Annotated in this window: 109 protein-coding genes, 4 tRNA genes, 1 rRNA gene and 1 other RNA gene (2 of these 115 running past the window's edge); 50 read left to right on the top strand and 65 right to left on the bottom strand. The window is 55.5% G+C overall.

Annotated elements, in window-relative coordinates; translation table 11 throughout:
- The 10 genes from ACR8BN_RS03050 to ACR8BN_RS03005 form a co-directional block, all read left to right on the top strand.
- Window positions 1-994, top strand: partial view of an MFS transporter gene (locus ACR8BN_RS03050; protein WP_010699779.1) — the 3' portion only. 311 nt of this gene lie to the left of the window's left edge; 994 of the gene's 1305 nt are visible here — the last part of the coding sequence; its start codon lies beyond the left edge, outside the window; its stop codon occupies window positions 992-994.
- 86 nt (window positions 995-1080) lie between these two features.
- A complete protein-coding gene (gene exuR, locus ACR8BN_RS03045) occupies window positions 1081-1857 on the top strand; it encodes a transcriptional regulator ExuR (protein WP_022623920.1) in 777 nt (258 codons plus the stop codon).
- 324 nt (window positions 1858-2181) lie between these two features.
- Entirely contained in the window at window positions 2182-2856 is a 675-nt protein-coding gene (locus ACR8BN_RS03040; protein ID WP_010699781.1) for a DedA family protein, read from the top strand.
- Entirely contained in the window at window positions 2856-3203 is a 348-nt protein-coding gene (gene mzrA / locus ACR8BN_RS03035; RefSeq protein ID WP_031590949.1) for an EnvZ/OmpR regulon moderator MzrA, read from the top strand. Before ACR8BN_RS03040 ends, mzrA begins: the two co-directional genes overlap by 1 nt.
- 194 nt (window positions 3204-3397) lie before the next feature.
- On the top strand, window positions 3398-3772 hold the full coding sequence (locus tag ACR8BN_RS03030; protein WP_235764595.1) for a DUF1090 domain-containing protein: 375 nt from the start codon (window positions 3398-3400) through the stop codon (window positions 3770-3772).
- A 35-nt stretch (window positions 3773-3807) separates the two neighbouring features.
- Complete coding sequence (locus tag ACR8BN_RS03025; RefSeq protein ID WP_010256532.1) at window positions 3808-4113, top strand: DUF883 family protein; 306 nt, start codon at window positions 3808-3810, stop codon at window positions 4111-4113.
- A 2-nt stretch (window positions 4114-4115) separates the two neighbouring features.
- Window positions 4116-4511: a phage holin family protein gene (locus ACR8BN_RS03020; RefSeq protein ID WP_031590952.1), complete on the top strand. Its 396-nt coding sequence runs from the start codon at window positions 4116-4118 to the stop codon at window positions 4509-4511.
- Complete coding sequence (locus tag ACR8BN_RS03015) at window positions 4511-4795, top strand: YqjK-like family protein (protein ID WP_010256526.1); 285 nt, start codon at window positions 4511-4513, stop codon at window positions 4793-4795. Before ACR8BN_RS03020 ends, ACR8BN_RS03015 begins: the two co-directional genes overlap by 1 nt.
- A 202-nt stretch (window positions 4796-4997) precedes the next feature.
- Window positions 4998-5411, top strand: coding sequence for a DoxX family protein (locus ACR8BN_RS03010; protein WP_039390592.1), 414 nt, complete (start codon window positions 4998-5000; stop codon window positions 5409-5411).
- A gap of 76 nt (window positions 5412-5487) precedes the next feature.
- Window positions 5488-6462, top strand: a complete 975-nt coding sequence (locus tag ACR8BN_RS03005; protein WP_191918268.1) for a glutathione S-transferase family protein — start codon at window positions 5488-5490, stop codon at window positions 6460-6462.
- Window positions 6463-6627: 165 nt separating this feature from the next.
- On the opposite strand, the gene ACR8BN_RS03000 is transcribed toward ACR8BN_RS03005, so the two are convergent.
- From ACR8BN_RS03000 to rsmI, 4 genes are all read right to left on the bottom strand, one after another.
- Window positions 6628-7041, bottom strand: coding sequence for a hypothetical protein (locus tag ACR8BN_RS03000; protein WP_244635504.1), 414 nt, complete (start codon window positions 7039-7041; stop codon window positions 6628-6630).
- Between the two features lie 13 nt (window positions 7042-7054).
- Window positions 7055-7747 (bottom strand): hypothetical protein, encoded by a 693-nt coding sequence (locus tag ACR8BN_RS02995; RefSeq protein WP_069025417.1) that lies wholly within the window; start codon window positions 7745-7747, stop codon window positions 7055-7057.
- A gap of 1207 nt (window positions 7748-8954) precedes the next feature.
- Window positions 8955-9333: RNase P RNA component class A (gene rnpB / locus ACR8BN_RS02990), an RNA gene on the bottom strand.
- A gap of 33 nt (window positions 9334-9366) precedes the next feature.
- Complete coding sequence (gene rsmI / locus ACR8BN_RS02985; RefSeq protein ID WP_031594361.1) at window positions 9367-10233, bottom strand: 16S rRNA (cytidine(1402)-2'-O)-methyltransferase; 867 nt, start codon at window positions 10231-10233, stop codon at window positions 9367-9369.
- 62 nt (window positions 10234-10295) lie between these two features.
- Between rsmI and ACR8BN_RS02980 the strand changes: the two genes are divergently transcribed.
- Genes ACR8BN_RS02980 through dolP form a run of 4 tightly spaced genes read left to right on the top strand, consistent with a single transcriptional unit; the run spans window position 10296 to window position 13862 of the window.
- Window positions 10296-12320 (top strand): penicillin-binding protein activator, encoded by a 2025-nt coding sequence (locus ACR8BN_RS02980; RefSeq protein ID WP_109651955.1) that lies wholly within the window; start codon window positions 10296-10298, stop codon window positions 12318-12320.
- Window positions 12278-12673: a YraN family protein gene (locus tag ACR8BN_RS02975; RefSeq protein WP_031594359.1), complete on the top strand. Its 396-nt coding sequence runs from the start codon at window positions 12278-12280 to the stop codon at window positions 12671-12673. The genes ACR8BN_RS02980 and ACR8BN_RS02975 overlap by 43 nt, the downstream gene beginning before the upstream one ends.
- A gap of 14 nt (window positions 12674-12687) precedes the next feature.
- Window positions 12688-13275, top strand: coding sequence for a DnaA initiator-associating protein DiaA (gene diaA / locus ACR8BN_RS02970; RefSeq protein ID WP_010256507.1), 588 nt, complete (start codon window positions 12688-12690; stop codon window positions 13273-13275).
- 14 nt (window positions 13276-13289) lie between these two features.
- Window positions 13290-13862 (top strand): division/outer membrane stress-associated lipid-binding lipoprotein, encoded by a 573-nt coding sequence (gene dolP, locus ACR8BN_RS02965; protein ID WP_010256504.1) that lies wholly within the window; start codon window positions 13290-13292, stop codon window positions 13860-13862.
- A gap of 52 nt (window positions 13863-13914) precedes the next feature.
- Here the strand turns inward: dolP and ACR8BN_RS02960 are convergent, their stop codons facing one another.
- Window positions 13915-14619: a pirin family protein gene (locus ACR8BN_RS02960; RefSeq protein WP_010256500.1), complete on the bottom strand. Its 705-nt coding sequence runs from the start codon at window positions 14617-14619 to the stop codon at window positions 13915-13917.
- Between the two features lie 129 nt (window positions 14620-14748).
- On the opposite strand from ACR8BN_RS02960, the gene ACR8BN_RS02955 reads away from it, so the two are divergent.
- Complete coding sequence (locus ACR8BN_RS02955; protein ID WP_013359142.1) at window positions 14749-15648, top strand: LysR family transcriptional regulator; 900 nt, start codon at window positions 14749-14751, stop codon at window positions 15646-15648.
- 9 nt (window positions 15649-15657) lie between these two features.
- Here the strand turns inward: ACR8BN_RS02955 and ACR8BN_RS02950 are convergent, their stop codons facing one another.
- The 11 genes from ACR8BN_RS02950 to pmbA all read right to left on the bottom strand — a co-directional run bounded on the left by ACR8BN_RS02950 (window position 15658) and on the right by pmbA (window position 25354).
- Window positions 15658-17580, bottom strand: a complete 1923-nt coding sequence (locus ACR8BN_RS02950; protein WP_434747309.1) for a BglG family transcription antiterminator — start codon at window positions 17578-17580, stop codon at window positions 15658-15660.
- A gap of 107 nt (window positions 17581-17687) precedes the next feature.
- Window positions 17688-18428, bottom strand: a complete 741-nt coding sequence (gene dagF / locus ACR8BN_RS02945) for a 2-dehydro-3-deoxy-phosphogluconate aldolase (RefSeq protein ID WP_143991037.1) — start codon at window positions 18426-18428, stop codon at window positions 17688-17690.
- Window positions 18425-19546, bottom strand: coding sequence for a DgaE family pyridoxal phosphate-dependent ammonia lyase (locus ACR8BN_RS02940; RefSeq protein WP_424997697.1), 1122 nt, complete (start codon window positions 19544-19546; stop codon window positions 18425-18427). The genes dagF and ACR8BN_RS02940 overlap by 4 nt, the downstream gene beginning before the upstream one ends.
- Entirely contained in the window at window positions 19530-20660 is a 1131-nt protein-coding gene (locus ACR8BN_RS02935) for an amidohydrolase/deacetylase family metallohydrolase (RefSeq protein ID WP_434747308.1), read from the bottom strand. Before ACR8BN_RS02935 ends, ACR8BN_RS02940 begins: the two co-directional genes overlap by 17 nt.
- A 43-nt stretch (window positions 20661-20703) precedes the next feature.
- Complete coding sequence (locus ACR8BN_RS02930) at window positions 20704-21345, bottom strand: DUF4310 family protein (protein WP_010256482.1); 642 nt, start codon at window positions 21343-21345, stop codon at window positions 20704-20706.
- 11 nt (window positions 21346-21356) lie between these two features.
- The gene (locus tag ACR8BN_RS02925) at window positions 21357-22133 is read right to left on the bottom strand and encodes a DUF4311 domain-containing protein (RefSeq protein WP_008925780.1); all 777 of its coding nucleotides are present in this window, start codon (window positions 22131-22133) and stop codon (window positions 21357-21359) included.
- Window positions 22134-22261: 128 nt separating this feature from the next.
- Window positions 22262-22561 (bottom strand): DUF4312 family protein, encoded by a 300-nt coding sequence (locus tag ACR8BN_RS02920; RefSeq protein ID WP_010256479.1) that lies wholly within the window; start codon window positions 22559-22561, stop codon window positions 22262-22264.
- Window positions 22562-22563: 2 nt separating this feature from the next.
- Entirely contained in the window at window positions 22564-22920 is a 357-nt protein-coding gene (locus tag ACR8BN_RS02915; RefSeq protein WP_010256477.1) for an SFCGS family glycine-rich protein, read from the bottom strand.
- Window positions 22921-22933: 13 nt separating this feature from the next.
- A complete protein-coding gene (locus ACR8BN_RS02910; protein ID WP_031594489.1) occupies window positions 22934-23269 on the bottom strand; it encodes a glycine dehydrogenase in 336 nt (111 codons plus the stop codon).
- 295 nt (window positions 23270-23564) lie between these two features.
- Complete coding sequence (cybC, locus tag ACR8BN_RS02905; RefSeq protein ID WP_031594490.1) at window positions 23565-23951, bottom strand: cytochrome b562; 387 nt, start codon at window positions 23949-23951, stop codon at window positions 23565-23567.
- A gap of 62 nt (window positions 23952-24013) precedes the next feature.
- Window positions 24014-25354, bottom strand: a complete 1341-nt coding sequence (gene pmbA, locus ACR8BN_RS02900; RefSeq protein WP_010256470.1) for a metalloprotease PmbA — start codon at window positions 25352-25354, stop codon at window positions 24014-24016.
- A 114-nt stretch (window positions 25355-25468) separates the two neighbouring features.
- On the opposite strand from pmbA, the gene yjgA reads away from it, so the two are divergent.
- Window positions 25469-26014, top strand: a complete 546-nt coding sequence (gene yjgA, locus ACR8BN_RS02895; protein ID WP_010256467.1) for a ribosome biogenesis factor YjgA — start codon at window positions 25469-25471, stop codon at window positions 26012-26014.
- Window positions 26015-26054: 40 nt separating this feature from the next.
- Here the strand turns inward: yjgA and ACR8BN_RS02890 are convergent, their stop codons facing one another.
- Together ACR8BN_RS02890 and mpl are read right to left on the bottom strand one after the other, a co-directional pair.
- Entirely contained in the window at window positions 26055-26795 is a 741-nt protein-coding gene (locus ACR8BN_RS02890) for an oligogalacturonate-specific porin KdgM family protein (protein WP_434747307.1), read from the bottom strand.
- 353 nt (window positions 26796-27148) lie between these two features.
- Entirely contained in the window at window positions 27149-28501 is a 1353-nt protein-coding gene (gene mpl, locus ACR8BN_RS02885) for a UDP-N-acetylmuramate:L-alanyl-gamma-D-glutamyl-meso-diaminopimelate ligase (RefSeq protein WP_010256463.1), read from the bottom strand.
- Between the two features lie 168 nt (window positions 28502-28669).
- Here mpl and fbp point away from each other — a divergent pair, with 168 nt between their 5' ends.
- On the top strand, window positions 28670-29677 hold the full coding sequence (fbp, locus tag ACR8BN_RS02880) for a class 1 fructose-bisphosphatase (protein WP_010256459.1): 1008 nt from the start codon (window positions 28670-28672) through the stop codon (window positions 29675-29677).
- 62 nt (window positions 29678-29739) lie between these two features.
- Here the strand turns inward: fbp and ACR8BN_RS02875 are convergent, their stop codons facing one another.
- Window positions 29740-31299, bottom strand: coding sequence for a methyl-accepting chemotaxis protein (locus ACR8BN_RS02875; RefSeq protein WP_031594492.1), 1560 nt, complete (start codon window positions 31297-31299; stop codon window positions 29740-29742).
- Between the two features lie 169 nt (window positions 31300-31468).
- On the opposite strand from ACR8BN_RS02875, the gene ACR8BN_RS02870 reads away from it, so the two are divergent.
- From ACR8BN_RS02870 to ppa, 3 genes are all read left to right on the top strand, one after another.
- On the top strand, window positions 31469-31879 hold the full coding sequence (locus tag ACR8BN_RS02870; protein WP_031594493.1) for a lysozyme inhibitor LprI family protein: 411 nt from the start codon (window positions 31469-31471) through the stop codon (window positions 31877-31879).
- Window positions 31880-31940: 61 nt separating this feature from the next.
- Window positions 31941-32390, top strand: coding sequence for a DUF441 domain-containing protein (locus tag ACR8BN_RS02865; RefSeq protein WP_434747306.1), 450 nt, complete (start codon window positions 31941-31943; stop codon window positions 32388-32390).
- Between the two features lie 100 nt (window positions 32391-32490).
- Window positions 32491-33021, top strand: coding sequence for an inorganic diphosphatase (gene ppa, locus ACR8BN_RS02860; protein ID WP_003855519.1), 531 nt, complete (start codon window positions 32491-32493; stop codon window positions 33019-33021).
- A gap of 58 nt (window positions 33022-33079) precedes the next feature.
- On the opposite strand, the gene ACR8BN_RS02855 is transcribed toward ppa, so the two are convergent.
- Genes ACR8BN_RS02855 through tamA form a run of 3 tightly spaced genes read right to left on the bottom strand, consistent with a single transcriptional unit; the run spans window position 33080 to window position 38915 of the window.
- Window positions 33080-33433 (bottom strand): gamma-glutamylcyclotransferase family protein, encoded by a 354-nt coding sequence (locus tag ACR8BN_RS02855; protein WP_010256451.1) that lies wholly within the window; start codon window positions 33431-33433, stop codon window positions 33080-33082.
- Between the two features lie 2 nt (window positions 33434-33435).
- Entirely contained in the window at window positions 33436-37203 is a 3768-nt protein-coding gene (gene tamB, locus ACR8BN_RS02850; RefSeq protein ID WP_434747305.1) for an autotransporter assembly complex protein TamB, read from the bottom strand.
- Complete coding sequence (gene tamA, locus ACR8BN_RS02845; protein WP_174819611.1) at window positions 37200-38915, bottom strand: autotransporter assembly complex protein TamA; 1716 nt, start codon at window positions 38913-38915, stop codon at window positions 37200-37202. Before tamA ends, tamB begins: the two co-directional genes overlap by 4 nt.
- Before the next feature lie 518 nt (window positions 38916-39433).
- Here tamA and ACR8BN_RS02840 point away from each other — a divergent pair.
- Window positions 39434-40756, top strand: coding sequence for a hemolysin family protein (locus tag ACR8BN_RS02840; RefSeq protein ID WP_010256442.1), 1323 nt, complete (start codon window positions 39434-39436; stop codon window positions 40754-40756).
- A 178-nt stretch (window positions 40757-40934) separates the two neighbouring features.
- Here ACR8BN_RS02840 and ACR8BN_RS02835 read toward each other — a convergent pair whose 3' ends face one another.
- Complete coding sequence (locus tag ACR8BN_RS02835) at window positions 40935-41141, bottom strand: DUF1107 domain-containing protein (RefSeq protein WP_003855513.1); 207 nt, start codon at window positions 41139-41141, stop codon at window positions 40935-40937.
- A 314-nt stretch (window positions 41142-41455) separates the two neighbouring features.
- Between ACR8BN_RS02835 and ACR8BN_RS02830 the strand changes: the two genes are divergently transcribed.
- The gene (locus ACR8BN_RS02830; RefSeq protein ID WP_031592751.1) at window positions 41456-42013 is read left to right on the top strand and encodes a YtfJ family protein; all 558 of its coding nucleotides are present in this window, start codon (window positions 41456-41458) and stop codon (window positions 42011-42013) included.
- A 74-nt stretch (window positions 42014-42087) separates the two neighbouring features.
- On the opposite strand, the gene cysQ is transcribed toward ACR8BN_RS02830, so the two are convergent.
- A complete protein-coding gene (gene cysQ / locus ACR8BN_RS02825; RefSeq protein ID WP_031592749.1) occupies window positions 42088-42831 on the bottom strand; it encodes a 3'(2'),5'-bisphosphate nucleotidase CysQ in 744 nt (247 codons plus the stop codon).
- A 293-nt stretch (window positions 42832-43124) separates the two neighbouring features.
- Between cysQ and ACR8BN_RS02820 the strand changes: the two genes are divergently transcribed.
- Window positions 43125-45068 carry a bifunctional 2',3'-cyclic-nucleotide 2'-phosphodiesterase/3'-nucleotidase gene (locus ACR8BN_RS02820; RefSeq protein WP_434747304.1) on the top strand — a complete coding sequence of 648 codons (1944 nt, stop codon included), beginning with the start codon at window positions 43125-43127 and terminating at the stop codon, window positions 45066-45068.
- Window positions 45069-45112: 44 nt separating this feature from the next.
- Here ACR8BN_RS02820 and fklB read toward each other — a convergent pair whose 3' ends face one another.
- On the bottom strand, window positions 45113-45733 hold the full coding sequence (gene fklB, locus ACR8BN_RS02815) for an FKBP-type peptidyl-prolyl cis-trans isomerase (RefSeq protein WP_010256433.1): 621 nt from the start codon (window positions 45731-45733) through the stop codon (window positions 45113-45115).
- A gap of 220 nt (window positions 45734-45953) precedes the next feature.
- On the opposite strand from fklB, the gene ACR8BN_RS02810 reads away from it, so the two are divergent.
- Window positions 45954-46631: a LysM-like peptidoglycan-binding domain-containing protein gene (locus ACR8BN_RS02810; protein WP_162828745.1), complete on the top strand. Its 678-nt coding sequence runs from the start codon at window positions 45954-45956 to the stop codon at window positions 46629-46631.
- Window positions 46632-46710: 79 nt separating this feature from the next.
- Here ACR8BN_RS02810 and rplI read toward each other — a convergent pair whose 3' ends face one another.
- From rplI to rpsF, 4 genes are read right to left on the bottom strand one after another with little or no spacing between them, the layout of a single operon-like run.
- Entirely contained in the window at window positions 46711-47160 is a 450-nt protein-coding gene (gene rplI / locus ACR8BN_RS02805) for a 50S ribosomal protein L9 (RefSeq protein ID WP_031592745.1), read from the bottom strand.
- 39 nt (window positions 47161-47199) lie between these two features.
- The gene (rpsR, locus tag ACR8BN_RS02800; RefSeq protein WP_002210155.1) at window positions 47200-47427 is read right to left on the bottom strand and encodes a 30S ribosomal protein S18; all 228 of its coding nucleotides are present in this window, start codon (window positions 47425-47427) and stop codon (window positions 47200-47202) included.
- A 4-nt stretch (window positions 47428-47431) separates the two neighbouring features.
- Complete coding sequence (priB, locus tag ACR8BN_RS02795; RefSeq protein WP_031592744.1) at window positions 47432-47749, bottom strand: primosomal replication protein N; 318 nt, start codon at window positions 47747-47749, stop codon at window positions 47432-47434.
- Between the two features lie 6 nt (window positions 47750-47755).
- Window positions 47756-48151, bottom strand: coding sequence for a 30S ribosomal protein S6 (gene rpsF / locus ACR8BN_RS02790; protein ID WP_003855334.1), 396 nt, complete (start codon window positions 48149-48151; stop codon window positions 47756-47758).
- Window positions 48152-48556: 405 nt separating this feature from the next.
- Here rpsF and ACR8BN_RS02785 point away from each other — a divergent pair, with 405 nt between their 5' ends.
- Window positions 48557-48763, top strand: coding sequence for a hypothetical protein (locus tag ACR8BN_RS02785; RefSeq protein ID WP_010256150.1), 207 nt, complete (start codon window positions 48557-48559; stop codon window positions 48761-48763).
- Between the two features lie 49 nt (window positions 48764-48812).
- Here ACR8BN_RS02785 and yjfP read toward each other — a convergent pair whose 3' ends face one another.
- A complete protein-coding gene (gene yjfP, locus ACR8BN_RS02780; protein WP_311976278.1) occupies window positions 48813-49562 on the bottom strand; it encodes an esterase in 750 nt (249 codons plus the stop codon).
- 158 nt (window positions 49563-49720) lie between these two features.
- On the opposite strand from yjfP, the gene ACR8BN_RS02775 reads away from it, so the two are divergent.
- Together ACR8BN_RS02775 and bsmA are read left to right on the top strand one after the other, a co-directional pair.
- Window positions 49721-51652 carry a methyl-accepting chemotaxis protein gene (locus tag ACR8BN_RS02775; RefSeq protein ID WP_434747303.1) on the top strand — a complete coding sequence of 644 codons (1932 nt, stop codon included), beginning with the start codon at window positions 49721-49723 and terminating at the stop codon, window positions 51650-51652.
- A 56-nt stretch (window positions 51653-51708) separates the two neighbouring features.
- A complete protein-coding gene (gene bsmA / locus ACR8BN_RS02770) occupies window positions 51709-52035 on the top strand; it encodes a biofilm peroxide resistance protein BsmA (RefSeq protein WP_031592741.1) in 327 nt (108 codons plus the stop codon).
- Here the strand turns inward: bsmA and ACR8BN_RS02765 are convergent.
- From ACR8BN_RS02765 to nnr, 15 genes are all read right to left on the bottom strand, one after another.
- On the bottom strand, window positions 52009-53637 hold the full coding sequence (locus ACR8BN_RS02765; RefSeq protein ID WP_434747302.1) for an isovaleryl-CoA dehydrogenase: 1629 nt from the start codon (window positions 53635-53637) through the stop codon (window positions 52009-52011). The two genes, bsmA and ACR8BN_RS02765, sit on opposite strands and share 27 nt — an antisense overlap.
- A 220-nt stretch (window positions 53638-53857) precedes the next feature.
- A complete protein-coding gene (rlmB, locus tag ACR8BN_RS02760) occupies window positions 53858-54592 on the bottom strand; it encodes a 23S rRNA (guanosine(2251)-2'-O)-methyltransferase RlmB (RefSeq protein WP_010699804.1) in 735 nt (244 codons plus the stop codon).
- 67 nt (window positions 54593-54659) lie between these two features.
- Complete coding sequence (gene rnr / locus ACR8BN_RS02755; protein WP_010256132.1) at window positions 54660-57152, bottom strand: ribonuclease R; 2493 nt, start codon at window positions 57150-57152, stop codon at window positions 54660-54662.
- Window positions 57153-57168: 16 nt separating this feature from the next.
- On the bottom strand, window positions 57169-57612 hold the full coding sequence (nsrR, locus tag ACR8BN_RS02750; RefSeq protein WP_031592739.1) for a nitric oxide-sensing transcriptional repressor NsrR: 444 nt from the start codon (window positions 57610-57612) through the stop codon (window positions 57169-57171).
- Between the two features lie 218 nt (window positions 57613-57830).
- Complete coding sequence (locus ACR8BN_RS02745; protein ID WP_031592738.1) at window positions 57831-59129, bottom strand: adenylosuccinate synthase; 1299 nt, start codon at window positions 59127-59129, stop codon at window positions 57831-57833.
- Between the two features lie 166 nt (window positions 59130-59295).
- Window positions 59296-59496 (bottom strand): DUF2065 domain-containing protein, encoded by a 201-nt coding sequence (locus ACR8BN_RS02740; protein WP_010256126.1) that lies wholly within the window; start codon window positions 59494-59496, stop codon window positions 59296-59298.
- A gap of 56 nt (window positions 59497-59552) precedes the next feature.
- A complete protein-coding gene (hflC, locus tag ACR8BN_RS02735; protein ID WP_010256123.1) occupies window positions 59553-60557 on the bottom strand; it encodes a protease modulator HflC in 1005 nt (334 codons plus the stop codon).
- Between the two features lie 3 nt (window positions 60558-60560).
- A complete protein-coding gene (gene hflK, locus ACR8BN_RS02730) occupies window positions 60561-61799 on the bottom strand; it encodes an FtsH protease activity modulator HflK (RefSeq protein ID WP_022623936.1) in 1239 nt (412 codons plus the stop codon).
- A gap of 227 nt (window positions 61800-62026) precedes the next feature.
- Window positions 62027-63307: a ribosome rescue GTPase HflX gene (hflX, locus tag ACR8BN_RS02725; RefSeq protein WP_010256119.1), complete on the bottom strand. Its 1281-nt coding sequence runs from the start codon at window positions 63305-63307 to the stop codon at window positions 62027-62029.
- A gap of 72 nt (window positions 63308-63379) precedes the next feature.
- The gene (gene hfq, locus ACR8BN_RS02720; protein ID WP_010256116.1) at window positions 63380-63691 is read right to left on the bottom strand and encodes an RNA chaperone Hfq; all 312 of its coding nucleotides are present in this window, start codon (window positions 63689-63691) and stop codon (window positions 63380-63382) included.
- Between the two features lie 104 nt (window positions 63692-63795).
- Window positions 63796-64746 (bottom strand): tRNA (adenosine(37)-N6)-dimethylallyltransferase MiaA, encoded by a 951-nt coding sequence (gene miaA / locus ACR8BN_RS02715; RefSeq protein WP_031592737.1) that lies wholly within the window; start codon window positions 64744-64746, stop codon window positions 63796-63798.
- Window positions 64739-66604, bottom strand: a complete 1866-nt coding sequence (gene mutL / locus ACR8BN_RS02710; protein ID WP_039390552.1) for a DNA mismatch repair endonuclease MutL — start codon at window positions 66602-66604, stop codon at window positions 64739-64741. Before mutL ends, miaA begins: the two co-directional genes overlap by 8 nt.
- A gap of 46 nt (window positions 66605-66650) precedes the next feature.
- A complete protein-coding gene (amiB, locus tag ACR8BN_RS02705) occupies window positions 66651-68321 on the bottom strand; it encodes an N-acetylmuramoyl-L-alanine amidase AmiB (RefSeq protein ID WP_031592735.1) in 1671 nt (556 codons plus the stop codon).
- The gene (gene tsaE / locus ACR8BN_RS02700) at window positions 68318-68794 is read right to left on the bottom strand and encodes a tRNA (adenosine(37)-N6)-threonylcarbamoyltransferase complex ATPase subunit type 1 TsaE (protein WP_031592733.1); all 477 of its coding nucleotides are present in this window, start codon (window positions 68792-68794) and stop codon (window positions 68318-68320) included. The genes amiB and tsaE overlap by 4 nt, the downstream gene beginning before the upstream one ends.
- Entirely contained in the window at window positions 68791-70311 is a 1521-nt protein-coding gene (gene nnr / locus ACR8BN_RS02695) for a bifunctional ADP-dependent NAD(P)H-hydrate dehydratase/NAD(P)H-hydrate epimerase (RefSeq protein WP_307745968.1), read from the bottom strand. Before nnr ends, tsaE begins: the two co-directional genes overlap by 4 nt.
- Here nnr and queG point away from each other — a divergent pair.
- A complete protein-coding gene (gene queG / locus ACR8BN_RS02690) occupies window positions 70310-71449 on the top strand; it encodes a tRNA epoxyqueuosine(34) reductase QueG (protein ID WP_031592730.1) in 1140 nt (379 codons plus the stop codon). The genes nnr and queG overlap by 2 nt on opposite strands.
- Before the next feature lie 350 nt (window positions 71450-71799).
- On the opposite strand, the gene ACR8BN_RS02685 is transcribed toward queG, so the two are convergent.
- From ACR8BN_RS02685 to orn, 4 genes are all read right to left on the bottom strand, one after another.
- Window positions 71800-71875, bottom strand: a tRNA-Gly gene (locus ACR8BN_RS02685).
- A gap of 25 nt (window positions 71876-71900) precedes the next feature.
- Window positions 71901-71976, bottom strand: a tRNA-Gly gene (locus tag ACR8BN_RS02680).
- A 28-nt stretch (window positions 71977-72004) separates the two neighbouring features.
- Window positions 72005-72080 (bottom strand) — tRNA-Gly (locus ACR8BN_RS02675).
- A 154-nt stretch (window positions 72081-72234) separates the two neighbouring features.
- A complete protein-coding gene (gene orn, locus ACR8BN_RS02670; RefSeq protein ID WP_031592728.1) occupies window positions 72235-72783 on the bottom strand; it encodes an oligoribonuclease in 549 nt (182 codons plus the stop codon).
- 101 nt (window positions 72784-72884) lie between these two features.
- Here orn and rsgA point away from each other — a divergent pair, with 101 nt between their 5' ends.
- From rsgA to mscM, 3 genes are all read left to right on the top strand, one after another.
- On the top strand, window positions 72885-73934 hold the full coding sequence (gene rsgA / locus ACR8BN_RS02665) for a small ribosomal subunit biogenesis GTPase RsgA (protein WP_031592727.1): 1050 nt from the start codon (window positions 72885-72887) through the stop codon (window positions 73932-73934).
- Between the two features lie 171 nt (window positions 73935-74105).
- Window positions 74106-75005, top strand: a complete 900-nt coding sequence (asd, locus tag ACR8BN_RS02660; RefSeq protein WP_031592726.1) for an archaetidylserine decarboxylase — start codon at window positions 74106-74108, stop codon at window positions 75003-75005.
- A 14-nt stretch (window positions 75006-75019) separates the two neighbouring features.
- Complete coding sequence (mscM, locus tag ACR8BN_RS02655; protein WP_434747301.1) at window positions 75020-78349, top strand: miniconductance mechanosensitive channel MscM; 3330 nt, start codon at window positions 75020-75022, stop codon at window positions 78347-78349.
- Window positions 78350-79290: 941 nt separating this feature from the next.
- Here the strand turns inward: mscM and mdh are convergent.
- The gene (gene mdh / locus ACR8BN_RS02650) at window positions 79291-80229 is read right to left on the bottom strand and encodes a malate dehydrogenase (protein WP_159227026.1); all 939 of its coding nucleotides are present in this window, start codon (window positions 80227-80229) and stop codon (window positions 79291-79293) included.
- Between the two features lie 428 nt (window positions 80230-80657).
- Here mdh and argR point away from each other — a divergent pair, with 428 nt between their 5' ends.
- From argR to yhcN (ACR8BN_RS02630), 4 genes are all read left to right on the top strand, one after another.
- Window positions 80658-81128 carry a transcriptional regulator ArgR gene (argR, locus tag ACR8BN_RS02645; RefSeq protein WP_010256080.1) on the top strand — a complete coding sequence of 157 codons (471 nt, stop codon included), beginning with the start codon at window positions 80658-80660 and terminating at the stop codon, window positions 81126-81128.
- A gap of 473 nt (window positions 81129-81601) precedes the next feature.
- On the top strand, window positions 81602-81865 hold the full coding sequence (yhcN, locus tag ACR8BN_RS02640) for a peroxide/acid stress response protein YhcN (protein WP_022623941.1): 264 nt from the start codon (window positions 81602-81604) through the stop codon (window positions 81863-81865).
- Window positions 81866-81953: 88 nt separating this feature from the next.
- Complete coding sequence (locus ACR8BN_RS02635; protein ID WP_031592724.1) at window positions 81954-82220, top strand: YdgH/BhsA/McbA-like domain containing protein; 267 nt, start codon at window positions 81954-81956, stop codon at window positions 82218-82220.
- A gap of 93 nt (window positions 82221-82313) precedes the next feature.
- Window positions 82314-82577, top strand: a complete 264-nt coding sequence (gene yhcN / locus ACR8BN_RS02630; protein WP_010256072.1) for a peroxide/acid stress response protein YhcN — start codon at window positions 82314-82316, stop codon at window positions 82575-82577.
- A gap of 65 nt (window positions 82578-82642) precedes the next feature.
- Here yhcN (ACR8BN_RS02630) and ACR8BN_RS02625 read toward each other — a convergent pair whose 3' ends face one another.
- From ACR8BN_RS02625 to aaeX, 5 genes are all read right to left on the bottom strand, one after another.
- Window positions 82643-82912, bottom strand: a complete 270-nt coding sequence (locus ACR8BN_RS02625; protein WP_010256069.1) for a barstar family protein — start codon at window positions 82910-82912, stop codon at window positions 82643-82645.
- Between the two features lie 56 nt (window positions 82913-82968).
- A complete protein-coding gene (locus tag ACR8BN_RS02620; RefSeq protein ID WP_064704065.1) occupies window positions 82969-84420 on the bottom strand; it encodes an NAD-dependent succinate-semialdehyde dehydrogenase in 1452 nt (483 codons plus the stop codon).
- Between the two features lie 113 nt (window positions 84421-84533).
- Window positions 84534-86486 carry a p-hydroxybenzoic acid efflux pump subunit AaeB gene (gene aaeB, locus ACR8BN_RS02615; protein ID WP_434747300.1) on the bottom strand — a complete coding sequence of 651 codons (1953 nt, stop codon included), beginning with the start codon at window positions 86484-86486 and terminating at the stop codon, window positions 84534-84536.
- Window positions 86487-86495: 9 nt separating this feature from the next.
- Window positions 86496-87428, bottom strand: coding sequence for a p-hydroxybenzoic acid efflux pump subunit AaeA (aaeA, locus tag ACR8BN_RS02610; protein ID WP_031592721.1), 933 nt, complete (start codon window positions 87426-87428; stop codon window positions 86496-86498).
- A gap of 7 nt (window positions 87429-87435) precedes the next feature.
- Complete coding sequence (aaeX, locus tag ACR8BN_RS02605) at window positions 87436-87639, bottom strand: p-hydroxybenzoic acid efflux pump operon protein AaeX (RefSeq protein ID WP_010256058.1); 204 nt, start codon at window positions 87637-87639, stop codon at window positions 87436-87438.
- Between the two features lie 230 nt (window positions 87640-87869).
- Between aaeX and aaeR the strand changes: the two genes are divergently transcribed.
- Window positions 87870-88787, top strand: coding sequence for an HTH-type transcriptional activator AaeR (aaeR, locus tag ACR8BN_RS02600; RefSeq protein ID WP_031592720.1), 918 nt, complete (start codon window positions 87870-87872; stop codon window positions 88785-88787).
- Between the two features lie 252 nt (window positions 88788-89039).
- Here the strand turns inward: aaeR and tldD are convergent, their stop codons facing one another.
- The 8 genes from tldD to csrD form a co-directional block, all read right to left on the bottom strand.
- Entirely contained in the window at window positions 89040-90485 is a 1446-nt protein-coding gene (gene tldD / locus ACR8BN_RS02595; RefSeq protein WP_039390546.1) for a metalloprotease TldD, read from the bottom strand.
- 64 nt (window positions 90486-90549) lie between these two features.
- Complete coding sequence (yhdP, locus tag ACR8BN_RS02590; RefSeq protein WP_434747299.1) at window positions 90550-94380, bottom strand: AsmA2 domain-containing protein YhdP; 3831 nt, start codon at window positions 94378-94380, stop codon at window positions 90550-90552.
- A 148-nt stretch (window positions 94381-94528) separates the two neighbouring features.
- On the bottom strand, window positions 94529-95998 hold the full coding sequence (rng, locus tag ACR8BN_RS02585; protein ID WP_003855268.1) for a ribonuclease G: 1470 nt from the start codon (window positions 95996-95998) through the stop codon (window positions 94529-94531).
- Window positions 95988-96581: a Maf family protein gene (locus ACR8BN_RS02580; RefSeq protein ID WP_425036422.1), complete on the bottom strand. Its 594-nt coding sequence runs from the start codon at window positions 96579-96581 to the stop codon at window positions 95988-95990. The genes rng and ACR8BN_RS02580 overlap by 11 nt, the downstream gene beginning before the upstream one ends.
- Before the next feature lie 8 nt (window positions 96582-96589).
- Window positions 96590-97078, bottom strand: a complete 489-nt coding sequence (gene mreD, locus ACR8BN_RS02575; RefSeq protein WP_010256045.1) for a rod shape-determining protein MreD — start codon at window positions 97076-97078, stop codon at window positions 96590-96592.
- Entirely contained in the window at window positions 97075-98097 is a 1023-nt protein-coding gene (mreC, locus tag ACR8BN_RS02570; protein ID WP_031592717.1) for a rod shape-determining protein MreC, read from the bottom strand. The genes mreD and mreC overlap by 4 nt, the downstream gene beginning before the upstream one ends.
- Window positions 98098-98245: 148 nt before the next feature.
- Window positions 98246-99289 carry a rod shape-determining protein MreB gene (gene mreB / locus ACR8BN_RS02565; protein ID WP_004385136.1) on the bottom strand — a complete coding sequence of 348 codons (1044 nt, stop codon included), beginning with the start codon at window positions 99287-99289 and terminating at the stop codon, window positions 98246-98248.
- A 311-nt stretch (window positions 99290-99600) separates the two neighbouring features.
- A complete protein-coding gene (csrD, locus tag ACR8BN_RS02560) occupies window positions 99601-101550 on the bottom strand; it encodes an RNase E specificity factor CsrD (protein WP_010699819.1) in 1950 nt (649 codons plus the stop codon).
- 285 nt (window positions 101551-101835) lie between these two features.
- Here csrD and msrP point away from each other — a divergent pair, with 285 nt between their 5' ends.
- The 14 genes from msrP (at window position 101836) to ACR8BN_RS02490 (ending at window position 114982) form a co-directional block, all read left to right on the top strand.
- A complete protein-coding gene (msrP, locus tag ACR8BN_RS02555; RefSeq protein ID WP_031592715.1) occupies window positions 101836-102840 on the top strand; it encodes a protein-methionine-sulfoxide reductase catalytic subunit MsrP in 1005 nt (334 codons plus the stop codon).
- Window positions 102841-103446, top strand: a complete 606-nt coding sequence (gene msrQ, locus ACR8BN_RS02550; RefSeq protein ID WP_434747298.1) for a protein-methionine-sulfoxide reductase heme-binding subunit MsrQ — start codon at window positions 102841-102843, stop codon at window positions 103444-103446.
- A gap of 232 nt (window positions 103447-103678) precedes the next feature.
- Entirely contained in the window at window positions 103679-104131 is a 453-nt protein-coding gene (gene aroQ, locus ACR8BN_RS02545) for a type II 3-dehydroquinate dehydratase (protein ID WP_010256011.1), read from the top strand.
- A 25-nt stretch (window positions 104132-104156) separates the two neighbouring features.
- Window positions 104157-104618: an acetyl-CoA carboxylase biotin carboxyl carrier protein gene (gene accB, locus ACR8BN_RS02540; RefSeq protein ID WP_031592713.1), complete on the top strand. Its 462-nt coding sequence runs from the start codon at window positions 104157-104159 to the stop codon at window positions 104616-104618.
- 11 nt (window positions 104619-104629) lie between these two features.
- Complete coding sequence (gene accC, locus ACR8BN_RS02535) at window positions 104630-105979, top strand: acetyl-CoA carboxylase biotin carboxylase subunit (RefSeq protein WP_031592712.1); 1350 nt, start codon at window positions 104630-104632, stop codon at window positions 105977-105979.
- A gap of 72 nt (window positions 105980-106051) precedes the next feature.
- Window positions 106052-106294: a YhdT family protein gene (locus tag ACR8BN_RS02530; protein WP_031592711.1), complete on the top strand. Its 243-nt coding sequence runs from the start codon at window positions 106052-106054 to the stop codon at window positions 106292-106294.
- On the top strand, window positions 106284-107729 hold the full coding sequence (panF, locus tag ACR8BN_RS02525; protein WP_031592710.1) for a sodium/pantothenate symporter: 1446 nt from the start codon (window positions 106284-106286) through the stop codon (window positions 107727-107729). The genes ACR8BN_RS02530 and panF overlap by 11 nt, the downstream gene beginning before the upstream one ends.
- 16 nt (window positions 107730-107745) lie before the next feature.
- A complete protein-coding gene (gene prmA / locus ACR8BN_RS02520; protein ID WP_064704068.1) occupies window positions 107746-108627 on the top strand; it encodes a 50S ribosomal protein L11 methyltransferase in 882 nt (293 codons plus the stop codon).
- 367 nt (window positions 108628-108994) lie between these two features.
- Complete coding sequence (gene dusB, locus ACR8BN_RS02515; protein ID WP_031592707.1) at window positions 108995-109960, top strand: tRNA dihydrouridine synthase DusB; 966 nt, start codon at window positions 108995-108997, stop codon at window positions 109958-109960.
- Between the two features lie 23 nt (window positions 109961-109983).
- Window positions 109984-110280, top strand: coding sequence for a DNA-binding transcriptional regulator Fis (gene fis, locus ACR8BN_RS02510; protein ID WP_003855228.1), 297 nt, complete (start codon window positions 109984-109986; stop codon window positions 110278-110280).
- Between the two features lie 543 nt (window positions 110281-110823).
- Window positions 110824-111849, top strand: a complete 1026-nt coding sequence (locus ACR8BN_RS02505) for an amino acid ABC transporter substrate-binding protein (RefSeq protein ID WP_010255984.1) — start codon at window positions 110824-110826, stop codon at window positions 111847-111849.
- Window positions 111850-111917: 68 nt separating this feature from the next.
- Window positions 111918-113096: an amino acid ABC transporter permease gene (locus ACR8BN_RS02500; protein WP_031592703.1), complete on the top strand. Its 1179-nt coding sequence runs from the start codon at window positions 111918-111920 to the stop codon at window positions 113094-113096.
- A gap of 15 nt (window positions 113097-113111) precedes the next feature.
- Window positions 113112-114212: an amino acid ABC transporter permease gene (locus ACR8BN_RS02495; protein WP_039390536.1), complete on the top strand. Its 1101-nt coding sequence runs from the start codon at window positions 113112-113114 to the stop codon at window positions 114210-114212.
- Between the two features lie 8 nt (window positions 114213-114220).
- Window positions 114221-114982 carry an amino acid ABC transporter ATP-binding protein gene (locus tag ACR8BN_RS02490; protein ID WP_010699823.1) on the top strand — a complete coding sequence of 254 codons (762 nt, stop codon included), beginning with the start codon at window positions 114221-114223 and terminating at the stop codon, window positions 114980-114982.
- A 193-nt stretch (window positions 114983-115175) separates the two neighbouring features.
- Here ACR8BN_RS02490 and rrf read toward each other — a convergent pair.
- Window positions 115176-115291, bottom strand: a 5S ribosomal RNA gene (gene rrf / locus ACR8BN_RS02485).
- 34 nt (window positions 115292-115325) lie between these two features.
- A tRNA-Thr gene (locus tag ACR8BN_RS02480) sits at window positions 115326-115343 on the bottom strand (it continues 58 nt past the right edge of the window).

Here is a 115343-nt window from a genome sequence, read left to right as displayed (position 1 = left end):
ACGAGGCGCAGTCGGTGCGGCTGAAGCGGCGATGATCCCGGCCGGACTGAAAGCGAGCAGCGAATGGTTCCCGGCTAAAGAGCGTTCGGTCGCCGTGGGCTACTTTAACGTGGGTTCGTCTATCGGTGCGATGCTGGCTCCGCCGCTGGTGGTCTGGGCGATTGTGGCGCACAGCTGGCAGATGGCATTTATCATGACCGGTGTGCTGAGCATGGCCTGGGCACTCAGCTGGCTGGTGTTTTACAAACACCCGAAACAGCAGAAGAAGCTGAGCGATGAAGAGCGCGACTATATTATCTCCGGTCAGGAAGCGCAGCATCAGACCGGCAACACCCGCAAAATGTCAGCACTGGAGATTATTCGTAACCGCCAGTTCTGGGGTATTGCCCTGCCGCGTTTTCTGGCAGAACCGGCGTGGGGAACGTTCAACGCCTGGATTCCGCTGTTTATGTTTAAGGTTTACGGCTTCAATCTGAAAGAGATTGCGATGTTCGCCTGGATGCCGATGCTGTTCGCGGACTTCGGCTGCATCCTGGGTGGCTATCTGCCGCCGCTGTTTCAGCGCTGGTTCGGCGTTAACCTGATCGTCTCCCGCAAGATGGTCGTGACGATGGGTGCGGTGTTAATGATTGCGCCGGGCACCATCGGCCTGTTCACCAGCCCCTACGTCGCCATTGGTCTGCTGTGCATCGGCGGGTTTGCGCATCAGGCCCTCTCTGGCGCGCTGATCACCCTCTCCTCAGACGTTTTCGGCCGCAATGAAGTCGCTACGGCTAACGGCTTGACCGGCATGGCAGCCTGGACCGCCAGTACCATGTTTGCGCTGGTGGTAGGCGCACTGGCCGATACGCTGGGCTTCAGCCCGCTGTTTGCCGCGCTGGCGGTGTTTGATCTGCTGGGTGCCGTCGTTATCTGGACGGTTCTGAAAAATAAACCCATTTCAGAGCTGAATGCCGAAGCCGTTATTCCGCAGGCCAGCGCCGTTCGCAGTTGATCTGCCGGGCTGGCGCAGGCCAGCCCATTTCCTCGCACCTCCTGAAGTGGTATAACAACTTATCTGTCTGCTACCAGGATTGTGCTATGGACTTCACTGAATCCCGTCGACTTTATCAACAGCTGGCCAGCGAGCTGAAAAGCCGCATTGAAACCGGGATCTACCCGGTGGGTGACAAACTGCCTGCTGAGCGCCTGATTGCCGAAGAGATGGAAGTGAGCCGCACCGTCGTACGCGAAGCGATCATCATGCTGGAAGTTGAAGGCTATGTTGAGGTCCGCAAAGGCTCGGGCATCCACGTCATTGCCAGCCAGCAGCAGAACCGCATCGCCTCCACCAGCAGTCAGCTGGAGTTCGCCACTTTTGGCCCCTTCGAACTGCTCCAGGCTCGTCAGCTGATTGAGAGTAATGTGGCCGAGTTCGCTGCAACTCAGGTAACGCGCCAGGACATTATCGACCTGATGGCGATTCAGGAAAAAGCCCGACAGGAGGATCACTTCCGCGACTCCGAGTGGGATATGCAGTTTCATGTACGTATCGCGCAATCCACCCAGAACAGTGCCTTAGCCGCCATCGTTGAAAAAATGTGGCTGCATCGCCTGCACAATCCTTACTGGCTCAAACTTCACGAACACATCGACCAGCGCAGCATTCTCAGCTGGTGTGACGACCACGATCAGATTCTTAAAGCTCTGATGCGCAAAGATCCCGCCGCCAGCAAACTGGCGATGTGGCAACATCTGGAAAATACTAAACAGATGCTGTTTAACGCGACGGCGGATGATTTTGAATTTAACGTGGATCGATACATGTTTGGTGAGAATCCGGTCATCCTGCCTGATGGGTCCAATAACGCCCGCTAAAAGTGCCTGAAAATGCCCTGAGACGGTCAGTTAATCTGCAATAGTGTCAGGTCATGTAAAGCTCCTTTTTACACGCCGTTTCACAAGGTAAAACTCCTGTTCGCCAGAGAGTTTTCCTGTCTCAGACAGGCGATTTTTGTTACAGTTATCGCCCTTTTATTACCCTTTGCGACTGGGGGTTATAAAGTCGCTGATTTAACAATCAATTCTGGAAGGATCCGGAAAATCCCGCCCAGGCTGCGCTCCTAAAATTTATAACGAAATGCCGGTCTGCGTTTAAGTCCCTGTGGGACATGTTTAACAATGATGTTCAGGAATGAATTGATGGATATTTTGCAATCGTTGCTGCATGCCCTCTGGCAGCAGGACTACGAAACCCTCTCCGATCCCACGCTGGTATGGGCCATTTACGGCGTGCTGTTTATGATTTTGTTTTTGGAAAATGGCCTTCTTCCCGCTGCATTTCTGCCGGGTGACAGTCTGCTGATTCTGGTCGGCGTACTGATTGCCAAAGGCACCATGAGCTTCCCCCTGACGATTCTGGTTTTAACGACCGGTGCCAGTCTTGGCTGCTGGGTGAGCTACTTACAGGGCCGCTGGCTGGGTAACACGCCTACGGTGCAGAAATGGCTCTCCCATCTTCCCGCCCAGTATCATCTGCGCGCGCACAGCATGTTCCATCGTCACGGCTTATCTGCCCTGCTGATTGGTCGTTTTATCGCGTTTGTGCGTACTCTGCTGCCTACCATCGCTGGATTGTCAGGCCTCAGTAATGCCCGCTTTCAGTTCTTCAACTGGGTAAGTGCGTTCCTGTGGGTGGTGATTCTGACCGTTATCGGCTTCGCGCTGGGTAAAACCCCGATTTTCCGTCGTTATGAAGATGAGATGATGTTCTTCCTGATGATGCTGCCGCTGGCGCTGCTGGTATTTGGTCTGGTGGGATCGCTGGTAGTGATATGGCGTAAGCGTCAGGCGAATCAGAACGGGAAAGCCGAGTAATGAAACTGCTGCAGGCTATTCCTAAACGGTGGTTACCGTGGTTGATCGCTGGCGCCTTTGCGCTGGTCGCGCTTTGTGTGGTCCCCGGCCTGATGAAGCACGAGACGGTGGTGCAGATTCGGGTTTCCCATGCTGGCGCAACTCTGCCCGATGGTTTTTATCTCTACCAGCAATTAAGTGCGCAGGGTATTCGTATCAAAAGCATTACGCCTGCGGGTGATGCACTGATCATCCATTTTGATAGCGAAGAGCAGAGCCTGGCGGCCCAGAAGGTGTTACGCCGTCTGCTGCCACAGGGCTTTATTGTGGCGCAGCACGATCACTCTCAGCACCTCTCACTGGCGTAATCTCCCGACTCCCCTCTCCTTTTCAGACCGTCGCGCCATCGCTCGGCGGTCTGAAAGGCGCTCTATCTCCCGGTCTTCTTTGAACTTTTTACTATGGGTGTCTATGCTTAAGCGAGAGTCGATTCATAGCACCCGCAGTCATATGATTACGCGGGTGATGACGGATCAGGTCGCAATGGAAGGGTCCAGGACCAATGAAATATCAAGTACTACTGGGAGTCGCGCTGTTTTCGCTGTCGGGTTCGCTGCTGGCGTCAGAATCGCTGTGTGAGCAGAAAGAGCAGGATATTCAGCGTGAAATCGGGATGGCGCAGAAGCATAACAACCAGCGCCGGGTTAACGGACTGGAGCGCGCGCTGACCGAAGTCCGGGCCGATTGCAGCGACAAAAAGCTCGAGGCCGCCCATCTGGAAAGAATTAACGTTCAGAAGCAGAAAGTTGCTGAGCGTGAGCACGCACTCAGGGAAGAGCGTGAAGAGGGCCATGACAAGGAGAAGATTGCTAAGCGACAACAAAAACTGGATGAAGCGCGCCGGGAGCTGAAAAAGTTACAGGCGGAGCCCTATTAATCGGAACTAACCAACTGATGTTAAAGGAGTATTTTATGTCTAAAGACACATCATCGGAACATTTGCGTGCTGAACTGAAAAACCTTGCCGATACCCTGGAAGAGGTGCTGAGCAGCAGCACTGAAAAATCCAAAGGCGAGCTGGATAAACTTCGCAATAAAGCGCGTGTGGCGCTGGATAGCTCACGTGAACGTCTGGGCGAATCAAGCGAGCGCATTGCTGCGACCACCCGCGAAGCGGCGCAAAAAGCCGAAGGCTACGTGCGTGAAAATCCATGGCATGGTGTGGGTATCGGTGCAGCGATTGGCGTCGCACTGGGCATGCTCATTTCGCGTCGATAATTATGGCTGACTCACAGCATAACCACGGCCCGGCTAAAGGGGTCATTAACATCGGCCAGCGCATTGTTACCACGCTGGTTGGCATGGTCGAGACGCGCGTTCGTCTGGCAGTGGTGGAACTGGAGCACGAGAAAGCTAACCTGATTCAGCTGCTGTTGATGGTTGGCCTGACAATGCTGTTCACTGCATTTGGTCTGATGAGCCTGATGGTTCTGATTATCTGGGCAGTGGATGCGCAGTACCGTCTGATGGCCATTGGCATCACGACCGGCACGCTGCTACTGCTGGCGGTTATTCTGGGGCTCTGGACGCTTCGAAAATCACGTCAGTCCACGCTGTTGCGCCACACGCGCAAGGAGCTGGAAACAGACCGGGATTTACTTGAGGACCAGCGCTGATGAGCCGCCGCGAGCGTGAAGAACGCATCCATGAACTGCTTAAGCATGTGCAGCAGCAGCGGCTGGATTTAAGCGCTGCGCGGCGTGACTGGCTGGAAGGCACCGCCCATTACGATCGCGGCTGGTTCACTTTCCTCAGCTTACGCCGCTATCTGGCCATTGGGAGCAGCGCGCTGGCCATCTACTCCGTTCGCAGTCCCAACATGCTGTTACGCTGGGTAAAACGGGGATTCGGCGCCTGGAGTACCTGGCGCATGATCAAGTCCGCTCTGCCACCGCGTTAATTTTGCTAAAAGCCGGTCCTGAAAAGGCCGGCTTTTCTTCATCAGAATTTCTGAAAAACACTGACAGTATATCTCGCTTACAACCTTTCCACTCCGCGACTATCATCTCCAGCTATCAACCCAATGAACGCAATACTGCTTTCAGCGGGCATAAACCTTGCGGGCAGCGTGCCCTGCATCCCTGATAGCGCTGGAGTAAATGATGAAAAAATTCGAAGACGTTGGTTTGTTACTGGCTCGCATCCTGATGCCAATCCTGTTCATTACGGCTGGCTGGGGCAAAATCACCGGTTATGCAGGCACTCAGCAATATATGGAAGCAATGGGCGTCCCGGGCTTTATGCTGCCGCTGGTTATCCTGCTGGAGTTTGGTGGCGGTCTGGCCATCCTGTTTGGTTTCCTGACCCGTTTCACTGCCCTGTTTACTGCAGGCTTCACCATCCTGACCGCGTTTCTGTTCCACAGTAACTTTGCCGAAGGCGTGAACCAGCTGATGTTCATGAAGAACCTCTCTATCGCCGGTGGTTTCCTGGTGTTAGGTCTGGTGGGTCCTGGTGCATACAGCATTGATCGCCTGATCAGCAAAAGAAAACCACAGCCAGCGATTGCGCGCTAATCTCACATAAAGCGTAATGCCACATATACTTAGCAGGGCGGGGACATTTCCCCGCCCTGTTTGCATTGGAGCCATTATGGGACAGTTAATTGACGGTGTCTGGCATGACACCTGGTACGACACTAAATCTACCGGCGGACGTTTCAAGCGTTCAGAGTCGGCTTTCCGCAACTGGGTTACCGCGGATGGCAGCGCCGGTCCGGTGGGTAAAGCGGGATTTGTCGCCGAACGCGACCGCTATCATCTTTATGTCTCACTGGCCTGCCCCTGGGCACACCGCACACTGCTGATGCGTCAGCTGAAGGGCCTGGATAGCATGATCGATGTTTCCGTGGTGCATCCGCTGATGCTGGAGAATGGCTGGACCTTCGATGATAGTTTTCAGGATGCGACCGGCGATAAGCTCTACCAGAATGAGTTCCTCTATCAGCTCTATCTGCACGCCGATCCGCAATACAGTGGCCGCGTAACCGTGCCGGTATTGTGGGACAAGCAGCAGAACACCATCGTCAGCAATGAGTCTGCCGATATCATCCGCATGTTCAACAGTGCGTTTGATGCTGTCGGTGCCCGTGCCGGGGATTATTATCCTGTTGCACTGCACGAAAAGATTGATGAACTGAATAGCTGGATCTACGACACCGTGAACAACGGCGTTTACAAAGCAGGCTTTGCCACTTCTCAGTCCGCTTACGACGAGGCAGTCACTGCGCTGTTCCATTCGCTGTCGCGGCTGGAGCAGATTTTAGGCCAGCATCGCTATCTTACTGGCGATCAATTGACCGAAGCGGATCTGCGGTTATGGACCACGCTGGTGCGATTTGATCCGGTCTATGTGACCCACTTTAAATGCGATCGCCATCGCATCAATGACTACAGAAACCTGAGTGGTTTCCTGCGTGATATCTATCAGATGCCTGGTATCGCAGAGACGGTTAATCTGCCGCATATTCGTCATCACTACTATTGCAGCCATAAGACCATCAACCCGAATGGTGTTATTTCGCTGGGCCCGGCGTTTGACTGGGATGAGCCGCACGGCCGCGGTTAAGCTGCCTGCACATACCCTACAAAGCAAAAACCCCGCCGAAGCGGGGTTTTTGGTTAAAAGCCGATGCTGACCGTTAAGGCAGATTGCTTTAACCACACGTCGCGTATCTGTTTTTGGGGGGAAGAGTCGCTTGATTAATGCTGGAGATTGGGTCCCTAAAGATTGTCAGCGAAAATCTACCTTACTTAGCGTTAGCGAATGTGATTTGCTGTCATGAGATATATAGAAGTAAGGCGCAACATTGCCTTCCTTTTCCCATTTTTCAGACAATCCATTATGCTCCACCGCCCTGTAACCTAAGGACGCCAGATAATTTTTAACCTCAACTAAAGGAGCATCCGTGCTGTAAACAATACTACTTTCCTGCGGTTGACTACCATCCTGCGCGGTAAACGTAAAATGATATGATTCAGAAGCACGTGGGGCCCTCCTGATATCCCTGTCAGTGTATAGATAATATGCCCATAGATTTGACTGAGTGTAACCTTCATCCCGTTCAGCCACCTTCTGCATACTACAATCAATCAGCAGGAAAATAATGATAATGACAGCGCCGATTGCAGCGATCCTTTTTAACATTTTCACTCTCTGTTTACTGAAATGCGTTAATGATTCCGGCTTTATCATTAGACCGTCGCACTATGTCATCATTCGGAGTAAATTTATATGGCATAACCTGTTTCATAAATCGCGGAAGCTGACCTTTATAAGGGCGTGGGCAGGTGAATTTTTCTATAGGATCAGGAAATAACAAGGGTAAAAAACCCGTGTTCTTATAACGACTAATTGGTCCATAATGGTCCCATCGGCGTAGGGCTGATTCTTTGCTGGCAATCTTAAGTTCTCCCCAATATACGCGGGGATAATTAACTTTATAGAAACCAAATAAGTCCGACACAAGATCCTCGCCACTGAAACCGCTATCAGTATACCAACTGAACCAGGGCATTGACTGCCAATTTTCAAAAGCGACAGCAGTACTCATCATCATCGCCAATGCAATACTCTGCCTTTCTGTGAGAGTTCTCCCTTTTTTTATCTCCCAGACATTAAAGCGACCAGTAGCAAACCGGCTGATCCCCATAGTTTGTTCATAACGCACCCGGTAATAAGAATCGCTGCCAGCTTCACCATTGGAGAACTGTGCCATAAGTTTACGAACATCATCTCCGCGAGCGTGACCCATATCAAGCCAGCCAAGCACTCCTGAATAAAGAAGCCCATGCCTAATCCCGTTTTCTGAACCAAATCGGGATGAATCCAGGATTTCTCCACGATTGCTCAAATTGGGTACCTCACAAATCCACGAGTCATAATTCCCTCTATTTAATTTCCATTTACCCTGTAAGGAATATTACAAAATTTAACCACAATAACAATAAGCACAAACCACAGGAAAAGTTCTATTTAGTGAATACCAGGTGTACGGTAACCTGCGAAAAATGATGCACCGGTATTAGCTGTACCTGTACTCAGTATCGAATATTTTGCTATATAGGCAATGCTTCGACTTTGTGATGTATATGAAGCTGTAATTGCTGTTGATGTAAATGCAAAAAGTTTTTCATTCTCTGTAGTCGTCTGCCCAGGGACGCTGAGCATGATGCACCAAACTTCGACATTGATCGCTGCATGCTTATACCCCACAAAGCAAAACCCCGCCGAAGCGGTAATGCCAGTCAGTTAACGACAGGTGATAACGCAGTCTGGTGTCGCTCAGGGGCTGGCGGTCCTCGCGCCGCTGCGCGGTTCCTTCACTTCATTCCTCTGCCTGACGGACCGCCGGGGATGGCACATCCTGTGCCGCCCCGCCTTTCGCCCGCGTCCTGCGGGCTCTCCTGGCAGACTCATTCTGTTCAGCGCTGCGGATTGCCTGCTCCTGATCACCACCAGTCTGCTCTTAAGCTTCTGGTGCGTGCTGTTAAAAAGGGCACGAGAGTGGAGGCCTGAGCGCCTCTGTTGCTGAAAGGGCTATCCGCAGCGCTGAGGCGTGATGGCGGGCCAGAAGTCCACACCGGGAAGCGTGGACAGTTCGGGGCCGGCCAGGGAGGGCCGATCCCCGAACGGTTCGTCGGCACGACGTCAAAGCCGAAGGCACCGCGTGAGCGGCGCGAGGACGGCCCGGCAGCAGCAGCGGTGCGCTGGCCCGCACTGCGGCTCGCTCGCCCACAAAAAAAGCTGCCACGTTTGACCGTGACAGCCTCTACAAATCTAATCTTAACTGATCAGCATTACGCCGGAGCGGGGTTTTGGTAAAAAGCCGACGCTGACCGTTAAGCCGCGTTCTTTTCATAGAAAGCGTCGTGGGCAGTCATTCATCCTGTCACCGCGCAACACAAAGCAAAAACCCCGCCGAAGCGGGGTTTTTGATAAAAAGCCGACGCTGACCGTTAAGCCGCATTCTTTTCATAGAAAGCGTCGTGGGCAGTCATTCATCCTGTCACCGCGCGTCACAAAGCAAAAACCCCGCCGAAGCGGGGTTTTTGATAAAAAGTCGAAGCTGACCGTTAAGCCGGGTTCTGTCGTGGACAGTCATTCATCTAGGCCAGCAATCGCTCACTGGCTCAAGCAGCCTACCCGGGTTCAGTACGGGCCGTACCTTGTGAACCCCTATTTGGCCTTGCTCCGGGTGGAGTTTACCGTGCCACGAACTGTTGCCAGTCGCGCGGTGCGCTCTTACCGCACCCTTTCACCCTTACCTGATCCCATTTCTGGGCCATCGGCGGTTTGCTCTCTGTTGCACTGGTCGTAGGCTTGCGCCTCCCAGGCGTTACCTGGCACCCTGCCCTATGGAGCCCGGACTTTCCTCCCCTCTGCCCGTCTCCCCACAAGTGAGGACGACGACAAAGCGGCGACTGTCTGGTCAGCTTCGGCGCGGGATAATAGGACATTCGCCGGCGTTTGTCACGCCTCTTGCTGCTCCAGCGCATACTTATAAAGCGCATTTTTCTTCACGCTGTGGATCTCAGCGGTCAGCGCAGCCGCGCGTTTCAACGGCAGCTCTTTTTGCAGCAGCGCCAGCGTACGCAGCGCATCGGCCGGTAACGCATCGTCATCATCAACTTTGTACCCTTCGACAATCAGCACCATCTCGCCTTTGCGACGATTCTCATCTTCTTTTACCCACGCCAGCAACTCGCCGACCGGTGCACCGTAGATCGACTCCCAGGTTTTAGTCAGCTCGCGCGCCAGCACCACGTAGCGTTCGGCACCCAGCTCACTCACCATATCCTGCAGGCTGTCGATCAGACGGTGGGTCGACTCATAGAAAATCAGCGTGCGCGGCTCCTGCACCAGCGCCCGCAGGGCGTCGCAACGGCCTTTGGTTTTGGCGGGCAGAAACCCTTCGTAACAGAAACGATCGGATGGCAGTCCTGCAGCACTTAATGCAGCAATGGCAGCACAGGCGCCCGGCAGCGGCACCACACGGATGCCCGCTTCACGGCAGCGACGCACCAGATGGTAGCCCGGATCGTTGATCAGCGGCGTGCCAGCATCAGAAACTAAGGCTATGCTTTGACCCTCCTGCAGCTTCGTCAGCAGCAGTTCAGCCTTGTGCTGCTCGTTGTGGTCATGAAGTGAGAAGAGTCGCGCATTGATGGCGAAATGTTGTAGCAACAGTCCGGTATGACGTGTATCTTCCGCAGCGACCAGATCGACGCTCGAAAGCACCGTCAGCGCCCGCTGGGTGATATCACCCAAATTACCAATCGGGGTTGGAACGATGTAGAGCGTGCTGGCAGAAATCTCTGCCCGATCGAGTTGTTTCATTGTTTCATCCGAATTGCCGATTTAATATTGAGCATCTTGAAAAAAACATCACTGGATACAGTATGCTTCCTTCAAAAGTCGTTCGTCATAAAGCAGGACGCTTTCTGCCTGTCATTCTTGCTGGGCTGATTTTAGCCGCATGTAGCGGTCAGGGGCCGCAAACCTCAACCGTCAATATTCAGGGGCCCGTCACAGCCAGCTCCGCTTACTATCTGCAGCAAGCGCAGCAAAGCAGCGATGATAGCAAGACCGACTGGCAATTACTTGCAATCCGCGCCCTGTTGAAGGAAGGAAAGTATCCTGAGGCGACTCAGCAACTGAGCCAGTTGCCGCAGCAGCTCTCTGAGACGCAGCAACAGGAATCCCTGCTGCTGAAAGCGCAATTGCTGATTGCACAGCAGAAGATCAAAGACGCCGAACCGCTGTTAGCGGCAGTGAAAACCGGCGCACTGTCGCAGGATCAGCTGGCGCGTTATTACAGCCTGCAGATTGCCAGCGCACAGGGTCGCCCTTCACTCTCGCTGCTGCGCAACTATATTGCCCAGGAGCCGCTGCTGAAAGGCACCGATCATCAGGGCAATATCGACGCCACCTGGCAGACACTGACCCAGATGTCGCCGCAGGAAGTCAGCAACCTGGTCATCAATGCCGATGAAAATGTGCTGCAGGGCTGGCTGGATCTGCTCGCGGTCTGGCGCGCCAACACGCAGGATGCTGAGATGCTCAAGTCAGGCATCAAAGACTGGCAGACCCGCTATCCGCAGAACCCGGCGGCCAAAACGCTGCCGACGCAGCTGAGCCAGATGCAGAACTACACCAAAGCTTCAACCAGCATCATCGCGCTGCTGCTGCCGCTGAATGGCCAGGCGCAGGTGTTCGCCAACGCGATTCAGAAAGGCTTTAATGATGCGAAGAATGGCATCTCCGCGCCGGTCGCTCAGCCTGCGGCAGCTCAGCCCGCCGCTTCTGATGCAACCGCCAGCACCCAACCCGCTGCCGCTGCTGGTTCTTCCACCGATCCAATCAGCGCGCCGCAGCAGCAACAGCCTGCCGACACGACGCCACAGCCTCAATCTCAGCCTGCTGCCGCAGAACCGGCCAGCAACGCACAGATCAAGGTCTATGACACCAGCAGCCAGCCGATTGAGCAGGTGATGCAACAGGCACAGCAGGATGGTGCCACCATCGTGGTCGGCCCGCTGCTGAAGAGCAACGTTGAGAAGGTCGCCAACAGCCAGACGCCACTGAATGTGCTGGCGCTCAACGAGCCGGAAAAGATCCAGAACCATCCGAATATTTGCTACTTTGCGCTTTCTCCTGAAGACGAAGCGCGTGATGCGGCGCACCATATCTGGGATCAGGGCAAACGCCAGCCGCTGTTGCTGGTTCCGCGCAGCGGACTGGGCGATCGCGTCACCAACGCCTTTGCTCAGGAGTGGCAGACGCTGGGTGGCAGCACGGTGATGCAGCAGCGCTTTGGTTCGACCTCAGAGCTGAAACAGGGTATTAACAGCGGCGCGGGTATCAGCTTATCCGGTACGCCAGTGAACGCTGCACCTGCCGAGCCGCAGGGTGTTACGATTGCGGGCCTGACTATCCCGGCACCGCAGCAGAACACGCCAGATGTGGTCAGCACCAGCAGCGGTGGTGGCGTCGATGCGGTCTACATCGTCTCAACGCAGGACGAACTGCAGCTGATCAAACCGATGATCACCATGCGCACCGGCAGTCGCAGCAATATCTCGCTCTACGCCAGTTCGCGCAGTGCGCAGGCAGGTGCCGGCCCGGACTTCCGTCTGGAAATGGATGGCCTGCAGTTCAGCGATATTCCGCTGCTCTCCGGCAGCAATCCTGGCCTGATGCAGCAGACGTCGAAGTCATTCAATAATGACTATTCGCTGGTGCGTCTCTATGCAATGGGAATGGATGCCTGGACGCTGGCGAATCACTTTAACCAGATGCGTCAGTCACCTGGCTTTACGCTGGACGGCAATACCGGCAAGCTCAGCGCCAACACGGATTGTGTGATCAACAGGAAGTTGACATGGAACCAGTATCGTCGGGGCGAAATCGCACCGGCCAACTAAATCGGCGTCAGACTGGCGCCAGGCATGAAGAAGATGCCCGGCGCTATCTGGAGCAGGCTGGCCTGAAATGGGTCGCCAGTAATGTTCACTTTCGCAATGGTGAACTTGACCTGATAATGCGTGACGGGCACTGTTGGGTGTTTGTTGAAGTTCGCTACCGACGCGATGCGCGTTATGGTGGCGCGCTCGCCAGCGTAACCCGGAATAAACAACAAAAGCTGCTGCGCGCTGCCGCTCTCTGGCTGGCGCAACGCGGCGGCAGTTTTGAAACAGTGAATTGCCGTTTCGACATCATCGCCATTACCGGCACGGCGCTCGAGTGGCTGCCGAATGCCTTTAATGCAGACGTTTAGAACCAGGTGGTCGTGTGCAGGACAGAATTAAAGCGTGTTTTACCGAAAGTATTCAAACTCAGATTGCCGCAGCCGAAGCGTTGCCCGATGCCATCTCCCGCGCCGCTATGACGCTGGTGCAGTCGTTACTGAATGGCAATAAAATCCTGAGCTGTGGCAACGGTGCCTCATCCGCCAATGCACAGCACTTCGCCGCCAGCATGATCAACCGTTTCGAGACCGAACGCCCAAGCTTACCGGCGCTGGCGTTGAGTGCCGACAACGTGATGCTGACCGCGATTGGTAATGACCGCCTGCACGATGAAATCTATGCCAAGCAGGTGCGCGCCCTGGGACACGCAGGCGATGTGTTACTGGCTATCTCAACCCGTGGCAACACCCGTGACATCGTTAAGGCCGTAGAAGCGGCGGTAACACGCGATATGACTATCGTTGCGCTTACCGGGTATGATGGCGGAGAGCTCGCCGGACTGCTGGGTCCGCAGGATGTGGAGATCCGCATTCCGTCGCACCGCAGCGCCCGTATTCAGGAGATGCATATGCTCACCGTTAATTGCTTATGCGATCTGATCGATAACACTCTCTTTCCCCATCAGGAATGACCGAAGGAGCACGAATGAAAGCATTGAATGCTATAGCTATTCTGTTAACCGCCATGCTGCTGCAGGGCTGCGTTGCGGTTGTGGCGGGTGGCGCAGCGGTTGCCACTAAAACGGCCACCGATCCACGCTCGGTGGGTACGCAGGTTGATGACAGCACGCTGGAGCTACGCGTGACTAACGCGCTGGCTAAAGATCAGCAGATTAAAACCGATGCCCGCATCATTGCCACGGCCTATCAGGGCAAAGTGCTGCTGACCGGTCAGGCGCCTTCGCAGGAGATCGCCGGTCGTGCCAAACAGATCACCATGGGCGTTGATGGCGCAACCGAGGTCTATAACGAGATCCGTATCGGCCAGAAAGTGACGCTGGGCACCACGTCGTCAGACACCTGGATTACCACCAAAATCCGCTCGCAGCTGCTGGGCAGCGATCAGGTGAAATCCTCCAACGTGAAGGTGACGACGGAGAATGGCGAAGTGTTCCTGCTGGGTCTGGTGACACCGCAGGAAGCGCAGGCAGCGGCTGATGTCGCCAGCCGCGTCAGTGGCGTGAAGCACGTCACCACGGCCTTCACCATGCTGAAGTAGTACGCAAAACGCAAAAAAGGCGGCCATGGCCGCCTTTTTTATTGCCCGATGTTCAGACGGGAATGTCGATGACCAGTGCGCGGGTCGCGGTTTTCGCCGTCAGTTGCAACAGCTTCTCTTCCTGCAAAAAGGCACCATCGCCACAGCCCAGCTTCTCCTGATGATCCGTGCCGGACATCGCTTCCAGCGAACCGTGAATCGACTGCAGATAGGCTCGCGGCCCCTGTAACCGCAGCGAATGTTTTTCGCCTGGTGCCAGCTCGACCTGATGAATCCACACCTGCTGACGCAGTTGCAGACTGTCGTCCATGCCATCCGGCGAGGCGATCAGCTGGGACAGCCGGCCATCCGTCAGGGCAATTTTCTGCATCCGCGGATTTTCACGCTCCGGACAGGCGGCCAGCCAGAGCTGCATGCGTGTCAGCGGTCGATCTTTGCTCAGGTTCATTTCGGTGTAACTCACACCCGGCTGGGCAGAGAGCAGCAGCGCCTCCCCTTCCCGCACGCTGATCGTGTTGCCTTCGCTGTCGCGGTATTCAGCTTCACCCTGCAGCACGATGTTCAGGACATCAACCTGTGGATAGGTGCGCGGCTGAAAAGCGGCACCCGGCGCCAGCACTTCCTGGTTCAGTACGCGCAGCGACGCGTACCCCATCAGTTTGGGATCAAAATAGTGACCAAAAGAGAAACTGTAGCGCGCCTGTAACCAGCCGAAATCGGCCTGACCACATGCGGACGCACTGCGTGTCGTTATCATTGTTTACCTCCAGCATCCGGTGACGAGGATCGGCCACGGACTATATGCTCCCATGGTAAAAGTCTGGACGCCGGATTGTTAGCCAGTTAATCTGCCGGGCATGTTCAAATTTCCTGACAGAGAACCGGGATGGCTAAAGAGCGTGCGTTAACCCTTGAATCTTTACGCGTTATGGATGCGATTGATCGGCGTGGCAGTTTTGCCGCGGCGGCGGATGAACTGGGGCGCGTCCCTTCCGCCCTCAGCTACACCATGCAAAAGCTGGAAGAAGAGCTGGATGTGGTGCTGTTTGACCGTTCCGGTCACCGTACCAAATTTACTAACGTGGGACGCATGCTGCTGGAGCGTGGCCGGGTGCTGCTGGAAGCGGCGGATAAGCTCACCACCGATGCTGAAGCGCTGGCGCGTGGCTGGGAAACCCATCTGACCATCGTCACCGAAGCGCTGGTGCCCATTGATGCACTGTTTCCGCTGGTGACGCGGCTGGCCGACAAGGCCAATACGCAATTTTCGCTGGTGACGGAAGTGCTGGCGGGCGCGTGGGAACGGCTGGAACAGGGCCGGGCCGATATCGTGATCGCCCCCGATATGCACTTCCGCGCCTCCACCGAGATCAACACCCGCAAGCTCTACACCATGATGAGCGTCTACGTCGCCAGTGCTGACCACCCGATTCATAACGAGCCTGAGCCCCAGTCTGAAGTGACGCGGGTGAAATACCGTGGCATTGCGGTCGCAGATACCGCGCGTGAGCGTCCGGTGCTGACCGTGCAGTTACTGGATAAGCAGCAGCGCCTGACCGTGAGCAGCATGGACGATAAGCGCCGTGCGCTGCTGGCTGGCCTGGGCGTGGCGACCATGCCCTATTCGCTGGTGGAGCAGGATATTGCGGAAGGCCGTCTGCGGGTGGTGAGTCCGGAATATACCCGCGAGGTCGATATTATTATGGCGTGGCGGCGTGACAGCATGGGCGAAGCCAAATCCTGGTGCCTGCGTGAGATCCCGCGCCTGCTGGCGAAGAAAAACTAAAGCGCCGATTCAGGGCGAGGGCCAGGAGCGGCTCAGGCAATCCATCGCCACTGCCCTGAAGCGGGTGAAATCGGTGCTGTCCCGCAGGCGGGTCATCGCCCTTTCACGCAGGAACGTCACAAACAGTTCGTATATCGCCATCGCCTCTTCATATTCACTTTTGCTGATCGCCAGCAGGAAAATGACATAGGCAGTATCGTCTCCCCAGGCGATGCCGTGCGGCGCCAGCACGGTGTAAACCACGGTTTTCTTTGCCAGCAGTCCCAGCGAGTGCGGCAGCGCAATGCCTTCGCCGAGCATGGTGCTGACAATCGCTTCGCGCTCTTCAACCGACGGATAGAACGCCGCATCCACAAATCCCTCCGCCTCCAGTTGATCGCACAGCTGGCGAAACAGTTCAGACTGGGTCATCGGCCTGTCGACGATATGAAAGTGCTGGGCATCAAAAAATTTCGCCAGCATATAGGGCCGGGTACGGTCCACCAGCACCAGCTTGCCAATCTGTTCCAGCTGAAAACCGGTGGGAAACGGCGACATCACCACTACCGGTTTCTCTTTTTCGCTGAGCCGGATGGTAGAGATAACAAAATCTTCGTCGATGCGGCTGCGCGCCTCATACTCGCGCTGGGACAGGCGGGCCGTGACCTGCAACTGCGGATATTTACGCAGCAGCATCGCCTCAATCATTCGCAGCGTAGAGTTACCGCTGTCGCAGACCAGCAGCACCTGCGGATGACGCTGATAACCGACGTCATAGTGGCGCTCCAGCCCGACACCGATATGCAGCACCAGAAAGCCAATCTCATTCTCGGTGATCACGTAAGGGGTATATTTTCCCCAGCTGGTCACCGCCGCTAAGGTGACATCATAGGCCATGGGATAGTGCTGTTTGATGTTACTGAGCAGCGGGTTGGGAATATGAATCTGATAGCGCACCCGCGTAATCATGGTTTTGATGTGGGTGAGCAGGTCAGCACGCAGCTGCTGATCGTTTTGCAGATTGAAGTTGTAATGGGTGTTGATAAAGCTGAGCAGATAATCCACCAGCGCGTCGGCGTCATCAGCATTGATGGCGCTGGGAGCAATCGCCTGAATGCGTCGCGCGGCGATATTGACCCGCAGCCAGTTCTCTTCCGCCGGTGAAATCGGTTTGCTGACCAGCGGGCGCATCAGATTAATCAGGTGATGGGCCGCTTCACGCACCTCATCACCAATCTCCTCTGCACCCGGATCGTTAAGCGGATAGCCTTCACTGATGCGCCGCACCGCCACGGCGCAGTAAAGCCGCAGATAGCGTTCACCCTCATCGCTGAGCCGAATGTTATGCTGAGCAAAACAGCTTTGCAGCAGCGGGCGCAGCGTCTCCAGCATGCCGCTGTTCAGCGCTTCGATAGTGAGCAGCGGGCTCTCGGGCTGCGCCTGATCGATTTGCCATAACAGGTCGGTCAGGCAGGTACGAATTGCCACTTCGCTGCCAAACAGCTTCATGCCGTAGTGTGGCTTGCTCTCAATGGTGAGGTGATAGCGCCCCAGCCATTCGCGCACCTCCGCCATATCATTCTGCAGGGTGGCGCGGCTGACAAACCACTCTTCTGCCAGCTCTTCAAGTTTCAGGGAATAGGCGGCGGTAAGAAAGCGGGTCAGCAGGTAGCGAACCCGATCCGGCGAGGTGCGCGGCACCCGCAGCGGCGACGCGGTATGCTGTTGCAGATGCTGAAAGCGCTGAGCATCCTCAATCTTCAGCTGATAGCCCGCGCCACGATTGAGGACAAACTGCGCGCCATGTTCTGCCAGCAGCGCATTCAGCGCCGTGATATCGGTACGCACGGTGCGTGTCGAGACGGCGAAACGCCGCGCCAGCTCATCCTGAGGCAGCGTTTCGTTTTGCATGGCATCGAACAGTTGCGCAAGGCGCTGATTGGGAAATCTCACAAGCGTTACCTGTTTGCAGACAGAAATAGGGAACATCAGCCTACGGAGATCGTCTCGCAACGTCCATGTTGCGCGATCTGCCTGTAACAGGCAGATCGTGTTGATCTCTAAGCCAGCAGCGTTTTACAAATGGCCAGCAACTGCTTCACATCTTCAACGCGGGTCTCTCCGCTGGCTTTGTCGATGATCGAACTGTAGACGTGCGGGATCACTTTGCTGACGCCCGACTCCAGCGCTATGCGCACGATCTCACCGAAATTTTCCAGATCGATGCCGCCGGTTGGCTCCAGCCAGAAATCCAGTTTTGCACAGGCTTCCGCCACAGCGCGATACTCATCCACCGCCTGCAGACCGCCCATCGGGAAATATTTTACCGAGCTGCCGCCCATATCCTGCAGCATCGCAATCGCCGTTTCGACGGGCACAATCCCGTCACGCTGTTTTGAGCTGCGCGGTCCGGTGGAGATTTTCACCTGCCCTGGCGTGCCGGTGGGCGAGATCAGACCGTTCACTATCGTCTGCGACTGCCCCAGCAGCGCACGGCTGGTGGCGACGCCGGTAAAGACCTGATTCACATGCTGCGGTTGCAGCACTGCCGCGATCTCACTCACCATCTGTGACTGGTTAGGATCGCCCGCACCCAGACCAATCGAGAGCGCATTATCGATCAGCGCGGCATACTCGCGCATATCGGCGATAGCGGCTTCATTGCTGGCGTAGTTTTTCGACAGCACGCCGACCAGCACATGCCCTTCTGCCGCCTGCCAGATAGCGCTCGCATTCTCTTTCGATCCCGCCAGTACGTTAAGGCAGAGACGATCCTGATAGAAATTTGGGGTCAGCGTCATGCGTTTTTCTCTCCGTTTAACAGTGCCTGAATGCGGGTGAAAATAGTGTGCAGTTGATCGGCGCTGACGCTGCGTACGTCCGCCTCAATGATCCCTTCGTTTGCTTTGTATCCACGGAAGTAGATCGCCACATCGCCGTTTTTCAGCGCCTGCACCAGATCGCCGGTGCGCTGCTGGATCGCGGCTTCGTCGAACTTGATCTCAGCACGGGCGATGTCGCGTCCGGCTGCGTCCCACACTACCCGGGCCGTCACGCCATTCAGACCGTTGAGCTGTTCAATGAACGGCGTCATTTTTTCCATCATCTGCGCGCCGCTGATTTTTGGCTGCGTCAGATAGTTTTCAATCGCCTGGGTCAGCCCCAGGATCCCCTCTTTGCCCACTTTCATCGCGCGGCCAATGCCGTTGGTCTGGCGTTTGACCCACTCAACGTAGTGGTGTCGGCCAATCACCAGCCCGCTGGTCGGCCCTTCAATCGCTTTTGCTCCGCTGTAGATCACCAGATCGGCACCCGCCTGGTAGTAGCATTGCAGATCCTCTTCCGCCGCCGCATCGACGATCAGCGGGACGCCATGCTGGCGCGCAACGGCTGCGGCCTGCGCCACATCAAGATGGCTCTTCTGCACACAGTGGTGCGATTTTACATAGAGGATCGCCGCGGTCTGTGGGGTGATCGCCGCCGCCAGCTGGGCGGGTGAGCACTCGTTGCTGTAACCCGCTTCCACCAGTTGTCCGCCACCCAGTGCCACCATGCTGCCGACCGGTGCGCCATAGTTCACGTTGTGCCCTTTCGGCACCACAATCTGATGCGGGACGGTCAGCGGCGCGGCATGCAGGTTATCCACCAGCCAGTCGTTGTCTTTCACAATCACCGCCGCCACGCTCTGGGCGATACCGGCCGAGGCGCAGGAGACCACCAGCGCGTTCTCCACCTTCAGCAGACCGGCGATATAAGCACCGGTCTTATCCACCAGATCTTTCATTTCGAAGTAGTGATCGAGGCCATATTTTACCGTATCGATCACCTCACTCGATGGCGTAGAGACGCCGAGGATCGTCATACGGCCAGAGGCGTTAATCACCGGCTTCAGGCCATACTTTTCATATACCGAGGTCATGCGCTATTCCTTCTTCAGTCGCGATCCACGTACCAGCAACGACGGCCGCCAGCGGGACCAGATGCTTCTCACCTGCGACCTGTTCACCTTCTGAATCGATGAATGGCCGGGTTTCCTCTTTGACGCTAAACACAGTCAGATCGGCGTCGTAGCCGACTTTCAGCTGGCCTTTGCGCTGCAGGCGCAGTCCTGCCGCCGCATTGACCGTTACGCAGTCAATCACCTGCGGCAGCGTCATACCGACACTGAAAAATTTCGACATCACATGCGCCAGGTTGTGAACCGGTCCGGCCAGACGATTGCGGCAGTAGATGTCAGAGCTGATGGTGTCGGGCAGAATGCCCTGCGCAATCGCCGCGCGGGCGACTTCAAAGCTGAAGCTGGCACTGCCGTGGCCGACATCGAGTTTGACGCCACGCGCGATAGCCTGTTTTACCGCTGCTTTGAGTTCGCCCTGCGGCGTCAGGATACGGTTGGGTTTGCCGTTAAAGCAGTGCGTGATGATGTCGCCCGTGGTGAGCAGATCCGCAATCTGGTCGAGATTGGGCGGATTATTGCCAATGTGAACCATCAGCGGCAGCCCGCCGGTTTCCTGCTGGATCGCCTTCGCTTTGATCAGCGGTTGCACACCATTCTCGCCCACCACGCTGCTGCTGATGCGCGCCTTAAGGCCGACAATAAAATCGGGCAGCCGCGCCACCGCCTGCTGCACCGCCTCGCCATCTATCTGTTTCATGTCAGCCAGCTCATTCTGGGTGACGATGCCAGTGCGGGCGATATTGATCAGCGCATAAACCTGGGTCTGTGCCGCGCGTGTCAGCCGGTAAAAGTCATCAATGTGCTCTGCGCCGGTGCTGCCCGCATCGACAACCGTGGTGACGCCATGCGCAACACCAATCGCATCCGCTTCATCATGATAAATCGGTGATTTGGGATAGCAGTGAACGTGGGAGTCGATCCAGCCTGCGCTGAGGTAGTAACGGCCAGCCAGATCGCGCTCGTGCTGTGCGTTGCCCTGCACCTTGCCTATGGCGGCGATGCGGCCATCCTGCAGCGCAATGTCGACCACCTGCTCATCGCTGAAACGCGCACCGCGAATAATCAAGTCGTACATGGTTTCTCCTTAACGGCAGCCCGCTGCCGGGCTGCCGGTGAGATCAGAGAGCAATCGGAAACAGTGCCCCGAGGATCATCGCGCCGAGGATGGCGCCGCCGGTAATGGGCTTGTTCCAGAGATAGAAGAGCAGCGCGCCCAGCAGCGAACCCAGGCCAATCGGAATGGATGCCGCCATGGCTGACAGGATGATCAGCGGCCCCAGAAAGCGCCCCGAGGCATTACCCGCCCCCATCATCACGTCTGCGCCGTAGGTTGAGTCGCTCTGATTGATGGTGAATTTACGCGCCAGAATAATCAGGTAGCCAATCGCCACACCAATTACCAGGCCCGTCGCCAGCGAGGCAGCGAAGTTCGCCACCGGGAAGACAATGCCCGCACCCAGCAGCAGTGCCGGAACGCCCAGCCCGACGCCGGTCTGAATCGCCCCGCCGATATCCAGAATGCCCACCAGCGAGCCTTCGATGATACGGGCGAACAGGAAGCTGGCACCAAAGGCAGCGACCGCGCCGTAGACGCCGGTCTCCATGCCTGCGCGCAGCATCGACACAAACGCCACTTCGTTGAACGCGCCGATGCCATAGAGGTAATACATGTGTGTCCCGGCAAAGACGCCAGAAGAGAGCAGGCCAACAAAGATCGGGAAAGACCAGTCGGCGTACCAGAAGCCTTTATTTTCGTTCATCGCATCGCCTCTTATTTGCCGCTGACTGAGTTGTGGATCATGTCGAGCCAGCCGGGAATGCCGAGCTGGAAGGACTGCAGCAGCTTCATGTCGAAACCACGGAAGAAGCCGCTCAGCACAAACAGCAGCACGATGGCGGTCATCATGACTTTGGTGACCCGGTTCCAGCCGCTCTCTTCAACGCCTTTACCGATCAGGATACCCAGCACCAGTCCCGGCACGGCATTGCCCATGATCAGCTGCGCCAGACCGCCAAAAATGGTGGCCCAGAAGCCTGACTTTTTGCCCGCGTCGATTGCCGCCAGCCAGAAGATCACCGGCATGACGGTGTTCACCAGCAGGTTAGCGGCGGGCACCAGCACTTTGACCGCCGTGACCTGCAGTGCAGCCGGAACAGCCGAGGCGGTGGAGTTGAGGAAGGCGACCACGATCATGCCGATGATGCCGCAGGCGATGGCCATTTTTTTCGGATCGTGCAGCGTCTCCGCCACATTACGATTCTTCACCATCAAGGCGGCCGCACCCCAGTTTGGAATGATGCGATGATCCACATCCTGAGTGAATGAACCGGCTGCGACAGATGATGCCCAGGCATTGAAAAAGAAGCCAAGACCAAAGGAGAAGTGGGATGCCGGATCGCCCTCGCAAGAGTTCAGCTCGCCCAGCGTACGGAAAGCGCCCATGCCCTGAGTGGTTGGCGCGTGGAACATGCGCGCCGCACCCGCGCCGACGCCGACCCCTACCAGCCCGCCAATGATCAACGACTTAAACAAAATGATTAAAAACATGTTGTTGTACCTTGTTGTCGTTTTTACCTGCCCTATCGCACGCCACCGCATCGCCCACGCCTGATCATCGCGATGTCGCGACAGCAGAGCATCGGGCAAACGGCTGGCTGGCGTTAACAGGCTCTGTTTTACGATGCCGCCGTGAACGCCACCTGTTCGGTGTCGAAAACGGTGACGCTGACGGTGATCTCCAGCGTGACGCTGAAGCTCCGCCGTTGGCGCGCCAGAAAGAAGAAGAGAAACTTCTCGGTTTTGACGCTCTCCTGCGCGCGCAGCACCCGGACATCCTGAGGTTCAATGCGCAGCAGAATTTTTTGCGTCGCGCGCAGAACCTGGTTCTGCACACGACTCAGGGCATCGGCAAAGGCTTTCGCTTTGGTGTCGCCTTTGCCCTCGACCGTCACCTGGGTAACGTATTGTTCTTTCATAATCAGCTGCCGTGCTTCTTGTTCCAGGCCTGCACCAGCCGCTCGCCTAACTCTTCTTTATCCATAAAGCCGAAGCCCAGCACCGTGGCACCTTCATTGATGGCGGTGACGCCTTCGTCGACAGAACGCATGCCATGCTTTGCTTTGTAGCCATATTTGTTCTGAGCGGTGATAGCACCAGCGCCGCCGCTGCCGCAGAACGAGATGCCGAAATCGGCGTTTTCCGCCTTCATCACGTCACCCAGTTTCATGTCAGCGGCGACACCTGGCACCACGACGGCACGGCCACCCGCTTTTTCGATGCCCGCAGCCACTTTCTGCCCTTTACCTAAACGATCGCCAATCACTACTGTTACCATGTTGTGTTCCTCTCTAGTTGTTTGATCGCGCGACTTCAATATGCACTGACAGCAGCCAGGCCTCTTCGCGGGGCAGATTGCCAAACAGATCGACGACCTGCTGCGCCAGCGCTAACGTTTCCGGCGGAATATCTTCAAACAGCTCCGCTTCCACTTCCGGCAGCGGCTCACCGCTCAGCGAGCGTGACGCCATGGCACCGACATGCGATTGCAGCATCTGCTGCTGAACCGCATTGGGCTGAATACCCTGCTGCTGATAGATCGCAGCAATCTGCGTCATCACGCTGTCAGCCAGCTGTTGCACTTTCTCAGGTGCCGCTTCATACACCGGGACGCCGTTATTACTCACCTTGCTACTCCTGTTAAACCGGATAATTCGCGTTAAAAACAAATTAACGGTCATCGCCCCGGCTGTGGAGAGGCAACATTTCCAGCAGCAAGTGGAAATTGAAGTGAAGGTTGTGCGTCAGATCGCAGGCTGCATGCTTAGTGCGATATGCGTCGCAAAATGCGCAATTTGATGGATTTAATCGTGAAAGGCGGCGATGTTGTGCGGCGACAAGCCGGACGCGCGGGGGTTCAGGGTGCGGTGATAAGCAGAAGTGATGGTAAAAAACCGCCGGTCGGGCTGACCGGCGATCTGATTAACGGAATTTCTTATGGTTAGTATTGCGGATGTCGTCGAACTTCGCTGCTTCGCGCTTTGCACCATCCACGTTGTTGGCTTTCGCCAGCGTGCTGACCACATCGATCTGCGCGATCAGCGAGTCGATACCGGCATGGAAATCTTTCACCTGTGGACTGTCAGCCGGCTGGCCTTCCAGCTTATCCGGCGTGCCCTTTCGCGCATCCTGTGCCGCGGCACGCATTTTGGTTAACGCCTGCTGCATCTCCTGGGCATTGTCACTTTTTTTGACGATTTTCAGGTTCGCATTCAGTGTATCCATATCCTGCTCCAGATCCGCCGCATAGAGACTGACGCTGGAGAACAACAGAGAAGCCGACAACATTGCAATCACATGCTTACGCATCATTACTTCCTTTTTATTGTGATGAAAAAAAGCAGCCAACCGGCTGCTTCAGGAATCCATCTTTATTGTCCCGCTATCTTCATCTCAGGCAGTAACACTGAACCGCACTGGATATTGCTGCGGGTTTCAATATCGTCACCGATGGTCACCATGTTGCGCCACATCTCTTTGAGATTTCCGGCGATAGTCACTTCGCTGACCGGGTACTGAATAACGCCATTCTCGACCCAGAACCCGGCCGCACCGCGTGAGTAATCACCGGTAATCGCGCTGACGCCCTGACCCATCAGTTCGGTCACCACTAACCCGGTGCCCATCTGCTTCAGCAGGTCGTCAAAGCTGTGGCCCTGGCCGGCAATGCGCCAGTTATGAATGCCGCCAGCGTGACCGGTGCTGGTCAGGCCCAGTTTGCGGGCTGAGTAGCTGGTTAACAGCCAGGTCTGCAGCACGCCATCTTTAATGATGTCGCGCGCCTGGGTACGCACCCCTTCGCTGTCGAATGGCGTGGAGGCGAGCCCTTTCAGCAGATGCGGCTGTTCATTGATGGTGAGCCACTCCGGCAGGATCTGCTGACCCATAGAATCCAGCAGGAAGGTCGATTTACGGTAAACGTTGCCGCCGCTGATCGCGCCAACCAGATGACCAAATAAGCCGGTTGCCACTTCTGAGGCGAAAATCACCGGGGCTTTCATGGTCGGAAGTTTACGCGGTGCCAGACGGGAGAGCGTGCGGCGCGCGCACTCTGCACCGACCCACTCCGGGCTCTTCAAATCTTCAAACGCGCGGCCAATGGTGTAGGCGTAGTCGCGCTCCATGTTGCCATCCTGCTCGGCAATCACGCTGCTGGAGAGCGAGTGACGGCTTGAGCAGTAGCTCTGCAACATACCGTGGCTGTTGCCAAAGACTTTGATGCCGACATGGCTGTTGAAGCTGCCACCTTCGGTATTGGTAATACGCTTGTCGGCGCGCAGTGATGCCTGTTCCGCCTGCGCAGCCAGTTCAATGGCGCGGTCAGCATCAATCTCCCACGGATGGTAGAGATCCAGGTCTGGCGCATCATAGGCCAGCAGCTCTGCGTCGGCCGGACCGGCAAAGGGATCGGGCGAGGTATAGCGTGCAATATCAATCGCCGCCTGCACGGTGCGTTTGATCGCGTCCGGGCTGAGGTCGGTCGATGAGGCGCTGCCTTTACGATTCTGATGATAGACGGTGATGCCCAGCGCACCGTCGCTGTTGAATTCGACGTTTTCCACTTCGCCATAGCGGGTGCTGACCCCGATGCCGGTGGTTTTACTGACTGCCACTTCCGCGCTGTCAGTGCTTGCTTTAGCCAGTTCAAGTGCCTGCGCAATGGCCTGCTCCAGTACTTTTCGCTGTTCTGCAACCTGAGTAGATACGTTCATCGACCTGCCGTCTAATCTTATGTGTGAATGATTTGAGTCTATCAGAGTCAGAGAACAATTTCGCAGTCACCCGATAAACTGGTAGGATTAGCCTCTTTTTTTGGGAGCCCGGAAATGACCAAACAGCCCGATGAGTGGCTCGACGATGTGCCAGATAATGACGAAGAAGAAGATGAAGAGATTATCTGGGTCAGTAAGAGTGAAATTAAACGCGATGCAGAAGAGTTAAAGCGCCTGGGTGCCGAACTGGTTGATCTGGGTAAAAACTCGCTGGATAAAATCCCGCTGGATGAGCGCCTGCGTACCGAAGTTGAACTGGCACAGCGCATCAAGAAAGAGGGTCGCCGCCGTCAGCTGCAGCTGATCGGTAAACTGCTGCGCAGTATTGATGTGGAGCCGATCCGCGTTGCGCTGGACAAGCTCAATAATCGCCATAACCAGCAGGTTGCGCTGTTCCATAAACTGGAAATGCTGCGCGATCGTCTGATTGAACAGGGTGATGAAGCGATGGGCGACGTGATTGCGCTTTATCCCGATGCCGATCGTCAGCAGTTACGCAGCATGATCCGTAACGCGCAGAAAGAGAAAGCGGGCAGCAAGCCGCCGAAGTCTGCCCGTCAGATTTTCCAGTATCTGCGCGAACTGGCCGAAGCGAAGTAACGCCATGGCGGGCAGCCTCGCCCGCCTCCCGGCAGCGCATTCATCGATAGATGTAGAGAATACCGGTACGCAGCCGCAGCTGGCGTTCGCTCGATGTCGCAGAACGTCCGATATCGCCAAAGGTGACGTAAGGCATCCAGACGCGATCGTTGCCAAGCGCATAATCGAACTGTAACTCCTGTTCGTAATCATCATGTTTATTGGCAAAGAGTTTCGCATCCGCGTGCTTATACACCAGCTTATACGTAGTGGTTAGCCGATCGCTTTTATTTCGCAGATAGAGATCAAAACGGTTGGCAGTGCGATGCCGGTCAGTATCGCAATAATCAATACCTCCGGTACGGCATTGATCGTCATGTGCATAATCGGTCAGCTCAAGACGATAAAGGCCACCGAGAGACCAGCGATCATTAAATTTATACCAGGGTGCCACACCAAATTTCCATTCAGTGCGCGAGGAGTTAAACTCTGGCTGAATAAAAGGCGACACTGTCCAGTTCCCCCAGTAATACGATTTCAGAAATGTCACCTCCACCACATTTAACACGGTGTCGTTATAATATTTGTCTTTTGGATCGGCGCCGCCGGTTTTGAATTTGGTTTCGACGCCGAGAAACATATTGTCCGGCAGCGTGGTGCTCAGACCCAGCTTGTCGTAGTGCGTGCGGTCGCGAAGGCGGTACTCATGCCGGTAATCAACGGTGGCAGTGGCCAGCGCCGCAGCAGAACTGCATAACAGCGCGGCGCCCAGCAAAAACGGCAATGAAATATTATTTCCCATATGAACATCCTTATTAGTGGTAATCAGAGCAATGAATTATCCGAACTCATTCATTTAACTCAAAGTTAACTTATATTTAAAATCATCATCAATATAAGACCGCGCATAAAGATAACCCGTTATTTATTCCTTTAACCTTAAGGCTTTAATTATTATTCCTCAGCAACAACAGGGATGATGCTAGAAATAACCGGCGAGAGCGGCCTTTCTGTTTCAGACACTAATAAGAAAAATATGGCAACGGCAGGAAGAGTGAGCAGATCGAATTCAAAAATATGCGGGATTTATTGAGGGAATAATATTTCCGGGAATAGCGCTTTTAAAAAAAGCGCCCGAAACGGGCGCCTGTGACATTATGCCAGCCTGTCCAGCAGCTTCTGATGGATGCCACCAAACCCGCCGTTGCTCATGACCAGAATCGTGTCGCCTGGCTGAGCGGCTTTGGCCACCATTTCCACCAGGGTATCGATATCCGCGCTCCAGTGCGCAGGCGGAATGCACGCTTCTGCGACATCTGATACCTGCCACGGAATATGGTGCGGCTGGAACAGAAAGACCTCATCAGCACGCGCCAGCGACGGTGCCAGATCGTTCTTGCTGACGCCCATCTTCATGGTATTAGAGCGTGGCTCCAGCACAGCCAGGATACGCGCTCTGCCGCCAACTTTGCTACGCAGGGCAGCCAGCGTCGCCAGAATCGCGGTCGGATGGTGGGCGAAGTCATCATAGACTTTGATACTGTTCACTTCGCCGCGCAACTCCAGCCGTCGACGCGCATTGATAAAGCTGTTCAGCGCCTGGCCTGCATCTTCCGGCTTCACACCCACATGGCGCGCGGCAGCAATCGCCATCAGCCCGTTGTGCATATTGTGTTCACCCACCAGCGCCCAGTTCACTTCCCCGACTTTTTCGCCGTCGAGCCAGATTTCCCAGTGAGAGGCATCGTTAGTGAGCTTCTTCGCCTGCCAGCGCCCGTGCTCGCCGACGTTCTCCTGCTCGCTCCAGCAGCCCATTGCCATCACCTGTTTGAGGTTAGGATCATGTTCCGGCAGCAGGATCTTGCCCTGGCCCGGCACGATCCGCACCAGATGGTGGAACTGCTTCTGGATCGCCCGCAGATCGTCAAAGATATCGGCGTGATCAAACTCAAGATTATTGAGGATCAGCGTACGTGGGCAGTAATGGACAAACTTGGAACGCTTATCGAAAAACGCGCAGTCGTACTCATCCGCCTCAATCACGAAGAATGGACTTTTTCCTAATTTTGCCGAGACATCGAAGTTTCCGGGTACACCACCAATAATAAAGCCTGGCTCAAGGCCGCAGGCCTCAAGAATCCACGCTGCCATGCCGGCTGTGGTGGTTTTGCCGTGGGTTCCCGCGACCGCCAGCACCCAGCGATCGCGCAGCACGAAATCGTGCAGCCACTGCGGGCCAGAGAGGTAAGGAATGTTGCGTTCCAACACTGCTTCCACGCAAGGATTACCCCGCGTCATCGCGTTGCCGATTATCACCAGGTCAGGCACCGGGTCAAGCTGGCTGGCGTCGTAACCTTCTGTTAATTCAATGCCTTGCTGTTCAAGCAAAGTACTCATAGGTGGGTAAACGTTGGCGTCTGACCCGGTCACCTGATGACCAAGTGAACGGGCCAGCATCGCCAGACCGCCCATAAAAGTGCCACAAATCCCGAGGATGTGAATGCGCATTACGTGATCCATTACTCAAAAGTTCGGCGCACAGTGTAACGCCGCTCGCAGATGGAAGAAACGGATTAGGACTATGGTTTTTGAAGTTCAATCGGCTAAACTGCGTACGCATCCGTTGGCAGACTGTTACGCGTGCTGCCACTCCATCGAAGATTCAGGGAATGTGTTATGAAAACGTTGGGCGAATTTATCGTCGAGAAGCAGCATGACTTTCCGCACGCTACAGGTGAACTGACAGCGCTGATTTCCGCTATTAAGCTGGGTGCCAAAATCATCCACCGCGATATCAACAAAGCCGGTTTAGTGGATATTCTGGGTGCCAGCGGCGTCGAGAATATTCAGGGTGAGCAGCAGATGAAACTTGATCTGTTTGCCAACGAGAAACTGAAGGCAGCACTGAAGGCACGCGGCATCGTCGCCGGTATCGCTTCTGAGGAAGAAGACGAGTTTGTGATCTTTGAAGGTGAAGAAAACGGTAAGTACGTGGTGTTAATGGATCCACTGGATGGTTCTTCAAACATCGACGTTAACGTTTCCGTCGGCACCATTTTCTCTATCTACCGCCGCGTCAGCGAGCCGGGTACGCCGGTTGTTGAAGCGGACTTCATGCAGCCAGGCAACAAGCAGGTCGCTGCCGGTTACGTGGTTTACGGCTCCTCCACCATGATGGTTTATACCACCGGTGCAGGCGTGCATGCGTTTACTTACGATCCGTCTCTGGGTGTGTTCTGCCTTAGCCACGAACGTATGACCTATCCACCAACGGGTTACACCTACTCTATTAACGAAGGTAACTACATTCGTTTCCCGCAGGGTGTGAAGAAATATCTGAAGTTCTGTCAGGAAGAGGATCTGCCAACGCACCGTCCTTATACCTCACGTTACATCGGATCGCTGGTCGCGGATTTCCATCGTAATCTGCTGAAAGGCGGCATCTACCTCTACCCAAGCACCGCCAGCCATCCTCAGGGTAAGCTGCGTCTGCTGTATGAGTGCAACCCGATGGCGTTCCTGGCAGAGCAGGCGGGCGGTAAAGCCAGCGACGGTCAGAAGCGTATTCTGGATATTCCACCGGTCACGCTGCATCAGCGCTGCCCGTTCTACTGCGGTAACGAGGCGATGGTGAACGACGTTGAGCGTTTCCTGGCCGAGTTCCCGGATTGCCGTCAGGGTTAATCCGGCAGTGATATAAAAGTCATATAAAAAGCAAGGGCGCGATTTTCGCGCCCTTGCTGTTTTTACGCCGTCTGCAACCTGAACTGCGCCATGGTTGCCTGAAGCTGATCGGACTGCGCTTCCAGCGACTGGGTCGCGGCGGTTGCCTGCTCCACCAGTGCCGCGTTCTGCTGCGCCGCCGCATCCATCTGTGTGACCGCCAGATTGACCTGCTCAATGCCACGGCTCTGTTCGTCGGAGGCCATCGAGATCTCTTTCATCAGCGCCGTTACGCGCATGACCTCACCAGAAATCTCATCCATGGTTTCCCCGGCCCGCGTCGCCATCTCGCTGCCCTCTTTCACCCGCGACTGTGAATCACTAATCAGCGTACGGATCTCTTTGGCGGCGTTAGCGCTGCGCTGTGCCAGCGTGCGCACTTCGTTTGCCACTACCGCAAAGCCACGGCCCTGTTCGCCTGCGCGCGCCGCTTCAACGGCGGCGTTGAGCGCCAGGATATTGGTCTGGAAGGCGATACCATCAATCACGCCAAGAATGTCGCCGATACGATTGGCACTGTCGGTAATCTCATGCATTTTTTCCATCACGTAGCAGACCACCTCTGCGCCGCGATCGGCGGTATCAGAGACCGCGTTAGCCAGCTGGTGCGCCTGCTGGGCGTTGCTGGCGTTAAGCCGCACGGTTGCCGTGAGCTGCTCCATGCTGGCCGCAGTCTGCTCCAGCGAGGCGGCGGACTCTTCGGTACGCTGCGACAGATTGACGTTGCCCGCGGCCAGTTCACGGCTGCCGATGTCGATCTGCATACTCGCTTCGCGCACCTGACTCACCGAGGTACGCAACGACTGCTGCATCCCGGCGAGCGCATGATTAAGCCGCCCCAGCTCATTGTTGCCCGACGGTGGCAGCACCTGCGAGAGGTCGCCCGCCGCGACCTGCTCAAGATGGAGAATGGCCAGGTTCAGCGGCTGCAGCAGCATCCGACGCAGCAGTTGCCAGGCGAGCACCAGCAGCAGCAGTGTTAATACCACCGCCACTGCGATCAGGATTTTCATTTTGGTTTCGTTGTAGGCCGCCTGCGCCAGCTGGGCCTGCGTGATCTGATCGGCCAGCTGGCTGAAGTCCGTGACGGCCTTGTTGTAGCTGGCCGCCAGCGTCGCAAGGTTGCCTTCCAGCAGCTGGTAATACTCGTCGGTATATTGCTTATCCAGGGCGTTCATCATCGGTTTGATGCCCTGGTCGAGATAGGCTTTGTAACTGGCCGAAACCGCATCGGCCAGCTTTTTGCCGTGCGCCGTCACCGTTCCGGCGTCCACAAAGCGCTTCAGGCTTTGCTGTGATGAGACCACATCCGCCTGCGACAGTTTTGTTACTGCCGCCCCCTCTTCCAGTAAACCAATTTCAATTTTACGCACCGCCAGCGCGGCGTTAGCGCGGGCCCGCATCAGATCGGCATTGCTCTGGTAAAGACTGTTCAGCTCGATCCCCTGAATGCGGTTGATCACATCCAGCGAGCGATTCCCTTTGTTAATTGCCACGATACCCATAAAACTCACCGCCAACAGCAGCAGTGTCATAAATGCCAGCAAGGCCAGCAACCCCGTGCGAAGTGATAACTGTTTCATCCAGATAGTTTCCGTGTATGTGAAAAGGCAAATTTTCCAGCGGCCCTAAAACGGATGAAGTATCGGCAGTAACGGCGCGAAACTTTAACCCTGATTAGTGTTACCAACTTGATCATCACGGGAACATCCATCAAGCTAATCGCCGCTTATCCGTTCTCCGGAGAAAAGAATGAAACCAGGATTACTTCTGATGCTGCTGTGCCTCAGCACGGCGGCGCTGGCAGAGGATATGCCCCAGGACGCCTCGCCCGACCGCTGCCTCAATGACGCCTCTACTACCCTTGCCATGAACCAGTGCTACGCTGCGGCCAATCGGGCCTGGGATCAGGAGATGAATAAGCAGTACAACAAACTGATGAAAACCCTCTCCGGCGAACCTAAAAACAAACTGCGTGTCGCACAGCGCGCCTGGCTGAGCTACCGCGACAGCTGGCTTGAGGCGAGCCGCAGCCAGCTCAGTACACAAGGCTCGCTGGGCAGCGTGGCGCTGAGCGCTCAGAGCCTGAGCCTGGTGCGCAATCAGGCACTGATGTTGCAGTCACTTGGTAAAGGCAGCTGTGCTAACCCCGATGACTGCTGATCGATAACCGGCTTTTGCGCTGACTGAAGTCAGCGCACTCATTAACCTTCAGGGAGAAACCATGGCTGCTTACGCCTCGACCATCATTCTGATTTGCCTCGCCGTACTGAGTTATTTCGTTCACAACAACGCGGTCACGATTTCGATTCTGGTGCTGCTGGCGATTAAAATCACCCCGCTGGCTCAGTTCTTCCCCTACGTAGAAAAACAGGGCATTACCTTAGGCATCATTATTCTTACCGTGGCGGTGATGGCCCCGCTGGCAAGCGGCTCACTGCCCGCCTCTGCGCTGATCAAGTCGTTTGCTAACTGGAGGTCGATTGTGGCGATTCTGGTAGGTATCTTTGTCGCCTGGCTGGGCGGTCGTGGCGTGAACTTTATGAGCGTCCAGCCTTCGGTGATTGGTGGTCTGCTGATTGGTACGGTGATTGGCGTGGCGTTCTTCCGTGGGGTGCCGGTAGGACCACTGATTGCCGCAGGCATTGTTTCGCTGTTTGTGGCGGCTAAGTAGCGTTTGGGCGCATTCCGAAACGCCAAAAAGGGGGCATACTTTCAGAGTCAGTTGGCTATAATAGCCGACACTCAACATACGACTACTGAAGGAATGCCAGATGAGTTTGAACCAGGTGCCAGCAGGTAAAGACCTGCCAGAAGATATCTACGTTGTCATTGAGATCCCAGCGAATGCTGATCCGATCAAATATGAAGTTGATAAAGAGTCTGGTGCCCTGTTTGTAGACCGTTTCATGTCTACCGCCATGTTCTATCCGTGCAACTACGGCTACATCAACCATACCCTTTCTCTGGATGGTGATCCGGTTGACGTACTGGTTCCGACCCCGTATCCACTGGTTCCAGGCTCAGTGATCCGCTGCCGTCCGGTTGGCGTGCTGAAAATGACCGACGAGTCTGGCGAAGATGCCAAGCTGGTTGCCGTTCCGCACACCAAACTCTCTAAAGAGTACGATCACATCAAAGATGTGAACGACCTGCCAGAACTGCTGCGTGCACAGATCACCCACTTCTTTGAGCACTACAAAGATCTGGAAAAAGGCAAATGGGTGAAAGTGGATGGCTGGGATAATGCCGAAGCCGCTAAAGCTGAAATCATCTCCTCTTACGAGCGCGCACAGAAGAAGTAATTCTGCTGCCGGTTTGTGAGTCGAAAAAAAACACCGTCCGGATGGACGGTGTTTTTGTTCAGGCCTCTGGCTCCTCATCGCGCTTCAGCCAGTCACCACTCATGATGCGCTGGCGTCCTGCCACTGAGCGTTGATAGACATAAAGCCATGCACTGCCAAACGGCGTCTGAGTCAGATAACGTTTGTACTCTCCCCCTTTGGTGCGAAGCGCATCCAGCTCCGCAAGGGTTGAGGCATCAATGCGGTACACCTCACAATGTACCGCTCCATTGCCCTCAATCACGCCGGGATAATGGCCCAGACTGTAAAGCTCAAAGCCTTCAATCTGGTGATCACCCAGCCACTGCGCATTCGTCATCCAGTGACTGTTTCCCTGTTTGCGCCGTAAACTGCCGTAGACAATTATTCGCATTGCTAAAACTCAAACTGATAGAGCAAATCGAGAGCCTGATCCACACCGGACACGGCTTCCAGATAGAGTTTAGGCATCAGGCGGTAACGCAAGGTTAACGTCGCCAGTGAATCAAATATGCCAACACCGTATTTTACCTGCAGACCCGGTAGCACATAGCCGCTGACCTGCACCTGCTGGCTGTCGCCAACACCGGCAGTATCAACAGCGAGATTGCTGACACCGAATGTCTCCCCGATTTTACCCACAACCTGCCCACTTTGTGCAACCCCTAAGCCAACAAGTGCTGAAGTGAGGGCGTTACTGTCGCCGTCGCTGCCCAATCCCTGACCGCGCAGCAGATAGGAAAGCGCTTCCTGTTGCGACATCGCCGGATCGGAGAAGACTTCCGCTTTTGGCTCATCCGCCAGGCCAGTGACGCGCAGACCCGCGGTGACGCCATCCTCGGTAGCATCCGGATTACGGATGGCTTCCAGGTTGACGTAAGGCTGATCCGGCGGACCGGCAAACTGCAGCTCGCCTTTACGCACGATCAGATCCTGACCATAAGCGTGGAAGCGGCCGGACGGAATGTTGATCTGACCGTTCAGACCGAGTCCTGACTTATCCTGCACCATTTTCAGATCGCCATTCAGCTTCGCTTTCAGGCCAAACGCAGAGAGCCGCACATCGTTGCCGACGTGGATCACCAGATTGCTGTTAATCGGAATAGCCGCGGTTTGCGGTGCAATCGGCTTCAGCTGTTTATCCAGCATCACCTCATCCGACGAGACGCCGGTGGCGCTTTCCGGTACTTCCTGCACCGTGATGCGCGCCCATGGAATATCGACCCGGCCATCAAGGTTAAAGGCCGCTGGCGTCGCTTCAAACACCAGATCCGGCGAGACATCCATGCGCACCATCGGCGGCACGGTTACGCGAACCCGGCTGCCCTGCGCCGCAATGCGCGCACGCCAGTTGTCGAGCTGGCTCCAGTCTGCGTTACCGCTGAGGTTGATATTGCCCTGCCCGGTCTGCACCAGCCCGTTCAGGGTGGAGCTCATGCCGTTAAATACCAGATTCAGGTTGGCACTGGTCAGATCAACCGGCATAAAGTTGCCATCCACATCCACACCCGTCAGGCCAAGCTGACCAAATACCTGCGGCTGCTGCACGCTGCCACCCAGGCGCAGGCTGCTGTTCAGGCTGCCTTTGATCTTCTCGCCCTGCATCAGCGCCGGATTGAGCATCGCCAGCGAGACATTGCGGATGTTGACGTTACCGCCCAGCGTGCGGCGGTTTTGCGGATCGTCGATCTGCACATTGCCATCCAGCTGACCGTTATTGGCGATGCGGATCAGCCAGTCGAGCTGGGCGCGTCCGTTTCGCAGCGCGGCATTGAGGTTCAGCGTGTCAAAGGCGATCGGCAGATTGTTGCCCTGCACATCCTGCACCACTTTCACGCCGTTGCCCTTCAGTGCCACGGTACCGGTCGGCAGGTTGCCATCGGCAGTCCAGTTGACGCGCACGTCGCCGCTGAACAGGCCGCTAAGCTGAGTCGCATCCGGCATAAACGGCTTCACCATCGCCAGGTCAAAGCGGTTCAGCACCACATGCGCCTTGCCTGCCGGGCCCGCTTCAACCGGCTCCGGCACACAAATTTGCGCATTGGGGTTCTGCCAGCAGTGCGGCCCGATGGTTGCCGTCTGGCGGCTGTTCAGATAGTCGATGGCCATGGCGCGGGTCAGACGCCACTCACCGACTGGCGTATCAAAGTGGGTGTCGTTCAGCGACCCTTTCCAGCGCTCGGTCTGGCGATCAAAGCTGCCGTTCAGCGCCAGCTGGCCAGAGACCGGTTTGCCCTGCACATTGAGCTTCAGCTGATGCTGATGCTCATTGCCGTCCGCATTCAGCGTCAGCAGGCTGATGTTCAGCGCATCCTGCTTCAGCTGCTCGACGCGCAGTTGCAGTTTACCCGCCACCTGCTCGCCGGAACGGACGTCGCCATTCAGGGTGACGCGATTGATCTGCATCTGCTGCCAGCGCAGACCACGGGCATTGAGATCGGCCAGCAGCTGCGGTGCCTTCAGGGTGCCACGCGCTTTTATTGTGCCGTTGATGACGCCGCCCAGACCCGGCAGCGCATTGTCGAGCTGGGGCGCGTCGATGCTGGCATCGAGATCCAGACTGTCGCCCAGCGCCCCTTTAACATCCAGATGGTTGCGTCCCAGCGCCAGCTTAATGCCCGGCACCGTCCACTGGTTGTAGCTGTTACCGGTCAGGGAGCCATCAGCGGTCACGGCGTTCTGTTTCACATTGCCTTTCAGCTGTAGCTGCGGCACGCTCAGTTGCCAGCTGCCGCCATACAGACTGCCGCGGGTGGTGATTTTGCCATCCAGCCGTGCTGGCCAGTCGGGATACTGTTTAGCGGTATTGATTCCCGCCAGCGTCAGTTCACTGCGCCAGCTTATCGCCTTGCTCCAGTCCACCAGCGCGGTGAGATCGATATTGCCCTGCAGCGCAGCCACGCGCAGGCGGTCGAGGCTGAACTGCTCAACGTTGCCTTTACCCGTCAGCGAGATCGTCGCCGGTGGTACAGATTCACCCTTCACGGCGGTCTGCAGCGACATCACATAGTCGGTGGCTTTGCCTTTGAACTGATAGTCCAGGTTATCCGCCTGATACGCTACCGGACCGGTCAGCGGCCAGCGTAACTGCGGACTGGTCAGCTTCAGTGACAGCGGCAATCCCGCCACCGCCAGCTGGGTCGTGGCGTCCAGCTGGGCATTCACCGGACCGGAGAGGTTCAGCCCCATCTTCAGCTCGTCGCGCATCGCGCCATTAAGTTTCAGCGCGAGCTTTTCGCCTTTAATCGGATCGGTATTCACTGTGCCGTTAAGGGAGAAATCGACCGGCCAGTTATCCGCCAGCGTCGCCTGACCGCTACCCTTGAGGTTGCCGAGGTTCGAGTCCACCTCCAGCGTGCTGAGCTGCATCTGGCGGTCAGCGCTTCTGGCTTTCAGCAGCAACCGGCTGACGGAAATATCGGTGTCGCCGGTAATGCGCAGCTGTTCACCCAGAATCTGCTGCACCTCAATATCCAGCGGCAGACGGAAATCAGGCATCTCAGGCAGCAGGGGTTGCGCAAACATCGCCTGCAGCGTTTCACCCAGCGGTTTTTCAGCAGGATGTGGCTGCTGGACTTTCGGCTCCACCACCTCGTCATTGACCACTTTCGCCGCTTTCGGCAGCGCAATCAGCAGGCTTTGAATATGGGTCGGGTTCAGCGTCAGCGCACGATCCTGCCACTGCAGGCCGGTAGTGAAGTCGAGCAGCGATATTGCGGTGTCATCAACTTTGACATTGATATTGTGTAGGCCAAAGTGACGCAGCGTGATGGGGTATGGCGTGCTGAGGTTAGTGTTGCCACTCTCCTCTTCCGGCGCTGGTGCGGCTGGCGTCATTTTCTTGCTGTCGACCACCACGCTGATATCGCGCAGGGAGACATCGTTAACGCACACGGAGGAGTGCAGCAGGCAGTTGAGATCCACCGCCAGATGAATTTGCCCGGCATCGACACTGACGCCGGGCATTTCGTAACGCAGACCGTTAAGGGTCAGGTTACGCCAGCCCCCATCGACCTGTTTGATTGACAGGCCCGGCACCCAGCGCGACGCACCTTTCAGCACTAAATGCAGCCCAGGCGTGGTACCGATTAAAAATGCTACGCCGCCCAACAGCACGACCAGAAAGATCAGAATGCCGATCAGGACCTTTTTCCACAGCTTCATAGTTCTGGCCCCAGCCCTACGTAAAATTGTAATCCATGCTCTTCGTCATCCCCGATGGGTCTGGCGATATCAAATTTGATTGGGCCAACCGGTGAAGACCAGCGCACGCCGACACCCGCACCGGTTTTGACGTTACTTTGCTTGATGTCGTTAACCGCTTCGCCCGAGTCGACAAACACCGCGCCCCACCATTTCCCGGTGACGTTGTACTGATATTCCAGCGATCCGGTGGCGAGTTTTGATGCACCGGTGAGTTTGCCGTCATCATCGCGCGGTGAAATATTTTTGTATTTGTAGCCACGAATACTGCGGTCACCACCGGCAAAGAAGCGCAGATCCGGCGGCACTTTGTCGAAGTCGTTGGTTTCGATCCAGCCCAGATTGCCGCGCGCCACAAAGCGATGACTGTCGCCAAGGGTACGGATCCAGACGTTTTGCGCCTGCAGGATCAGGAAGTCGACGTCTGAACCCCAGGTAGTATCAGAGACGTCTGCCGAATAGCGCTGTGAATCGCCCCAGGTCGGCATCAGGCCGCCACGGGAACGGGTGCGGTTTACGCTGACGCCAGGATAGAGCAGCATAGTGGTGTTGGTCACGCTGCCCTGAGTAAAGTGATCCAGGCTCCAGCGCAGGTTGACCGCCTTCTGCCAGCCGCTGCTGCTGTCCCAGTTGCGCGACATCGCAAGCGTCGTGGTATCTGCTTTGGTGTCGTTGAGGTCGGTGCGCTTCAGGCCGCCGGAGAAGGTATAGTACTGCTCAAGCGGGCTTTTCAGCAGCGGCACTTTATAGCTGAGATCGACCTGCTGTTCCGGCGCGGAAACGTAGGCGCTGGCCGCCAGGCTGTGACCGCTGTCGTTGATCCACGGTTTTTTCCAGGTCCCTTTCAGGCGCGGACCGACGTCTGTGGAATAGCCGACGCCGGTTTCAATGGTGTTTTCGGTGCGGGGTGACATTACTGCGCTCAGCGGCAGGACTTTGGTCTGTCGTCCCTTGCTGAATTCCGGCGCGACCACCACCGAATTAAACCAGCCGGTGGCGGAGAGGCGGCGATTCAGCTCGGCTAAATCGCGGGAGCTGTAATAGTCCCCCTCTTTAAACGGCACCAGGTTTTGCAGGTACTCTTCGCGAATTTGCGATCCCTGGAAAGTGACGTCGCCGAAGCGATAGCGTTCGCCACTGTCGTAGTCGATATCCCAGAACGCTTCACGCCGCTCCACCGAGACACCAAGCTGGCTTTTTTTAAACGTGCCGTCGAAATAGCCGTTACGCAGTGCGAGATTAGAGAAGCCGCTTTTGAATTTGTCATATTGCCCGTGGTTAAGCTGGCTGCCCACTTCAGGGCGTCCCTGCTTCACCCAGGCTTTGTAATCCGCGTCATTGCGCGCATCACCTTCGACCACAATCGTGCTGCCGCCGATTTTTACCGGTTCACCAGGCGTTACGTGTGCCACTAATACCGGTCGTCCACCCTGCGCAGGCGCGGGGCGGGATTCGAAATCGATGGTGGGCTCGTAATAACCGAGCGCGCGCAGCCCCTCTTTTATCGCAACAGAAACGCGCGCGCGAAAGCGGCCATCATTAGAGACCTCATCGCTGCCGATGGTGGACAGACGCGCTCTGACATTCTTTTGCAGATCCCCGGATAAGCCGTCTACCTGTAATCGCACTGTTGCCGCCTCAAGGGCGGGCGCGGCAAGCAGCAGGCCAGCCATGCAATAAACATAAAATCGTGGCACCTGTACTCCTGTTAATCATGCCGGCCCCTTTTCCGCGGGGCGCTTATTAATCTTCTTTGCCCGCACTACCGCAACGGCAACATCCTCATCATAGCCGCACTTTATGGCAAACGGCGGAGCAACACTGACATCTAAGTCAAATAACGGGGCTATTGTCGGTAAATGGGGTGAGCGATACAACTCCTGCGGGTCGGAATGATCAGTCCGATATGACTCACTCAGATAAATCCGAGTCTGTAACCGGCCGCTCTGGCTGCTAATGCGCCCTTAAGCAGCGGTTTGCCCTCTGGCGGCGCGATGAGCGCTCCTGCTATAATCGGCCACCACAGGCATGCCGCCTGTTTTCATTTCTGCCCCGACATGTCGTTTGTTGTCGAACTGGCGCAGACATTTTTGGCACGGATAGCTTTGTTTCACGGATAAACCAACTCTGTTTGCGCTTACCCACGCTGCCCAGGCCAAAAATGACAAGTGGATAACCCTTTGGATCTCATATGTTAGATAGCTTACTTGTCATTCTGTTACTGATCGTAATCAGTGCCTTTTTCTCCCTGTCGGAGATCTCGCTGGCGGCCGCCCGTAAGATCAAACTGAAACTGCTGGCCGATGAAGGCAACGTAAATGCGCAGCGCGTGCTGAAAATGCAGGAAACGCCGGGCATGTTCTTCACCGTGGTGCAGATTGGCCTCAACGCCGTCGCCATCCTGGGGGGTATTGTCGGCGATGCGGCGTTTTCACCGGTTTTCAGCGGCCTGTTTAACCGGTTTGTCTCGCCGGAACTGGCGGAGCAGCTCAGCTTTATCTGCTCCTTCACCATCGTCACCAGCCTGTTTATCCTGTTTGCTGACTTAACCCCAAAGCGGGTCGGCATGGTCGCACCGGAAACCATCGCGCTGCGCATCATCAACCCGATGCGTTTCTGCCTGCTGATAATGCGTCCATTGGTGTTTCTGTTTAATGGCCTGGCTAACGTCTTCTTCCGTATTTTCAAGCTGCCGATGGTGCGTAAAGATGACATCACCTCCGACGACATCTACGCGGTGGTGGAAGCCGGTGCGCTGGCTGGCGTGCTGCGTAAGCAGGAGCACGAGCTGATTGAAAACGTGTTTGAGCTGGAGTCACGTACCGTTCCCTCCTCCATGACCTCACGTGAGAATATCGTCTGGTTTGATCTGCATGAAGATGAGACCAGCCTCAAGACCAAAATCGCCCAGCATCCTCACTCGAAGTTTCTGGTCTGCAGCGGCGATATCGACCATATCGTTGGTTATGTCGACTCCAAAGAGCTGCTGCTGCGCGTACTGGGTAATCAGAGCATGGCGCTGAACAGCGGCCTGCAGATTCGCTCGGCGCTGATCGTGCCGGATACGCTGACCCTCTCTGAAGCGCTGGAAAGTTTTAAAACCGCCGGAGAAGATTTCGCGGTGATCATGAACGAATATGCGCTGGTTGTAGGCATTATTACCCTGAATGATGTAATGACCACGCTGATGGGTGATCTGGTTGGTCAGGGTATGGAAGAGCAGATTGTGGCGCGCGATGAGAATTCATGGCTGGTTGAAGGCGGTACGCCGATTGATGACGTGATGCGCGTGCTGGACATTGATGATTTCCCGCAGTCAGGTAACTACGAAACCATCGGCGGCTTTATGATGTATATGTTGCGCAAGATTCCGAAGCGTACCGATTTTGTGAAGTTTGCTGGCTACAAGTTCGAGGTGGTGGATATTGATAGCTATCGCATCGATCAGCTGCTGGTCACCCGCATCGATGAACGACCACCGGTGCTGAGCATGACGAAAAGCGAAGAAGAGTAGAATGACCAGCAACCTGGCCCAGCAGGTATAATTGCTGCAGGCAGTCTGGACACGGACAGCGCGGAACAATCCGAAGCAGACGTAGTCTGTGAGGATTGTGAGCAGTGCTCAGGTTCAGAGTAACAAATAGAATGGCCTGACTGGCCAGACACTAAGGGCGCCGATGGCGCCCTTATGATTAGTTGAACTCAAGTTTGAGACGAACGACCTGGCGGTTAATTTCTGACATCACGCTCAGGTGCTGTTTGTCTTTGACGCGCGGGATTAATACTTTCCCTTTGTCGAACTCGAACGCGCCGACGTCCTTGATATACAACCTTCCTTTGAACAGCGTTTTTACATATTTCGCTATTTGTAGCGGATTATAGCGCTGGAAGATCTTCATACTGACTAACTCCTGTACATTTTTAAGCACGCTTCGCCGTTTCCAAATTTGGTTCCAGCCCATGAAGCGCGAATTCGCGATAACTATAGAACACTCAAACCTACTAATGTTCCTAAAAGTGATTTTTTTTACTGAATTGACACATCATTACAGAACACTCTGTTATCAGGCTCACACAACACAGTATAAACCTTCGTTGGTTAAGGAATTGTGGCGGCCATAACAAACCTGACACCTTTCCAGGACAGGCGCATCATCCCTGCTTACTATTGCAGTAAAATGACTAACTGGTCTGATCACTCAAGGAAATAGCAATGCGAATAACTCTGACAGCTGTAGCGTTGTCTTTACTGATACCGGCAAGCGTGATGGCTCATGACCTCAGGCAGGATATGCGGGTACCGGCCGTTGGCGTGAATGACAAAGGCGAGCTGTTATTGCAGCAGGATAAGTTTAGCTACAAAAACTGGAATAGCGCGCAGCTCAGCGGAAAAGTTCGCGTGGTTCAGCACATCGCGGGTCGCTCATCCGCTAAAGAGATGAATGCCGCATTGATCGAGGCGATTAAGGCCGCGAAGTTGCCGCATGATCGCTATCAGACCACCACCATCGTGAATACAGATGATGCCATTCCCGGTACGGGCATGTTTGTGCGCAGCAGCGTCGAGACCAACAAGCAGCAATATCCGTGGTCGCAGTTTGTCGTCGACAGCAAGGGCAATGTGCAGCATGCCTGGCAGTTACAGCCGGGCGGTTCCGCCATTGTGGTGCTGGATAAGCAGGGTAAGGTGAAATTTGTGAAGGATGGATCGCTGACGCAGGATGAAGTGACGAAAGTGATTACGCTGGTCACATCCCTGCTGAAGGATTAATCGCTGAAGCCCCGGTGGGAAGAGCATCGCCCGCCGGGGTTTCAGCCTTCAGCAGGCTGAGCGCTCAGACAGCGTTAAAACAGTGAAACGCGGAAGCCAGGATTAAGGAAGGATTCGCGCGGCGCGTAGTCCAGAGTTTTACCCTGCCAGTCGTGCACATGCGCGCCCGCCGCCATCGCCACGGCATGGCCCGCGCCGGTATCCCAGATGTTGGTGGGTCCGAAACGGGGATAGAGCTGGGCTTTTCCTTCTGCCACCAGGCAGAACTTCAGTGAGGATCCGGTCGCGACGGTCTGATGTTCACCTAACTGCTTCAGATACTCTTTCATCTCGTCGTCGTCGCCATGTGAACGACTCACCACCACCAGCGGAGGTCGCGCATCACGGACATGAATCTGTTCACGCTGACCGCCCTCCTCTTTCCACGCTTTGCCGTCTGCAGCGGAGTACATCACGCCCAGCACCGGCGCATAGACCACGCCCATTACCGGCTTACCCGCTTCGATCAGCGCAATATTAACGGTAAATTCGCCGTTACGTTTGATGAACTCTTTGGTTCCATCCAGCGGATCGACCAGCCAGTAGCGCTGCCAGTGCTGACGCACCTCCCAGGCTGGCGGATCTTCTTCTGACAGCACCGGCACATCAGGCGTTAACTGTGTCAGGCCAGCGAGGATCACTTCGTGTGCAGCGATATCCGCGGCGGTCACCGGCGAATCATCCGATTTGTGAGAAACGTCAAGCGGCGCGGCACCGTTATAGACCTGCATAATCGCGTCGCCTGCTTCGCGTGCCAGTTGGCAGATTTGCTCTAACATTTTTCACCTCATTGTGTCTGTCTGCTGCCGGATCAGCTTATCGTCAGATAGTGACATTTTAGCAGTTCCGCCTGAAGTACCCATTTACAGGCACTCCGGCGATTCAATTTATAGATATATCAATATCATAGTTACCCATTTATCGCCACGCCTGTGCCGCTACGCCTCCATCGTTTAAGAATCCGTCGCTGACCGATGCGCCAAAACGTTATACCCATCACGATTTAAAATGACTATCTGTCATGCTTTTACATTATTTTGAGATCCTTATTTATTTTGCAGCAGGAGCAAGCATGTTTAAGCCCGGAATGATGTTACTGGCACTGAGCGTTTCCGTCGCCACCCAGGCGGCGACGGTGGATTTGCGGATACTGGAAACCACCGATTTGCACAGCAATATGATGGATTTCGATTATTACAAAGACACACCAACCGAGAAGTTTGGCCTGGTGCGAACCGCCACGCTGATCCACGCCGCACGCCAGGAGGTGAAAAACAGCCTGCTGGTCGATAACGGCGACATCATTCAGGGCAGCCCGCTGGGTGACTACATGGCGGCCAAAGGATTACGTGAGGGCGAGATCCATCCGGTCTACAAGGCACTCAACACGCTGGATTACAGTGTCGGTAACCTCGGTAATCATGAATTCAATTATGGCCTGCCCTACCTGAAAAAAGCGCTGGCAGGCGCGCGTTTTCCCTATGTGAACGCCAACGTGATTGATGTGAAGAGCGGCAAACCGCTGTTTACCCCTTACCTCATCAAATCCACTACGGTGGTTGATCGCGAAGGCAAGACGCAGACCCTGAAGATAGGTTATATCGGCTTTGTGCCGCCGCAGATCATGGTGTGGGATAAAGCCAACCTGCAGGGCAAGGTACGCGTCGATGACATCACCGAAACGGCTCGCCGCTACGTGCCTGAGATGCGCGCACAGGGCGCTGATGTGATTATTGCTATCCCCCACTCCGGCCTGAGCAGCGAGCCGTATCACACGATGGCGGAGAACTCGGTTTACTATCTCAGCCAGGTGGAAGGCATCAACGCCATCCTGTTTGGTCATGCGCATGCGGTCTTCCCCGGCAAGGAGTTTTCTGACATCAAGGGCGCAGATATCGCCAACGGCACCCTGAACGGTATTCCGGCGGTGATGCCAGGCATGTGGGGCGATCATCTTGGCGTGGTTGACCTGGTGCTGAACAATGAGGGCGGACGCTGGCAGGTGAGCAGCGGCAAAGCACAGGCGCGGCCAATCTATGACACCGCAGCGAAGAAATCGCTGGCGGCAGAGGATCCGGCGCTGGTGAAGGTACTGGCTGACGATCACCGCGCCACGCGAGAGTTTGTGGCGAAGCCCATCGGCAAGTCCGCCGATGTGATGTACAGCTATCTGTCGCTGGTACAGGACGATCCGACGGTACAGATCGTTAATAATGCCCAGCGCGCCTACGTGGAACATTTCATTCAGGGGGATCCGGATCTGGGCCGCCTGCCGGTGCTCTCTGCTGCTGCGCCGTTTAAAGCGGGCGGACGTAAAAACGATCCGGCCAGCTATGTCGAAGTGGAGAAAGGCGCGCTGACCTTCCGTAACGCGGCCGACCTCTATCTCTATCCCAATACCCTGGTGGTCATGAAAGTCAGCGGTGCGCAGGTAAAAGAGTGGCTGGAGTGCTCAGCGGGCCAGTTTAATCAGATCGATCCCCACAGTACGAAAACGCAGTCGCTGATCAACTGGGATTTCCGCACCTATAACTTTGATGTGATTGACGGGGTTAATTACCAGATTGATGTGACCCAGCCCGCGCGCTACGACGCAGAGTGTCAGCTGATCCATCCTGAGGCCTCACGTATCCGTCAGCTTAGCTGGCAGGGTAAACCCGTCGATCCACAGGCGACCTTCCTGGTGGCGACCAATAACTATCGCGCTTACGGCGGCAAGTTTGCCGGCACCGGGGATAAATACATCGCCTTTGCCTCGCCGGATGAGAACCGTTCCGTGGTTGCAGCTTATATCAGCGCGGAAACCAAAGCGCACGGTGAAGTTCAGCCGAAGGCGGACAATAACTGGCGTCTGGCACCGATTACCTCATCTACCCCGCTCGACATTCAGTTTGAAACGGCACCGGGTGATAAAGCGACCGGATTTATTAAGCAGCATGCGCAATATCCGCTTCAGCCCAAAGGGACAGATGCGATCGGCTTTGCTCTGTGGCAGGTGAATTTACAGCAGAAATAAGGCGGGGGAAAACGCTGCAACCGGGGTGGTTGCAGCGTCCGGAATTACAGAATTTCCAGCAGTTCGACTTCGAAGATCAGGGTGCTGAATGGTGGGATAGAGGCACCCGCACCGCGCTCGCCATACGCGAGGTTCTGTGGGATCACCAGTTCCCATTTTGAGCCAACCGGCATCAGGGTCAGCGCTTCAATCCAGCCTGGGATCACGCCGCTTACCGGGAATTCCGCCGGTTCGCCACGGGCAACAGAGCTGTCGAATACGCTGCCGTCGATCAGTTTACCGGTGTAGTGAACGCGTACGCGATCCTGACGTGATGGGATTGGACCTTCGCCCTGCGTAATCACGCTGAACTGCAGGCCTGATTCGGTGCTGCTCACGCCTTCACGCTGCGCATGTTCCTGCAGGAACGCCTGACCTTCTGCGGCCATGGCTTCGGTGCGCTCACGACGCACGCCTTCAGCGCGTTCATGCACTTCACGCAGTGCGCGATGAACCACATCAACCGGTACGGCCGGCGAGTTCCCTTCCAGCGCGTCGCGCAGACCCGCGAGCAGTGCTTCTGGTTGCAGACCCTGCAGACCAGATTCCAGCAACTGCTGGCCAACCTGTAAACCAATACCGTAACTTGCTTGTGCTTCGACGCTGTCGAAAGAAGGGGTAGTCATCTTCGTTCCTTTCACTCTCGGATAAATTCGAACCGGCAGCATAGCAGCGCAGGCCGCTGGCGTAAAATGCCCTGCATCGCAGATGACTTTTGCCGGGGAAAGAGAAACAATAGAGCCGTCAATTTTATCAATGCTGGCAGGCACTTCGCGCCGGTATTGCCCATACTATAACTATCGGGGGGGATCACCCCCTCTGTAGCACACGAATAAGAGAGCAAACATGGGCCAGATAGCCCCACGACGCCGCAGGATGCGTGCAAAACATCTTGTATCCCGGCTGCAGACCTGGCTGGCCGCACGCAGGCTAAAGCAGCCTGCCGGAGAGGAGGAACCCCGCATGGCTTCAGACATGTCATCCCGCCTGCCGACATGGCTTCAGCGTATCTGGCATTTTACCGACCACATTCGCTGGATGGACCCGCTGCCTGCGCCGCATCGCCGTGGCATTGTGGCCGCACTCCTGGTGATGCTGGTGGCGTTTCTCTGGCCCGCCAGCACGCTGCGCTATCCGGTTGAACAGCCGGTCGCACCCCAGACGGAGAAAGAGGTGCCAATGCAGGCGGATATTTATGAGAACAACAGTAGTCGCCAGCCGTCATCCTCACCGTCTCAGCAGACGCCAAAAGCCGATTCTCAGGGCGAGTGGCGCAACCTGACCATCGCTTCCGGTCAGACGCTGGCGCAGCTGTTTCGTGATAACAGTCTGCCGGTCAATGATGTGTTTGCGATGGCGCGGGTGGAAGGCAGCGATCAGCCACTCAGCTCACTGAAAAGTGGTCAGCAGGTGAAAATCCGTCAGGATGCGCAGGGGGCTGTAACAGGGTTGACGGTCGATGGCGCAAACGGCCCGGTGCTGTTTACACGTCAGCCAGACGGCAGCTTTATTCGCGCGCAGTAACGCGAACAGCGGCGATTGAAAGGCACAAAAACAAAAACGCCGGCACAGGGCCGGCGTTTGTGTAGTGCTCAGTTAATAATTAACCAGCAACTACTTTCACGATCAGTTTCGCGAATACTTCGCTGTGAACCTGGAAGTCCACTTCATGCTCACCGGTAGTGCGCAGAACGCCGTTCGGCAGACGAACTTCGCTCTTAGCCACTTCAACGCCTGCTGCAGTGACTGCATCAGCGATGTCGCGGGTACCGATTGAACCGAACAGTTTACCTTCATCGCCCGCTTTAGACGTGATGGTTACAGTGCCCAGTGCATTGATTTTCTCAGCGCGTGCAGTTGCTGCAGACTGAACGTCAGCCAGTTTGGCTTCCAGTTCAGCACGGCGTGCTTCGAAGAACTCAACGTTTTTCTTGGTAGCAGGAACAGCTTTGCCCTGTGGTACCAGGAAGTTACGAGCGTAGCCCGCTTTAACGTTAACCTGATCACCCAGGCTGCCCAGGTTTGCTACTTTATCAAGCAGAATAACTTGCATTACCTTATCCTCTTAAAGTCGTTAATGGACAGTTGCCGATTACTGATGACGATCAGTGTACGGCAGCAGAGACAGGTAACGCGCACGCTTGATGCAGCGAGCCAACTGACGCTGGTATTTTGCACGAGTACCGGTGATACGGCTCGGGACAATTTTACCGCTTTCGGTAATGTAGTTTTTCAACGTTGCGATGTCTTTGTAATCGATCTCAACAACGCCTTCCGCGGTGAAACGGCAGAACTTGCGACGACGGAAATAACGTGCCATTAGGCTAGTCTCCAGAATCTATCAATTCAATCTGCTCGGCATGGAACACCACTTTGCTCTGGCCATTTCGTGCCTGATGGCAACTAATGAAACCGTCGAGTGTGAGTTGCGTGCCGACCGTTATATGTTGAGTAATCACCTGATGGGCACTGCCGCTAATAATAACCGGCATACGACACCAGGCTTGCCGGTGAAACCCGGCCTCCTCCTGCACTGAGCGGTGCTCAAGCACGAACTGACAGTGAGGAATTCCTGACGGGCTAATTTTTCGAACCGGCGTCTTGCACACAGTGCCAGACAAGCGCAGTCGATTAACCGTCACGATGGATTACTCTTCAGAATCCCCAGCATCTGACTCATCAGCGGATTCGTTAGCAAAATCTTCGCGACGATCACGACGCTCATCTTTCGCTTTAACCATCGGTGATGCTTCAGTTACCGCGTTTTTAACGCGCATAACCATGCTACGGATAACGGCGTCGTTGAAGCGGAAGTTCGTTTCCAGCTCATCGATCGCTTCCTGCGGCGCTTCAACGTTCATCAGAACGTAATGCGCTTTGTGCAGTTTATTGATCGGGTAAGCCAGCTGACGGCGGCCCCAGTCTTCCAGACGGTGAATCGTGCCTTCTGCACCAGTGATAGCACCAGTGTAACGCTCGATCATGCCAGGAACCTGTTCGCTCTGGTCAGGATGAACCATAAATACGATTTCGTAATGACGCATCGAAATTGCTCCTTACGGATTATTCAGCCTCCTGTCGGGGTCAACCGCGGCCCATGGAAGCAAGGAACGTTATAGGCTGTGTCCCACAAAGGTTCGTTGTCACGAGCGTTTGTGGGACACAGCCTGAGAATGCGGCTGAAAAATTGACGCGTAATCATACTGGCGGCGACGGCTAAACTCAAGCGCACATTTCAACAAATGCCATCCGGCGTGCCATATACGGTAGCTTTTCGTGCTAATCATGTGAATACAGCGCGTTAAGCGGGAAAGGTTCAAAAAAGCTGATAAAGAGGTTCAGGCGGACGATCTGGCGATAATGTGCACAGTCGCTAAACTTAATGCAGACGTTGCGGTTTGGCTTATCGGCGTCTAACAGAGTGTGTTCCCTGAAGTGAGGAGTCGGGCATGAAAACGTTCGTCATCGCCACTTTACTGGGTCTCTTCCTGTCTCCACCCGCTCTTGCCAGCAATGCTGACTGTGCGCAGCAGATAAGAAGTCACAGCAGCGAAGCGGCATCGGGTTATATCTACGTTAATCGGCTGGATGCGCCACAAAAGAACCCGGTCAACGCGCCTGCCAGAGCAGCAGAGAAATCGTCTGCGCACTGGTAAGTGCCGGTAAGTTTACGGGCGGCAGATTCACTCTCCGCCCGTTCATTTTTTATAGCTGCTGTTTAAAAAAGCTGACCAGCGCCGTCAATGCTGATGGCGTGATCTTATGTCCAATCTGTTTTTCCGACAGCGAAGCCAGATGCTGCGCCAGCCCGTTGTCACGCAGCGCCCTCTCCAGCCGGACGCTCTCCGCCCAGGGCACCACCTCATCCGCCTCACCATGCCACAACAGCAGCGGACGGTTTGCCAGTGCCTCCAGCCGGTTGCAGGGATCGTAGTCCGCCAGCGGTGCCATGCGGGCAGCAAACTGCGCTTGCTGCTCAGGCGTGTCGGCCACCAGCGGCGGAAACAGCGACTGACTGAGCTGCATAAAATAGCCCGATCCCATCAGGCAGGCGACGCTTTGAATCTGCGGATAACGCGCCATCGCGCCCAGCGCCGTCATGCCGCCCATCGACGCGCCCGCCACCGCAAAGCGCTCGCCGGCGATCAGATCGTCAGCGCGCAGCGCCGACTCCAGCAGCGGCAGCTCATCAATGTTCTGTTTCAGAATCTCCCAGAAGCGGCCAAGGCGTGCATCGGCATCGCCGTGATAGCGCGCGCCGTGCAGATCCGCATCCGGCATCACCGCCCGGAACCCCGCCTGAGCCAGCGCGACAGCGAAGTAGGCGTAGACCTCTTTTGAAGAGGTAAAGCCGTGATAAAACAGCACGGTGGGCAGTGGCTGATGCCGTTGTCCGGCAGGCGTGGCGTGCAGGCATTCGATACCGGCCAGCGTTTCTGTGGTGAGTTCAATCATGGTCTCTCCTGAGAAGGGGCAAGGCGTGCCGATTGAGTGTACGTCTGCGGGTTAATTTACGAAATCCCCTGCTGCGTTTAGTCGCCAGATTTCGGCCTAAACTTTTCCCGTGCTTTGCCGTTGATGTTGTGTCCCCCTAATTTGATCAAAGGTAATTTATGAAGCGTCTCTCTCTCAGCGGCCTGAGTCTTGGAGTTAAGCTGTCTGTACTGACGTCTTTCAGCGTAGCGTTATTGTTGCTGGTTCTGACGCTGACCCAGAGCCACACCGCTTCGCGGCAGCTGGAAAATCTCGCCATCGATGACATGCAGAACCAGGTGCAGGGCATCAGTGAAATGGCCACCATGTTCAATGCTACCCTCACCGAAGAGGTGGCTCACTACACCAGTCTGTTTACCAGCTTCCTGCCTAAGCGTTTTAGCCTGGATGAAGGCTCCCGGGTGCAGGTCGGCGCCTTTTCGACGCCGGTGCTGCGCGCCGGGTTAAAAACGCTGAACCTCGACCAGACCGCGGTAGACGATTTCACCGAACGCACCGCCGCTGTGGCGACCATTTTTGTACGCGACGGCGATGATTTTATCCGTATTTCCACCTCGCTGAAAAAGCAGGATGGCAGTCGCGCGATCGGTACGCAGCTTGACCGCAACGGCGCCGCCTGGAAAAGCGTCAGTCAGGGCGACGTCTATCAGGGACTGGCGACGCTGTTCGGCCATCGCTACATCACACAATATCAGCCGGTAAAAGATGAGAGTGGCAAGGTCGTCGCCATCCTGTTTGTCGGCGTTGGCATTGATAAGCAGTATGCGCTGATGCGTGAAAAAATCCTGGCACGCAAGCTGGGTGATAGTGGTCATTTCTTTGTGCTCAACGGCACCCCCGGCAAGACGCAGGGAGTGTATCTTTTCGATCAGCACGGCGAAGGAAAACGACCCGACTGGGATGACGCGACACTCCAGCCGCTGCTGACTCAGCCACAGGGCATGCTGCAGGCAGAGATCAACGGCGAGCACCAGATTCTGGCCTGGCAGCAGCTGCCGGGCTGGAACTGGGTGATCGCCGGTGAAGTTAACCGGGCCAGCCTGCTCGCCCCGATTACGCATAGTCGTAACCTGTTCCTGATAACCGGACTGATTCTGGTGGTGGTTTTTGCGCTGGGGTTTGTCTGGTACAGCCGTCGGGCGATTACCCGTCCGCTGCAGCAGGTGATCCATCTGGCGGAGCAGTATGCCGCCGGGAATCTGCAGGTCCATATGGATACCCAGCGTCGCGATGAAGTGGGCCAGTTGATCGTTGCGATCAACGGCATTGGCGATGGCCTTGAGAAAATCGTCAGCCAGGTGCGCGGCGCGGCGCAGGAGATCAGCGACGGCACGGACACCATCGCGGCCAGCAGTCATAACATCAGCGAGCAGATCGGACGTCAGGCGAGCAGTGTGGAACAGACCTCCGCCAGCATGGAGCAGTTTGGCGCAACGGTTGAACACACCGCAGACAGCCTGCGTCAGGCGATGTCACTGGTGGCCGAAGCCAGCGATATCGTCAGTCACGGCAGCCAGACGGTGGTGCGCTCGGTCAACACCATGTCGGCAATTAAGGTTTCATCACAAAGCATTGCGGATATCACCCACGTGATTGAGTCGATCGCCTTTCAGACCAATATCCTGGCGCTCAACGCCGCCGTTGAAGCAGCACGTGCCGGGGAACAGGGCCGCGGCTTTGCCGTGGTGGCCGCAGAAGTGCGTGCGCTGGCACAGCGTTCTGCGCAGGCCGCTAAAGAGATTGATGGACTGATTGCGACCTCCATCAGCAATGTGGCGGAAGGCCATCAGTTATCTGAGCAGACGCGCGATGCGATGAGCGACATTGTGACCCACATCGAGCAGGTGCAGGCGCTGATGGGCGAGATCAACGTGGCGGCGCAGCAGCAGGCGGCAGGCATCGGCCAGGTTAATCTGGCGATGAACCAGATCAGCCAGGCAACTCACCAGAACAGCGAACTGGTGACACAGGCGGAAAACAGCGCGCAGAACCTGAGTGATAAAGGGCATCACCTGACCCAGCTGGTCAGTGTATTTAGCCTTAAATCCTGACGCCATTCAGGGCGATGGCATACACTTAATGCTTCGTCCTGAAAGAGGGTTTTGCTATGCGTTTCGCTTATTTACTGATGATAAGCCTGCTGCTGGCAGGCTGTTCCGCGCTTGATACCACGCCAAAAGCACCGCCCGCGCCGACGCAACAGGCGCAGGAAATTTCACGGGCGCAGAGTGGCGGTTTGCCGAAGCTGGGCAATATTACCGTTAACGTGCGTGGCTCACCGGATGATGCCGGGCGGGCCGTGGCCACCCGGGCTAACCAGGCTGGTGCGGCTTACTATCAGATCGTGGCGCTGAGTGAAACAGTGATGCCCGGTCTCTGGTACGCCAGCGCGATTCTTTACGGCGCATCACCTGCCACAGGCGCGGGCCAGTAAACGGTCTGTGATTGCTGTCTCAAGCGGGCGGGAGCCACGTCGATCGAGCCACTGCTGGCACCAGGCATCCGCCAGCGGTGGTTCGCCATATTTCAGTAGCTGGGCGCCTGTCGCAAGCTGCAGCAGCGTGCGGGTCACCTCGCGCGCCTGCTCTTCGGGGACGTTGCTCATTCGCAGCCGTAACTGACGCCAGCGCGCATCGAAATGACGATTACTCCCTTTCACCGCTTCAAATTCCTGACTCAGCATCTCCGAAACCTCTGCCTGACGGGTGAGCACGCGCAGTACGTCAAGACACATCACGTTGCCCGACCCTTCCCAGATGCTGTTGACCGGCATGTCACGATAGAGGCGCGGCAGCTCGCTCGCTTCGCAGTAGCCGATGCCCCCCAGCACTTCCATCGACTCCGCGACGAACGGGGCACCCGCTTTGCAGATCTGATATTTTGCAGCCGGAGTTAATAAGCGGGCAAACGTGACCTCATGCGGTTTTGCCGGTTGTGACCAGGCGCGCGCCAGCCGCATCAGCAGCGCGGTTTGCCCCTCCAGCTGCAGCGCCTGCTGTGCCAGAACCTGACGCATCAGCGGCTGATCCACCAGGTTTTTCCCCATCACCTGGCGCTGATGTGCATGCCAGAGTGCCACCGAGAATGCACGCCGCATCTGGCCATGACTGCCGAGTGCGCAGTCGAAGCGCGTCATACCGCCCATTTTAAGGATCAGCCGCACGCCTTCGCCCTCTTCTCCCAGCAGCCAGCCGGTCGCATCGCGAAACTCCACCTCACAACTGGCATTTGAGCGATTACCCAGCTTATCTTTAAGCTGCTCAAGCTGGATGGCGTTGCGTGACCCGTCAGGCAACAGGCGCGGGAGGAAGAAACAGCTTAATCCGGCCGGCGTCTGCGCCAGCACCAGATGCGCATCGCTCTGCGGCACCGAGAAGAACCATTTGTGGCCGGTCAGCCGGTAGGCTTCACCCGGGCCGCGCGCGCCCAGCGGCTCGGCCCGGGTGGTGCTGGTGAGCAGATCGCTGCCGCCCTGTTTTTCCGTCATGCCCATACCGATCAGCAGACCCCGCTTCTGGTCGCCGGGCTGCGCATGAGTGTCGTAACGATCGCTGAGCAGCGGATCGAGCCAGCCTTCGAACGCGGCGGGCAGATAAGTCTGCAGCAGTGGAATGGCCGCGTGCGTCATGGTCACCGGGCAAAGCGTGCCCGCTTCAACCTGCGCATGCAGAATAAAGCGCGCAGCCCGCGCCACGCTGGCCTGTTCACGTACTGTGGGGTGCCAGCTGAGATTGTGCAGGCGGCTGGCGCAGACACCCTGCATCAGCAGGTGCCAGGCGGGGTGAAAACGGACTTCATCCAGCCGTACGCCACGGGCGTCGTAGCGCAGCAGTTCCGGTGGCTCCGCATTGGCGAGCCGGCCCAGCTCCAGCGACTCGGCGCTGCCCAGCTGTAGGCCTACGGAAGCCAGCCATTCCCGGTCCCATCCGGCGCCTTCGCGTGACAGTGCCTCGCCGAGCGGCGTATCAGACAGGAACAGGTTGCTGTTGCTCAGAGGATGGGGCTGATTAAAAACGGTGTGTGTTGTCCAGGTCATAACCACTCCTCGCGGATGTCACTCAGTAAGTATACCCGTCGTCTTTCAAGCTGCATTTTTGTTGGCTGCGTTCACTCACCCGAATCACTTACTCATGTAAGCTCATCGGGATTCGTTCTCTTGCCGCCTCAATGCAACCCGAAATCCTTTGGGTATATACGAATGACGCGCAGTTATGCCTGGTACAGAAACTAATTTGTGGCGAAGATCACATCAGGGATCAGGCGTTGCGCTGACGTACCGCTTCAAACAGGCAGACACCCGTAGCAACCGAGACATTCAGCGAAGAGACGCTGCCCGCCATCGGAATGCTGATCAGCTCATCGCAATGCTCACGGGTCAGACGACGCATGCCTTCCCCTTCCGCGCCCATCACCAGCGCCATCGGACCGGTCATTTTGCTCTGGAAGACAGTATGATCCGCTTCACCTGCGGTACCGACAACCCAGATGTTGTACTCCTGCAGCAGACGCAGGGTACGTGCCAGGTTGGTGACGCGGATCAACGGCACATTTTCTGCCGCGCCGCTGGCCACTTTTTTGGCCGTTGCATTCAGGGGCGCAGAGCGATCTTTCGGCACGATAATCGCGTGAACACCGGCCGCATCGGCACTGCGCAGGCAGGCACCCAGATTGTGCGGATCGGTGACCCCGTCCAGCACCAGCAGGAAGGGTTTGTCCAGGCTCTGCAGCAGATCCGGCAGATCGCCTTCCTGATACTGACGACCCGGTTTTACCCGCGCCACAATACCCTGATGCACACCGCCTTCAACCTGGCTGTCGAGCCACTTGCGCTCGGCCAGCTGAATCACGACCCCCTGAGCTTCCAGCGCGGCGACCACGGGTTGCAGGCGACGATCGTCGCGGCCTTTGAGGATAAAGACTTCCTGGAAACGTTGTGGATCACGTTCCAGCAGCGCCTGCACGGCATGGATACCAAAAATAATTTCGCTCATCGATCTGCTCAGTTTGGAAATGAATGAATGACCGCCCTTTCTCAGAGAGAAAGGGCGGGTGCGCGCATCAGTCAGGCTGCGCCTTTTTTCTGGCGCGCTTCGCCCGGGTGGCGGCGGCGATTTTACGGGTTTTTTCCGAGACGTTTTTACTTTTATTCTCGGTATTTGCAGCGGCGGGCTTGCCCTTGTCGCCCCGGAAAGCGGCGTCCGGCTCGAAGTTGGACTTCTTGCTCGCATCACGACGGCGTTTCGCTGGCGCTTTGTCGTCACGCTTCGCCCGGTCACGTGCGGTTTTGCCTTCACCACGTACCTGACGCTGGCTGGAGATCAGGGCAAAGTCGATTTTACGCTCATCCATATGGACGGCTTCAACACGCACTTCAACCGTGTCACCCAGACGATAGGTGCGACCGCCCGATTCACCGATCAGACGCTGACCTACCGGGTCAAAACGGTAGTAATCGTTGTCGAGCGTCGAAACGTGGACCAGGCCATCAATGAACAGATCGCTTAAGCGTACAAAGAAGCCAAATCCGGTCACGCTGGAGATGACGCCGTTGAAGACGTTGCCAACCTGATCCTGCATGAAGTCACACTTGAGCCAGTCCGCGACGTCACGGGTCGCTTCATCGGCGCGGCGTTCGGTCAGAGAACAGTGCAGGCCCAGTTGCAGCATCTGCGGCATGTCGTAGTGATAGCCACCGGTTGCTGTCGTCATATCTTTGGCGACGCTGCGATCTCTCGGCATCAGGTATTTAATAGCGCGCTGTACCAGGCCTTTACCTTCATCCTGCTCTTTTGCCAGCAGATATTTGATGGCGCGATGCAGCGTCAGATCCGGGTAACGACGGATTGGCGAGGTAAAATGCGCATACGACGAGAGTGCCAGACCAAAGTGACCACGGTTTTCCGGGTCGTAAACGGCCTGCTTCATCGAACGCAGCAGCATGGTTTGCAGCATTTCCGCATCAGGACGATCGGCAACCTGCTTCAGCAGCGCCGCATAGTCGATTGGCTGCGGTTTGTTGCCGCCAGGCAGACTCAGTCCCAGCTCGTTGAGCACGGTACGGAAGCTCTTGATGCTTTCGTCAGTCGGGCGATCGTGATCGCGGAACAGCGCCGGTTCCTGATTTTTCTCAACGAAGCGTGCCGAGGCGATGTTCGCCAGGATCATGCACTCTTCGATCAGCTTATGAGCGTCATTACGTGACACACGCTCAACACGCTCAATACGGCGCTCGGCGTTGAAGATAAACTTCGCCTCTTCCGTTTCAAACGAGATACCGCCGCGCTCTTCACGAGCGGCTTCTAGCGCATGATAGAGGTTGTTCAGCTCTTCAAGGTCTTTAACCAGCGGCGCATACTGCTGACGCAGCTCTTTGTCGCCCTGCAGGATGTTCCAGACTTTGTTGTAGGTCAGACGCGCATGGGAGTTCATCACCGCTTCGTAGTGCTTAAAGCCGGTCAGTTTACCTTTGGTCGAGATGGTCATCTCGCACACCATACAGAGGCGATCGACCTGCGGGTTAAGCGAACATAAGCCATTCGACAGCACTTCCGGCAGCATCGGCACAACCTGCGACGGGAAGTAGACCGAGGTTCCGCGCTGATGCGCTTCGTCATCCAGAGGGGTGCCAGGACGGACGTAATAGCTGACATCCGCGATAGCTACCCACAGACGCCATCCGCCACCGCGCTTCTTCTCACAGTAAACAGCATCATCAAAGTCACGGGCATCTTCACCATCGATAGTGACCAGCGGCAGCTTACGCAGATCGACGCGGCCTTTTTTGGCCTCTTCCGGGACTTCTTCTTTCAGCTTGCTGACCTGAGCTTCCACTTCCGGCGGCCAGGTGTGCGGGATTTCATGCGTACGCAGCGCCATATCCACGGCCAGGCTGGTGCCCATATCATCGCCCAGAATCTCGGCGATTTTACCGATCGCTTTGCTGCGACGGTTCGGACGCTGGACCAGCTCAACCACCACCACGGAACCCATGCGGGCATTCATCGTCTCTTCAGGCGGGATGAGGATGTCAAAACTCAGGCGACTATCGTCCGGCACCACGAAGCCGGCACCGGCATCGGTAAAGTAACGGCCAACGATCTGATTGTTGCGGGGTTCCTGCACCCGGACCACGCGCGCTTCGCGGCGGCCTTTGCGATCGGCACCCAGCGGCTGCGCCAGGATCACGTCACCGTGCATACAGAATTTCATCTGTTCTGCGGAAAGGTAGAGGTCATCTTTCTGACCTTCTGCCCGCAGGAAGCCGTAGCCGTCGCGGTGGCCAATGACTTTACCGCGCAGGAGATCAAGACGTTCAGGCAGGGCATAACACTGACGGCGGGTGAACACCAGCTGACCATCACGCTCCATGGCGCGAAGGCGGCGACGCAGCGCCTCAAGGTGTTCTTCTTCCTGCAGATTCATCTCTTCAGCCAGCTCTTCGCGGCTGGCCGGTTTTTCACGTTTTTCTAACAGAGCCAGAATAAACTCACGGCTCGGAATAGGATTTTCGTATTTTTCAGCTTCTCTATCCTGAAAAGGATCTTTTGACATAGCGGTTCCTCCGATGTCATTTAATATTTATTTCCACCGGCGATCTGGACAAGATGATCTCATAAAGTGGTGTATTTCCTTCGACCAGATCTGCCAACGTATAGCTATCCAGTTCCTGCAAAAATCGCTGCACCGCATCATGTAACGCCTGCTTCAGACGACAGGCTGGCGAGATGGAACAGGACGCGCAATCCACTAATTGTAGTGGTTCCATCTTACGTACCACGTCGCCAATGACAATCTGACGAGCTGGCATACCCAGACGAATGCCCCCGTTTTTACCACGCGTTGCGGCGACATAGCCCGCCCGGCTCAGCTGATTGATGATTTTGACCATATGATTACGGGACAAACCATAAGTGTTCGTCACTTCCGTAATATTGGTCTGCTGACCTTCCGGCAACGATGCCAGATAAATCAGTGCCCGTAAGCCATAATCAGTAAAACTCGTGAGCTGCACAGTAACCTCAGTGAACCTTCAGACGCGGCGTGACCTTATCCGCCCTGTGATTGATGCCAGGATTAAATCGGATCGCCATTCGATTAGCTACGATGATAAACCAGAGTCTGTCTGGCCGTGCGCTTTTTTAAGCCAGCAGAAGGTTTGACAAGCGAAGGGAGGTTAAGTGGCATCAAAGAATGGAAAAACAAGGGCCGGACAACGTCCGGCCTGAATGATTACGCGTCGAACGGGTCGCGCAGAATCATTGTTTCACTGCGGTCAGGGCCGGTAGAGATGATATCAATCGGCACCCCTGTTACCTCTTCCACACGCTTGATGTAGTCACGCGCGGCCTGAGGCAAACCTTCCAGCGTCTTGACGCCAAACGTTGTCTCGCTCCAGCCTGGCAGGGTTTCGTAGATCGGCTCAATGCCTTCCCAGTTCTCTGCCGCCAGTGGCGTGGTGGTCACTTCGCGGCCATCAGGCATACGATAAGCCACACAGATCTTCACCTCTTTCAGGCCATCCAGCACGTCCAGCTTGGTCATGCAGAAACCTGACAGGGAGTTGATCTGAACCGCGCGGCGAACCGCTACCGCATCCAGCCAGCCGGTACGACGACGGCGACCGGTGGTCGCGCCAAACTCATTACCCTGCGCACAGAGGAATTCGCCGGTTTCATCGAACAGCTCGGTCGGGAACGGGCCTGCGCCAACGCGGGTTGAGTAAGCTTTCACGATACCCAGCACGTAGTCGACATAACGCGGGCCAATGCCTGAACCGGTCGCTACGCCACCTGCGGTGGTGTTGGATGAGGTCACGTACGGATAGGTACCGTGATCGATATCCAGCAGCGTACCCTGCGCGCCTTCAAACATAATCAGATCGCCACGCTTACGCGCGACGTCCAGCAGTTCAGAGACGTCAACGACCATGCCAGTCAGGATGTCAGCGACTTCCATCACATCACTCAGGACTTTATCGAAGTCGACTGCCGGCTCTTTGTAGTACTCCACCAGCTGGAAGTTGTAGAAATCGACCACTTCTTTCAGCTTGGCAGCAAAGGTTTCTTTGTTGAACAGGTCGCTGACGCGCAGTGCACGGCGAGCGACTTTATCTTCATAAGCCGGTCCGATGCCACGACCAGTAGTACCAATCGCTTTGGCGCCACGAGCACGTTCACGCGCCATATCCATCGCAACATGATATTGCAGGATCAGCGGACAGGCTTCAGAAATCAGCAGACGTTCGCGTACCGGAATCCCGCGCGCTTCCAGGCCTTTCATCTCTTTCATTAAGGCTTCAGGAGAGAGCACTACGCCGTTACCAATGATGCTGGTGACGTTATCGCGCAGAATGCCAGAAGGGATCAGGTGGAGGACGGTTTTTTCACCGTTGATGACAAGCGTGTGGCCCGCATTGTGGCCGCCTTGATAACGCACAACGTAATTCGCGCGCTCAGTCAGAAGGTCTACAATCTTACCTTTACCTTCGTCACCCCATTGGGTGCCCAGTACGACGACGTTCTTACCCATTTCTCAAAATCACCGATTGCTTAAAAAAGGATTCTACCATCTGATCCCGTGGTTTTCAGCACTTTTAGCATACGATTGCGCGCTTTTTTGCCTGAGTTTTGATCACTACAACATGTTGGGGATAATAGCGTTGAAAGGCACAATTTAGCCGGTCTGAACGTGAGCCTCAGAGGTTGCCGTGCAGGCTGAGCATGCAGTAAATCACCATACCAGCAACGACCAGTCCTCCACCAAAGCGGTGCAGCAGACGATCGGGCAATCGCGTCATCGTCAGGATCATGCGTCGCCAGGCGCGCGGCATAAACATCGGTCCCAACCCTTCCAGCACTAACACCAGCGCCAGCGCCATCCAGATGCTTGTTTTCATTCTGATACCCAAAAAAAGGGCCGACAACATTGTCGGCCCACAGGTTATATCAGTTCTTAGCGTGTCGCGTTAGAGGGCGCCTTCATATATCGGAAGAAGTCGCTATCCGGGCTTAACACCATCACATCCTGATCGCTATTGAAGCTGTTTTCATAGGCACGCAGGCTACGAATAAAGGCATAGAAGTCAGGATCTTTGCTGAACGAATCGGCAAACAACCGCGCCGTTTCCGCATCACCGTCACCGCGTGTAATCAGCGCTTCACGCTGGGCTTCAGCCAGAGTACGGGTAACCTGGTAATCGGCCTGGGCGCGCAATTTTTCCGCCTCTTCCTGACCCTGTGAACGCTGGCTACGCGCTACCGCTTCACGCTCAGCACGCATACGGTTGAAGATCGCATCAGACACTTCGGTCGGCAGGTTGATCTGCTTGATGCGCACATCCACCACCTGAATACCTAACGCCGCCATACTGTTCGGGTTCGGTGCTGGCTCGCTGCTGTTGGTTTCACGCTCGACACGGGCCGCTGCACTGGCAATCGCGTCATCAGCCGCAGGGGTTGCGATTTCATCATCGTTACCTGCAGAGCCGGTATTCAGCGCGTCACGCACATCGGTGGTCAGACGACCACGGGAGTCCGTTACGATATCTTTCACATCCAGACGGCCCATTTCAGAACGCAAGCGGTCACTGAACTTACGTTTCAGCAGCACTTCCGCCTGAGAGACATCACCGCCACCGGTGGCCAGGTAGTAGCGACTGAAGTCGCTGATACGCCACTTGATGTAGGAGTCCACGATCAGATCTTTCTTCTCTTTAGTGACGAAGCGATCGGCCTGGTTATCCATGGTCTGGATACGCGCATCCAGCGTTTTAACCGTTTCCAGGAATGGAATCTTGAAATGCAGACCCGGCTCAAACACCTGCGGTTTGTTTTCGCCGTCGCGCAGGACTTTACCGAAGCGCAGAACAATGCCTCGCTGCCCTTCCTGCACCACAAACAGGGACGCATAGAGCGCCACCAGCACGACAATGATTAAAAATACTATTGGCTTACGCATCGATTACTCTCTCCCTTCGCGCTGGCTGTCGCTGCGCTGAGCATTCGCCCGACGCTGATCCATGATATTGTCCGGACTGTATGACGACGTGTCATTGCGGCTGGCACTGCTATCGGAGCGCGCAGGCAGCGAAGAACCATTCGCGCCTTTCTGACCATTCTGGCCCGATGAAGTCTGACCGCCACGCATCAGTTGATCCAGCGGCAGCACCATCAGGTTATTACCCCGATCGTTAACCAGTACTTTGCGGGTATGGCTCAGCACACGTTCCATGGTCTCGATATAGAGACGCTCTTTGGTGATTTCGGGCGCAGCTTTATACTCAGGCAGGATCTTGGCGAAACGCGCCACCTCACCCTGCGCTTCCAGCACGGTACGCTCTTTGTAAGCGCGTGCCTCTTCCAGAATACGTTGCGCCTGGCCGTTAGCACGAGGCTGAACTTCGTTGGCGTAAGCTTCGGCTTCACGAACGTACTGCTCGCGGTTTTCGCGTGCGGCAATCGCGTCATCAAATGCAGACTTCACCTCTTCCGGCGGACGTGCAGCCTGGAAGTTGACGTCCAGCACCGCGATCCCCATGTTATAAGGGCGAATCGTCTCGTCGATTTCACGCTGGGTATCGCTACGCACCACGGTACGACCTTCGGTCAGGATGCGATCCATGGTAGAGCGACCAATCACGCCGCGCAGCGCGCTGTCGGTAGCCTGACGCAGGCTGTCGTCCGCGCTGGTCACAGCATAAAGATAACGTTCCGGATCGGTCACGCGGTACTGCACGTTCATTTCCACGCGCACCACGTTCTCATCAGAAGTCAGCATGACGCCAGAAGCAGCCAGTTCACGCACCGATTCAACGTTAACCGCACGCACCTGATCAACGAATGTCGGCTTCCAGTTCAGACCAGGTTCGACCAGGTGACTGAATTTACCGAAGCGCGTCACCACGCCACGTTCCGCTTCTTTGATGGTGTAGAAACCGCTTGCAGCCCAGATGACTACAGCAGCAACAGCCACGATACCAACAATTTTGCCACCGCTGCCGGAGCCGCGCTGACCGTTGTCGTTCTGTTTGCCACCGCCCAGTCCACCAAGCTTCTTGCTCAGCTTACGGAAGATATCATCCAGATCAGGAGGCCCGGATTCCCGTCCTCCCTTATTCCCCCCAGAGTTGCCGCCTTGATTATTGCTGCTTCCCCACGGGTCGCGGTCCTGTCCGTTATTTCCGGGCTGATTCCACGCCATGTTTCTACTCCATTTATTGTAATTACGATTTTTACCCTTCAGCTTTCGGATTGCAGCGGTGTTGGCTGCCTTCGCTCACCCTGGTCACTTACCTGCGTAAGCTCCCGGGGATTCACTCAGTTGCCGCCTTGCTGAAATCCGAAATACTCGGGTAACTCCAGCGTATTCGGGTCTGCAAAGAAAGTGCGACAATCTTCAATTTTTAAGGTAAATGCGTTTGGGCAATATCAAACAATGTAACTGGTCAGCGACGGTTCCTGCTTACATAAACGCATCCACTCAATAATGGGCATACGTATCTGCAATCCTACACTGCCGTCTTCTTCATTCCACTCTTTCTCAATCGCCTGCAGCTGATAGAAACGGCTGCGAAGTCGCCCCGCTTCCGGTGGCAGACGTAATGCGTGCTGGGCTATTTCACCCGCCAGACGCTCAGACAGCGCCTGCCATAGCAACGGAATGCCTGCGCCTGTCTGGGCGGAAAGCCAGACGCGGATTGGCAGGTTCTCTTCGTTACGATCGATACGCGGTTCAAATCCGTCGAGCATATCGATTTTATTCATCACCAGTAACGTCGGGATTTCGTCCGCTTCAATTTCTTCCAGTACGGCATCGACGGCGGCGATATTTTCCGTGACGCGAAGGTCAGCCCCATCAATCACGTGCATTAACAGCGTCGCCTGACGAGTCTCCTGCAGCGTGGCTTTAAAAGCGGCAACCAGGTCGTGAGGAAGATGGCGAATAAAGCCTACCGTGTCCGCCAGTACCACGTCCCCGACATCAGCAACATTCAGACGGCGCAGTGTGGGGTCGAGCGTCGCAAACAGCTGGTCTGCGGCAAAGACGTTGGCGGAGGTCATGGCGTTAAAGAGGGTCGACTTGCCGGCGTTGGTGTAACCCACCAGCGAAACCGTTGGCACATCCGCTTTGGCTCGTGACTGACGTCCCTGCTCACGCTGTTTTTCAACTCGCTCAAGACGAGACAAAATCTGACTGATACGGCCGCGCAGCAGTCGGCGGTCCGTTTCTAACTGCGTTTCACCCGGGCCACGTAAACCAATCCCGCCTTTCTGGCGTTCAAGGTGGGTCCAGCCGCGCACCAGACGTGTCGCAAGATGGCGCAGCTGTGCCAGCTCAACCTGCAATTTACCTTCGTGGGTACGTGCGCGTTGGGCAAAGATATCCAGAATTAAACCGGTGCGATCAATGACCCGGCATTCGCACAGGCGCTCGAGGTTTCTTTCCTGAGCGGGCGTAAGGGCATGATCGAATAATACGACCGATGCTCCTGTTGTTTTTACCGCATCGGCAATTTCAACGGCCTTTCCTTCACCGACAAAATACTTGGGATGTGGCGCTTTGCGGCTGCCAGTAACCACTTGCAGCGCCTCAACGCCAGCAGAAGAGACCAGGGTTTCAAACTCCTGCAAATCTTCTACTTCTTTGTCTTGGGAGAACCAGATGTGTACCAGTACGGCCTGCTCACCGGCTTCATAACGGTCAAACAAGCTATAACCTCGCTAAATAAAAGACCAGGACGGAAAACTTTTGTTCTCCGTTCCTGGCTGTACGGTGACGCGTTATTCTGCGTTATCACCGTCTTGTTGTGGCTGTGGCTGCGCAGTTGTGTTGCTGCCGCCATGATGGTAATTGTTGCTGCCGCCACCGGTATTATTGCTATGGTGAGAAACCGGGCGTGAAGGAACAACGGTAGAAATGGCATGCTTATACACCATCTGACTCACCGTGTTTTTCAACAAAATGACGAACTGATCAAATGACTCAATCTGACCCTGCAACTTAATACCGTTAACCAGATAAATCGAAACCGGAACACGTTCACGACGCAGTGCGTTCAAAAACGGGTCTTGTAATGATTGCCCCTTAGCCATTCTATCTTTTCCTTATATGCTTGTTGTTTGTTGCAAGTAGAACCTATGGTTCTGAAAAAAACTGCGTAAAAATTTGCGCACGATAACCCATCAATTGTACACAATCACCCATGCTTCGCACTAAGAACCTGTAACACTGTATCACGCGCCAGCCGGGGCTCGTCACTGTCAAGCCAGTGAACATTTTCCCAACCGCGTAACCAGGTCATCTGTCGCTTAGCAAGCTGCCGGGTTGCGCAAATTCCCCGATAAACCATCTCGCTGTAATCGATTTCGCCCGATAAATAAGACCACATCTGACGATAGCCAACACAACGAATGGAAGGCATGTCCGTATGCAAATCACCTCGTGCAAAAAGGGCCCGAGACTCCGCTTCAAATCCTGACGCCAACATCTGCTCAAAACGCAACGCGATGCGCTGGTGCAGCAATTCACGGCTCGCGGGGGCGATGGCAAACTGTTGCACGTCGTAGGGTAACGCTTCACCGGATGTTTTTGTCAGTTCCGTTAAAGTTTTACCCGAAATAAAAAAAACTTCCAGTGCTCGCGAAAGTCTCTGCGGATCATTCGGATGAATACGACTGCCGGCAACCGGGTCGATTTCACACAGCTGGCGGTGTAAAGCTTCCCAGCCTTTTTCACGCGCCGTTTGCTCTATCCGCTGACGAACGTCGGGATCGGCCGAGGGCAACGGCGACAATCCTTCAAGTAACGCCTTGAAGTAGAGCATGGTTCCACCAACAAGCAACGGTATTCGTCCGGCTTCAACGATCTCCGCCATTTCTGCTAAAGCATCCCGCCGGAACTCCGCTGCCGAATAGGCTTCAGCGGGATCGCGAATGTCGAGCAGACGATGGGGTGCCACTGCTAACTCCTCAGCCGACGGTTTCGCCGTACCAATATCCATCTGACGATAGATTAAGGCAGAGTCTACGCTGATTAGTTCCACTGGTAACCGCTTACGCAATTCAATTGCTAAAGCGGTCTTGCCAGAAGCCGTGGGTCCCATCAAAAAAATAGCCTTTGGCCGGCCAGCCTGGTTTAATTCACTCATGCTTCAACGCGTTGATCGCGCTCTCAATCTCTATGGGCTGTAATAAGCCTGAAGGCGGCGATTTCAGCAGCTGTGGGCAAAGCCGTTCAAGCTCTGCCAGCAGGTTGATCGCCTGTGAGTGATTCCAGTCGGAGGACTCTGTATCCTGACGCCGTGCCAGCCACTGGGCCAGTTGCGTCGCAGAGATCTCCTGCTGCCGGGCGAGATAGCCTAACAGCTCAGGAATCAAGATTTGTAAATTTTGTGTTCGTAACGGTAAAGGCACCGCGCGTAAGGTCACGTGGTCACCTTCGGGCTGAAGATCAATACCCATCTGATTGAGCAGGCTGCTCTTTTCTTTTGCGGCCTGGCGTTCATCCAGGGCGATTTTGAGCCGCACCGGAATCAGCAGGGGTTGCGGTTTAAGCCCCTCTTCACCCGGTTCAAGCTGCGCCTGTTTCAGCCAGCGCGCCGCGACCGGCAGCGCCATCAGCATTAACTTCTGATCCTGCTCCAGCAGCGCATAGTGGTTTTGCAACACGGTCAGTACCCGGCCAAAACTCTGGGCATGCGCGGCCAGCGGCGAGGGTTTTTCGGCCGCACGCGGTGCCGGTTCACGGGTTTTTGGCGGCGGCGTGGCGCTGACAGGCGTTTTCAGCAACTGCTGATAAACCGCGCCTTCACGCTGACGATACGCGTTCTCTTTGTTTTGCCAGGCCGGCGCCGCTGCGGGCGGTGTTTGCCGTGTGGAGGCTGAAGATTGATTCTCGCTGGCGGGCGTTGAAGGCTGCGCAAAATGATTACCCCCCGCCGCCTGACGGTTTTCAGGCTGCCAGCGCGGTGCGGCTTCTTCTGCCTGCAGCGCAGGCAAAACGGGTGACGCTATCGCCTGTAACGCGCTGACCACGCCCTGATAAATAAAATCATGCACCAGGCGTGACTGATGAAAACGTACTTCATGCTTGGCCGGGTGAACGTTAACATCCACCTGATGCGGATCGATCTCCAGATAGAGCACGTAAGCGGGCTGCTGGTCATCCTGAAGCTGGGTCTGGAAAGCCTGGCGGATAGCGTGATTAATCAGCTTGTCGCGCATCATCCGGCCATTGACGTAGCAATATTGTAACTCGGTGACCTGGCGCGAACCGGCAGGATCGGCGACCCAGCCGCGCAGCGAGAGATCATCATGCTGCCAGTCAATTCGCAGCGCATGCTGAATAAACGTGGTGCCGCAGATAGCCGCCAGCCGCCGTTCGCGCTGGCTCTCCTCGCTGACGGCCCGATACTGACGCATCATTTTGCCGTTGTGGCTCAGTGAAAGCGCGACATCAAAACGCGCCAGTGCAATACGACGGATCACTTCGTCGATATGACCGAACTCGGTTTTCTCTGTGCGCATAAATTTGCGGCGCGCCGGGGTGTTATAAAACAGATCCAGCACTTCGAGCGTGGTCCCACAGGGATGCGCAGCCGGTTTAACCGTTACCGTCATATCACGCCCTTCCGCATAGGCCTGCCAGGCTTCGGTTTGATCGGCGGTACGTGAGGTTAAGGTCAGGCGGGAGACAGAACTGATACTGGCGAGCGCTTCACCGCGAAAACCCAGGCTCATGATCGCTTCCAGGTCATCCAGTGAGGCGATTTTACTGGTGGCGTGTCGGGCCAGCGCCATCGACAGCTCGCTTTTCACGATGCCGCAGCCGTTGTCACGAATGCGGATAAGCTTTGCGCCACCCTTTTCAATATCAACGTCAATGCGCGTTGCACCAGCATCCAAACTGTTCTCCACCAGCTCTTTTACAACCGATGCAGGACGTTCAACCACTTCACCCGCCGCAATCTGGTTTGCCAGTTGGGGCGGTAAAATTTGTATCGGCATGGTTTTCCTTTTAGCTGGCCGCCCGGCGCAGCGGCCGGGCAAACAATCAGGATGCAGGGATTTTCAGGTTCTGCCCCAACATGACGTTGGTCGATTTCAGATTATTGGTCTGCATTATCGCTTTCGGGCTGACGCCATAATGTGCGGCAATGCCGGTCAGTGAATCGCCCACGACCACTTTATGACGTACAACGCCGCGTGGCGTGGCGCGCGTGGTGCGGCTGGCGGCCGCACTGGCCGGCACTTTCAATCGCTGTCCAACCCATACCACATCCCGCTTCAGGGTGTTCATTTCACGCAGGGTCGACATGCTGACGCCATACTTCGCGGCAATCCCGGAAAGTGTCTCACCGCGCGTTACCGTATGGCGCTGAGTTACGCCGGTATATTGCGTCACCCCGGTCGCCGGGTTGCTGGCGACGTTAACCGCTGGCGACGAGCCCAGCGGCCGGTTTTCCTCCTTTGGGATGGATTGCAGCGGGTGCGCCAGGAAATAAGTGCGCAGACCTTTATAGATCGACTGCGCAATCTTATCCTGGTGTGCGCTACTGCCAAGCAGTCGCTCCTCCGAGGAATTACTGATAAAGCCGGTTTCCACCAGCAAAGAAGGAATATCGGGTGAACGCAGCACGCCAAGACTAGCATGCTCAGGCAGACGTTTATGCAGCGACGTCACGCTGCGCATCTGCTGCAACACTTTCTGGGCAATGTCATAACCGACCCGCTGCGAGTGACCGAATTGCAGGTCAAGTACCGCCTGGCTGAGGTAGGGGTCGGCCTGACTGTTAGCCAGCAGGTCACCTGCGCCGCCCAGCAGCTCAGACTGTTTCTCTTTCTGCTCCAGCCAGTTAGCCATCTCGTTATTGGCCCGGCGGTTTGATAATACCCAGACCGATGCACCGGTCGCCGCATGGCTCGGCGCGGCGTCAGCATGAATTGATACCAGCACATTGGCGTTGGCTTTACGCGCCACGTCGGAGCGGCCCATAACCGAGATAAAATAGTCGCCATCACGCGTCAGGACGCCTTTGAACATCGGATCGTTATTCAGCAACACCCGCAGTTTACGTGCAATCGCGATCGTGACGTTCTTCTCTTTCAGTCCGCGCTGCCCGATAGCGCCGGGATCCTGACCGCCATGTCCGGCATCAATCGCCACAATCACGGTATCATTCTGGCTGACGGCCCGGCCAGGACTCACGGTGCTGGCTGTGCTGGTCACGGACGTCACCGGATTCGAATTAAAGGGGTTAGCCGCTGCGGCACTCTGGGTGGGCACGCGCGTCGGGGCCGTTACCGGCGCAGGCAAACTGCGCTTAACAGCAGGCGGCTTACCGGTAATGGTGAAGACCACGCTGTAGCTGTTGCCATTGCGCTGGGTGACCGCCCGGGTTTTACCCGCCTGCGTCAGCTCAAACACCAGTCGCACGCTCTGTTTATCTTTAGGGGTGCTGGTGCGAATTCGCTTTACGATGTTTTCGCCGCTGAAATTTAACGGCAGGCCCTGAACCACGCCGCTCTGGCGCACATCAAGCACCACACGGTCAGGATTGCGCAGCGGGAAGAAGCCATAGACAGGCTGTCCGGCAAAATTCAGGGTGATGGTTGCCTGGCTGTCGCCATTGGCGACTTTGATGTCTGACAGGGTGGCGGCAAACAGGGGTGTAGAGACCAGCAGCAACAGTGTCACCAGCGCTATTTTCATCCGTGACATCATGCCTGATCCCTGCCCTGACCAAATTGTTCAAGCCATTGCTGGCCCGACGAGGATTGTGCGGTCAGTTCCGCTTCACGCGCGTCACCCACGTAACGCAGCGTTAGTGTGAGATCGGGCGGCGGCAGAAAACCGGCGCCCTGCTGCGGCCATTCGACCAGGCAGATAGCATCGCCGCTGAAATAGTCGCGGATGCCCATGAATTCAAGCTCTTCGGGATCGGCAAGACGATAGAGGTCGAAGTGATAAAGTGTGCGGTCGTCCAGCGTGTAAGGCTCAACCAGCGTGTAAGTGGGGCTTTTGACGTTGCCCTGATGGCCCAGCGCCTGCAGAAAGCCGCGGCTGAAGGTGGTTTTACCCGCCCCCAGATCGCCATAGAGATAAATCACTGCCGCGCTGCCACAGGCGCGCGCCAGCTGAGCGCCCAAACTGAGCGTAGCCGCCTCATCGGGCAAAGAGATAACACAGGTCTTCATGCTTCTTTATTCATCTCAGGATTAACAAACTGCCACAGCAGATCCAGTAAATCAGTTGCCAGCATACCGCGCGTACCACGTTGCGCAGCGACCGCATCGGCCGCGGCACCATGTGCAACGCAACCGGCGCAGGCCGCATCAAACAGCGTCAGTTTCTGGCCCACCAGCGAGGCGATGATTCCACTCAGGAGATCGCCCATACCGCCGGAGGCCATTCCGGCATTGCCCACGTCAGCAAAGGCCATTTCACCCTGCTCGCTGGCAATCAGCGTACCGGCACCTTTCAGTACCACTACGCCGCCATAACGCTGCGCCAATGTCTGCGCTGCATGTAAGCGGTCACTCTCAATTTCACTGGTCTCGGTATTCAGCAAACGCGCCGCTTCACCAGGATGCGGCGTAATAATGCGATTCTGACGTTTCTCCGCACTGATTGCCAGCAGGTTAAGTGCATCCGCGTCCCAAAGCATCGGCTTTTCACTGCCCGCGACCTGCTTCAGCGCCCGCTTTCCCCATTCGCGCTGACCCAGACCGGGCCCTACCGCAATGACATCGGCCCACTCCAGCGCCTCCGTCAGGCGCTCATCGGTCAGTTCATCGACCATAATTTCGGGCCGGGCGGTCAGGATTGGAATAATATTATCTTTGTGAGTAAGTACTCGCACTAACCCACTACCGCTGCGCAACGCCGCTTCTGCCGTCATCCGCACCGCGCCAGCAGTACCAGCATCGCCGCCCACTACCAACAGCCGGCCGTGACTGCCCTTGTGCGAGGTTGGTTTGCGCGGCTTGAGCCAGCGGGTTAATGCGCTGGCATCATAACGCGCGATAGGAGCCCCTTCGCCCGCCAGAAAAGCGGCCAGGCCGAGATCGGCATAGTAAAGCTCTCCAATGTAATCTCGCGCTTTGCCAGTGATCTGGCCCGGTTTAAGAGCGACCACACTCAGCGTATGGCTGGCATTAATTACTTCGCCGGGCGCAGTGCCATTGCCGGCTGATAAGCCGGAAGGCATATCAATGGCAAGTTTCGGCGCCGCATGGGCGTTCGCCCGCTGGATCAGCGTGGCATAGGGTTCTTCGGGCGCACGATTACTGCCGGTTCCCAGCAGCGCATCCACAATCACATCGATCTGCTCTGGCCAGGCCGCATCGGCCGCATGAATTTCACCGCCCGCATCCAGCCACGCGTCACGTGCACGCTGCGCCTCTTCCGGCAACGCTTTTTCACTTTCGCACACCAGCAGCGTAACGGTTTTGCCCGCCGCCTGTCCCAGTCGCGCCAGCACATAACCATCGCCACCGTTATTGCCGTGACCACACAGAATCAGCCAGTGGCTGGCCTCTGGCCAGTGCGCCGTCAGATGCTCGTAAGCGGCCTGTCCGGCACGCAGCATCAGCTCATAAAGCGTAATGCCGAGCGCATCGGCCCCTTGTTGCTCAAGCTGGGCCACAGCCTGCGCAGGCCAGACAGAATATGGTAAACTGCGGCTGTTTTTCTTCGAATCCTGGTTACTCATGTCATACCCTCTCGATCTTCATCAATTCGCACAACAGATTAAACAGTGGGGATTGGATCTCGGCTTTCAGCAGGTCGGCATCACCGATACCGATCTCAGTGCGGAAGAGCCGCGCCTGCAGGCGTGGCTGGATAAGCAGTATCATGGCGAGATGGAGTGGATGGCGCGACACGGCATGATGCGGGCGCGTCCTCATGAACTGCTGCCCGGCACACTGCGCGTTATCAGCGTTCGCATGAACTACCTTCCGGCCAAAGCCGCCTTTGCCAGCACGTTGAAAAATCCCCAGCTGGGCTATGTCAGCCGTTATGCATTAGGTCGTGATTACCACAAAGTATTGCGCAATCGACTGAAAAAGCTCGGAGAAATGATCCAGCAGCAGTGTGGCGAGCTTAATTTTCGCCCGTTTGTGGATTCGGCCCCGCTGCTTGAGCGGCCGCTCGCGGCCAAAGCGGGACTCGGCTGGACCGGCAAACATTCGCTGATACTGAATCGGGAAGCTGGCTCGTGGTTTTTCCTCGGCGAACTGCTGATCGATATTCCGCTGCCGGTAGACACACCGCAGCAGGAGCAGTGTGGCCGCTGTGTCGCCTGCATGACTATCTGCCCCACCAGCGCGATCGTTGAGCCCTACGTCGTGGATGCCAGGCGCTGTATTTCCTATCTCACCATTGAGCTGGAAGGCGCGATCCCGGAAGAGTTTCGCCCGCTGATGGGCAACCGGATATATGGCTGTGATGACTGCCAGCTGATCTGTCCGTGGAATCGCTATGGACAACTCAGTGACGAAAGCGACTTTTCACCGCGAGCGGCGCTACATGCCCCTGAGCTGATCGATCTGTTTCAATGGGATGAAGCGAAGTTTTTACGCATCACTGAAGGCTCAGCGATTCGCCGCATTGGTCATTTACGCTGGCTGCGTAATATTGCAGTGGCGTTGGGTAACGCGCCCTGGTCGCCCGAAATCGTTCAGGTACTGGAACAACGACTCGGTGAAAGTGACCTGCTGGATGAACATATTCTGTGGGCAATCACGCAGCAGCAGCAGAAACGAGAGCAACTCGTGGTTGAAGTGCAACCGGCCCAGCAGAAGCGCCTGGTTCGTGCAGTAGAGAAGGGTTTACCGCGTGATGCGTGATTGAACAGCCTGATCGCGAATTATCGTTTTCCACATGCTGTGAATAAAAATAAAAAGCTGTTGTCATTCAACTGCAACAACGCTGATTTTGCTGTTAAATAACAAATTGAAATATTTTCATAATGATAAATATCAACCACTTATATAAAAGTTGTGTTTATTTAATAATGAGGCTATCGCTTCGGTTAACCTGTGAGACTGTGGATAACTCTGTTCAAAAGCCATTTACAGATCGCCGTAACAGGCGCAGACGATAGGGTGCAGTGCTGTGGATAACCTTCATGAAACAATCACAATCACGCGACGTAAAACAGTCGGATAACGGACTGAAATGAGGGTGATGTTAAATCTGGAGCGGGAAACGAGACTCGAACTCGCGACCCCGACCTTGGCAAGGTCGTGCTCTACCAACTGAGCTATTCCCGCATAGAAGGGCACTGCTAAATAAAACTGGAGCGGGAAACGAGACTCGAACTCGCGACCCCGACCTTGGCAAGGTCGTGCTCTACCAACTGAGCTATTCCCGCATAGAGGGTACTGCTTACATTTTAAAACTGGAGCGGGAAACGAGACTCGAACTCGCGACCCCGACCTTGGCAAGGTCGTGCTCTACCAACTGAGCTATTCCCGCGCCTTGTACCGTTAATAAATTCTTCACCGGTACGGGGTGCGCATTATACGAGAAATCGTTGCTGCTGCAAGCGTCTGAAAGCAAAAATTTTCGCTTTCCGCGCGTTTGCTGATTAAATCAGCAACCTGGTGATTTCATGCGCACCCGTCGCCGATTAAAGCTGCAAAAAGTGTTCGCGGTAGTACGCCAGCTCCGCCACGGACTCGCGGATATCATCCAGAGCCTGGTGCGTCCCCCCTTTTTTGAAGCCAGGAAGGATATCGGGTTTCCAGCGACGAGCCAGCTCTTTCAGAGTACTGACATCCAGATAACGATAGTGGAAGTACGCTTCCAGCTCAGGCATGTACTTAAACAGGAAACGACGATCCTGCCCGATGCTGTTGCCGCAGATAGGCGAGGTGTTCGCCGGAACCCACTGCTTCAGGAACTCAATGGTCGCCAGCTCTGCTGCGCGATCGTCAATCTGACTCTCCTTCACCCGCGCAACCAGACCGCTGTTGGTGTGGGTGCGGACATTCCACTCATCCATCAGCGCCAGCTGCGCATCTGACTGATGAACGGCCATGACCGGCCCTTCCGCCAGAATGTTCAGGTTGGCGTCAGTCACCAGGGTCGCAATTTCAATAATACGATCGTGCGTCGGATCAAGTCCGGTCATCTCAAGATCAATCCAGATCAGATTCTGTTCATTTCCAGTAGGCATGCTGTTTCCTGCGGTTGCTGTAGTCGTCATTTACGATGAATAAGGTGTATCATAGACGTTTTGCCCAGCCGGGCGAAATCTGGCTAACGCTGTGAGGGTGAGTGAGTAAAAATAAACTGTCGAAGGGCCAACAACGCCGCGTAAGCGCTAACCACGATCGCCGTCTCAACCAGCGCAAAGAGCGTCCGGAAGCGGATGACAACCTGTTTGGTGAAGCTGCAGATGGGGTCGTTGTCAGCCGTTTTGGCATGCACGCTGATGTTGAGGATAGCGCAGGCGTCGCCCACCGCTGCAATATCCGCCGAACCATTCGTTCGCTGGTCACCGGCGACCGGGTGCTGTGGCGTCCGGCAACCAGCGGCAACAAAGGTATTGTTGAAGCGGTGCATGAGCGCACCAGCGTATTAACCCGCCCCGATTTTTACGACGGCGTGAAGCCGATGGCGGCGAATATCGACCAGATCATCGTCGTCTCCGCGATCCTGCCTGAACTGTCGTTAAACATCATCGACCGCTATCTGGTTGCCAGCGAAACGCTGGACATTGAACCGTTGCTGGTACTGAACAAAACCGATCTGCTGGATGACAAGGCGCGCGCGTCTGTCGATAAGCAGATGGATATCTATCGCAATATTGGCTATCGCGTGGTGATGGTCTCCAGCCGGGCGAAAAACGGCCTGGACGACCTGAAAGCGGCGCTGACCGACCGCATCAGTATCTTTGCCGGTCAGTCTGGCGTCGGCAAATCGAGTCTGCTGAATGCCCTGCTCGGCTTCGACAAAGAAGAGCAGGTCGCTATTCTGACTAACGAGGTTTCGGATGGCTCAGGCTTAGGCCAGCACACCACCACCGCATCACGTCTTTATCACTTCCCGGATGGCGGCGATGTGATCGATTCACCCGGCGTGCGTGAGTTCGGTTTATGGCATCTTGAGCCGGAACAAATTACCCGCGGATTTGTCGAATTCCGCGCATTCCTTGGCGATTGCAAATTCCGCGATTGTAAACACGGCAGCGATCCCGGCTGTGCCATCCGCGAAGCGGTCGAACAGGGCAAAATCAACAGGTCCCGTTTTGATAACTACCACCGTATCCTGGAGAGCATGGCGCAGGTAAAAACGCGTAAAAATTTCCCTGATGGTGAAAGTTAATCGGTATAACCGCGTCTGAACGGATAAGCCGGGGCATTTTGCGAGGTGCATTCCAGTCGTGCGTCCAGACCGTGCAGCGTGCCGGAAATCGGGTATAGTCGCCATCTGAACGGGGCGCTGCTACAATCCGCCCCCTTTTTTACAACGTCATAAAATAGCCAGGAGGCTAAGGTGTTTGATCGTTTAAAACTCGGCTTGAATCATATTCTCCCGAAGAAATGGCTGACTGAACTTGCCGGTTGGGGCGCCAGTCGCCGCGGTGGTTGGTTGACCAAACTGGTCATTGACATCTTTGTCTGGTTTTACAAAGTCGACATGGCGGAAGCGCGCAAGCCCGATACCGCCAGCTATCGTACCTTTAATGACTTTTTCGTTCGTCCGCTGAAAGACGATGCGCGTCCGGTGGATGCCGATGCCAATCTCATCGCCCTGCCCGCGGATGGCGCTATCAGCCAGCTCGGCCACATTGAAGGCGATCAGATTTTCCAGGCTAAAGGTCATCACTACACCATTGACGCCCTGCTGGCGGGTGATGAGCGCATGGCAGCCCAATTTGTTGATGGCGAGTTCGTCACCACCTATCTGGCACCTCGTGATTATCACCGCGTCCATATGCCGTGCAACGGCATCCTGCGTGAGATGATTTATGTGCCTGGCGACCTCTACTCCGTTAACCCGCTGACCGCGCGTAATATTCCCAACCTGTTCGCCCGTAACGAGCGCGTCATCTGCTACTTCGAAACCGATATCGGGCCGATGGTGCAAATCCTGGTGGGTGCCACCATTGTCGGCAGCATCGAAACCGTCTGGGCTGGCACCATCACGCCACCGCGTGAAGGCGTGATCAAGCGCTGGCACTATCCGGCAGCGGATGATGAAGGCGCCGTGGTGCTGTTGAAAGGCCAGGAAATGGGCCGCTTTAAGCTTGGCTCTACCGTCATCAACCTGTTCGCACCTGGCCGCGTCAAACTGGCTGAAAGCCTGGAAGCAGAAAGCAAAACCCGTCTGGGTCAACCGCTGGCGATTGCGCTGCCGGTCGCGACAGACATGTCCGACGTCATTGTCGATTAAATTGAGTGTCCTCTGTGCGTTCGATTCTCCTCCTGCTGCTGAGCCTGTGGCTCAGCAGCCCGGCCTTCGCGGCCAGCCTTCCTGACGCCAGCCAGCTCAAACAGCAGCTGGAAGAGATAAAATCGGCCAAAAGTTCACCCTCGCAGGCTGAACAGATCCAGACGATTGAAGCTGCCTTAAACTTTCTCTCTGAACGTGATGAATCGCTGGAGCGCGCGGCGCAATATCAGCAGGTTATTGATGATTTTCCGCGTCTGGCGCGCGAACTGCGTCAGCAGATCGCCGCGCTGAGTGACAGCGGGAAAACCGTGCGCAATAACATGAGCAGCGCCGAGCTGGATCAGGAGATCCTGCAGGTCAGCAGCCAGCTGCTGGAAGAGGGGCGTCAGGCACGGCAGGAGCAGGATCGGGCGCGGGAAATCAGTGATTCGCTGTCGCAACTGCCGCAGCAGCAGACTGAAGCACGCCGGGCGATGACGGAGAGTGAACGCCGTTTGCAGAGCGTCAGCAGCAGTTCGCCACAGGGGCAACTGCAACTGGCGGCTCGCCAGGCGGAAAGCGCCGCCAATAAAGCGCTGGTCGATGAACTTGAGCTGGCACAGCTCTCTGCCAACAACCGTCAGGAACTGGCGCGGATGCGGGCTGAAGCCCACCAGCGTAAAGCGACTCAGCTGGATAACTATCTTCAGGCGCTGCGCAACCAGCTCAACGATCAGCGGCAACGTGAAGCCGAAGTCGCGCTGGCCCGCACCGAGCAACTGGCGGAAAACAGTGGCGATCTTCCGCCAGAGATCAGCGATCAGTTTCGGGTTAACCGTGAACTCTCGGTTGCCCTGAATCAGCAGGCGCAGCGCATGGATCTGGTGGCGTCGCAGCAGCGACTGGCCACCAACCAGATTATTCAGGTCCGCCAGGCGCTCTCTACCCTGCGTGAACAGTCGCAGTGGCTGGGTGCCTCTAATCTGCTGGGCGAAGCGCTACGGGCGCAGGTCGCGCGTCTGCCGGAGATGCCCAAGTCGCAGCAGATTGATAATGAGATGGCACAGCTTCGCGTGCAGCGTCTCAATTATGAAGATCTGCTGGAGCGCCAGGAGGCGCTGCGCAAGGGACGGCAGGCCGATGGTCAGCCCTTCACCGCAGATCAGAAGCGTATTCTTGATGCGCAGCTACGCACTCAGAGAGAACTGCTCAATTCGCTGATCTCCGGCTGTGACACGCTGATTCTGGAGATTACCAAGCTCAAGGTTGGCAACACGCAGTTGCAGGATGCGCTGACGGAAGTCAAAGAGGCGACGCACCGCTATCTCTTCTGGACCGCCGACGTTAACCCGATTGGTTTGAGTTATCCGCTGGATCTGGCCAAAGATCTTTCCCGTCTGCTGTCGCTGGATACGCTGGGTCAGCTCGGCAAAGCGATGGCGATGATGTTTACCAGCCGTAACTCGGTGCTGCCGATTATCGGGGCATTGCTGCTGGTCGGCTTCAGCATCAGTTCGCGCCGCCACTTCAATGCTTTCCTTGACCGTTCCGCCAGCAAAGTCGGCAAGGTCACTCAGGATCGTTTCCGCCTGACTATCCGTACCCTGTTCTGGTCGATCCTGGTGGCGTTGCCGCTACCGGTGTTATGGGGTGCGCTGGGTTATGGCCTGCAGAACGCCTGGCCCTACCCTATCGCCGTAGCGATTGGTGATGGCATTACCGCCACGCTGCCACTGCTGTGGGCGTTTATGATCAGCGCTGCCTTTGCCCGTCCTAACGGCCTGTTCATTGTGCATTTCCGCTGGCCGCAAAACCGGGTGGCGCGCGCCATGCGCTACTACTCGCTGAGCATCGGATTGATTGTGCCGCTGATTATGTTGCTGATCGCCTTTGGTAATCTGGAAGATCGGCAGTTCTCCTCCTCGCTGGGCCGTCTCTGTTTCATCCTGATCTGCGGGGCAATCAGCATTGTCACCGTCAGCCTGAAGCGTTCCGGGATTCCGCTCTATCTCGATAAAGAGGGAAATGGCGAGAACATGGTGAACCGGATGCTGTGGAACCTGATGATCGCTATGCCGCTGATGGCGGCTCTCGCCTCCGCTGTGGGTTATCTGGCTACCGCGCAGGCGCTGCTGGCGCGACTGGAGACCTCTGTCGCCATCTGGTTCCTGCTGCTGGTTATCTATCACATTATCCGGCGCTGGATGCTGATTCAGCGTCGCCGTCTTGGCTTTGATCGCGCCCGCCAGCGCCGTGCCGATATGCTGGCTAACCGTGCGCGCAGTGAAGAAGAGAAGGAGCAAGGCTCTCTGAACACTGATGCGATTGAAATTGAAGAGCCGGTAATTGATCTGGATGCGATCAGTGCGCAGTCGCTGCGGCTGGTACGCTCTATCCTGATGCTTATCGCACTGGTCTCCGTGATTGTGCTGTGGTCAGAAATCCATTCGGCCTTTGGCTTCCTGGAGAATATTCCGCTGTGGGACGTGAGTACCTCAGTACAGGGCGTAGAGTCGATTCAGCCCATCAGTCTGGGGTCGGTGCTGATTGCCATTCTGGTGTTTATTATCACCACTCAGCTGGTGCGCAATATGCCCGCGCTGCTTGAGCTGGCGCTGTTGCAGCATCTTAATCTGACGCCAGGTACGGGTTACGCCATCACCACACTGACCAAATATCTGCTGCTGTTGATTGGCGGGCTGATTGGTTTCTCAATGATTGGTATTGAGTGGTCTAAGCTGCAGTGGCTGGTTGCCGCGCTGGGTGTGGGACTGGGGTTTGGTTTGCAGGAGATTTTTGCCAACTTTATCTCAGGTCTGATAATCCTGTTCGAAAAGCCGATTCGTATTGGCGATACCGTGACGATCCGCGACCTGACCGGCAGTATCACGCGGATTAATACCCGCGCGACCACCATTACCGACTGGGACCGCAAAGAGATCATCGTGCCGAACAAGGCCTTTATCACCGAGCAGTTTATTAACTGGTCGCTGTCCGATTCCGTGACGCGCGTGGTGCTCACCATTCCGGCTCCGGCGAAAGTCAGCAGTGAGCAGGTGACCACCATTCTGATCCAGGCGGCTGAACGCTGCAGCTATGTCCTGGACACGCCGCAACCGGAAGCCTTCCTGGTCGATCTGCAGCAGGGAATTCAGTTATTTGAACTTCGTGTGCATGCCGCTGAGATGGGACACCGTATGCCGCTGCGTCACGAGTTGCACCAGTTGATTCTGAGCGGATTTGATCAGCACGGTATTGAGATGCCGTTCCCGCCGTTCCAGATGCGTATGGAAACCCTGGGCAAGAAGCTGCCTGCCAGCAACGGCACACCCGCTGCCCGCGCCTACAAATCTGGCGGCCTGTAATGCAAAACGCCCGGCTAAGCCGGTAATGCTGGGCAGTTAAGATTAGATTTGTAAAGGCTGTCACGCTCAAACGTGGCAGCTTTTTTTCCGGGCGTGCGAGCCGCAGTGCGGGCCAGCGCACCTCTGCTGCTGCCGGGCCGTCCTCGCGCCGCTCAGGCGGTACCTTCGGCTTTGACGTCGTGCCGGCGAACCGTTCGGGGATCGGCCCTCCCTGGCCGGCCCCGACCTGTCCACGCTTCCCGGCGTGGACTTCTGGCCCACCGTCACGCCTCAGCGCTGCGGATAGCCCTTTCAGCAGCAGAGGCGCTCAGGCCTCCACTCTCGTGCCCTTTTTAACAATACACACTGAAGTTTCAGAGCAGGCCGGTGCCGGGCAGGGGCAGGCAATCCGCAGCGCTGAACAGAATGAGTCTGCCAGGAGAGCCCGCAGGACGCGGGCGAAAGGCGGGGCGGCACAGGATGTGCCATCCCCGGCGGTCCGTCAGGCAGAGGAATGACGTGAAGGAACCGCGCAGCGGCGCGAGGACCGCCAGCCCCTGCCCGGCACCAGACTGCGTTATCACCTGTCGCTTAACTGACTGGCATTACGGCTAAGCCGGGCATTTTCATTCTGCTGACACACTCTGATCAGTTTTAATCTTACAGCGGTGCATAAACCTGAAGCGCAGGGACACGGTCAGAGGAGGAAGCGTCCCGTGCCACGGACAAAAACGCCGGGAGCGTTTTTGAACAGCGCAAAGCGTTGGCCCGGCAACGGGCGCACCTCAGGGATGAGGTGCGTAATCGCGCGGGCCGAGCACGTCATGGATAACAGCTTTTGCGTCTTTCCGATCTGACCGTGTTCCCTTCGCGGGCTCAATCTTAAAGCAAGACGGGCCTGGATTTGCCAACAAGTAAAACGCCCGGCAAAGCCGGGCGTTATTGCAAGTCTGAACCGTCAGTTACTGCTTAACGAACTCTTCGCCCTGGGCGATATCTTTCTTCAGCGTATCCAGCATGCCTGACAGCGCCTGTTGTTCGTAAGTGCTGAGGGTACCAATCGGTCTGCGTTCAGCCACACCGTTTTTACCCAGCAGCAGCGGCTGCGAGAAGAAGCGCGCATGTTCACCCTCGCCTTCTACGTAAGCACACTCCACCACATTAGCTTCACCCTTCAGCGCGCGTACCAGTGACAAACCGAAACGTGCGGCTGCCTGGCCCATCGACAGCGTGGCCGAGCCGCCACCCGCTTTGGCTTCCACCACTTCGGTGCCAGCATTCTGGATGCGTTTGGTCAGATCGGCCACTTCCTGATCGCTGAAGCTGACGCCTTTAACCTGCGACAGCAGCGGCAGAATGGTTACGCCGGAGTGGCCACCAATGACCGGGACTTCCACCTGGTCAGGCTGCTTGCCTTTCAATGCAGCCACAAAAGTATTGGCGCGAATGATATCCAGCGTGGTCACGCCGAACAGCCGATTTTTGTCGTAAACACCGTGCTTTTTCAGCACTTCTGCCGCAATGGCCACGGTGGTATTGACCGGATTGGTGATGACACCAATCAACGCTTTAGGTGCCGTTGTGGCAACCTGTTCGATCAGGTTACGGACGATACCTGCGTTAACGTTAAACAGGTCGGCGCGATCCATACCGGGCTTACGTGCGACACCAGCGGAAATCAGTACCACATCGGCACCCTGTAAAGCAGGCGTGGCGTCTTCTCCACTGAATCCCTGAATAGCCACTGCGGTAGGAATATGGCTGAGATCAACGGCAACACCCGGCGTAACCGGCGCGATGTCATACAGTGAGAGTTCTGAACCTGCGGGAAGCTGGGTTTTGAGCAGAAGTGCGAGCGCCTGGCCTATGCCGCCAGCGGCACCGAGAACGGCAACTTTCATTCTTAACTCCTTATTAAGGTGGGGCAGAGATGGGCCGAAATTCTATCTGTGTCAGACCTTAATCAACTGCTCAGGCGATGATAAATATCCGTTGTTAATTCTACGTGTTTTCACACTTAATCTCCGGATTCAAAAGTTACTTATCATTGCACCTGAATGACCGACAACTTTGCCGTCGTCAGACAGAGAACGGCTACGTGCGTTTTCTGTTACTACACCACCAATAATATAACAACTTTGCAACCTTCGCCTTCCGGGGCTGTGACGCGTGTTTTGGTCTGAGCGGATTTATTTGCTATTATCGCCGCCCGCTAGCCGCCCGGACGCTGCTCATCAATCGAACGATTGCATAAAAATGCATATAAATGCATAATCACCACTCTGCCGCGGGCGGATGCGCGGTTATTTTCTCTATTTATTGGTAACCTATGCGAAACCCATCGAAACAAGACGATCTGGTTAAGGCTTTCAAAGCCTTATTAAAAGAAGAAAAATTCAGTTCCCAGGGCGAAATTGTTCAGGCGCTTCAGGATGAGGGCTTTGAAAATATCAATCAGTCCAAAGTCTCGCGGATGCTGACCAAGTTTGGCGCAGTGCGCACCCGGAATGCCAGGATGGAGATGGTCTATTGCCTGCCCGCTGAGTTGGGTGTACCGACCACCACCAGCCCGTTAAAAAACCTGGTACTGGATATCGACTACAACGATGCCCTGGTGGTGATTCATACCAGTCCCGGCGCAGCACAGCTGATTGCACGTATGCTGGATTCACTGGGTAAGTCGCACGGGATTCTGGGTACCATCGCGGGTGATGACACAATCTTTATCACCCGCGCGCGCGACTTCACCGTTAAGCAGCTGCACGGTGCCATCCTCACCCTGTTTGAACAGGAACTCTGATCGCGGACTGACGACCGGCCATCATGCGCCAGATCGTCAGTTCGTTCTCTCTGCTCACCCCTTTTCACAACAATTACCCGCTCTGGATAAGTAATAAGCCTGCTTTAACACGTCCGGCTGTTGGTCAGATCGATAACTCTGCTTCACTTTCTGCGCTATTTTACACTGCTTTACATCACTGAACCGGCACCATTGCCCGGATCCAGATCAAACTCCAGCCCGATACACCTCCACTTTCGCACTAAAAGTTAAAGTGATCTATCTCACTGTTTTTGCAATTAAAAGTGGCTTAAAGGTTACTTTTTATCCTTTTTTTATAACGTTAAGTTATTAAAAGTAGCCATAAGGATAAAGAATCACAAAAAAACATTATTAGCGGGGTATTAATTTCTTCCGTTATTAATTCTATACTTCTTTTCGTGATGCAAATCACACTAAATAAAAAGATAAAAATAGACGACGAGGAAAAATCTATGAACGTAAAAACTACTATTGCTACCCTGAGTATTCTCTCAGCCCTATCATTTGGTGCTGTGGCAGCAGAATCTATTGATGCGTCACAGGCACAGAATCTGCAGGCTGTCGGCACCATCAGTGTCAGCGGCGTGGCGGGTTCACCGATGGATATCAAACAGAAACTCAGCGACAAAGCCGATCAGCAGGGCGCAAAAGCCTATCGCGTGATTGAGGCATACAACAACGGCAACTATCACGCTACCGCCGCACTGTATAACTAAGGCGTAACCGATAATTCCATCTGCTCTCTGTCTGACGCGCCCTTTTGCGCTCCGGAGAGCTGAAGCATAAATTTCAGGAGAGTTGACCATGAAAATGAAATTAGCTATCGCTGCACTGAGTCTGGCATCCCTGTTCTCAGTGGGTGCTAACGCCGCCAGCCTGGTGTCCAGCGAACAGGCACAGGGTCTGCAGCCAATGAATCAGACCATCAGCATTGGTGGACGAAATGGCGACCAGACGCATATCCGTCAGGTGCTGTCAGAGAAAGCGGATGCCCAGGGCGCGAGCCACTATCGCATCATCGAAAACAACCAGGATAACACCTGGCACGTTACCGCTGAGCTTTATAAATAATTAACCGTGATGACGCCTGAAGGGCGTCAGAAGATATCGACGACCCGCCTTTACGAGTAACCGCAGGTTGTTGAATGTATTGAGGAGATAATCATGAATATTAAAACAACCATCGCTACAGTCAGTCTGCTTTCCGTTATGGCGTTCGGTGCATCAGCCGCACAGCTGGTCACCGGCGATCAGACGCAGAACCTGCAGCCTGCGGGCACCGTGACCATCAGTGGAACCGCGGGATCGCCAATGGATTACCGCGCTGAGCTTTCTCAGAAAGCGGATGAACAGGGTGCCAGTGCCTATAAAGTTATTGAGGCGCGCACCGGCGATAACTATCACATCACCGCACAGCTTTATAAGTAATTCCTCGTCAGATGTATGACGAACCCTTTGGCCCCGCTCGCCGGGGCCTTTTTTCATCTGACGTTTTATCTGACGTTAAAATGAAGCTGACCTTCCAGCTCCTCTTCCGCTTCATCAAATAACAGAATCAGCGCGCCATAACGACGTCGCTGTCCCCTGCCCAGATTAACAAACTCAATCTCCAGCGGCAGCGGTAACAGATCGCCCGTCACCACATCCCATAATCCATCCAGATCGCAGATGCGGCGCTCCTCCAGCGCAAATCGCTCGCTGAACTGGCGGAAGAAATGGGCCTGATCGACAATTTCATTAAAATCAAAACGCTCGATTTTCATGCTGACGGCTCCCATGCTCCGTCTGCGGGCGACCCTTCGCCGCCCGTTACTGTCCGCTAGCTCAAACCGCCCAGGTGCAGCGCTTTGACCTCCAGATACTCTTCCATGCCAAGAACCGAACCTTCGCGGCCCAGCCCCGACTCTTTTACACCACCAAACGGCGCCAGCTCGGTTGATACGGCACATTCATTAATGCCAATCATGCCGCTTTCCAGCGCGGCTGAAACACGGAACACCCGCTGCAGATTCTGGGTGTAAAAGTATGCGGCAAGGCCGAACGGCGTATCGTTAGCGCGGCGGATGACGTCATCTTCATCATCAAAGCGGAAGCAGGCAGCCACCGGACCAAAGGTCTCCTCCTGCGCGAGCTGCATCCCTTCGTGCGCCTCAGTAATCACAGTGGGCTGCCAGAAGTTGCCGCCCAGCGCATGTCGCTCGCCACCCGCCAGTAATTTACCACCTTTTGCTACCGCATCATTGACGTGCTGCTCAACCTTTTCCACCGCCGATGCCTCAATCAATGGCCCGACAATCACGCCCTCTTCCATGCCGTTGCCCACCTTCAGCTTGTTCACTTCGGCAGCCAGCTGCTGAGTAAAACGATCATAGATAGCATTGTGAATGTAGAAGCGGTTTACGCTGACGCACACCTGACCCGCATTACGGAATTTGTTGGCAATAGCGCCCTGCACGGCGGCATCAATGTCGGCATCGTCAAACACGATATAAGGGGCATTCCCCCCCAGCTCCATCGATACTTTTTTCATGGTTTCGGCAGCATTGCGCATCAGCAGCTTGCCCACCTGGGTGGAGCCGGTGAACGAGATTTTACGCACCGCTTTGCTGGCCATGATGGCATCGCTGATGGCATGGGTATCACCGGCTACCGCATTCAGTACACCATCAGGCACGCCTGCCTCCTTCGCCAGCGCCAGCAGGGCAAAGGCGGAGAGTGGTGTGTTATTGGCGGGTTTAATAATGCCGGTGCAGCCGGCAGCCAGAGCTGGCCCCAGTTTGCGGGTCAGCATCGCCATCGGGAAATTCCACGGCGTAATGGCAGCCACAACGCCAATCGGTTCGCGGGTTGCCAGAATACGGGAGCCGGGTTTAGCTGGCGGGATGATCTCACCATTGGTCCGCTTCGCCTGCTCTGCGAACCACTGAATAAAACTGGCGGCGTATTCAACTTCCCCTTCCGCCTCTTTCAGGGGCTTGCCCTGTTCGGTCGTCATCAGCTGTCCCAGCCAGCGTTTGTTCTCAATGATAAGCTGGTACCAGCGAGTGAGAATTTCAGCGCGCGCTTTTGCAGTCTGCGCCCGCCAGGCGGGAAATGCGCGCTCCGCTGCGGCGATAGCCTGTTCCGTTTCAGCTTTACCTGCTTTTGCCACCTGTGCAATCACCTCACCGGTCGCCGGATTGGTCACGTCAAAGGTAGAGGTAGCCTGATGCCACTGACCGTCCGCTAAATAGCCGGTCCGGAACAGTTCGCTCTCTTGCAGTGATTTCATTGATTCGCTCCTGTCAGTTTTGCTCTTCCGTCTGGAGAGTATAGTTGGCAAAAGCGACAGATTTTGTGATGGGTGGGGATTGCGCAGGCCGCTGCAGGTCACAGCGGCCAGATTCAGATTTGGATGAGCGTGTTCTGGTACTTATCCAGCATCATAGCCAGTCGTTTTACCGGTTCCGTTACGCTGGCGGGTGCCTCGTAGTGGGCCAGTTTTTCCTGATAGACATCCAGCTCTTTCAGCAGACGTTCAAAATAGTAACGCCGCTTGTCATCGCTGCTGGCGGAGATCACCCGATCAGCGGTGTAACGCAACTGCCGGTGATAAGCAGAGAGATCGGCATTCACCGGCACTTCTGCGTCGCGTAACCGCTGATGACCGATGATCAGCGTCAGGGCGATGCGATATTTGTTGATATCGCCCGGAAACAGGTTGAGCAGCAGAAACAGTTGCTGATAGAGCGCTGGCAGATGGTTTTCACGCCGGCGCGCCTGATTGGTCGTCATGGCAGAGACAGCCGCATACATAAAGCGGTTCAGTAGTTTGCGGCCGGTGCGCGCTTTTGATTTATCACGAATCAGCAGGATCACCATCATCGCCACGAAGCAGCCGATGACCTGGCCCAGAACGTTATCGAGAAAGACGTTAATGTGGAATTCCATCGGATTATCCAGCACCAGAACGTTAAGGGTGCCAATCAAGGCCCCCAGCGTGCCGAGCTGACGCCGCTGAATGAAGATACCACCGATAAAACCGAGCAGGCCGATGGCGATGCAGAGCAGCAGCGCACTCTGCTGCGTCGCCGGAAGAACATACATAAAGTAGAGCGCCCCCAGCGGAACCGCAACCGTCATGCCGTAGAGAAAGTCCTTTGCCATCATCAGCGGGTTGGGCATACGCATCGCCAGTGCGGTGATGACAGCCAGCATGACCATGCAGCCACTGCCAGAGGTCCAGCCGGTATAGAGCCAGAACAGCGAACCCAGTGCGGTCGCCACAAAGGTACGGATACCGTTGATCATCGCATGATGCGTTTCAGCGGAACGCGCCTGGATCACCACCTCGCGCTGCAGAATCTCCTCTTCCAGCGAGGTGATCCGGCTATTACTTTTGATCCCTTTCAGCAGCAGCAGATATTCGGTAGCAGTGCCTACCCAACTGGCCAGCGTGACCGGCGTTGATTTGCCGCTGGCACCAATCACCCGCCGCATTACTTTCATCCGCTTATGCACCTCTTCAACGGTCGAGGCTGGTTTTTCGACCATCAGGCGATACTGGGGCGGGATGTAATCAGGACGGGAATTCTGGATCAGAAAGGTTTCGGCTGCCTGTGTAATCAGCGTCAGTGACAGCGTATTGAGCATCTGCAAACGGCGATTGCTGTTCTTCCAGCGTGAGGACTCCATCATCAGCTGGCTGCGCATGCTGTTCAGCGCCGTGGTGCGCCTTACCAGCGCGCTCCAGGCTTTATCGACCTCTTCTTTATCACCGTGTGCGATGCAGAGTTGCAGCAGGTTATAGTGTGCCACCAGCAGCGAATCGACCTCAGCGTCGATCACTTTTTTAATCGAACGGGGTGAGAAAATCATGTCGGCCAGAATGGCACACAGAATGCCGAGTACGATTTCACTGCAGCGCTCTACCGCATATTGTGGCACCAGCGTCAGACCGCCGCTGGCGTTAGCCGTCACCACAATAATCAGCGCGGTGTAGCCCGCCAGTCCGAGCGCGTAAGAGTTTTCTACCTTGATCAGCGAAGAGAGCCAGACGCAGAGTCCCGCCCAGATGCAGCACAGCAGCAGCATCACGACCGGCGCACGCACAGTGGCGATCATGATGGTCAGCGCGGCGATACAGCCAATAAATGTCCCGATAATACGCAAAACGCCGCGATAGCGTAGCGCCCCTGAATAGGGATCACCCCCGGCCGCAAACGCGGTACCGCCAGCCACGATACCGGCGGTCATCACCGCCCAGCGCGGCGTTTCGAGGTTAAAGTGAAAACCCACCATCAGCGCTAATACCAGCGCAAAGGTGAGCTTTACCGGGAACCGCAGGAACTCGATCATATCGCCCTCTTAACCAAACTCACGCAGGCGATTAAACAGTCGGACCATCGGTGAAACCTGTTCAGGCTGACGATCGGCCTGGCCGGTGATCACCACTGTCGCTGTCGTGCCCGCCGGGAAGCGATTGCCGGGCTGCTGATCAAGCCGGATGCGCACCGGCACACGCTGCGCCAGACGGACCCACTCCAGATTGGAATCTACCGTGGCCATGCCTTTGCTGTCGACCGAGCTGCTGCTGTTGGTAACGCCAGCCGCCACACTGTCTACGGTGCCGCGCAACACGATGTTGCTGCCAAGTGGGGTCACTTCCGCGCGGAAGCCCTTCTCCACGCCGTGCAGTTTGGTCTCTTCCAGGTAAGCCAGCACATAGAAGGAGTGCTCCTGAACCAGCGCTACTGCAACCGAACCACGGGTAATAAACTCACCCTGGTAGACATTCAGGTTGGTGACCCAGCCATCGGATGGCGCTTTCACAGTGGTGCGCTCAAGGTCGATCTTCGCCAGATCGCGTGTCGCCACCGATTTCGCCAGCTGATGTTCGCTGGTTTGCAAATCGTTATTGGATTGTTCGATAGCCTCGCGCGACATGGCGGAGGTACCCAGCTGGTTACGGCGCCCGGCTTCGCGACGTTTCTCACTGACCAGCGCCTGGTAATATTCAACATCCGCCTGCGCCTGATCGAGCGCTTTTTGATAGCGCGGCCGGTCAACCACAAACAGCGTATCGCCCTTCTTCACCAGCTGGTTGTCGTGTACCGGAACCTCGGTAATCAGGCCAGTGACGTCAGGGGAGATCGCCACCACGTCAGCGGCGAAACGCGCATCACGGGTCCAGGGCGATTCGGTATAGAAGACCCAGGCACGGAAAATAATGACCACTGCGATAATGACCAGCAGGATAGTAATCGCGTAGCGCGCGATTTTTCTTATGAGTGCTTTCACTTAAACCTCAGACTAATAAACGGGAGACAAGGTAAAACACACAGCAGTAAAGCGCTGTATTAAAAAGTGCCGGATGCCAGACAAGATCGTAGATACCGCTCGGCGTAAGCACGCGTTTCACTAACCAGAACAGCATCAGTGAAATAATAAGTTCGATGAAAATGGGCGGAAAAGAGAGCCCAAACATGACAAATACCGGAAGCACACTCATCACAAATCCTTAGTTCGACCTTGCCGGGATACTCATGCCTCTTCCGATGTCGCGGGAAAACCCTCTGCAAGCGTTATCCGAACCGCAGCTGGCTTAATAATAGCGTATCATCGAAGGGTATCAGGCAATGAAGAATCACCGGGAAATACCCCGGCGCGCTTATAATAACGCGCCTGACTATAAGTTTTCTACAGAATGTGATCTAAATCACTTTTAAGCCAGAGTAAATAATGGAACGACTGAAAGGCATGTCTGTCTTCGCCAGAGTGGTTGAACTGGGTTCGTTTACCGCTGCGGCGCGTCAGCTTCATCTGAGCGTCTCATCAATCAGCCAGATCGTCGCGAAACTGGAAGATGCATTGCAGGTTAAACTGCTGAATCGCAGTACCCGCAGTATCGGCCTGACCGAAGCGGGCAAAATCTATTATCAGGGCTGCCGCCGTATGCTGGCCGAAGCAACGCAGGTGCATGAGCAGCTTTACGCTTTTAACAATACGCCCATTGGCGTACTGCGAATTGGCAGCTCCTCTACCATGGCGCAGAACGTGTTAGCCGGCATGACCAGCGATATGCTGCGGGAATATCCGGGGCTGAGTGTGAATCTGGTCACCGGCGTTCCGGCCCCGGACCTGATCGCGGATGGCCTGGATCTGGTGATTCGGGTGGGAGCGTTAAAAGATTCCAGCTTGTTTTCGCGTCGCCTGGGTGCGATGCCGATGGTGGTGTGCGCCGCAAAAAGCTATCTGGCGCAGCATGGTACGCCGGAGAAGCCGGGTGATATCGATAATTTTTCCTGGCTGGAATATAGCGTACGGCCCGACAACAATTTCGAACTGATTGCGCCGGAAGGATTAGTGACACGCCTGGCTCCGCAGGGACGTTTTGTGACCAATGATTCCCTGACGCTGATTCGCTGGCTGAAGTCGGGCAATGGGATCGCCTATGTGCCGATGATGTGGGTGATTGATGAGATCACCGCAGGCGAGATCGATATTCTGTTTCCGCAGTATCAGTCCGATCCGCGCCCGGTCTACGCGCTCTATACCGAGAAGGATAAGTTACCGCTTAAGGTGCAGGTCTGTATCGATTATCTGACCGGCTATTTTGAACAGGTGGCTGAGCAGTATCAGCAGCACCGTAAAAGCTAACAATAGATTGTTGACAACATCTGTCCCGACCAGCTGTAAGACCCAGCCAGCGAAGGGAACACGGTCAGATCGGAAAGACGCAAAATCCGTCATCCCTGACACGCTCGGCCCGCGCCATCCGTGGCGCGGGACGCTTTCCTCCTCTGCCCGTGTTCCCTGCGCTTTCAGCTATTGCATTGCTGCCAGGTTCATCCGGCTATGGATTTGTCAGCATTCTGACAACCCGCCAGGCGGCGGGTTGTTGGGGTCACATCAGGCGGTGCCGCCGATGGTCAGTTTATCCAGCTTCAGGGTCGGCTGACCGACACCGACCGGCAGGCTCTGCCCCTCTTTACCACAGACGCCGACGCCTTTATCCAGCGCCAGGTCATTACCCACCATCGAGATCTGCTGCATCGCTTCAATGCCGGAACCAATCAGCGTTGCGCCTTTAACCGGTTTGGTGATTTTGCCGTTCTCAATCAGATAAGCCTCTGAGGTTGAGAAGACAAATTTGCCAGAGGTGATATCCACCTGACCGCCACCAAAGTTCGGCGCATAGAGGCCATACTCAACGCTTTCAATAATATCCTGCGGCGATGACTTGCCAGCCAGCATATAGGTGTTGGTCATGCGCGGCATCGGCAGATGCGCGTAGGATTCACGACGTCCGTTACCGGTAGGGCTAACCCCCATCAGTCGTGCATTCAGCTTGTCCTGCATGTAGCCTTTAAGCACACCATTCTCAATCAGCATGTTGTACTGACCGGGCACACCCTCATCATCTACCGCCAGTGAACCGCGCAGCCCTTCAAGGGTGCCGTCATCTACCACGGTACAGAGGTCAGACGCAACCTGCTGACCAATTTTACCGCTGAACACCGAGGTGCCACGGCGATTGAAGTCGCCTTCCAGACCGTGACCGACCGCTTCATGCAGCAGCACGCCCGGCCAGCCCGCACCCAGCACCACCGGCAACGCACCAGCAGGTGCGGCCACGGCGGAGAGGTTCACCAGCGCCATACGCACCGCTTCACGCGCCCAGGCGTCAGCGCGGACTTCGCCATCTTCATCCGCCAGGAAAAACGCATAACCGGTGCGCGCACCGCCGCCGCTTGCGCCGCGCTCACGTTTGCCCTGATCTTCCACCTGTACGCTGATAGAGAGGCGAACCAGCGGACGGACATCTGCCGCCAGCGTGCCGTCAGTCGCGGCTACCAATACCTGCTCATAAACGCCGGTCAGGCTGGCATTGACTTCCTGCACGCGCGGATCAGCAGCACGAGCCACTTTATCAACGCGATGCAGCAGGGCAATTTTATCTTCACGCGTCAGGCTGCTCAGCGGATCGATCGACGAATAGAGCGAACGGTTCATCACGGCAGAAAGCGTGTGCGCCTTGCCATTTCCCTGTTCGCGTACGATGCTGCGTGCGGCTTCAGAGGAGAGACGCAGTGCATTCAGCGTGATCTGGTCGGCATAGGCGAAGCCGGTTTTCTCCCCGCTGACCGCACGCACGCCCACACCCTGATCGATATGGTAGGAGCCATCTTTAATGATTTTGTCTTCCAGCACCCAGGATTCGTGAAAACTGGACTGAAAATAGAGATCGGCATAATCCAGACGACGTTCTGAAAGCTGCCCTAACAGGGAAAATAGGTCCTGCTGATTAATGCCGTTAGCAGTCAGTAACTGCTCACTTACCAGGTTCAGAGTCATCGTTTCTCACTCATTATGTGCTCAGATAATCATAGCCTGCGGTAATTCCGGTACGGCGTCAAATTCACTTGTTGTCAGTTTCACGCGGTTTACGCAGCACTTCATTGATTTCCGGTTTATCCAGCGGGCCACTGATGTGATAACGCAGCAGCGATATCCTGTTCCACAACGGCGCCAGAACTTTACTGGCGGCAAACACCGCCGCGCCAATTACCGGATTGATGGCAAAAGCTGTCGCCACACCAACCGAGGCGGATATTTCCGGCGCAACCACCGCTTCCATATCGATCTGACGCTTCACCAGGTCGAGATTACCCTGCATCGCGATGTCCGCTTCCAGACCATCCACCAGCAGATTATCGGTGCGCATCATGCCGTTTTCGATCCAGGCCGTGCCGTTAATCGAGTCGAAATAGAAAGAATTGGTGAAGGTGTCGCTAAAGTCGAAGCGCAGCTTGCGCAGTAGCGCATCAAAGCTCACCAGCCGCAGGATTTTTCCGGCGGCACCGGTATTCACATCGGCGATCTGGCCTTTGCCAAAGTGGGTCTTCAGGGTACCGCTCAGCGTCTCTGCCGAGGGCTGCCAGGGAGCAGAGCGCCAGTGCAGGTCATACGCAATATCAAATGGCGCATCGCGCAGCGGCGTGTTGACGCCAAACCAGTTGGTCGCGTTATTAATATTCGGGCCTTTCAGCGAGCCCTTCAGCGAAGTGCGCTGGTCGTCCGGGCGGTTAACCCATTCCCCGTTGATTTTCAGCTGTGAACTGCCAGTATCCACTTTTCCGTTAGTAAGCGCTAACGTATCTCCGCGGGGTTGCAGCATCGCGGAGACCTGACCATATTTCTGACCCAGTACCCAGCACTCTTTACAGCGCAACTGTAAAGCGGGCCACTGGCTGAAATTAATGGTCGTGGCTTTTTGAGGTGGCGCTTTGCCGCCTTTGCCTTCACCGTTATCCCACTGCGGGTTGTAGTAAAGGTAATCCAGGTTCACCTGCCACGGTGCTTTCGGTGCCATTGCCAGCGCACCACGCAGCTCTTTAGCCCTGACGCCGACCTGGCCCTTTCCGCCTGCACTCTGAGCCAGTGTCGCTTCAACCTCATGCCATTGCTGCCCGGCCAGGGTGACCGCCGGGCTGCGAAGCGTGATATTGCCGGGCAGCGTGACGCCACCCGTTTTGAGGCCGCTGCCGCCGCCTGACTCGCTGCCCGCGGATGCTCCCCCTGCGGCCATCATCGCCACCCAGGCCTCGCCATCCAGCGCAGGCAGGTTCAGCACCATGCCGGGATGATCGGGCAGAGCAGGTGTTTTCTGCGCATCATTCAGCCAGATGCCACGATCGACGCGCAGCGTCGGCTCCAGCAACCAGCGGCTGTTAAAGCGATGGTTTGCATCAACGCTGCCACTGAGATCGAAATGGTGCAGGTCGCCACTGGCCTTGATTGCAACAGGCATCGCCTCACCAGCTTTTTTATCGAGCGGTGCAGGTAAGTGACTACTTACTTCTTTTGCATTACCGTTCAGCGTTACGTCATAACGCGCGCCGCCATGATGGGGCAGCGTAATATTGACGTCGCCCTGCCACGGCAGATTTCCGCCCAACTGCTTGCTGACGGCTGCAGGAAGCTGGCTGATTTTAGCAGGCTGCCAGTCGCCCTGAAGTTTGACGTTCACGCCAAAATCGTCCGGATTCTCTTTGGTGCTGAAACGCACGCCCATCGGCTGACCAAACCAGTTCGCACGCAGATCCTCACTGGCCAGATTTCCATTGTCGTAACGGAAGCGCCCTGAGAGATTGTTAATGGTGGTTTTTAACGGTTTGATAAACAGCGAATTATTGTTCAGGTCCACATTGCCACGGGCGTGAACCTGCTCACCATCCAGCGGGATATCCAGATTCAGGTGGCCGCCGACGCGGCCTTTGATTTCCAACTGCTCCAGCGCGGCACCCAGTGAAGGTTTCAGCGGAGTCTGCCCGAAATAGTCCGCGATCTGCTGGCCTTCACCACTGATATCACCCTCAATGATCAGTTTTTCTTTCAGGTAGTCGGGGATCACCGCAGTGACGTTGTGCGCGTCCACCTCGCCCAGTTTCGCCACTGGCGCTTTCATCCAGAGACCGTCATTCAGGAAGTTAAGGTCGATATCGAGATTGCTCAACGCTGGCCATTTGGGCTGAAACGCATAGGTTGCCTGGCGAAGCGGCACCCAGACCTGGAACATGCCATCATTATGCTTGAACGGGAACAGCGCCGGATTACCGGCAAACAGCAGTGTGGCGTTGTCCACCTTGCCACCCTTCACTGCCCCACTCAGATAGTGCGTCAGGCTGTTACCCAACAGCGGCACCGGGAAGTAGCGCCAGGCATCGCCCGCATCGGTAAGCCGGATACCGGCCAGAATATCCAGACGAGGCTCACCGCCGCTATTCTGCTGGTAGCTGAAGTCGCCGCGCGCCCAGAGCGAGCGAGCTTCCAGGTCAAGATTTTCGCCCGCCAGCGTGAGGCCATGATCATCATTCAGCCAGCGCAGTGCACCGGTCACCCGCTTAATCTCTAACGGAGCCTGGAACATGTCGCCATAGGGAACGATCGCCGCCCCCATATCCACACTGACCTGACCATTGCTCAGGCTGCCGCGCGCTTCCCCGCTTAAATGGCTGATGCCCGGCAACAGTTTCCAGTGCTGCCAGCTGAAATCACGCCACTTCACCTGTACGCGGGTTTTTTCAGGCTGCTGTAACGGAATATCCAGCGCCAGGCCATCGATGGTGCCCTGTGGCTGCAGCGTCTGCCAGTTTTCAAACAGCGCCGGAGAGAGCGGCGCAAACAGCGGAACGATCGGCGCAATATGACTCAGCACCAGCTGTGTGGCGCGAACGCGCACTTCCGGCTGACCATCCGGTCCCAGCATCTGCTTATCTTCAGGGCGCCATAACAGAGAGAAGTGGCCAGCGGGCCAGGCGTGGCCGTCGGTGCTGAGCCGGGTTTGTGGCACATTGACCACCCAGCCATTCTGGAAACGTGACAGATGCGCGGTCAGCCCATCGACTTCAATGCGGTGTCGTCCGGTCTCGCCCTGCCAGCTGGCTCCGCCCTTGCGCAGCAGCAGATCGCCGGCGTAGATGTCGCCATCGCGCAGGTTAACCCAGGCCGCCAGGCTAAATCGGGCGCTATCCAGCCGGGTATTGTCGCGCACCCAACGGCCCAGCCACGGGCGCATATCGACGTCGTCGGCCTGCATCCAGATACGGCCATCATTGAGTAAACCGTTGCTGTCGTTAAGATCAAGCCGCACCTGGACCACGCCGTGCTGGCCGGTGAAGCTCGACAGACTGACTTCGCCTTCGGCCCGGTGGCGGTTATCTTCATTGACCCAGGTGAGGCGCGGGATCGCCAGCTCAGCATGCTGACCGGAAGGGGTGCGGAAACGGATGGTGCTGTCACGCAGATCAAAGTGGTCAAACTGACGCAGGAAGAGTTCGTTAATCTGCGCCGGACGGAAGCTGTTTTTCTCTTTGTCGTTGTCGAGTAAAGGACGATTAGTATCGAGGTGCAACTGCCAGAAGGTCAGATCGCGAAACTGCCACCGCCAGTGCAGCAGGGACTGCCAGACGTCGAGAGCCAGATTGATACGTTTGATAGTGAGTTTGCCGTTCTCATGCAGATCGACGCTAAGATCGCGAATCTGCAGGGTTGGGCCAAAATTCTCCCATTTACCCTGTAACTGGCTGGCGTTGACCGGCACGCCGCTGCTGTCGGAGATGTATTGCAGAAGGTTGCTGCGATAGCTGTCGAGATGCGGCATCACCAGACGCAATCCGCTGACCAGCAGCGCGACAATCACGATGATTGCCGCGACCAGCAGTAACAAAATCCTCGGCAACTGCCTCACTCACGCCTCTCCTTGTATTCCGTAAACGACGGATAGTTGGTTCTCATACCCGACCGTCTCCCGATAAAAGCGTTAAAACGCGCATTTTATCTCAAACAAGGGCGATTTTTCAGCCCGATATCCGAAGAAACCGGTGAGCGGGCTGGCGTTACATCATCACCACGTCGAACTGCTCCTGAGTGTAGAGCGCTTCGACATGAACTTTAACCTGTTTGCCGACAAAGATTTCGACTTCAGCCAGTGCATGAGACTCGTCAGTTTTTAACGCCTCACCCACCGTCGGTGAAACATAGACCAGAAAGCGGTCAGAATCATAAGCGTGATGAACCCGGACAATCTCACGCATGATTTCATAGCAGACCGTTTCAACGGTTTTCAGCGTGCCGCGCCCTTTGCAGACCGGGCAGTCCTGGCACAAAACGTGCTCAATGCTTTCGCGGGTACGCTTACGCGTCATCTCCACCAGACCCAGCGCCGAGAAACCATTAATACCGGTTTTAACCCGATCTTTGCTGAGCGCGCTTTCCAGCGAATGCAGTACCCGGCGGCGATGGTCTTCGTTGCTCATATCGATGAAGTCGATAATGATGATGCCACCAAGATTACGCAGTCGCAGCTGGCGCGCGATCGCCTGAGTGGCTTCAACATTGGTATTAAAGATCGTCTCATCAAGGTTACGATGGCCGACAAACGCACCGGTGTTGATATCGATGGTGGTCATCGCTTCGGTCTGATCGATGATCAGATATCCGCCTGACTTTAGTTCAACTTTTCGATCCAGCGAGCGCTGAATCTCATTTTCGACGTCAAACAGGTCGAAAATAGGCTGTTTACCGTTGTAGAGCTCCAGCTTACCGGCCATTTCCGGGATATATTCACCGGTAAATTCCACCAGCATATCGCACGTCAGGCGGGAGTCGACCCGGATGCGATCCAGCGCTGCGCCCGCAAAATCACGCAGAATACGCTGGGCCAGAGCCAGCTCACCGTAGAGCAGGCAGCGGGTCTGATTGCGCTTTTTACGCTCGCTGACTTTGGTCCAGAGTCGTTTGAGAAAAGCTGCGTCCTGCGCCAGCTCCTCTTCCCCGATGCCTTCTGCGGCGGTACGGATAATAAAGCCGCCCAGATCGTCGCAGTAGTCAGCCACGACCGCTTTAAGCCGATCGCGCTCTTTCTCGCTCTCAATACGCTGAGAGACACCCACATGCGATGCGCCTGGCATAAAGACCAGGTAACGCGAAGGCAGAGTGATGTCAGTGGTCAGCCGGGCACCTTTGGTGCCAAGCGGGTCTTTGACGACCTGAACCACCAGATCCTGCCCCTGCCGCACCAGCTCGGCGATATCCCGCACGATAAAGTTTTTCTTTTCGTCGCCCGCCACACATTCAGTATGCGGCATGATATCTGAGGCATGCAGAAAGGCCGCTTTCTCCAGACCGATATCAACAAAGGCGGCCTGCATGCCGGGCAGAACACGGCTTACACGGCCTTTATAAATATTGCCAACGATGCCGCGCCGCGCCTCACGCTCAATGTGAATTTCCTGCAGTATGCCGCCGTCGATATAGGCAACACGTGTTTCAGAAGGCGTGACGTTTACCAGTAATTCAGCCGTCATGTTGACCCCTTACGGCACGCAGTGACTCGAAATGGCTGATCAACTCCCCTGTCTCAACCAAGGGTAATCCGACCACTGCATGGTAGCTTCCATTAATTTTGCGGACAAAGTTTCCTCCCCTGCCCTGGATACCGTATGCACCCGCTTTATCCATTGGCTCGCCGGTCGCGATATAGTCGTCGATGTCGGTTGCGGTTAAGGTGCGGAATGTCACATCAGTGGTTACGACGCAATCCAGCGCCTGCTGGCTGTCGGCCAGTGCTACCGCCGTCATCACCTGATGCGTATGACCAGAGAGTTTGCACAGCATCGCGCGGGCATCGGCGGCATCACGCGGCTTTTCCAGCACTTCGCCATTCAGCACCACAATCGTATCCGCGCCCAGCACCGGCAGATCCTGCGCGGCCAGTTTGACACCCGCCTGCGCTTTATCATTGGCCAGACGGCGGACATAGATCGCCGCCGCTTCGTTCGGCTGACGCTGCTCTTCAACGTCAGTCACGATGCGCTCGAATGTCAGACCAAGTTGAGTTAACAGCTCACGACGACGCGGTGAACCGGAAGCAAGATAGAGGGTTACCATAAATTTCCTTATTGAACAGCGAACTGACGACGAATTTTTCTCATTAATAAGAATAGCCAGGGCCAGAGAATACCGTCGACGACACTGCTCCAGAAAATTTCAGGTCGGAATGAAACGTTGATTACCAGGAATTCAGCCCAGAAGACAATCACATCCATCGCCAGCGACAGCACCATAACCATTAACGCTTGCTGCCACAACGCTAAGTTGCGGAATAACTGGAACTTAAAGGCAATCAGGTAGGCGATGATACTGAGCGCCAGCGCACGCACGCCGAGTGTGGAACCCGCAATCAGATCCATGATGGCACCCAGCACAAATCCGCTGCCGACATTGACCCGATGCGGCAGTGCGAGCACCCAATAGATTAGGATCAACAGCAGCCATGAGGGCCGGAACATATAAATTTCATCCGGCCAGGGCATGATCTGCAGGACAAGCGCAACCAGGAAGGAGAGCCAGATGACCCAACGTCCCTGGCTGCGATATCGACTCAAGGCTGCCCCCCGCGTGAACGCGAGGAGTTGCTTTGTCCACTGCTGCTGGTGGCTGACGGTGCAGGCGGTCCCATCTGTACGGCAGGCGCAGGCGGGCCCATTTCTCCCGCAGGCGGTAAGACCTGCGGCATCATCTGCATCAGACGCTCGTTCGCAACGCGATGAACTTCATCCTGCGGCAACGGCATATCACCATTGCGATCGGCACCCCACAGCAGCAGCAGGTAACGCAGACGCTGCAGACCCGCGGTCGGATGCGCCTGAATCACCGTATAGGCGCGTTGGGTATCCACTTTTACCGAGGAAACCACACCCACCGGATAGCCTTCAGGGAATCGGCCACCGATACCTGAAGTCACCAGTACATCGCCGACCCGAATGTCCGTATTACCTGGCAGATGCTCAAGCTGGAGATCTTCAGTACAGCCGTTACCTGCGGCAATGACACGAATGTCATTACGCAGCACCTGAATCGGCAGGGCATGTGACGCATCACAGATCAGCAGAACACGGCTGGTGAGTTGTCCGACAGCGATGACCTGACCGACCACCCCTTTATCACTGATGACCGGCTGGCCTTCATAGACGCCGTTAACGCTGCCTTTGTCGATTACCACCTGGTCGGTGTAAGGATCGGTGCCGGTGGAGATGACCTGTGTCACCATCTTTTGCTCATCCTGACGCAGCGGTGAACCCAGCAGTTCACGCAGGCGTGCGTTTTCCTGCTTATATTGCCCCAGCATTAGCAGGTTACTGTTTTTCAGGAAGAGCTCACGACGTAACGCTTTGTTTTCCTGCTCCAGCAGCTGACGCGACGCCAGCGACTCTGACACGCCATCCAGCAGCTGACGTGGCCCATTGGCCAGGAAGTAAAACGGACTGACCGACGTATCCAGATAGTTGCGTATTTGGGTGAAAGAACCCACACGGCTGTCGGCAATGATAATGGCAATCGCCACGATAACCGCCAGGAATAGACGCAACTGCAGGGAAGGTCCCCTGCTAAAAATCGGCTTCATATAATCTGCGTGATCCTCGACAACAGGAGAGGAAGCAACGGCATAACACCGTGCTTCCCTGGGCTGAACGCACTGCACCGGCAAAGATTGCGCCGGTTCACATGCCACTCCCTCGCATGATCATTGCGTTCTCAGCCGGTTGAGGCAATTATTCTTCGCTGAACAAATCGCCGCCATGCATGTCGATCATTTCCAGCGCTTTGCCGCCACCGCGAGCCACACAGGTCAGTGGATCCTCAGCAACCACAACCGGAATGCCCGTCTCTTCCATCAGCAGACGATCCAGGTTGCGCAGTAACGCACCACCGCCGGTCAGCACCATGCCGCGCTCCGAAATATCTGAAGCCAGCTCAGGCGGACACTGCTCAAGGGCAACCATCACCGCGCTAACGATGCCGGTTAATGGCTCCTGCAGCGCTTCCAGAATTTCATTAGAGTTCAGTGTAAAGCCGCGCGGCACACCTTCTGCCAGGTTACGGCCACGCACTTCGATCTCACGGACTTCATCACCCGGATAGGCTGAACCGATCTCATGCTTAATACGTTCTGCGGTCGCTTCGCCGATCAGTGAACCGTAGTTACGACGCACATAATTAATAATAGCTTCATCGAAACGATCGCCACCAATACGCACTGACGAGGAGTAGACCACACCGTTCAGGGAGATCACCGCCACTTCTGTGGTACCGCCACCAATATCCACCACCATTGAGCCGGTCGCTTCTGAAACGGGCAGACCCGCACCAATTGCTGCAGCCATCGGCTCTTCAATCAGAAACACTTCACGCGCGCCTGCGCCCTGAGCGGATTCACGAATTGCGCGGCGTTCAACCTGTGTTGCCCCGACGGGTACGCAGACCAGCACACGCGGGCTGGGACGCATAAAACTGTTGCTGTGAACCTGCTTGATGAAGTGTTGCAGCATCTTTTCAGTCACGAAGAAGTCAGCAATAACGCCATCTTTCATCGGACGAATCGCTGCGATATTGCCTGGCGTACGGCCAAGCATCTGTTTGGCCTCATGACCCACGGCCGCAACACTTTTCGGTGAACCGGCACGATCCTGTCGAATAGCGACGACGGAGGGCTCGTTCAGCACGATGCCCTGTCCTTTCACGTAAATCAGGGTATTCGCGGTACCCAGGTCAATGGACAAGTCGTTGGAAAACATGCCACGAAATTTTTTAAACATACTAAGGGGTAATCCTGCAAGCTGGGGGCGGAAAATAAAATCCGCTTACTTTACCAACCACACGAAGCTGCCACAAGGCGCAAAAACGTTCTGCTTCGGTGAAAAAAGACGCCTGATTGCGTTTAAGTCATCTGAACTGGCGATCCACAACGGCAGAATGGCGACCAGACGCCATCAGCACTGCATTTCACACTGTTTCCCCTCGCCCTGTCCGACATAAAATCTAACATTTCCGGCAGTAAGTTCAGAGGTTCAGACGCGGATAAACATTAAAAAAAACCGTAAATTTCCGTCAGTACGACCGCAATTCATTAAATACGGTAACGTTGTGAATACTTCTTCACGTTACTGTTAACCGGAAGCGAGGGGGCAAAAAAGTCGCCCTGCCCACCTGCTACGCCCAACGCGACTAATGTTTGCCACTCCGCTTTAGTGCGAACACCGGTAGCAAACACCTGAATGCCCGTACATTTACAGACTTCCAGCAGACTCTGCACAAACAACTGATTTTCAGTCCGCCGCTCAATATTGCGCACCAGACCGGCATCAAGCTTGATCAGTTCCAGCGGCAGCTGTCGTATGTAGGCGCTGCTTACCACGGTTAACCCCGCCTGATTTACCGCAACCCGACAGCCAAAAGCCTTAAGTGCGCGGAAAACTGGCGTTAAACGGTTGATGTGTTGACAAACATCTGCCTCGGCAAGTTCAAATAAAAATCGTTTTCTTTGCGCTTTCGGGCACTGCAGCAGCATGTTCTGCAGCCAGAGGACAAAAGAGCGTTGCAGAAGCGAGGTAATCGTCACCGGGATCACCAGCGTCTCTTCTGGCCAGAGTTCAGAGAGTGCCGCAATGCGGGTCATTAGCTGGCGATCCCAGCCATCAGCCATGCCGAGCTGCTGCACCAGGGGCATATATTCTGCGGCCAGCACTTCTTTATCGCCGTCGAAGATGCGGGTCAGCATCACCCGGTGCTGTACCTTGCCCTCAATATTGACGGTGGGTTTATGGTAGAGCCGCGGGCCGCCACGGCTAAGTGTGTTCTCCAGCAGGGTTCGCCAGCGCACACTCCCCCGCCCGGCGTCCTGCGGATTTCCGGCCCCATTGGTCCAGTTGTTGCCGCCCAGCAGTGCCGCACGTCGGGTGGCCATTTCGGCATTTTCCATCACCTGCGGTACTGTCTGCCCGCTGTGCCAGGCGCTGATACCGATATGGATGAGATCATCACGATTGACCAGCCGCATCGGCGGCAGTGAATCAACGGCATTGATCAGCTGATCCGCAATACTGTTTGCCTCTTTGAGACTCCGATGCGGCAGTAACACGGCAAAATCACTGCGGAAATAGCGTGCCAGCAGGGCGCCAGGATAGCGCAGCACAAAGGTGGAAAGCATATTGACGAAATTGAAGAGGTACTCCTCAACCAGCCCCGGCTCAAGCGAATCCTTCAGCGTGTCCAGATCGGGCAGGCGCACCATCATCACCACACCATGGGTACCGACAGCTTCCTGATCTTCCAGCAGGGTGGCGAGCTGGTTATCAAAGAACAGCCGGTTGTTGAGACCGGTGCGTCCATCCTGCGCAGCAAAGGTGCGGATCAGCGTGTCGATACGCAGACGCTGTTCGCCCGCTTCCTGCAGATCCGCCAGCAACACATCCAGTGCGCGGCTCGCTCTCGGTGGCCACTCATCCGCACCGCGTTTCGGCATTACGCCGCGCTCACCGCTGATAATCGCCTCTGCCCGCACTTCAAGATGCTCCATACCGCGCCACTGACGACTGAGCCAGCGATGCATCAGCAGCAGCACCAGACTCATCACCAGCATGACGGTAAACAGGATGCCCAGCGTAGAGGTGCCGGTAATGGAGCGCAGCCAGGTTTTGGCAGGATCAAGGGTGACAACCCGCAACTCTAAACCTGTCTGGTGCATCAAAGGCACATCGACCTGAATAAAACGATTAGGCTCGTCTTCCAGCATCTGGTTTTCGTGTCGGGAGAGGGTAAGGAAAGTCTGCCTGCCGTTGTGAAGTGAAATCTGCTCGGCATTCATTATCGGCATCATACGCGTGAGCCAGACATGCAGCTCTGCCGGCGTCTGGGTGAACATCGCCTGATCCACTTCGGTCGCCAGTATCTGCGCCCGATGTTCAACCCGCTGATGACTGAACCAGAAAACACTGAATGCACAGCCTGCCAGCATCAACGACATTGCCAGCAGGCTTAAAAAGGTAATAAACGCAGATAATTTTGTGGTTAATCGCATCCCTGTGCCTGTATTACTGCGGTGATAACCGGATCACCCAACCTTGTACCGTCAGCCTGACGAAAACGCGAGCAAAATAGCATAATTTGCCGTTGCCGACATCGCCGGGACGTATGAAGCCGAAGTATATCGTCGGGATATCATCGCTGACGTTGATCCTGACACTTTTCGGTGCATTCTCATCGTACCGGCCAGCCAGGAAATTTCACATTTTCAGGGCGAAACTGGCTGATATCAGTAATAGTCACCATGCTGGTTAATGACATCCTGTCTGGAGAAGGCACCATGAAACGCACACCCTGTCTGACCGAAGCCGACGTAACGCCGGAAAGCATTTTTAACATGAAGCGCCGCCAGGTGCTGAAAACGCTGGGACTGAGCGCCGCGGCGATGGGTATGCCGGGCGTGGCGCAAGCCGATATTCTCAGCTGGTTCAAAGGCAACGACCGCCCACCCGCGCCAGCAGGCCGGCCGCTGGACTTTACCAAACCAGCGCAATATCAGGCCGATCTGACCTTAACGCCTGCGGATAAAGTTTCCGGCTATAACAACTTCTATGAGTTCGGGCTGGATAAGGCCGATCCGGCCGCCAATGCCGGTACGCTGAAAACAGAACCCTGGAAACTGACCATTGATGGCGAAGTGGCTAAGCCCGTAACCCTGGATATGGATGACATCTTTAAACGGTTTGCCATGGAGCAGCGAATCTATCGCATGCGCTGCGTGGAAGCCTGGTCGATGGTGGTGCCCTGGATAGGCTTTGAGCTGAATAAGCTTATCTCCCTGGCGGAACCCACCAGCAAAGCGCGTTTTGTCGCCTTCCAGACGCTGTACGATCCCGAGCAGATGCCAGGCCAGAAAGATCGCTTTATTGGCGGCGGACTCAATTATCCCTATGTCGAAGGTTTACGTCTGGATGAAGCAATGCATCCGCTGACGATACTGACTACCGGCGTCTATGGCAAAGCGCTGCCGCCGCAGAATGGCGCGCCGATTCGCCTGACGGTACCGTGGAAATATGGCTTTAAAGGTATTAAGTCGATCGTCAAAATCACCCTGACCGACAAACAGCCGCCAACGACATGGAACCAGATCGCCGCAGATGAATATGGTTTTTATGCCAATGTGAATCCGCACGTTAATCATCCACGCTGGTCGCAGGCCACTGAGCGGTTTATTGGGCCGGGCGGCAGTCTGAAGGTCGAACGTCAGCCAACACTGCTGTTTAACGGCTATGCCGAACAGGTTGCGTCGCTCTATCGTGGCCTGGATTTACGGGAGAATTACTAGGTGGTACGCCTGTCGATAAAACAGATCACCTGGCTTAAGGTGATTCTGCATCTGGCGGCCCTGTTGCCGCTGGTTTATCTGGTTCTTGCCGCAATGCAGGGCGGCCTGAGTGCGGATCCCGCAAAAGATATTCAGCATTTTACCGGCCGCATGGCGCTGAAACTGCTACTGGGTACGCTGCTGGTCTCACCGCTGGCACGTTATGGCAGGCAACCGCTGTTAATCCGCACGCGACGTCTGCTTGGCGTCTGGACGTTTTTCTGGGCTTCTCTCCATCTGCTGAGCTATTACCTGCTGGAGCTGGGCGCTGACAATCTGCGTCTGCTGGGCAGCGAGCTGATTTCCCGTCCCTATCTGACACTGGGTATTATCAGCTGGCTGATAATACTGGCCCTGGCGTTGACGTCGTTTCAGCGCGCTCAGCGCAAGCTCGGTAAACGCTGGCAAACCCTGCACAACGCGGTCTACCTGGTGGCGATTCTGGTGCCGTTTCACTATATCTGGTCAGTGAAAACCCTGTCACCCCAGCCACTTATCTACGCCCTACTTGCTGCGATACTGTTAGCCTGGCGTTACAAAAAATTTCTCAAATGGTGGCCTCGCTAGCGCTTCCCCCGTTGTTTTCCTCTGCCGTTTTCTGATAAAAGATGTGGCCCGCTGGCCACATCCGATCATCTTCGCAGATAAGACCAGTATTTTGCTGCGAAATGACACGAAACGGATATAATGCCCGGCTTTATTGCTCGTCGGGTCTTCTTTTTCATTCTCAAAGGTGACAAATGAAGATTCGCAAGGTATTTTACGCGATGCCTCAATGATTGCGGGAGATGGCAGCACGATGGCGCATAAATTACATATTCTGCTTTTAAACGGACCCAACCTGAACCTGTTGGGAACACGTGAACCTGAGAAGTATGGTCATACCACGCTGCGTCAGATCGTTGACGATTTGACACGTCAGGCAGACCAGTTGAATGTGGAATTGAGCCACCTGCAAACCAATGCTGAATTTCAGCTGATTGATCGCATTCATGAGGCCAAAGGCAATGTGGATTACATCATTATTAATCCTGCCGCGTTTACCCATACCAGTGTCGCACTACGTGATGCCCTGCTGGCGGTAGAAATACCGTTTATCGAGGTTCATCTCTCCAACGTGCATGCCCGCGAGCCCTTCCGCCATCACTCCTATCTTTCTGATGTCTCTGCTGGCGTGATCTGTGGGCTTGGCGCTGACGGCTACACATGGGCTTTACAAACGGCAGTAAAACGCCTGTCTCAAACTAATTAATCAAACTGAGTACGGAACCCCACTCATGGATATTCGTAAAATTAAAAAACTGATCGAACTGGTTGAAGAGTCTGGCATTTCAGAGCTGGAAATTTCTGAAGGTGAAGAGTCCGTTCGCATCAGCCGTGCACCTGCAAACGTGGGTTACCCGATGATGCAGCAGGCTTACGCTCCGCCGGTTCAACAGCCTGCTCTGGCAACAGCTGTTGCCCCTGTTGCAGCGGTTGCCGAAGCGGCACCGGCTGAAATCAGCGGTCACATCGTGCGTTCACCGATGGTAGGGACCTTCTACCGCACGCCGAGCCCGGATGCGAAAGCCTTTGTGGAAGTCGGCCAGAAAGTGAATGCCGGCGATACCTTGTGCATCGTCGAAGCCATGAAAATGATGAACCAGATCGAAGCTGACAAATCAGGCGTGGTGAAAGCTATTCTGGTTGAAAGCGGTCAGCCGGTCGAATTTGACGAGCCACTGGTTATCATCGAGTAACGGGGCAGATCATGCTGGATAAAATTGTTATTGCTAACCGTGGTGAGATTGCGCTGCGCATTCTGCGTGCCTGTAAAGAACTGGGCATCAAGACTGTTGCGGTACACTCAAGCGCGGATCGTGACCTGAAGCACGTGCTGCTGGCAGACGAAACCGTCTGCATCGGCCCGGCGCAGTCAGTTAAAAGTTACCTCAACATCCCGGCGCTGATCTCTGCTGCAGAGATCACCGGCGCGGTGGCGATTCACCCTGGCTACGGCTTCCTCTCTGAGAATGCCGATTTTGCTGAGCAGGTTGAGCGCTCCGGCTTTATCTTTATCGGTCCGAAAGCAGACACCATTCGCCTGATGGGCGACAAAGTCTCTGCGATTAATGCGATGAAGAAAGCAGGCGTCCCAACCGTACCCGGTTCTGACGGTTCGCTGACCGATGATATGGAAAAAAACCGTGCCTTTGCGAAGCGCATCGGTTATCCGGTCATCATCAAAGCCTCTGGCGGCGGCGGCGGTCGCGGTATGCGCGTTGTGCGCAGCGATAAAGATCTGGAACAATCCATCAACATGACGAAAGCGGAAGCCAAAGCGGCTTTCAGCAACGACATGGTTTACATGGAGAAGTATCTGGAGAATCCGCGCCACATCGAGATTCAGGTTCTGGCTGACGGCCAGGGCAACGCGATCTATCTGGGCGAACGTGACTGCTCCATGCAGCGTCGTCACCAGAAAGTGGTTGAAGAAGCGCCAGGACCAGGCATCACGCCGGAACAGCGCAGCTTTATCGGTAATCGTTGTGCCAAAGCCTGTATTGAGATTGGCTATCGTGGCGCAGGTACCTTCGAGTTCCTGTACGAAAACGGTGAGTTCTACTTCATTGAGATGAACACCCGTATTCAGGTGGAACATCCGGTGACCGAGATGATCACCGGTGTGGATCTGATCAAAGAGCAGCTGCGCATCGCTGCGGGTCAGCCATTGTCGATCAAACAGGACGAAGTGGTTATTCGCGGGCATGCGGTCGAGTGCCGTATTAACGCTGAAGATCCGGTCACCTTCCTGCCAAGCCCGGGTAAAATCACCCGCTTCCATGCGCCAGGCGGTTTTGGCGTGCGCTGGGAGTCGCATATTTACTCAGGCTACACCGTACCGCCGTATTACGACTCCATGATCGGTAAGCTGATCACCTATGGCGAAACGCGCGAAGTGGCTATTGCCCGCATGAAGAATGCGCTGGCGGAACTGATCATCGACGGTATCAAAACCAACGTTGAACTGCAGATGAAAATCATGTCCGACGAAAACTTCCAGCACGGTGGAACCAATATCCACTATCTGGAGAAAAAACTCGGCTTGCACGAGAAGTAATCGCAACGCTGAGTCAGTCAGAGGCCGGTTAATCCGGCCTTTTTCTTTTGCCGCTGGCGTTAAGGTTGAATCATGGATGCTCGTTTTATACAGGCACATAAAGAGGCGCGCTGGTCGCTCTATCTCACCCTGCTCTGGCTCGCTGCCTGGGGGCTTTCAGCCTGGCTGGGCGGACGTGAAATCGGTATCACCGGCCTGCCGCGCTGGTTCGAACTCTCCTGCCTGTTTGCTCCCCTGTTGTTCATATTCCTGTGCTGGATGATGGTGCGGGTCATTTTCCGCGACATGCCGCTGGAGGATAAAAGTGAACAGTGAAATCATTCTGCCGTTACTGATTTATCTGGTGCTGGTTGCTGCGCTGTCGGTCTTTGCCGTCCGTAAAAGGCGTGAAGGCAGCTTCCTCACTGAATATTTCCTTGGCAGCCGCTCTATGGGCGGATTTGTGCTGGCGATGACGCTCACCACCACCTATATCAGCGCCAGCTCGTTTATTGGTGGTCCCGGTGCCGCCTACAAATATGGGCTGGGATGGGTATTGCTGGCGATGGTGCAGGTGCCTGCCGTCTGGCTCTCGCTGGGTGTGCTGGGGAAAAAGTTCGCCATACTGGCACGTAAGTATAATGCGGTGACGCTGAATGACATGCTCTACGCCCGCTATCAGAGCCCGCTGCTGATCTGGCTGGCGAGTCTGAGTCTGCTGGTTGCCTTTATCGGTGCCATGACGGTGCAGTTTATTGGCGGCGCGCGGCTGCTCGAAACCGCCGCAGGCATTCCGTATGATACCGGTCTGCTGATTTTTGGCGGCACTATTGCGCTCTACACCGCTTTTGGCGGATTCCGTGCCAGCGTGCTCAATGACGCCATGCAGGGCGTCGTGATGCTGATTGGCACATTTCTGCTGCTGTTCGCGGTGATTCATCAGGCTGGCGGCCTGAGCACGGCCGTCCAGAAACTTCATGACATCGATCCTGCTTTGCTGTCGCCGCAGGGACCGGGAGAGATTATAACGCCGACCTTCCTCAGCTCGTTTGTCGTGCTGGTCTGCTTTGGGGTGATTGGCTTACCGCATACTGCCGTGCGCTGCATCTCTTATAAAGACAGCAAGGCAGTCCATCGGGCCATTATTCTGGGCACCATTGTGGTGGCGATCCTGATGCTGGGAATGCATCTGGCCGGTGCGCTCGGCCGGGCAGTACTGCCGAATCTGACCGTGCCGGATAGTGTTATACCCACCCTGATGATCACCGTGCTACCACCGTTAGCCGCCGGACTGTTTCTGGCAGCACCTATGGCCGCCATTATGTCGACCATCAATGCCCAGCTGTTACAGGCTTCGGCCACGCTGATCAAAGATCTCTATCTGCGTGTCGCCCCGCAGCAACTGGAAAATGAGACGCGGCTGAGGCTGTTATCTGGCACCATTACGTTCGCACTGGGTATGCTGCTGCTGATTGCAGCCTGGAATCCACCGGATATGATTATCTGGCTCAACCTGCTGGCCTTTGGCGGCCTTGAGGCGGTTTTCCTCTGGCCGCTGGTACTGGGCCTCTACTGGGAACGCGCTAATGCCGCGGGAGCCATCACCGGCATGGTGGTGGGTGGAGGCTGCTACGCTTTTCTGGCGAGCCTGAACCTGCAGATTCTGGGTTTTCATCCCATTGTGCCCTCACTGCTTTTGAGCCTGCTGGCATTTTTAGTGGGCAACCTGTTTGGACGCGCGCCGCAAACGGTCGACGCGCCGCAACATTGACGGAAAGAGAGACGTTATGCCGTGGATTCAAATCAAAATTAACAGCTCAGGTGAACACGCGGAAACGCTGAGCGATGCGCTGATGGACATCGGTGCGGTTTCAGTGACCTTTCAGGATACCAATGACACGCCGGTATATGAGCCGCTGCCAGGTGAAACACGCCTGTGGGGCGATACCGATGTTATCGGCCTGTTCGATGCAGAAACTGATATGGCCGCGATTACCGCCGAACTGGCGCAGCATCCGTTGCTGGGCGCCGGTTTTCGTCACCGGATCGAGCAGATCGAAGATAAAGACTGGGAGCGCGAATGGATGGAAAACTTTCATCCGATGCGCTTCGGTGAGCGGCTCTGGATCTGTCCGAGCTGGCGTGATGTGCCGGATCCCGATGCCGTCAACGTGATGCTCGATCCCGGCCTGGCGTTTGGGACCGGCACCCATCCGACCACCTCACTCTGCCTTACCTGGCTTGATGGGCTGGATCTGGTGGGCAAAACGGTGATTGATTTCGGCTGTGGTTCGGGGATCCTGGCGATCGCCGCACTGAAGCTGGGCGCGGCTCAGGCGATCGGGATTGATATCGATCCGCAGGCTATTCAGGCCAGCCGGGATAATGCTGAGCGCAACGGCGTCTCTGATCGCCTGTCGCTCTACCTGCCCCACCAGCAACCGGACAATCTGCAGGCTGATGTGGTGGTGGCCAATATCCTGGCTGGCCCGCTACGTGAACTGGCACCGCTGATCAGCGTACTGCCGAAGTCTGGCGGTCATCTGGGCCTCTCGGGCGTGTTAGAGAGCCAGGCAGAGAGCGTCTGCGAAGCGTATGTCAGCGAGTTCACGCTCGACCCGGTTGCGGTTAAAGAGGAGTGGTGCCGGATTACCGGGATTAAATCCTGAATATAGCGCCTGTCTGCCCCTTCTGACATCGCTCTGCCCGGAACAAAGTGCCTTAACAGAACATTCAGCCAGCCCGTAGCGTAAGTTGCGGGCTTTCCCGATTTGAAATGGATGCTTGTATCGTTAATCACGTCATGTGACGTTTTTTATCTGGCGAATTGACGTACTTTTCTGGAAAAACTTTTGCTCACAATTTCAGCATAAATCGTTAAGCCATTGATATTAAATAGAAATAAATAATAACATCGATCATGACCCGGATTTCATTGATCTTTCTTGCTGATTGTTCAAAGTTTGGCCTTTCATCTTCCTGCAAAAATGCGTAATATACGCCGCCTTGCAGACACAGTATGGCCATTCTGACTTCATGCGTATTGGAAACCTCCAGCTGAGAAATCGACTGATTGCAGCACCGATGGCCGGTATTACCGACAGGCCGTTCAGGACGCTGTGTCACGAAATGGGTGCAGGCATGGCAGTTTCTGAGATGTTGTCTTCAAACCCGGAAGTCTGGGCAAGCGACAAATCTCGATTACGTATGGTTCACAGCGATGAGCCAGGCATTCGCGCCGTGCAAATTGCCGGTTGCGATCCCAGTGAAATGGCGCAAGCTGCACGCATTAATGTTGAGGCTGGTGCACAGGTTATCGACATTAATATGGGATGCCCTGCCAAGAAGGTTAACCGCAAAATGGCGGGTTCAGCCTTGCTGCAATATCCCACCGTGGTGGAGTCAATTCTCTCCGCAGTGGTTAATGCAGTGAATGTGCCGGTTACGCTGAAAATTCGTACCGGCTGGGATCCTGAAAACAGGAACTGTGTCGCGATTGCCCAATTGGCTGAACGCTGCGGTATACAGGCTCTGACGATACATGGCCGCACTCGTGCCTGCCTGTTCAACGGAGAAGCTGAATATGACAGCATTCGGACAGTTAAGCAGAGTGTCTCCATTCCGATTATCGCGAATGGAGACATAACTGACCCGCATAAAGCCAGAGCGGTGCTCGACTATACAGGGGCCGATGCTCTGATGATAGGACGTGCTGCTCAGGGAAGACCGTGGATCTTCCGGGAAATCCAGCATTATCTGGACACTGGGGAGTTGCTTGCCCCGCTGCCGATGGCAGAGGTCAAGCGCTTGCTTGTTTCGCATATACGTGAGCTGCACGACTTTTACGGTTCAGGCAAGGGATACCGTATAGCGCGAAAGCACGTCTCCTGGTACCTGCAGGAGCACGCCCCGAATGACCAGTTTCGGCGCACATTCAACGCCATTGAGGATGCCAGCGAACAGCTGGAGGCGTTGGAGGCATACTTCGAAAATCTTGCGTAACGAAATAAAGAGCTGAAAGAACTATGTTCGAACAACGCGTAAATTCTGACGTACTGACCGTTTCAACCGTTAACTCACAGGATCAGGTAACTCAAAAACCTTTGCGTGATTCGGTTAAACAGGCACTGAAGAACTATTTTGCTCAACTGAATGGTCAGGATGTGAGCGACCTGTATGAGCTGGTTTTGGCTGAAGTCGAGCAGCCTCTGTTGGACATGGTGATGCAGTATACCCGTGGCAATCAGACCCGTGCTGCCCTGATGATGGGTATCAACCGCGGTACGCTGCGTAAGAAATTGAAAAAATACGGCATGAACTGATTTTTAGTTCTGTCTGTAAATCACGCCAGCCTTCGGGCTGGCGTTTTTATTTGTGCGTCGACGCACAAAGCCACGGTAATGATAGTGAAACAGTTTCCGGTAATATGGTAACTGTAGTTGCAATCGCTGGCGTGATATTTCACCCTCTCGCTTTTGCCCGCTGTGATTTGACTTAGTGCCTGCCTGACCCTCACCTCGCTTCACATCCCCGCCACTGCTGGGTATGTGACTTTCTGCGCATTAAAAAGCAACGCAATCTCTTCATACATTTTTGCCTGAGTGAATGCTCACACTGCTCCCACATAGTGAAACTATTTGCACTAAATGTGATCGGGTCGACTCGCATTGCTTCCTTTTGGTGCGCCATATTAGCGGAACTTTCTAAGTGCTTCCGATTATTAACCGTTCTTTCATACGAATTCAGGAACCTGCAAACCTGGCATCAGCTTTGCAGAGTCGTGGATGGCTGACCGCCACAGACAGGAAAAACGCACACTAAAGTGCGCAAACATAACAACATGATCCCGCCACACAGGATGCTTTATGAAAAAGATGATGCTCTCTACGCTGATCGCTGCTGCCTCGCTGGTTGCCGTTGCTCAGCAAGCACACGCAGGCACCACACTGGATGCGATAAAGAAAAAAGGGTTTGTTCAATGTGGTATCAGTGACGGCTTGCCGGGCTTCTCCTATGCAGATGCTGGCGGCAAGTTTACCGGTATCGATGTAGATGTGTGTCGTGCGACGGCTGCCGCTGTGTTTGGTGATGCGACCAAAGTGAAATATACCCCGCTGACCGCGAAAGAGCGTTTTACCGCCCTGCAGTCCGGCGAGGTGGATGTGCTTTCACGTAATACCACCTGGACCTCATCGCGCGATGGCGGCATGGGCTTCCTGTTTGCGGGCGTGAACTATTACGACGGTATCGGCTTCCTGACTCACCAGAAGGCCGGCCTGAAAAGTGCGAAAGAGCTGGATGGCGCCACCGTCTGTATCCAGGCGGGAACCGATACCGAGCTGAACGTAGCGGACTTCTTTAAAGCCAATAAAATGCAATATACGCCTGTAACCTTCGACCGCTCTGATGAATCGGCTAAAGCGCTGGATAGCGGACGTTGCGATACGCTGGCGTCTGACCAGTCTCAGCTTTACGCATTACGCATTAAGCTGGGCAAACCGGACGAATTTATTGTTCTGCCCGAAGTGATCTCCAAAGAGCCGCTGGGGCCGTTGGTGCGTCGTGGTGATGATGACTGGTTCACCATCGTGAAGTGGTCGCTCTACGCCATGCTGAATGCGGAGGAGATGGGCATCTCCTCGAAGAACGTTGACCAGATGACAGCCAAGCCAACCACACCAGACATGGCACACTTCCTGGGCGCAGAAGGTGATTTTGGTAAGGATCTGAAGCTGGATAACAAGTGGGCTTACAATATCGTTAAGCAGGTGGGTAACTATCAGGAAAGCTTTGACCGTAACGTCGGTAAAGACAGCGCACTGAAGATTGCACGTGGTCAGAATGCGTTGTGGAACCAGGGCGGTATTCAGTACGCACCACCGGTACGTTAACAGACCTCACTAATCGGGCACCCTATTCTGCGGTGCCCTACCCCAGCTTTCGTTACTGAGGTTTCAACATGTCACAACGCCCAACCGTGAAAAGGGATTTTTCATTTGGTAATCCCACGGTTCGCGCCTGGATTTATCAGCTCATCGCCGTCGTCGCGGTGCTTGGTGTGGTGGGTTATCTGGTGCATAACACCATTATTAACCTTGCCAATCGCGGCATAACATCGGGGTTTGGATTTCTTGAGCGCACTGCCGGTTTCGGCATCGTTCAGCATCTGATTGAGTACACTGAGGGAGATACCTACGCGCGCGTGTTTCTGGTCGGATTAACCAACACGCTGCTGGTTTCTGCACTCTGTATTGTTTTCGCTTCGATTCTCGGATTCGCGGTCGGTCTTGCCCGCCTTTCTGACAACTGGCTGCTGCGGAAACTCTCGAATATCTATATCGAAACCTTCCGTAATATCCCACCCCTGCTGCAAATCTTCTTCTGGTACTTTGCAGTCTTGCGCAATCTGCCGGGGCCACGTCAGGCGCTGAATGCTTTTGACCTGGCATATGTCAGTAATCGCGGACTCTACGTTCCATGGCCGACCTATGCAGCAGGCAGCTGGCCGTTTGTTATTGCACTGCTTCTGGCCGCGGCTGTGAGCTATGGCCTGTACCGCTTTAACCGTAAACATCAGTTGAAAACCGGTCAGTTACGTCGCACATGGCCCGCTGCCGTTGTGATGCTGATTCTCTTTCCTTTGCTTGCACACCTTGGGTTTGGCCCAGCCACGCACTGGGATGTGCCACAACTGCGCGGTTTCAATTTCCGTGGCGGCTCGGTGATGATACCGGAGCTGGCAGCCCTGACGCTGGCACTGTCGATTTATACGTCGTCGTTTATCGCTGAAGTGATCCGCTCCGGGATTCAGTCGGTCCCCTATGGTCAGCATGAAGCGGCGCGGTCGCTGGGGCTGCCTAATCCGGTTACGCTGCGCCAGGTGATTATTCCTCAGGCCATGCGCGTCATTATTCCGCCACTGACCAGCCAGTATCTGAACATCGTGAAGAACTCCTCACTCGCCGCCGCTATCGGTTATCCCGATATGGTGTCGCTGTTCGCCGGATCGGTACTGAATCAGACCGGTCAGGCCATCGAGACGATTGCTATCACGATGGGTGTTTACCTGATTATCAGCCTGCTGATATCAATGCTTATGAACTTCTACAACCGCAAAATTGCGCTGGTTGAGCGTTAAGAGAACGGGATAACTATGTCTGTGACTACGCATGAAACGCCCCCCGTCCCGACGACTCTGGTCAGTCGCGCCTGGTTTTGGGCTCGTAAAAACCTGTTTTCCAGCTGGTTTAATACGCTACTGACGCTGTTTTGCATCTGGGTCATCTGGCACGTCATTCCGCCCGCGCTGAACTGGCTGGTCTTTCAGGCAAACTGGATCGGCACCACGCGCGCCGATTGCACCAAAGAGGGTGCCTGTTGGGTCTTTATCCATGCTCGTTTCGGCCAGTTCATGTATGGGCTTTACCCGCATGAGTTGCGCTGGCGTATTAACCTGGCGCTGGTGATCGGCCTGTTGTCGATTGTGCCGATGTTCCTGAGGAGCCTGCCGTATCGTGGACGCTACATTGCTGCCTGGGCTGTCATCTATCCGGTGGTTGTCTGGTTTCTGCTGTATGGCGGATATCTGGGGCTGGAACGCGTCGAAACACGTCAGTGGGGCGGATTAACGCTGACGCTGATTATCGCCTCGGTGGGTATTGCCGGTGCGCTGCCGCTGGGCATTTTGCTGGCACTGGGCCGTCGCTCACGCATGCCGGTCGTGCGCACGCTGTCGATTATCTTTATTGAGTTCTGGCGCGGCGTGCCGCTGATTACCGTGCTGTTTATGTCATCCGTGATGCTGCCGCTGTTTATGTCTGAAGGCACTAACATCGACAAGCTGGTGCGCGCGCTGGTCGGCGTCATTCTGTTCCAGTCCGCCTATGTGGCAGAGGTGGTTCGCGGTGGACTGCAGGCACTGCCTAAAGGTCAGTACGAAGCAGCCGAATCTCTGGCGCTGGGCTACTGGAAGACGCAGATGCTGGTTATTCTGCCCCAGGCGCTGAAGCTCACTATTCCCGGCCTGGTCAATACCATCATCGCACTGTTTAAAGATACCAGCCTGGTCATCATCATTGGTCTTTTCGATCTGTTCAGCAGCGTCCAGCAGGCAACGGTCGATCCGACCTGGCTGGGGATGTCGACAGAAGGTTATGTCTTTGCTGCACTGGTCTATTGGATCTTCTGTTTTAGCATGTCGCGCTACAGCCAGTATCTGGAAAAGCGCTTTCACACCGGGCGTACATCGCACTGAGGTTTTACATGACTGACTCTATGACACACTCTTCCGACGCGTTAATGATCTCGCTTGAGAACGTGAATAAATGGTACGGGCAATTCCATGTACTGAAAGACATCAACCTGCAGGTTAAACCCCGTGAACGCATCGTACTGTGCGGACCTTCCGGCTCCGGCAAATCGACGACGATCCGCTGTATCAACCATCTGGAAGAGCATCAGCAGGGCCGCATTGTTGTTGACGGTATCCATCTTAATGATGACGTTCGTAACATCGAGCGCGTGCGCACCGAAGTCGGTATGGTCTTCCAGCACTTCAATCTCTTTCCGCATCTGACCGTACTGCAAAACTGCACGCTGGCACCTTCCTGGGTAAGAAAGATTCCAAAGAAGGAAGCTGATGAGCTGGCCATGCACTATCTGCAACGCGTGCGTATTGCCGAGCATGCACATAAGTTTCCGGGCCAGCTCTCTGGCGGACAGCAGCAGCGTGTCGCCATCGCCCGCTCACTCTGTATGAAGCCAAAAATTATGCTGTTTGATGAACCCACGTCAGCGCTGGATCCTGAGATGGTTAAAGAGGTGCTGGATACGATGATTGGTCTGGCGGAGGATGGGATGACCATGCTGTGCGTCACCCATGAGATGGGCTTTGCCAGAACGGTGGCTGACCGGGTGATCTTTATGGATCGGGGAGAGATCGTCGAAGTCGCGCCACCACAGGAGTTCTTTGCGAATCCAAAATCGGAGCGTACGCGGGCGTTCTTATCGCAGGTTATTCACTGATCAGACGTTTAGTTATCTTACTACCCGGCCTGGTGCCGGGTTTTTTATGGCCTGAACAGCCGCTTTAATACGCTTACTGACCTGTTACTGTTATGAATAAACAGACGGATACGCCGTGCAGAGGGAGTTTTATCGCCGTTTTCCACAACGAAAAAAGCCCTTCGCATACGCAAAGGGCTCTCTCTTATTTGATGCCTGGCAGTTCCCTACTCTCGCATGGGGAGACCCCACACTACCATCGGCGCTACGGCGTTTCACTTCTGAGTTCGGCATGGGGTCAGGTGGGACCACCGCGCTACAGCCGCCAGGCAAATTCTTTTATTTACCGAACTCGTGTCTTAACTGGTGCTGATACCCAGAG

Origin of the sequence: Pantoea sp. Lu_F5_004, assembly GCF_051136245.1 — a bacterium.
Lineage (GTDB): Bacteria > Pseudomonadota > Gammaproteobacteria > Enterobacterales > Enterobacteriaceae > Pantoea > Pantoea agglomerans.
This window is presented reverse-complemented; position numbering and strand designations above follow the sequence as displayed.

Excerpts from the sequence above, each read along its gene's own strand:
- exuR (WP_022623920.1), top strand. The coding sequence starts at position 1,081 with ATGGACTTCACTGAATCCCGTCGACTTTATCAACAGCTGGCCAGCGAG.
- ACR8BN_RS03040 (WP_010699781.1), top strand. The coding sequence starts at position 2,182 with ATGGATATTTTGCAATCGTTGCTGCATGCCCTCTGGCAGCAGGACTAC.
- mzrA (WP_031590949.1), top strand. The coding sequence starts at position 2,856 with ATGAAACTGCTGCAGGCTATTCCTAAACGGTGGTTACCGTGGTTGATC.
- ACR8BN_RS03030 (WP_235764595.1), top strand. The coding sequence starts at position 3,398 with ATGAAATATCAAGTACTACTGGGAGTCGCGCTGTTTTCGCTGTCGGGT.
- ACR8BN_RS03025 (WP_010256532.1), top strand. The coding sequence starts at position 3,808 with ATGTCTAAAGACACATCATCGGAACATTTGCGTGCTGAACTGAAAAAC.
- ACR8BN_RS03020 (WP_031590952.1), top strand. The coding sequence starts at position 4,116 with ATGGCTGACTCACAGCATAACCACGGCCCGGCTAAAGGGGTCATTAAC.
- ACR8BN_RS03015 (WP_010256526.1), top strand. The coding sequence starts at position 4,511 with ATGAGCCGCCGCGAGCGTGAAGAACGCATCCATGAACTGCTTAAGCAT.
- ACR8BN_RS03010 (WP_039390592.1), top strand. The coding sequence starts at position 4,998 with ATGAAAAAATTCGAAGACGTTGGTTTGTTACTGGCTCGCATCCTGATG.
- ACR8BN_RS03005 (WP_191918268.1), top strand. The coding sequence starts at position 5,488 with ATGGGACAGTTAATTGACGGTGTCTGGCATGACACCTGGTACGACACT.
- ACR8BN_RS03000 (WP_244635504.1), bottom strand. The coding sequence starts at position 7,041 with ATGTTAAAAAGGATCGCTGCAATCGGCGCTGTCATTATCATTATTTTC.
- rsmI (WP_031594361.1), bottom strand. The coding sequence starts at position 10,233 with ATGAAACAACTCGATCGGGCAGAGATTTCTGCCAGCACGCTCTACATC.
- ACR8BN_RS02980 (WP_109651955.1), top strand. The coding sequence starts at position 10,296 with ATGCTTCCTTCAAAAGTCGTTCGTCATAAAGCAGGACGCTTTCTGCCT.
- ACR8BN_RS02975 (WP_031594359.1), top strand. The coding sequence starts at position 12,278 with ATGGAACCAGTATCGTCGGGGCGAAATCGCACCGGCCAACTAAATCGG.
- dolP (WP_010256504.1), top strand. The coding sequence starts at position 13,290 with ATGAAAGCATTGAATGCTATAGCTATTCTGTTAACCGCCATGCTGCTG.
- ACR8BN_RS02960 (WP_010256500.1), bottom strand. The coding sequence starts at position 14,619 with ATGATAACGACACGCAGTGCGTCCGCATGTGGTCAGGCCGATTTCGGC.
- ACR8BN_RS02955 (WP_013359142.1), top strand. The coding sequence starts at position 14,749 with ATGGCTAAAGAGCGTGCGTTAACCCTTGAATCTTTACGCGTTATGGAT.
- dagF (WP_143991037.1), bottom strand. The coding sequence starts at position 18,428 with ATGACGCTGACCCCAAATTTCTATCAGGATCGTCTCTGCCTTAACGTA.
- ACR8BN_RS02940 (WP_424997697.1), bottom strand. The coding sequence starts at position 19,546 with ATGACCTCGGTATATGAAAAGTATGGCCTGAAGCCGGTGATTAACGCC.
- ACR8BN_RS02935 (WP_434747308.1), bottom strand. The coding sequence starts at position 20,660 with ATGTACGACTTGATTATTCGCGGTGCGCGTTTCAGCGATGAGCAGGTG.
- ACR8BN_RS02930 (WP_010256482.1), bottom strand. The coding sequence starts at position 21,345 with ATGAACGAAAATAAAGGCTTCTGGTACGCCGACTGGTCTTTCCCGATC.
- ACR8BN_RS02925 (WP_008925780.1), bottom strand. The coding sequence starts at position 22,133 with ATGTTTTTAATCATTTTGTTTAAGTCGTTGATCATTGGCGGGCTGGTA.
- ACR8BN_RS02920 (WP_010256479.1), bottom strand. The coding sequence starts at position 22,561 with ATGAAAGAACAATACGTTACCCAGGTGACGGTCGAGGGCAAAGGCGAC.
- ACR8BN_RS02915 (WP_010256477.1), bottom strand. The coding sequence starts at position 22,920 with ATGGTAACAGTAGTGATTGGCGATCGTTTAGGTAAAGGGCAGAAAGTG.
- cybC (WP_031594490.1), bottom strand. The coding sequence starts at position 23,951 with ATGCGTAAGCATGTGATTGCAATGTTGTCGGCTTCTCTGTTGTTCTCC.
- pmbA (WP_010256470.1), bottom strand. The coding sequence starts at position 25,354 with ATGAACGTATCTACTCAGGTTGCAGAACAGCGAAAAGTACTGGAGCAG.
- yjgA (WP_010256467.1), top strand. The coding sequence starts at position 25,469 with ATGACCAAACAGCCCGATGAGTGGCTCGACGATGTGCCAGATAATGAC.
- ACR8BN_RS02890 (WP_434747307.1), bottom strand. The coding sequence starts at position 26,795 with ATGGGAAATAATATTTCATTGCCGTTTTTGCTGGGCGCCGCGCTGTTA.
- mpl (WP_010256463.1), bottom strand. The coding sequence starts at position 28,501 with ATGCGCATTCACATCCTCGGGATTTGTGGCACTTTTATGGGCGGTCTG.
- fbp (WP_010256459.1), top strand. The coding sequence starts at position 28,670 with ATGAAAACGTTGGGCGAATTTATCGTCGAGAAGCAGCATGACTTTCCG.
- ACR8BN_RS02875 (WP_031594492.1), bottom strand. The coding sequence starts at position 31,299 with ATGAAACAGTTATCACTTCGCACGGGGTTGCTGGCCTTGCTGGCATTT.
- ACR8BN_RS02870 (WP_031594493.1), top strand. The coding sequence starts at position 31,469 with ATGAAACCAGGATTACTTCTGATGCTGCTGTGCCTCAGCACGGCGGCG.
- ACR8BN_RS02865 (WP_434747306.1), top strand. The coding sequence starts at position 31,941 with ATGGCTGCTTACGCCTCGACCATCATTCTGATTTGCCTCGCCGTACTG.
- ppa (WP_003855519.1), top strand. The coding sequence starts at position 32,491 with ATGAGTTTGAACCAGGTGCCAGCAGGTAAAGACCTGCCAGAAGATATC.
- ACR8BN_RS02855 (WP_010256451.1), bottom strand. The coding sequence starts at position 33,433 with ATGCGAATAATTGTCTACGGCAGTTTACGGCGCAAACAGGGAAACAGT.
- tamB (WP_434747305.1), bottom strand. The coding sequence starts at position 37,203 with ATGAAGCTGTGGAAAAAGGTCCTGATCGGCATTCTGATCTTTCTGGTC.
- tamA (WP_174819611.1), bottom strand. The coding sequence starts at position 38,915 with ATGGCTGGCCTGCTGCTTGCCGCGCCCGCCCTTGAGGCGGCAACAGTG.
- ACR8BN_RS02840 (WP_010256442.1), top strand. The coding sequence starts at position 39,434 with ATGTTAGATAGCTTACTTGTCATTCTGTTACTGATCGTAATCAGTGCC.
- ACR8BN_RS02835 (WP_003855513.1), bottom strand. The coding sequence starts at position 41,141 with ATGAAGATCTTCCAGCGCTATAATCCGCTACAAATAGCGAAATATGTA.
- ACR8BN_RS02830 (WP_031592751.1), top strand. The coding sequence starts at position 41,456 with ATGCGAATAACTCTGACAGCTGTAGCGTTGTCTTTACTGATACCGGCA.
- cysQ (WP_031592749.1), bottom strand. The coding sequence starts at position 42,831 with ATGTTAGAGCAAATCTGCCAACTGGCACGCGAAGCAGGCGACGCGATT.
- ACR8BN_RS02820 (WP_434747304.1), top strand. The coding sequence starts at position 43,125 with ATGTTTAAGCCCGGAATGATGTTACTGGCACTGAGCGTTTCCGTCGCC.
- fklB (WP_010256433.1), bottom strand. The coding sequence starts at position 45,733 with ATGACTACCCCTTCTTTCGACAGCGTCGAAGCACAAGCAAGTTACGGT.
- ACR8BN_RS02810 (WP_162828745.1), top strand. The coding sequence starts at position 45,954 with ATGGGCCAGATAGCCCCACGACGCCGCAGGATGCGTGCAAAACATCTT.
- rplI (WP_031592745.1), bottom strand. The coding sequence starts at position 47,160 with ATGCAAGTTATTCTGCTTGATAAAGTAGCAAACCTGGGCAGCCTGGGT.
- rpsR (WP_002210155.1), bottom strand. The coding sequence starts at position 47,427 with ATGGCACGTTATTTCCGTCGTCGCAAGTTCTGCCGTTTCACCGCGGAA.
- rpsF (WP_003855334.1), bottom strand. The coding sequence starts at position 48,151 with ATGCGTCATTACGAAATCGTATTTATGGTTCATCCTGACCAGAGCGAA.
- ACR8BN_RS02785 (WP_010256150.1), top strand. The coding sequence starts at position 48,557 with ATGAAAACGTTCGTCATCGCCACTTTACTGGGTCTCTTCCTGTCTCCA.
- yjfP (WP_311976278.1), bottom strand. The coding sequence starts at position 49,562 with ATGATTGAACTCACCACAGAAACGCTGGCCGGTATCGAATGCCTGCAC.
- ACR8BN_RS02775 (WP_434747303.1), top strand. The coding sequence starts at position 49,721 with ATGAAGCGTCTCTCTCTCAGCGGCCTGAGTCTTGGAGTTAAGCTGTCT.
- bsmA (WP_031592741.1), top strand. The coding sequence starts at position 51,709 with ATGCGTTTCGCTTATTTACTGATGATAAGCCTGCTGCTGGCAGGCTGT.
- ACR8BN_RS02765 (WP_434747302.1), bottom strand. The coding sequence starts at position 53,637 with ATGACCTGGACAACACACACCGTTTTTAATCAGCCCCATCCTCTGAGC.
- rlmB (WP_010699804.1), bottom strand. The coding sequence starts at position 54,592 with ATGAGCGAAATTATTTTTGGTATCCATGCCGTGCAGGCGCTGCTGGAA.
- rnr (WP_010256132.1), bottom strand. The coding sequence starts at position 57,152 with ATGTCAAAAGATCCTTTTCAGGATAGAGAAGCTGAAAAATACGAAAAT.
- ACR8BN_RS02745 (WP_031592738.1), bottom strand. The coding sequence starts at position 59,129 with ATGGGTAAGAACGTCGTCGTACTGGGCACCCAATGGGGTGACGAAGGT.
- ACR8BN_RS02740 (WP_010256126.1), bottom strand. The coding sequence starts at position 59,496 with ATGAAAACAAGCATCTGGATGGCGCTGGCGCTGGTGTTAGTGCTGGAA.
- hflC (WP_010256123.1), bottom strand. The coding sequence starts at position 60,557 with ATGCGTAAGCCAATAGTATTTTTAATCATTGTCGTGCTGGTGGCGCTC.
- hflK (WP_022623936.1), bottom strand. The coding sequence starts at position 61,799 with ATGGCGTGGAATCAGCCCGGAAATAACGGACAGGACCGCGACCCGTGG.
- hfq (WP_010256116.1), bottom strand. The coding sequence starts at position 63,691 with ATGGCTAAGGGGCAATCATTACAAGACCCGTTTTTGAACGCACTGCGT.
- miaA (WP_031592737.1), bottom strand. The coding sequence starts at position 64,746 with ATGAGTGAATTAAACCAGGCTGGCCGGCCAAAGGCTATTTTTTTGATG.
- mutL (WP_039390552.1), bottom strand. The coding sequence starts at position 66,604 with ATGCCGATACAAATTTTACCGCCCCAACTGGCAAACCAGATTGCGGCG.
- amiB (WP_031592735.1), bottom strand. The coding sequence starts at position 68,321 with ATGATGTCACGGATGAAAATAGCGCTGGTGACACTGTTGCTGCTGGTC.
- tsaE (WP_031592733.1), bottom strand. The coding sequence starts at position 68,794 with ATGAAGACCTGTGTTATCTCTTTGCCCGATGAGGCGGCTACGCTCAGT.
- queG (WP_031592730.1), top strand. The coding sequence starts at position 70,310 with ATGTCATACCCTCTCGATCTTCATCAATTCGCACAACAGATTAAACAG.
- nnr (WP_307745968.1), bottom strand. The coding sequence starts at position 70,311 with ATGAGTAACCAGGATTCGAAGAAAAACAGCCGCAGTTTACCATATTCT.
- orn (WP_031592728.1), bottom strand. The coding sequence starts at position 72,783 with ATGCCTACTGGAAATGAACAGAATCTGATCTGGATTGATCTTGAGATG.
- mdh (WP_159227026.1), bottom strand. The coding sequence starts at position 80,229 with ATGAAAGTTGCCGTTCTCGGTGCCGCTGGCGGCATAGGCCAGGCGCTC.
- argR (WP_010256080.1), top strand. The coding sequence starts at position 80,658 with ATGCGAAACCCATCGAAACAAGACGATCTGGTTAAGGCTTTCAAAGCC.
- yhcN (WP_022623941.1), top strand. The coding sequence starts at position 81,602 with ATGAACGTAAAAACTACTATTGCTACCCTGAGTATTCTCTCAGCCCTA.
- ACR8BN_RS02635 (WP_031592724.1), top strand. The coding sequence starts at position 81,954 with ATGAAAATGAAATTAGCTATCGCTGCACTGAGTCTGGCATCCCTGTTC.
- yhcN (WP_010256072.1), top strand. The coding sequence starts at position 82,314 with ATGAATATTAAAACAACCATCGCTACAGTCAGTCTGCTTTCCGTTATG.
- ACR8BN_RS02625 (WP_010256069.1), bottom strand. The coding sequence starts at position 82,912 with ATGAAAATCGAGCGTTTTGATTTTAATGAAATTGTCGATCAGGCCCAT.
- ACR8BN_RS02620 (WP_064704065.1), bottom strand. The coding sequence starts at position 84,420 with ATGAAATCACTGCAAGAGAGCGAACTGTTCCGGACCGGCTATTTAGCG.
- aaeB (WP_434747300.1), bottom strand. The coding sequence starts at position 86,486 with ATGATCGAGTTCCTGCGGTTCCCGGTAAAGCTCACCTTTGCGCTGGTA.
- aaeX (WP_010256058.1), bottom strand. The coding sequence starts at position 87,639 with ATGAGTGTGCTTCCGGTATTTGTCATGTTTGGGCTCTCTTTTCCGCCC.
- aaeR (WP_031592720.1), top strand. The coding sequence starts at position 87,870 with ATGGAACGACTGAAAGGCATGTCTGTCTTCGCCAGAGTGGTTGAACTG.
- tldD (WP_039390546.1), bottom strand. The coding sequence starts at position 90,485 with ATGACTCTGAACCTGGTAAGTGAGCAGTTACTGACTGCTAACGGCATT.
- rng (WP_003855268.1), bottom strand. The coding sequence starts at position 95,998 with ATGACGGCTGAATTACTGGTAAACGTCACGCCTTCTGAAACACGTGTT.
- ACR8BN_RS02580 (WP_425036422.1), bottom strand. The coding sequence starts at position 96,581 with ATGGTAACCCTCTATCTTGCTTCCGGTTCACCGCGTCGTCGTGAGCTG.
- mreC (WP_031592717.1), bottom strand. The coding sequence starts at position 98,097 with ATGAAGCCGATTTTTAGCAGGGGACCTTCCCTGCAGTTGCGTCTATTC.
- mreB (WP_004385136.1), bottom strand. The coding sequence starts at position 99,289 with ATGTTTAAAAAATTTCGTGGCATGTTTTCCAACGACTTGTCCATTGAC.
- csrD (WP_010699819.1), bottom strand. The coding sequence starts at position 101,550 with ATGCGATTAACCACAAAATTATCTGCGTTTATTACCTTTTTAAGCCTG.
- msrP (WP_031592715.1), top strand. The coding sequence starts at position 101,836 with ATGAAACGCACACCCTGTCTGACCGAAGCCGACGTAACGCCGGAAAGC.
- aroQ (WP_010256011.1), top strand. The coding sequence starts at position 103,679 with ATGGCGCATAAATTACATATTCTGCTTTTAAACGGACCCAACCTGAAC.
- accB (WP_031592713.1), top strand. The coding sequence starts at position 104,157 with ATGGATATTCGTAAAATTAAAAAACTGATCGAACTGGTTGAAGAGTCT.
- accC (WP_031592712.1), top strand. The coding sequence starts at position 104,630 with ATGCTGGATAAAATTGTTATTGCTAACCGTGGTGAGATTGCGCTGCGC.
- ACR8BN_RS02530 (WP_031592711.1), top strand. The coding sequence starts at position 106,052 with ATGGATGCTCGTTTTATACAGGCACATAAAGAGGCGCGCTGGTCGCTC.
- prmA (WP_064704068.1), top strand. The coding sequence starts at position 107,746 with ATGCCGTGGATTCAAATCAAAATTAACAGCTCAGGTGAACACGCGGAA.
- dusB (WP_031592707.1), top strand. The coding sequence starts at position 108,995 with ATGCGTATTGGAAACCTCCAGCTGAGAAATCGACTGATTGCAGCACCG.
- fis (WP_003855228.1), top strand. The coding sequence starts at position 109,984 with ATGTTCGAACAACGCGTAAATTCTGACGTACTGACCGTTTCAACCGTT.
- ACR8BN_RS02505 (WP_010255984.1), top strand. The coding sequence starts at position 110,824 with ATGAAAAAGATGATGCTCTCTACGCTGATCGCTGCTGCCTCGCTGGTT.
- ACR8BN_RS02500 (WP_031592703.1), top strand. The coding sequence starts at position 111,918 with ATGTCACAACGCCCAACCGTGAAAAGGGATTTTTCATTTGGTAATCCC.
- ACR8BN_RS02495 (WP_039390536.1), top strand. The coding sequence starts at position 113,112 with ATGTCTGTGACTACGCATGAAACGCCCCCCGTCCCGACGACTCTGGTC.
- ACR8BN_RS02490 (WP_010699823.1), top strand. The coding sequence starts at position 114,221 with ATGACTGACTCTATGACACACTCTTCCGACGCGTTAATGATCTCGCTT.